The following is a 115,343-nucleotide window of genomic DNA, read 5'->3' as shown; positions in this document are numbered from 1 at the left end:
GATATGTTCTAATTTCTTTAACCTTATCTTCTTTGAACATCATATAGGCATTCATAGCTTCTGCTTTTTTGAACTCCTGCACCAGATCATCAGGTTCGTCAATAATGTTAATACTATATTGATCAAACCTTTTCTTCATCCAACGATGACATAACAGTTTAGTTTTACTATCAGAGACATCTTTTTGAAGTCTTCCTATTTTGAAGTCATTATCAGGGTCTTCTTTGGTAATCCGATTGAGTATTAATTTACTCCTGGTATATTCCCTCTCAAATTTAAAATCAAGACGGCGCATATCTGCTTTTAGATCTTTGATTACGGCTATTAATGCATTGTGATATACGATTAGGAATTCTTCATATTCATATAAAGCATCCAGAAATACTATTGCATTTTTTTTATATAATCTCGGAATAGCTTGATGCTTCATTTCTTTGAAAAGCTTTAATAGCTCTTCTTGATATTCTTCAGGAATATTGACGAATAATGAATTGTTTTTTAATGATCTTATTTGGGCAGTTATTTGTAATCGTGTGCCTTTATACACTACAGATTTATATCTAAATCTATATCGATTAGGAGAAAGATCTTCTTCTTGCTGTGCATAACCTTGATGCATAATTATACAGATAATAAGAAATTTCAAGAATTTCATTGAAGAGATTGGTTGCTTAGTATATGATAACGCAATATATTACACGATTGTTATATTACCTAAAATACACTTATAATTCACTTCGATTATGATTATTTTTTGATTAGAGCAACTTCTTCAGTAGTAACCATTTTCTTTTGAGTATTTCCCCAACTATTCATAATGTAGTTCATTACATCAGCTATTTCTTCATCCTCCAGGCCGAGAGAGGTCATAGCACTGTTGTATGGTTTTCCGTTTACCTTTATAGGACCATTTAGACCATATTTAATAGAATGAATACTTTCTTTTCGTTTGTCAACCAGCCAATCTGATCCGGCTAGGGGCGGAAAGACTTTAGGAGTCCCTTTTCCGTCCGGGAGATGACACTGCATACAGAAATCAGTATATATTTCTGAGCCCTTGGCAATGCTCTCGGATAATTTGGCATCCTGAATTTCCATCGACAAATATGTGCTGTCAGAGTTTCCTTGCTGTGCAATAATTGATATAGTAGTTATGAAAACTGCAATTTCTAGTACTATTATTTTTTTTAATCGTATAGCTCTCATTTTGCTTGCGGAATTATCTTTACAATACCTTTATTTTCTATGGCTACGTATATATATCCATCTGGACCTTGACGCACGTTTCTAATACGCCCCATATTATCTAATAGTTTTTTTCTGCCAACTACTTGATAACCGTCTAACTCTACGAGTTCTAGGTATTGAAATTTTAGAGAGCCTACAAGTAGATTGTTTTTCCAATTGGGATATTTATCACTGGTAATAAAATCCATTCCACTTGGAGCGATAGAAGGAACCCAATAATATAGAGGCTGTTCCATTCCTTCTTTTTTAGTGATATCTGTAATTGATGTACCGCTATAATTGATGCCATAAGTAATTATGGGCCATCCATAGTTTACACCTTTTTTTATAGGATTAATCTCATCACCACCTCTAGGCCCATGTTCGTGTACCCAAATTGTTCCGTCTGGATGTATTGCCATACCTTGCGGGTTACGATGTCCATAAGAATAAATTGCTTTCTTTGCATTCGCTTTATCTAGAAAAGGATTGTCTTTAGGGATACTGCCATCATCGTTTAATCGATATATTTTTCCACCATCTTTGGTAATATCCTGTGGATTTACATCACGGTTACCACGATCTCCGATACAGAAATATAAATACCCTTCATTGTCAAATTCTATACGAGAACCGAAATGATGTCCACGAGTAGTATTTGGTGTTCCTTTATAAAGCGTTTTTATATTAGAAAGCTGATTATTTTTGAGTTTGGCTCTAATCAAAGCTGTATTGCCACCTTTTGCAGAACCATCTTTAGATGAATACGTAATGTATATCCAACCATTTTCTTTATACTTAGGATGTAGCTCTATATCTAATAACCCTCCCTGATTACGATTATAAACTTCGGGAACATTACCTACTGAGGTTTTGTTGCCATTTTTAAAATGAATTAGCTCTCCACTTTTTTCAGTAATTAACATGCTTCCATCAGGTAACCAGACCATTCCCCAGGGGATTTGTAAATCAGGAACCACTACTTCTGTAGTATAGTTTTTTGGATCTTCTTGTATTGGAATGTCATTTTTCTTTTCCTGCGCACAGGAAAGTAAGGCGAAAAACGAAAAAATAATCACAGATATAAAATTCTTCATGAATAGAGGATTTACTCTGGAAAAATACAAAGAAAATTAAACTATAATCTATAATTTATGTTAATGCCACCATACATGTTAAAAGGTAATCCAGGATAAAAATACCTCGGGGCATTACCTCCAAAACCTCTGGCATTAATCTGTAATTGCGAAGCATATTTGGTGTCCAAAACATTATTAGCTCCAATAGATAGGTCGTAAAAAAGGTGGTTTCCTATGCTATTTTTATAACCAATTTTACCATGTAATAATTTATAGCTTTCGCTAAAAGAAGTATTGGTATCATTAGCAGGTATTTTACCTACCGATTGAAAATTGAGATTACCATAAAACCCTTTTTCCGCAATAAGGTCGATTCCAATATTGATTACTTCTGAAGGAACACCTGTAAGATCATTACCAGAGAAATTATTATCAAGATCTACAAAATCTTTGAATTTGTAATCATATATAGAAGCATTGGTAAAGAAGTTTAATTGTGATTTACTAAAAATTAATAGGTTGTAGTTTACTTCGGCTTCAATACCATTATGAATCGTTCTACCTGCATTAATCGCAAAGAAATTATCTTCAACAGTTCTTCTGGAAACCAATAGATCTTTTACTCTCATTGTATATAGCGATATAACACCATGTAGTCTGTTTAATAGTTTATATCTGGTACCAATTTCATAATTCCAACCAACTTCCGGTTTAATATCAGGATTAAAAATCCCATCTGGGAGTAGAGTTTCTGAAGTTGTAGGAGTAGAGAAACCATGAGCGATACTCCCGAAAAAGGTAAAATGTGAATTCAAAACATAATTGATACCAAGTTTAGGAGAAAGAATAGGGTTGAAATCAAATTCTCCTGAACTATCCTCAGCATCTGATAGAAACTGATCATCAATATCAAAAAATGTTTGGTTGAGGTGTATTCCTATATTAAATCTTAGTTTTTCGTTGATTTTATAATTTGCTTCTGCAAAAAGATTATAATAATATCGCTTTTCATCCAAATCCGAAAGTAGATCTCCTCGCACACTACCAGTACCGGTAGGGAAATTCTCATATAAATTTTCGAACGTTCTACCATTATAATTGTCATAGAATAGTTCTCCTCCCAGATTCCAATCCAATTCATTGTTTGTGATTTTGTGATTACCTAAAACTCTACTTCGGATACCAAAACTATTGGATTCTTCTTCGAGGATATTAAAAGGTCTAGGCTCGTAGTTTTTTTTTAAAGATCCAAATATACTTGTGCTTTGTGATAGGCTCTCTGTATACTTGTGTTTCCAGGTTAAACCAAGTAAACCATAATCCACATCTTCAAAAGCTTGTGACCGCCCCCAGGTAAAAGCTGCATGCCTGGGATTCGTATCAAAATCTTCCTGATCTAAGGAACTCGGGATACCAGCTTTCAGATTAATGTAACTCCCTAGGATGGAGAAATTGTCCTTTTCTCCGGCTTCGATAGCTGAGGTTATCGTTATTGTTTGTCTATTATACTCATTGTTATCACGATATCCATCACTATGATTATTACTGTACAAAATATTTAGATTAGATTTTTCTAATCCGACTCCGACTTTGGCTATGATTCTTTGCAGTCCATAGCTGCCAAAAGTTGATGATATTTCACCTTCAGTAACTCCTGAGCTAGTATATTCTGGTTGTAGTAATATAGTTCCACCTAGTCCTACACCATAAGTACTAGATGAAGGTCCTTTATGAATTTCAATATGTGATAATGCTGCTAATTCCAAATCTTCGATGGCAGATTCTCCATTACCATCAGTAAGAGGAATATCTCCAAAATAGGCTCTGATATTAGCGGTACCAAATAAATTCCTTGCTCCAATACCTCTAATCGTGATTCTGTTAGTATTTAGCGTTCCGCTTTGCATAAAAACACCAGGAACTCGATTAAGGATTGGTGATAACTCTAATGTGTTACTTCTATTAATGGCTTCGTGAGTGACTATAGAAACAGACTCTGTAGCATGTTTTTGTTGTTGAGGAATCGAAAAATCATTAATAATGACTTCTTCTAAAGGAATACTATCAGATTGCGGGTAACAATAACAGCTGAAAAGGAATAAAAGAGAAAGGATATTTTTCAAACTACGATTTTTTATCAAATATCGGAAACTAACTTATAAAGTGTAAAATAATCACGATTGTGTTAATGATTATTACTATACATTATATAATTGTATGTTGAAGAGTTTCTTAAAAAATGAGTTATTATTGCATCATTAATCAAAAAACAAAAATCAAAAATGAACAAAAGAATTCTTTTTCTTACGCTATTCTTAATGACAACATTAGCTTCTGCTCAGCGAATAAAAATGGATAAAAAAAAGCTACAGTTTTTGAAGGGTGAAACTAAAATAGGAGTGGAGTTAACTTTTCCGGGCGACTTTAAAATACAGGGTTTCAGTCTTTTTCTTCCAGAACCGGGATTTGAAATAAGAGGAGGAAAAACTTCGGAGAAAGTGTTTATAGAAAAGATGAGAAAAAAATGGGGGAAGAATGATGCTGCTCTTGGAGAGAGATGGGTGCAACATTATAAAGAAGCTAAACAAAAACAATGGCAGGAGCTTTTTTTAAAGACAGTTAATGAGGGATTGCAAGAATATACTGATCTTAGATTTACTTCTTCTGATGAAGATGCTAATTACAAACTTATTGTTGAAGCAGATTGGATGTATTTTGGTTATGGTAAAGTTCAGGTGGCTAGAAATGGAGCTAAATTAATTACTACTTTAAAATTTGTTAAAGTTTCCGATCCAGAAACAGTGATATATGAAACCACTACACCGAATATTTTAGGCAGCTATATTAAAGGTGAATTTGGTGATATTGTTAGAATGGGTAATTGTTATGATAAGTTAGGGCATTTATTAGAAATACAATTAAAACGAATTTTAAAATAAAACCTGATAATGATTAAAAAGATAACTTTTTTGACTCTTTTATTTATCAGTTCGATTTCTTTTGCACAAAGAATAAAAATTGATAAGAAACAATTAGCGTTCCTAAAAGAAGAAACCAAAATAGGGGTCCTGCTGACTTTTCCTGAAGATTTTGTAATGGACGGAAGTCGAATACGGGAAACAGATTTTTTATTCATAAAAGAAGAGACCTGGAATGAAAGAATACCACCAGATGGAGGAAGAAAATGGCTGGAAGCCTATGAGACTTCGAAAAAAGAGGACTGGGTAAATGCATTTGTTACTGCTTTTAATGAAACCATAGCTAAGCATAGTAATCTGAGATTTACTCCAAACACTGTTAATACTAATTACACCATTATAGTAGAAGCAGATTGGATCTATATGGGATATAATGGAGGGATTATAGCTCAGCGAGCAAAGCTAGTTACTACATTGAGATTTGTAAAATCTCAAAATATAGAGGATGAGCTATATTCCACAACAACTCCGGTGATTAGAGGAGGTATAGGAGAAGGTGTTTTTAATGATTTATGCAGGGTTAAAGAGTCTTATGATATGACGGGGTATATATTAGCACTACAATTAAAAAAAGTTTTAAAATAGTTTTTGAAATTTTATAGGTTTTAATAAAAGACTTTACTTATATTTGCACCCGCAAAAAGGATAACCATTTCGGGGTGTAGCGTAGCCCGGTTATCGCGCCGCGTTTGGGACGCGGAGGTCGTCACGCTTGAGGCGTGACCACCCAAACATTTAAAATATGTTCGTTTATATATTATATAGCGATAAAAGTTCAAGATATTATGTAGGTCAGACTGCTAATATCGATAAAAGATTGAAAAGACACAATTCAGGGATTGTTCCATCTACAAAAGGTGGTGCTCCTTGGAGATTAGTTTTGCAACTCAAAACATCTTCAAGATCAGAAGCAATGATTTTGGAGAAAAAAGTTAAAAAAAGAGGAGCAAAACGTTTTATAGATAATCATTTCGGGGTGTAGCGTAGCCCGGTTATCGCGCCGCGTTTGGGACGCGGAGGTCGCAGGTTCGAATCCTGCCACCCCGACTAAGAAATCCAATCACAATAGTGGTTGGATTTTTTATTTCTTATAAATCTTAAGCATGCCTTAGATTGTATTGAGTAATAGCTACACTTTCTATGTTTTTTTCAGATCAGAATTGTTAATCCTTAAACTGATATTTATTTTATTTAAAAAAACGGTGCAAAATTTTATGAAATCGATAGTTTTAATAACCCTGTTTTTAAAACTTGATTTTTTGAAAAGAAATGCGGAATATTCTTCAAAAATGAGCTAAAATTCTGATGGTTCTTTATCTTTTTAACGTTGAAAAAGATAAAATATCAACACTCAAACGTTTGCGCAAAAAAATGATATTCATTTAATTATTTTTTAAGTTTTTTTTTACAAATATTTATTCAATCGTTTGAGAAAAGTGATGAAAAAATACACTCTCTCATTCGTAGAAATATTTTAACACAAGTAATAACACACAAAAAAACTTAATTATGAGGAAATTACTCTTTTTCGGCCTTTTATTGGCTTTATTTTTTCCAAAAGTCAGTTGGGCTCAATCTGGTAGAGATCTACCGTTTTCGTGGGACAATGTCACGGTTTATTTTTTAATTACGGATCGTTTTAATAATGGAGATCCTACCAATGATACCAGTTTTGATCGTCAAAAAAATAGTACAGCTAATGAACTTGATTTTCAAGGAGGAGACATACCTGGGGTTACACAAAAAATCCGAGAAGGATATTTTGATAAGTTAGGAGTGAGTGCTATCTGGGTAACTCCAGTAGTAGAGAATAGACATGGATATATTGGCACACAATATAATGATTATCCTTATCATGGGTATCATACTAATGATTGGACTGCTTTTGACCCAAACTTTACTTCTGCAGAGCAGTTTGAAGAATTTATCGATGAAGCACATAACCATGGTATTAGAGTATTGGTAGATATAGTAATGAACCATACAGGTTATGTTACATATAAGGATGTAAATGGTCAGAGAATACCTGTTGATCAGGATTATCCTCTAGACTGGATAAGATTACAATGTCAGAAGGATGGAGAACCTAATAATGGAGAGTTACCTTGTGATGATTATTCAACACCTCTTTATGGATTACCAGATATTAGAACAGAATCTTTTAACGAAGTAGCACTTCCACAATGGTTATTGGATAAATGGGAAGTAGAAGGTAGAAGACAGCAGGAACTTGATGAGTTGAATGCATATTTTGCAAGAACCGGAAAACCAAGAACTCCGAGATACTATTTGATTAAATGGTTGACAGACTGGGTTAGAGAATATGGTATCGATGGTTTCCGTGTAGATACAGAACGTCATGTGAGAGCGGATGTTTGGAAAGAGCTAAAAGAAGAAGCTGTTCTGGCACTAAGAGAGTGGAAACAAAACAATCCAACCAAAAAGCCAGATGATCTTGATTTTTATATGACTGGGGAAGATTCTTCTCTGAATATTAAAGGAAATGCAAATGATCCGTTACCGGAAGATTTTACAGTTAGTAAATTTAACAGTATGATTAACTTCGAATCTCCTAAGGATGCTTATACCAATATGGGGCAGGAAGAGATTTTCAGTTCTTTTGCTGATAAGCTTAACCGTGATGGAGGATTCAATACTCAGGGAGAGTATAATATGATTAGTTACCTAAGATCCCACGATTATAACCAGTACTATACTGGTAATATGTATTATGGTGGAACTACATTATTATTATCACCAGGTGGGGTGCAAATCTACTATGGAGATGAGTCTGGAAGACAGTTTTTTGCTCCTCAAACATATCCTGATGCAGGGTATCGTGGTTTTATGAACTGGGATTCATTAGATGAAGGAATGTTGTTCCATTGGAGAAAATTAGGAACATTTAGAAGAGAGCATACTTCTGTAGGAGCTGGATCACATCAAAAACTAAGTGATTCACCTTATATATTTAAAAGAGAATATAATCGCAATAATGAAAGCGATAAGGTTTTGGTTTTTCAGGGACAAGATGGAGACTTCACTGGACCACAAAGTGTATACGGAATGTGGGCAGATGGAACAGAGCTTAAAGATTACTTCTCAGGTGAAACAGCTATTGTTTCAGGTGGAACAGTTGATTTTGGAACTGCATTTGGTTTAATGTTAGTAGGAGAGCCATTAGAGCTTACAAGTTCTGTGAGTTTATCTGTTAGTCCGGCATCAGGATTATATAATAGTCCAATTACAGTTGAAATGGTTGCATCTTCTACAGCATCTGGGGCAACGACAAGTATTTTTTATACAACTGATAATACAGACCCATCATCTGCGAGTACGCCATACAATGGCTCATTCATAATTGATGAAACTACCACAGTAAAAGCAATAGCTATTGACTCTGAAGGAAATGAATCTCCTATTGTTACCAGAGATTATGTTATAGGCGATGGCGGCCCATTTGATGTACATTTCAAAAAGCCTTCGGATTGGTCTTCTGCATATATATATATATTTAATCAAAACACTGGAGAAGCATTACCAGGATTCCCTGCATGGCCTGGAGTAGAAATGTCTACTGTAAGCAATACACCTTGGTTTAAATATACTATTGATCAAAATGTACAAGTAGGTATTGTATTCAATGATAATGGTGGAGCACAGAGTGATGATTTAACAAGAATTAAAGAAGGATGGTATGATAATACTTGGTCTGATACTTGTCCAAGTGATTGTCCGGGAATAGTTATTGATGATCCTTATGACATATATTATAAGAAACCAAGTGGATGGAATAGCGTTTTTGTATATTTATATGATAAAAATTCTAATACAGCCATTCCTGGATTCCCTGCCTGGCCTGGAGTTCAAATATCAGCTGTAGGTAATTCTCCTTGGTATAAATACACCGTTAATCAATCCGTAGAAGTAGGAATTGTATTTAATGATAATGGCGGTGCTCAAACTGATGATTTGTTTAGAACTACTGAAGGATGGTATGATAATAGTTGGTTTGATGCTTGTCCTAATGAATGCCCAGGTATTACAACAGGATTTGATGTGTATTTCAAAAAACCAAGTTCCTGGAGCAATGCATTTATCTACGTATACGATAAAAATGCAAATGCTGCTATCCCTGGAGCACCAGCTTGGCCGGGAGTAGCTATGAATGCGATAACAGGTTCGCCTTGGTACTCATACAATATTGATCAAGATGTAGAGGTAGGAATAGTATTTAATAGTGGTGATGGTTCACAAACGGATGATTTATTCAGAACTACTGAAGGATGGTATGATAACGTATGGTCTGATACTTGTCCAAGTGAATGCCCAAGTAACGGAGCATTAAGATCTTCTGCATCGGTTAAAACATCTATAAGCGAAAATCTTAGTTTAGTAAAAGCATGGCCAAATCCTTTTACTAATTCTCTGACATTATCTTTTACTGGAAATATGGTTGATAATGATGTAAGCGTTTCTATTTATGATATATCAGGTAAGAAAACTAACGTAAGCTTAACAAAAGATGCTAAGCTTAATGTGGTAACTATTAACACATCTAGTTTGGCTGAAGGAATGTATTTAATGAAAGTTAGTTCTAATAAGAACACTGAAGTAATTAAAATAATGAAGTAATCATTCTTTTTTATGATCTAAAACCTGCTAAATTCGTTTAGCAGGTTTTTTTTGTTAATAGTGCTAAGTCTTTTAAGAAAAATGTAAGGAAAATAAACATTGCTTTAGTTCTTTAAGTTAGGGGTAGGTTGTATCTTTATACGAGTTAATTGGAAACCTATTTCTTCTCTAAATTTTATCTATGGAAAACCTTGATGCGGCAAGACTCCAGATGGCATTCACCTTAATATTTCACATTGTTTTTGCTTGTATTGGTATGGTAATGCCTTTTTTTATGGTAGTCTCTCATTATAAGTGGTTAAAAACACGTGACCAGATTTATCTAACACTTACTAAGTCCTGGCAAAAAGGAGTTGCAATATTCTTTGTTACCGGTGCTGTTTCGGGTACAGCGCTATCGTTTGAGTTAGGATTACTATGGCCGGAATTTATGAAACATGCCGGCCCCATTATCGGAATGCCTTTTTCATTAGAAGGAGCAGCCTTCTTTGTAGAGGCCATAGCGTTGGGATTTTATCTGTATGGCTGGAATAAGTTACCGGAGAAGTTTCATTGGATTACAGGAATTATCATTGGAGTATCCGGGGTTGCTTCAGGGATTTTGGTTGTAGCTGCAAACGGGTGGATGAATGCTCCTAGCGGATTCGACTATATCGATGGTAAATTCTTAAACATCGATCCTATTCAGGCGATGTTAAATCCAGCCTGGTTTACACAAGCTTTGCATATGACATTAGCTGCTTTTACTGCTACTGGGTTTGCGGTAGCAGGAATTCACGCATACCAGATATACAAGAAGAGAAAGGTAGAACTACATAAAAAAGCTTTTAAGATTGCAATTACCTTTGGAGCCATTGCGGCTATTTTACAGCCTATAAGTGGAGATATATCTGCAAAAGATATTGCAGAGCGCCAGCCTGTAAAACTTGCAGCTATGGAAGCGCATTACAATACTGAGAAAGGTGCCCCTTTATATATAGGTGGGGTAGTGGATGCCAAAACGCAAGAAGTAAAATATAAAATAGCCCTACCAGGGATGTTATCATTTCTTGCCTTTGGAGATTTTGATGCTGAGGTAAAGGGCTTAAATGATTTTCCTGAAGATGAAAGGCCTAATGTACCCATAGTTCATTATGCTTTTCAGACCATGGTGGGTATAGGTGGGATACTAATGCTAGCCGGAATTTTATATTTTATTTCATTGAAAAAAAAGAAATGGTTTCAGGATAGGAAGTACTGGTTGCTGTTTATCATATTAGCTCCCATGGGATTTATTGCCCTGGAGGCGGGGTGGATTGTAACCGAAGTTGGTCGACAACCGTGGATTATTCATAAGATTATGCGGACCAAAGATGCGGTTACACCGATGCCGGGGATCGTTTTTAGTTTTTATATGTATGTTGTCGTCTATCTTACGTTATCAGTTGCGGTTACATGGTTAATGCTTCGGCAGATTAGAGTTCTTAATCAATCAAATCAATAGGTATGTTATATGTAGTATTATTCTTTCTAATATTTTCTTTATATCTCTATGTGGTTTTGGGTGGGGCAGATTACGGAGCAGGTATCGTAGAACTTTTTTCTTCAGAAGAGAATCAAAAAATTACTAAGAAAACATTATATCGTGTGATGGGCCCCGTATGGGAAGCTAATCATATCTGGATCATTATTTTGATTGTGATATTATGGATTGCTTTTCCGGTATATTATAATATTATGGTGGTTCATCTTCATATTCCACTAACAATTGTATTACTAGGAGTAACATTACGAGGAGTAGCCTTTGTTTTTAGACATTATGATGCGGTAATTGATAATTCACAACGATTGTATGATGCTATGTTTAAAATTTCGAGTTTAGTGACTCCCATCTTTTTAGGCATGGTGTTCGGGACATTGATTAGTGGAGAAATTAAGATCGTGGATGATATCGCAACATTATCTTTTTACGAAGCCTTTGTACGACCTTGGTTTAATGTATTTAGTGTGCTGATAGGTCTGTTTTTTGCAGCATTATGTGCCTTTTTATCGTCTGTATTATTAATTGGAGAATCAGAGGGAGGAAAAGAAAATATTTATATACGCAAAGCCAGAATAGCAACAATTGTTGTCTTTGTTGTGGGATTAATAACCTTTGGCTATGGGTACATATCTGATTATGTTTTTGTAAAAGATTTTATTAAAAACCCTTATTCAGTTATTTCCATGCTGTTGTCAGGGTTATTATTGATACCACTTTGGTTAACTATTAAAAACGGTAGAAGAATATTAAGTCGTCTTTTTGCAGGATTACAAGTGTTTTTAATTTTACTGGCAGCTTTGATATCTCATTTTCCTGATATTGTTATTACAGAGACTGGTAGTATAAGTCTAATTGATAATATCGCTCCGGATAGTGTGATAAATGCTTTGGGAATAGCATTAATAATAGGAGGAACATTAATACTTCCGGGCTTGTTTCATTTATTAAAATCTTTTAAGATGATTAAGATTTTGGAACGCAATAATAATCCTTCCATTTAATTACAAGATTATTATATTTGCAATCTAATTTTTTCGGGTAGTAGCTTAGTCCGGTTAAAGTGCTGGTCTGGGGGACCAGAGATCGGAGGTTCGAATCCTCTCTACCCGACAAACAAAATCCAATCACGAAAGTGATTGGGTTTTTTTATCAATTATTTTTCTGCAACTTTAGTCAGTTTAAGTTCTCTCTTACTAATTCTGATTAATACATATTCAAGATACTTAAATTTTCTCTAGTATCAATGTAACTTTATTAAAATTAGCAGCACTATTAATTACAGTTCTGTATTCTTCATATAGTGAAAAATCGATAATATTTTGATTGTAGTACTCTTTTATTGATACAACTAGTTGATTATCATTTAACTCGTATGAAGATTTAAACATAAACAATTCTTTATTGTCCATACTATAAGATTCGTCTATGTTAATTTTATCAAGGTTTTTAAATTGATACCCCTCAGGAATGTCAACAATTATTTTTCTGTCATAGCTTCTTTCAAATTCATTTTCAACCGGGAGTTGACGTGTTTTTTCTTGATACATCTCTTGTTGAGGACCAATTATATTTCCTATCTTAAAAAGATATTTATTTCCAGCTTTATCCACATAGTCTTCAGATTTTAGCTCAGCAATGATTTGCAATGGTTTATTGCCAAAATCCTTTGCAGATGCATTAAGCACTTTCTTTTCTATGATATCTAAATTAGGATTTATAGACTTGATAACCCCATCTATCATTTCATTTTTGTTTTCTTCTTTAGCAATATCCATAAAAGGTTGGACGTACACAGCGTAGTAACCATCCATGGTACGATCCATTTTTAATTTGGTGGTAGTTAGGTCGTTCGAATCAAAACTTACATTCATTACCAAATCATAATTGGTTTTATCATAATTGACTGGTTTAATGTATTTAATACTACCTACTCCAGAAGTAAAACCTCCCAAAGTGACTTGTTTTATAAACAATCCGTAATTATCTGTTAGATATCCTGGAGGAAAGCCAAGTCTTGAATCCAATTTGGTAGGAGCCATATAGAGCTTGTTTTTTGGGAAATAAATTAAGTTTTCTTGTAAAAAATTGTAGGCTTCAAAATTTTTATCAAATTTCATTTCCCTTCTATCTGTAGTATATACAATCTGGTGTTTAATTTCTAACGCATTAAATAGGGTAAGATATAGTTTTACGATTCCTCGCTCATTGGCTACCTTATTGTCCAGGATGCTTGATATATCTTCAAGATCTTCCCTGCTTATGTCGCCTACATAAATATTCGCTTTTATATAGTTCTCAATAGAACGAATTTTAGTTGTGATATTTTTACTGTCTATACCTGCTATAGATTTTAGGAACTTTTTGATTTTGTTGTTAAGTTTGCTATCAACTTCATTATATAAGTTTTTGTAAATATTTTGGGAACCTGCCCTATAGGATACAATATCGTTTTCTGGATTGTTTGTATTCTGTTTTAATTTATAAACTAAATATTTACTTATTGCACTATAAGGAGCTTGTTCCTCTTTTTCTAATGCTCCAATTTCCTTTAATTGTAATTTCCAGTGATTCTTATCCTTATTCGTTGAATCTTTTACAGCTTCAGGTAGATTATTATATGTTTTGATTTGGAAGATAAGATTAGATGGTGCCAATAGTTCGAAATCAACATTCTTTTTATCAAAATCTGATTGCAACGTTATCCTATTTCCTGTATAAGTAGGGTACCTTTTTACTACAAAAAAATATTCAATATACCCTCCTTTTTCTATTCCTTCTAAAGCATAGTATTTTAATGTACGTTTTGTCTCTTCATCTGTAGAAGTTAAAATTTTGGAATCGTCTAATTCTATGACCTTACCATCTTTAGTAATCACTCGAGCTTTATTTTTTACAACTTCTGAATTCGAGGAAGATGGTAGATAAACTTTATTATATTTTTCAATATTGTCATTAGAGTTAAGCCAATAAAGCTTATGGATCAATGAATATTCTACAAAGCTATCTTTGTTTAAAAAATAAAATTCATTAACTGTCTTATCTTTAAAAGCGACAATATCTTTATCCTGAAATTTTTCTATGTCAATATTCGCTATAGGGTTATCTTCCCAATCATATGTTTTGTAATATGGTTCTTTTTGACCCCATATATTTGTTATACAAAGAAAAAATGCTAATAGATATATTGGTGATTTCATAATTATGCTATAGTGTCTGATTATTTTTTGTCTTTTAAAACGATTACTTCTTTAAAATTCTTTTCTACTTTCTTAATTAGAGCATTAAACTCTTTTTGTTGTTTTAAATCTAATAGGATAAAATCTTGATCCATCACTAATTCATAAATGATGGTATTACCTTTTTGTATATAGTTAATAGAGCATTCAAAAAAATCATTAGAAACTGAAAAGTTTTCAGGAATAAAGTCTACGGTTTTCTTTTCTGGAATTTCAAGCACGGTCACATTTTTTACATAAGATTTATAACGGTATTCCCGTGCAGTCTTTCGGTCTTCCTTTAGTTTAAATTGAGTAAGCTCTCTATTTAGATTAAGGTTGATATATGTTTCATTCTCCAATTTATTTATATAATCCTGAATATTAAAAGTATATTCTACAATAAAATCTTTATCATAATCATATTTATTAATTTCCTTGAAATCTTCTATAAGAAACTTGTTATTTCCTTTTCTTAACTCTCTGGTGTAAACTTCTTTTAAGTTTTCTTCTTTTTTCTCTCTTTCGAAAGTGTTAAAAAAATCGATTTTAGAATACCCTGACAATTGAAAATTACCACTACCAGTTATTGTTTGCTCATTTATTTTTATGAATGTGGAGTCAATAATGGCATTCCTTTTAGAATCTATTACCGGAACTTCTTTAATAGTAAAATCTTTCTCTCCTAAAGAAATTAACGCTTCTTTACCTTGGATAAAAGGTGTAGGTAAATCAATTGGAATATACCTTCCTGTAGCATCCAGATAATAAACCTTGTCTCCATCCATATATGCTAAAATCATGTGGTTATCGACTGCTGGAGTAGGCACTTCGTTATATTTGTATGGAATACTTCGTGTACCAATCCAGGTTAGATTTCCACTCAGACCTGCTATTTCCAACATTTCCTGAAGTATACTAGAGTTATCCTTACAATCACCATATTTCTTATTAAATACATCATTAGCTTGTCTAGGTACAAACCCTCCTAATGCATATTCGAATGCTATATATTTAATATTCTCCTGAACCCAGTAATAAATTGCTTTAACTTTTTCTAGATTTGTTTTTTTATCTTGTGTTAGAGTTTTTACAATTTTTTTTAGCTCATTATCAGCTTCATCTTTATTGATATCCTTGACTAAGGAGTAATACCATCCATATAGATCTGACACCTCACCTAATAACTTTACTTTTTTACCTTTTAACTCATATTCTGTAATCATAGGTATGAGATGAGGAAGAGTGTTCCTAAAATTTGGAGCCCCGGGATCAAGCTTAAATTTATCAACATCATTAGCCTCCCAACTATATATGTGCTTACCTCGTTTTTCAGATTCAGAAAAATTAATATTTATTTTCTCCGTATTAAACTCCTTAAACCTTATAGAAATATCATTATCAACTCTAATTATAAGCTTGCTTTTTACAGTTGGATGAAAATCGGCAAAGTAGAAAGAGCCTAAAAATCTAGGGTTCTTGATTTTTTCCTTGTATCGTAATTTTGATTTTGAGCCAGGTTGTAAATTAGGGTAGATAAAATTGATGGATTTTGAATCGTCATAAAAACTTTGATCCATTTCATCTTTGGTTACAAAATCTTTTACTTCGATTTTATTATATTCACCATCTTCATAAACCATGGATGCAGCCTCAATAGATTCTACTTCTAAAAATGTAGAATAATTAATAGACTCCTTAGATCTATAAGTAGCTGCTGCATCAAGATATAAGTGTTCTTCTTTTACCTCTTGAGTAATAAAAATTTCTCCATTTTTAAGACTAATATCAATCTTTCTTTCTTCCAGTAGTTTTACGGAATACGCATTGGGATATTTTTCTTTATACTCTTCAAATATTGGAGAAGTCTTTTGGGCTTGTCCAATAAAAAACAAGAGTAATACGACTCCTAATAATTGTTTTCTGTACTTCATCATTTCTTAGTTTTCAGCCATATCATTAAAGTATGTCTTTTCTTTAATGAGTTTACTTTTTTCATCGTAGTATTTGGCAGAACCACTTTGTTTATCATAACGGTAGTTTACTTCTTCTTTTACTTTTCCGCTTGGATAATATTTTTTATGTAACCCGTGTAATAAATCATAGTCATAGTTGGTTTCGCTTTTGGTTTTCCCATCGGCATAATAATCAATATATTTTCCGTGGTAATCACCATTTTTATAACTTGCTTTACGTTCTAACTGACCAGAATAGTAATATGCTTTAAATTCATTGATGAATACTCCATTTTTTAGTTCTGCTTCCATTGATGGTTTTCCATTATCAAAATACGCTTTAATCTGTCCAGAATAATTTTCTATAGGTATCATTGGTTTCAGTTTACTATTCTTATCTTGATAACTGTATCCTATGATTTTACCATTATGATAATATCTTATGGCCTGTAATTTGCTCTCTGGACTATAGAATGTTCTCTCTCCATGAATTTTTCCATTTTTGTATGGAGTAGCTCTAATCAAAACACCATTGTCATTGTAAAGCTCATAAACACCTTCTAATTGCCCTAATTTATAATTGTATTTTTTATTTAGTTTTCCATTCTCATGATAGGTTTTCCATTCACCAACATACTCACCATGAAAGTATTCTCCCTGCATACTAATTTGTCCATCATCATAATACCAGGTCCATAGACCGTGAAACTTGTCATTGAAGTATTTTCCTTCTATATTCTTTTTTCCTTCAGCATTAAATCGCACATAATCACCATGTTTGACGCCATATAGGTAATCTGTAGTAGAATAGACTTTGTCATTATATTGCTTAAATGAAACGGTATAGGATTTTTTAGTGGGATCAAGTTTTATCTCTTGTAGTACACTGCCATCTGGTCTAAAATATGTCCCGGAAACCAAATTGTCATATTCATAAACTAGGGTATGAGATAATTTTCCTTCAACACTATAGGACTCTTGTACACCATGTCGTTTCCCTTTATGATAAAAATCTTTTTCTTTTATTTTTCCATTATTATAATAAGAAATCCAGGTTCCGTGCCATTGATTGTCTTTATTCCATCCCTGACGAGATATCTTTCCATTTTTATGATAATCTACATAATATCCTGATAGAGAATCGTTTTTGTATTCTGTGATAGATTCTTTTTCTCCGGATTTATAATAACTATAATATTTACCCTGAAGCAAATTATCTTCATAAGTGCCTTTATTTATCAAAACTCCATCAGTATAGTATTTCCATTCGCCCTTTTTTCCACCTTTAATATCATAAAGACCTTCTGTAATCATATCTCCTAGAGATGAAAACCCCTGATAATAAAATTCTCCTTTCTTCTTTTTAGCTTCTTTAATCACTTCGCCATCTTTATTGAAGTGTTTATGTGCTATGAATTCATCATTACGATAAGTGAAATCATATATCAGTTTTCCATCAATATCATACTCTTTGTAAGCATCATTAAGCTTTCCTTTATTATAAGTAAGTTCATTCATTAGCACACCATCGCTGTAATAAAATTTCCAATCGCCATCATAATATCCCTCTGAGGTAGTTCCTACTTCATATTTTTGACCATTAGAATAGTAGGTTGTGTAGGTCCCGTGATAAACACCATCTTTATACTCATATTCGCCACGGAGTTCGCCGGAGTTATGATACAATTGTTCAATTCCATTAATTTTACCGCCTTTAAAGGGGCGCTTCTTTAAGATTGAACCATCAGGATAATATTGTTTGAGCTCTCCTACAGGATTACCATCTTTATAATCCACATCATATTCTTTGGTTATTTCGCCTAAAGCATAAAAGGACAGATATTTACCATTAAGTATATCGTTTTCAAAAGTCTTATGTACGATTAAAGCTCCCTTCTTATTATATACTTTATAATCACCATTTAATTTACCTTCTGTATAAAAACGCTCTGTTTTTACATTTCCGTTGTTATAATATGATGTGTATTTTCCTTCTAGCTTACCATTTTTATAGTTTTCCTTTTCTGTTATATTACTAAATTGATCATACCAAATCCACTCTCCATTTCTTAGTCCATTGCTATCAAATTTTCCTTTTCCAGTTAACTTTCCCTCTTCATTATAGATTTCCCAATTTCCAATTTTCTTACTTCCATTGGTTAGACCGACCGCCTGAAGAAAATCATAATTACTAAACACATAGGTCACTTTTTGCTTTTTTCCATCAAAGATTTCCTCATGTTCACCATCCATTAAATCCTCCCACTTATCGTAAAATAAATCAATAAAGGACTGGATTCCATCAATATTTTTATCTACTATTTTTTTAAAATCAGGGTTTTGGATAGAATATAAAATGGTAAATGTAAAATTATCGAAGTGATTATTTTCAAATACCCATTTATAAAAAGGTACATATTTTTTGTCCCAAAACCCTCCATTACCTTCATAATCTGATAATTGCTCAAAAAGAGCGTGATTCTGCTTAGTTAATGCGATATTTATTTTATTGTTAATTTTATAATTGGCATTTAAAGCCATGCGACTATCCAATACTAGATCAATATCTTCAAACGTATCATCATCTACAGATATCTCAATTCCGACAGGTTCTAAATCATTCTTTTTTGAGATCAAAGTGTTAACTGAATTTAATACATCAAAAGAATGTTCACCGTCTGGATTTAATAATAAATACATATTAAACGCCATCAGTGCCTGAGCAAACTTTCCTTCCCGATAGCATATGTTTCCAAGTTCTAAATGACTCTTCCCAAAAAAGGGGTTTAAATTAATGGACTCAATATAATTTTGTATAGCCTTATCAAACTGTTTTGTTTTTTTATAGATTAATCCCAGATTATGATAAAGTACATTATTTTTTGGGTATGTCTTTAGGGCTTTATTGTAGAGATCTATTGCATCCTGATACTTCTCGGATTCACTCAACGCTAACCCTTTATTTAGTAAAAAAGAATATTTGTATTCAGCATTAGGGAGTTGAAGCCCCTTATTGCATACTTTAACAGCGTCATCATATTTTTTTTGTTGGATTAGATAATATGATTTTGTAATCAAAGTTGATTCATAGATAGAATCATTCACATTGATTTTATCAAGCCTTTCTATAATTTTTTCATAATCTTGATTTTCTTCTAATGTATTTAAGTCTTTCACAATTTCGTCATAGTCGATATATGCTATTTTTTCTTGAGCATAAAAAAGTGAAGACGTAAACAACGCCATTAATAAAAATGTTCTTTTCATAATTTGATTAAAAATTGTTGTGACGAAGTGTGTGAATAGAAATCATAATTTTTATTTATCCAATTATGTTTCTTTGTTACGTTAAAGGTGCGCAAACATATAATAAAACCTTTAAATTACCAAAACAGTTTTTTTATTAATAGTTTATCAATATCCTCATTAAGGGTGCTATTTTCACTCCAAGTTCGATTTATTTTTTCATTCATTGACATATGTAATTCCTAATATTATATGTAAGTGTCTTAAAAGAACAAAATGTTACCCCCATTTTCCCTAAGTTTAGTTTTTTCTTCTATTCGTATGTATACTTTCGATTTTTGTTTTTCTACCGATTTGGCATTTTTTTAATCACTACCAAAAGTCTCTGCCAAACCGACTTGTTTGAGTCATGTTTTGAAAACAGCTCTTTTTGTTATTTCCTCATTACTATAATCTAGTAAGTGATTTTTTATATACCAAATTATACACAATTAACCCAATACTAAGTATAATCATAGCTATCGTTCCTATTGAAATAGCTAGTGTCGGGTTTTCATATAATCTTTCATAAAATAACCATGCAATAGATGAGAGTAGTCTTGTGGGTATGAATGCTAAACTTATACATATTGTCAGATACTTTGGATTGGTATATTCGGTAAGAATAGAATTAATAATTGGTGCAATATGCACTTCTGCAATGACCAGAAAAAATATGGACATTAAGTATATAATCGTATGCTGATTACTTGGAGTTTTTGGTACTAGAAATAATACTCCGTATGAGATCGTCCCGCATATAAAACCAATCATTAATTTAAATAATTGAGTGCTATAAAAATATGTCCATAAAATAATGGCTACAAGACTTATAGGTAAAATAAATATTGAGTTTATAGATGTCCACAGGCTTTTTGGTATGGGTAAAGTCGAGATTTCACTTAGTTCTATTTGTAAACTAGAAAAACGAATGTTTGAAATATCATGAATAGCCCAGAACAAAGCCACCATTATAAAAGCAATCATCACCGTTATAATTCTCCGTTGTATAGGTAACGTGTTAGTCAATTTTTCTTTAGGGATTTCTTCTTTAGAAAATAGAATAGGAATTATCGAGAATAACATTAGAGTGCCGGTAATAATGAACCCAATATTCCAGCCATATTTTTCTCCAGAATAGCCAATCAATAGGATGCCCAAAAACGCTCCTAGATTAGCAGCTAAATAAAGCAAAGTGAATCCAGAATCTAATAGTTTAGTTTTACTTAGATAAAGTTTTCCAAAATTAGAGGTCATATTAGGACTATATAACCCACTACCAAGGATCACAAGAAACAACCCAATGTAAAGCCCTATCGTTGAAGGAATACAAAAAATAAATGTCCCTATGCTTTGTAAAACCCCTCCGATAATTATTGATTTTTTATTACCAATAATCAAGTCTCCAAGGATCGCACCTATAACCTGAGAAAAAACTAATAAACCTACAAACCATACATAGATGTATAAAGCTTCTGTTCTGTCCATTTTTAAACTTTCACTAACCATATATATAACAAGTAATGAACGAAGGCCATAGTACGAAGCTCTTTCTAATAGCTGGGATAAACTATAGAAAAAAGTTTCTTTATAATGAGATGGGCTTAGTATTCTTTTCATTTGTTTTTTTTAAAATAAGGGTGGTCTATTAATCAGTGTTATTATTGCTCGTATAACTACCAATTAGGTTTTTTAACGTTTTTTAATTCTTCAGGTATAGCTTCTTTTTTATAGATACTATGAAAGTAGTAGTTTTTTTTAAAAGGAGATTTCCTTACTAGATGTAGTGTGTTTTTTTCTAATAATGCTTGAAAGTAATATCGATCCATGCTTCCTGCAATAGATACATTTTGTCGTTGAAAAAATTCAATTTCGAATTCATTAGAACCAATAGTATAAAAACCTTGACTTCCAAAATCTAAATTACTTTCACCATTCTTAATACGTTCCATTTCTTTATCGTCAAGTACATAAGGAGTGAATCTAAGCACATGTCCACTTTCGAAAAACCATAAAATATCAGAGTTATAGGTAGATTCTTTTTCATTATCATCTTCAAAAAAGAAACTATCATTCGTAAAAGAATATTCTAGTCTATACCAATATTCAGTATCCAGAACTCTTTCTACACCTTCATTAGGGATGTTTTTTAATGTCCAATGTTTTTCATTGACTCTATATCTTCCGTTTTCATCTTCTTTTCCATAGTACACAGAACAGCAACTCATTAGGAAACCTAAAACTATAACTAGTGCCTTTTTTTTCAATTCAAATGGTTTTTTAAACATTATCAATAGTCATTATAAGTATGTGTCTTAATAGGGCTAATTGTTACCTGATTGTTGATAAATAAGAGTTTGATATTAGAGCCGAATATACAATTATCGGCCAAATGCAGACAGCTATGAATTATATGCTCTTAGGGTTGTATACTATCTTTATTTTTTAATACCAGAGCAGTATCTACTATTTGTTCCAGAGCATATTCTCCCTTATAACTGATATACGTACCCTCTTTATCAATAACCACAAAACTACCACTGGGATAATGATGTCTAAAAAAAAGTTTTTCGATAAGCTGCCCGGGGTCTTTATACCAGTTTATGACACCGCTATATTTTTGTAACCCTGTATACTCTTTATAGATATAAATGGGCTTGGTATTAGCCGAATCTTTTAAGTATTGGGCTAACTGCTGATGTCTATTAGCAGTAACTTCTTTAGTGGAGTTTGTATTGATATTATAAGTATCCTGACCCGGATAATACATAATTACGGTTGGTACATTCCTGTCAATGGTATCATTAATTGCTTTTTCTAATACCTCTAATAACATCTCTCTGTTTTCTACTGTACCTTGTACCAACCTGGGAGTTAATCTATGGTGATGAGCAGAATCCCCGGGGATTTTAAAATGAGATAAACGTTTCAGTTTTCTGTTAAATTTTGATTTGCTAATAAGATTATTATGTTCATCAAAATATTTAAATCCTTTTTGGGGAGAACAATTTATAAACCCTCCTGTTATAAGCAGTAATAAGAATATATGTATTAGGTTTGTTTTGGTTTTCACGGTTATAATAGCATGATTTTTGGTTTAATACTTAATTAACTATGTTGTATACACGGTGTGTTGTAAGGTGTTTTATGTACCAGCTATTTTTGAGTAAATATCTAAACTAATAAATGCTCCATGTTTAACTTCACAATCTTGCATAGTTCCTTCCAAATTGAATTTTAGTTTTGCAAGAGCTTTTTTACAATTCACGTTTTCTGTTTCTACAAAACCCTCAATTCTATGCAATCCAATACTATCAAATCCGTAATTAAAGATCAGTGGCATTGTTTCGGTCATATAGCCTTTTCCCCAATTTTCTGGCAACAACCAAAAACCAATTTCTGCCTTTTTATTTTCTGTACTCAGATTGTTTAATCCTCCTGCTCCAAGAAATCTTCCATCATCCTTTGAGCAAACAGCCCACCAAATTCCAGTTTCATTTTTTTCAAGGTCAGCAAACCAAGTCATTTGTTCTTTCGTCGCTTCTAAACTGTTGAAACTAATTCCATAATACTTTGTAATATCAGGATGAGAAAGTCCTTTAAAAACATTTTCTAAATCCGAATCGACAAATTGTCTTAAGAGTACTCTTTCAGATTCTAGAATTGGAAATTTTCTTTTCATTTTAAATTTAATTCTTAGTGACTTACGGTCTGTGTATGAAATGTAGCGTGCAAAAAGACACTAACTTTTCGGATTAATACAGAGCCGAATTTTTATATTTTGTTTTTAATTTTTCTCTTTTTAAAAGCCAAATTAAAAATTTGGTGGACTTTCTAAATATATACAAACCTTTCGGTTAAGCACTTATTAGCTATGTTTTATACACCTTAGCTATGTTTTATACACCGTGTTGTGGGCAGTTATTTATATTAGTTTTATTGATTTTTTAAATTCTTCAAATTCTATGTTGGCAAGTTGATTTTGAGCTTTGGATTGATGGCAATTAAAGTCGTAATAAAATCCATTATGCTCTGCTTTTAATACTTTCAGCTCGACTTTTAATGGCTCATTTATTTCAATATGTTCAAATAAATATTCAGCGTCATATTCATAGAATTTACAATTACTAATGAAATAAGGCTCATACTTTTTTATCACTTTAAAGTCCTTTAAAATCATAAAAGTTCCAAATTCCGACATTTCCATTAGTTCTTCGAAAGTTTCGTGTCCTAAATCTTCGAGTTCTTCTTTTGGCGTTATGTTTAAAGTAATTGTTGGTGAGAAAATACCTTTATATTCAGGTTTGTCCTCATAATATTTTGTAGCAATACAAATAGGGTCTCCCAATTCCTCCCATATTTCTTCTTTTGAATCTTCAAGTCCCTCTCCAATTATTTGTTCGCTTTTAATTTTCCCAAAGTCTTTAACAGCAATGAATCCCCAGTTTTTCGGTTTGTTGAATAGTATTCCAAGTTTTTTATTTACATAAACACTATCATTTATGGCAACAGCATTTAAAGGGTCAACAGTAAGTCCAACCAAAGCAAGACTTGATAATTTCATAAACTGTCTTCTTCCTATTCCCATAGTTTGTTTTTAATTGCCCACAACGTTTAATGTATAGCCCGTTTTAATGGGCTTATACATAGTGTTGTAGTACGTTTTTTATATATCATTAAGATCAGACTCTCGCTTTTTGGTTTTTTGATCCTTTTTTTGCTGAAATCTTTTTTTCTCTTTTTGTTTATTTTGATTTAACCATTCTATGTCAGAGTAAGAAATTTCAAATTTAGAATCAATTAACTTATTTTTAGATTTACGAACATAAGTAAGACTGATTTCAATTTTGGTTCCACATTTAAAATAATAATGATCTTCCCAGCGAATGTCATAATCCTCAATGGGATAATGCTCCTTTTGTTCTTTTGAACTTCTTATTATATGTACTTGATCATTTTTAGGATACTTGTTATTGAAATCTTCAATTATGGACTCATAGTATAAGCTATTATGCGGATAGGTTAAAGCCGATAATTTTATCTCTCTTAACAATTCTTTTTCGTCAAATTCCGATAAGAACTTAAACTCAACTTGGTTTTCAAATTTGGTTAAGTATCTATAGCTAAATCTATATCCCGCTCTATATTCGTAGTCTTTTCCCACATTTTTGGGACCAACTTCATTTCTTGCGAGCTCATAAAAGGTAGGATAGTCCATTCCAAAATAGAAGTTTTTAAAAGCTTTATTATTTCTACATTTTTTGGATTTTAATAAAAAAGCTGATTCAAGACTATCTAGAACTTCTAATTTCGTTTTCAGATATTTTCTGCTAATTTTACTATCATTTACTTTGGAATCTATACAATTCATAAAAGATAATAAAACCACCATTCCCAATATCAAGTTCAATATTTTCTTTGTCATTTATATATGTCTTTACGAAATGTACTACAACAATATAATATGTGTACTGGTACACATATATCTATTATATCTATCCGTTTACAAACGTATATTAAACGTATAATTCTACGGTTAGACTTCTAAAATAACTAAAAATTCCCCGTAATTAAAAAAAGAAACAAAAAAAGGGTAACATATTGCGCTGTAATGACACATACATTAAACACTATATCAAAAATTTAAAAACCAATTATGAAAAAAACAATTCTAGTACTCCTAACTGCAATCGCATTAACTTCCTGTAGCTCTGATGATGGCAATAGCATTATAGAACAACAAGCTGTTGCAGTCACACCACCAGAACTACTGATGGGTAAGTGGATGCTAACAGGAGGAGAACACGAGATGGGAGGGATCTTATTGATTGATGATTGCCTGAGTGAAGAATTAGACTTTGTAGCAGATCGTGATTTCTATCGCAATCTAACAGCCAGACTTGCAGATGCTGATCCCATAGAATGTATCACACAGGAATCTGAAGGTATATTTTTTGTAAACCAAGAAAAAACAGAAATTACTACGATCATAAACCTAAAACGAAGTGTATATAAAATTGTTAAACTAGAAGAAAGTGAATTACATCTTAAAGTGATCTCTAACAATAACGACGGAACATTTGAGAATTTCACAGTTTTTTATGCCAAAGTAGACTAATCCAAATTCTTTACTTCATGTGAGTTTGATTTGGTATCAATTTAGAACTGTCGGGTCGAGCGGAGTCGATACCTAGTTGCATTATACAGATAGCATGACCTCTCGACTCCGCTCGAGATGACAGAGAAACAATGCAAAATTATTTAGAATTAGTTTCATTGGGGAGCTGGATGCATCAGTAAGGCATTACTTGGCAGATTACTACATCAAAATCAAGGAAACAATCAATATTTTTTTAGGGAATAAACAAACTTTTTATAACTACATTTACGCTTTTTTTTAAACAAAAATAGATTTTAGACATATGAGAAAACACATACTTAGTATGGTAATAGCACTAATAGGAATTAGTGGATACGCACAGATTAACTTCGAAAAAGGATACTATATCAATAATGCAGGAGAAAAGACCGACTGCCTGATCAAAAACCTGGACTGGAAAAATAATCCAACTTCGTTTGAGTATAAAACAGCAGAGGGATCAGAGATCAAAACAGCAACCATCAATACGATACAAGAATTTGCAGTAACAGGTGTGATCAGATACAAGAAAGTGACTGTTAATATTGATAAGTCTACCGAACAGATCAGCCGATTAGGAATAAATAAAGAGCCCGAATTCGAGGAAGAAACGCTTTTCTTAAAAGTATTGGTCGATGGAAAAGCCAGCTTGTATTATTATGAAAACGGAAACCTAAGACGTTTCTTCTATCAGGTAGATGAGTCTAAGATAGAACAATTGATCTATAAAAAATATAAAACCTATAGGAATGATGTTGCTACAAATCTCTACTTCAGACAACAACTCTGGGCCAATCTGCAATGTAAGGACCTGAAGATGAAAGAAGCAGTAAACACCAGTTATAGAAAACGAGAATTGATTAAATATTTTATTAAGTATAATAACTGTGCAGGGGGCGATTTTATAACGTATAAGAATGAAAATAAAAAAGACGCTTTTAATCTAAGCATACGGCCGGGGGTTAATTTTTCTTCTTTAAAAACTGATAACAGCCAAAATGATTTAAGGGATACTGATTTTGATACCAAAGCCAGTCTAAGACTAGGGGTAGAATTAGAATATGTGTTACCGTTTAATAACAATAAGTGGGCGATTATCTTGGAGCCTACGTATCAATCGTATAAAGCAGAAAAGTTTATTACCTATTTTAGATCCACTTTATTAACGATAGAGACTAATGTAGAGGCAGATTATAAATCCATTGAGATCCCTCTGGGAGTGAGACATTATTTCTTTCTGAATAAGAATTCTAAATTATTTGCTGATGCAGGATTGGTTGTTTTGGATATTGCTATGAATTCTAAAATTGATTTTGAGGATGAAAGAGGAATGGATCTGGAGATCGACTCCGGAGAAACAGGCAATAATTTCTTTTTAGGTTTTGGGTATAAATATAAAGATAGATATGGTATCGAGGCACGATATAACTTTAATAGAGAATTATTAGGCCCTTTTGGTTCCTGGACATCAGAATATGGTGGGTTTTCTATACTATTAGGATATACGATTTTTTAGTCCACATTAGGGAGTTTAATTCTCAATGGGTTACCTCAAACTGTTTTTTTTTTTTAGATTTGTTATTCTTGCATGTAGCAGGAGCCTAAAAAATACTGCTAAGGCCTTGAAATTGAGGTGTATTACGTAAATAATGTAAAAATAAAATGGGGAAAAAGTAGTTAAAATCCATTAGATTTTATTAATTTAGAAGCAACGTAAAATGTATTATTAACCCCATATCGGGATTTGTTCCGGGTATGGGGTATTTTATTTAACCATTAAAAAATATTTAAAATAATGCTGCTGACTATATGCTACATTAGTAATGCTTCGGAAAAATTGAAAAGTGAAGATATCGAAATGCTTATGGTCGAAACCAAAGCATTTAATAATGCAAATAATATTGGAGGAATACTCATTTATTCTGATCTAACTTTTTTTCAGATTATAGAAGGTGAGTATGATTTGATTAAGTCGCTTTTTAAAAAGATAGAACAAGATTATAGGCATTATAATGTTTTAAAGATTTTGGAAACAAAATCTACAAAAATGAGGTATGAAAGATTTAATAGTAAATATATTACATACCACAGAGAAGAAGCCAATATTGAGCTTCAGAAGTTCCTGGAAATTGATGATAATAATATGTCAGATCATGAACTACATAATTTGGTTGTATACCAATCCAAAGTCTTATCTAATATCTATTAAAAGTCTAGTGAAACGATGAATTTTCAGGGATATATAAATACAATTGACAACACTATATGACAAAATGTAGTTGCACTTCGAGACAACGCATTTGCTACATTTATCGTTATATTTAAATAGTCAAACGTGTAAATCCAATGGTATAAACTCTAAGCTGGAAAAATTATCGGTAAAACCCTGCTCCACAAAGCCTCCCGACTTCATAGAATTTAGTAACTTCAACACTTTTACTATGTAATTAATAAATCTAAAAGCCTAATAGACCTATGGAAAAACTAGTAAGAGCAATTTTAGCAGGATGGGGAGCAAAAAAAATTGGAGGTGGAAAATGTGGGTGTGTTGGCACTGTAGTAGTATTTATTATACTTTATTGGTTGCTAGGGTATGTATTCAAACTATTCTGAATTCGCCTAACCTAAAAATAAATAGACTGATAAAAGATGTAAGCTAAATCTATGGAGCCCAATGAAAAAAAGAAAAACGAAGATAAGTTGGTTGCAAAAAGCACGTGAAAGCTGGAGTCACACGGGTACCAAAAGACCTCCGTTTGCAATAGCACCAAAAAAAGGTCAGCGATCTGTTTGGGATTTTCCACGTCCTCCGATTATCGAAAAAGTGAACAAACCGGTACTAATCAATCATAAAGGTACAGAGATAGCACGCTCTTGTAATGTCTTAGCAGTGCTTGAGACCGCTAGTCCACCAACATATTATATACCTAAGAGAGATGTTAATATGAGTACACTTGTTAGCATACCGGACAAGACCTCGATGTGTGAATGGAAGGGGAGTGCAGTCTACTGGGGACTGAAAACTATGATTGATAGACCTGTGGCCTGGTCCTATCCAAATCCCTTTCCGGAATTTTCTGCATTAAAAGAGTATATCGCTTTCTATCCTCAACATCTAGAGTGTTATATCGATGGGGAACAGGTAAAGGCACAATCCAGCGAGTTTTATGCAGGATGGATTACTTCGGACTTAGTTGGACCTTTTAAAGGCGAACCGGGAACAGGACATTGGTGATGCATCATTTTTATACTGGATCTAAGTTATCGATATACCAATGAATAAAAGTTCTAATAAATGATGAAAAACTCTTTTGTCAAATATATTTCTAATTAGAAGGTTAGCCCAATGGCATATAGGGTTCATATTGAAACAGATTCCAAGCCTTATATTTGTATTTGAACTGTTCTAAAATTTGTTTAACTAGAGTTTACATAAATAATTAATATGAAAGTATATGCATCAATAATCGCATTATTCACTTTAGTATATACCCAAGCCCAGGATAAAAAGATTTTCCAAAATCCCAGTGAGCTTGTAAAAGAGACTCAACGAATAATTTCTATTGAGTCCGGAAAGAAGATAGATACGGCTTATTTTAGAACTCTGTTCCTGCCAACAGCTAATTTTACTGTGGTTGGGAAAGAGAATAAGAAGTTCATGCATGAAACGATGAGCCTAAATGAATTTTTAGAAACTCTTACCGATGAATATTATTCTCTGGGTTATTAGGAAGAATCTACAGGAGAAATCATTGAAGAATATAATGGTATTGCTCAAATAATTCAAAGTTTTGAAGGGCTCGATTCTGAAAATAAATCGGGAAAAGGTGTAGGAAGCTATCAATTAGTGTATTCAGGTGGTAGATGGTGGATCGCTAATATGGTTTGGGCGATGAGTTCTAATAATGGTAAGGACATTCCGTCAAAGTACTTAAAAAACCAAAATAAGAGATAATAACAATCATAATAATAGATGACCCATTGAATGGATTGATTACTTTAAAGGAGTTTAAATAACCAATAAAAAGCAAAATGAAAAAAAGGAATTTAGGAAACAATGGATTAGAGATAAGTGAAGTTGGTTTGGGTTGTTGGCAAATTGGAGGTAATTGGGGTAATCAAATTGATAAGGAAAAAGCTTTTGAAATCCTTAAGGAAGCTGTGAATAATGGAATTACTTTTTTTGATACTGCAGATGTATATGGTGATGGAAGAAGTGAAGAATTAATAGGAGCGTTTTTTAAAAACTCTAATACTAATATTAAAATTGCTACAAAATTTGGACGTGGATCTGATTTGTTTCCTAATAATTATACAGAACAGGCTTTAAGAGATAGTATAGATGCCTCCAGAAGACAATTGAATGTAGAGTGTATTGATTTATTGCAGCTACACTGTATACCTACAGAAGTGTTAAAAAAAGGGGAGGTTTTTGATTGGTTAAGAATTTTAAAAAAAGAAGGCAAAATTGCTCATTTTGGAGCAAGTGTAGAGAGTGTAGAACAGGGGCTGTTATGTCTGGAACAAGAAGGACTTCTATCACTTCAGGTTATTTATAATATTTTTAGACAAAAATTAACTCAAGAATTATTACCTCAAGCTAGTGAAAAAGGTGTGGGGATTATTGTTCGCCTACCTTTGGCTAGTGGTTTGCTCACAGGAAAATTCACAAAAGAGACACAATTTCTCGAAAATGACCACAGAAATTTTAATCGTGATGGAGAAGCATTTAATGTGGGAGAAACTTTTGCCGGACTTCCGTTTGATACTGGGATAACATTATCAAATGAATTAAGAACACTTTGTCCGGAAAATATGACTATGAGTGAATTGGCTCTACGTTGGATATTGGATCATAAGGAAGTATCCACCATTATTCCCGGAGCAAGTACTCATAAACATGTTTCTAATAATGCTAAAGTAAGTAACTTACCTCCACTGTCTAAAAAACTAATGACCGAATTGGAAGAGTTTTACCACAAAAAAGTTCACAAACATATTCGTGGAGTGTACTAAAGCATGAGCAAAAATATTCCTGGCGCTATATAAAAAAGTCGAAATATGGATTCTCATTTGAGGAAGGAAAAGTTGAAAGAGCATATTGAGAAATTAATACCTCTTACTGATGATGAGTTTTTATTTGTTTTATCTCATTTCTCAGTTGAAAAATATAAAAAAATGATTTTCTTATTCAGCAAGGAGACAATGTTACATATTGTTATTTTGTTATTTCTGGACTTTTAAAATTAGTTTATGATGATAGAGATGGGAAGCAACATATTGTATCATTTGCAATGGAAGACTGGTGGGAAAGTGATTTTTCTGCTTATTTCACAAATACTATAGCAAAAATGTCGTTACAATGTATTGAAAACACTACCGTATTCTCCTTAAGCCTTAAAGATTATCAAAAACTGTCAACTGAATTACCTAAAATGGAGCGTTTCTTTCTTAAGAAATCTATTTCTGGGCATATTGCTTCACAACATAGAATTTTATCTTTTTTAATGTCGAATGCAAAGGAAAGATATGAGCAACTTCTTAAACAGTATCCAACATTGTTTCAACGAGTTCCTAAAACTCTTTTAGCTTCTTATCTAGGTGTTTCACGCGAGACTCTTAGTCGACTTTCTTCTTAGCCTTTTTATAATTGTGATATTTATCACACAAGAATGATTCTATTATTGAAATATTTGTAATAGAAATATTAACTCTTGATTATGAAAAGTAGCATAAAAATTTTAGCCTCATTATTATTAACCTCAATATCGATATTAGCACAAAATAAAAAAGAAGAACAAATGGAAAAACGAATAATTAATCCTTGGAAATGGCAAAACAAAAGAAGTTATGTACAAGCTATTGAAGTGACAAAACCTGAAGGTATACTATATGTTTCAGGACAAACAGCAATCGATGCTGATGGGAAATCAAGTACAGCTGATATGAAAACCCAATTAATTCAGTCTATACAAAATATGGAGAAAGTTATAAATGAAGCCGGATATGAATGTAAAAACATTGTGAGATTGAATATGTATACAACTTCATCAGAAGAACTTTTTACTTGTTTTGATGTTTTCCAAAATTGGATTGCTAACCATAATATAAAGCAAGCAAGTACCCTGTTAGAAGTAAAAAGTCTTTTTGAAACATTAAAAATAGAATTAGAGGCAACTGTGGTTAAATAATCTTAGCAAATTGGCTAAGAAAACCTTGTTTTTACAAACAAAAAATCCGAACATATAATGCTCGGATTTTTATATAATATTCAGTTAGTATATGTACTACTTCTTAGTATCATTTTTCATATTCTCCTTAATGACCCTGTAGAACTCATCAAATTTAGGATCGATAAGGATTCTGGTAGCGGTTTCAATACTCTCAGATCCATACTCGCTTTTTCCGGAGACTTGCATCCTTTTAGGATCTACTTTATGATCTTTTTGTAAAGCTCTTACTACAGATGCTGCCTGTTTAGCACTTAGATCCCAGTTGTCTTTTAGGTTTTTGCCGTCAAATTTTAGAGCATTGCTATTACCTTCTACAGTAATTTTGATATCCTTGTTGTCATTAAGTGTCTTGGCAATTCTTCCTAAAACCCCTTTAGCTTTATCTTCAATTTTAGTGTTTTTATCATTTTCACCAAATAAAAGAGTATTAGTAAGCGTAATATAGATTTCACCATTTTTAAAAGCAATGGCGCCATCACTGCCTAAACTGTTTTTAAACAGTGTTAATACTTTCAGTTTTGCAGAGTCACTTTTGCTTAATGCATCATTGATCGTATTTAGTTGCTTATCTTTTGCCTTAATAGCGTCTAATGAGGTTTCTAGGTTTTTAGCTTTCTGGCTGGATAGTTCTGTAAAACTACTCATGTTTTTTAATAGCGAAGCATTGGTTTCTTTAAGGTCATTAACCTGAGTTTCCATAGTTTTCACCTCAGCTTGACTAGTTTTCTCATTTTTGCGAGATTCTGCTAGTTCACCTTTTGTTTCTTTTAATTCTTTCCTCAATTTGTCAATTTCAGTAAGAAGATCTTTTTTCTTTTGCGCTTCTATAGATGAGACGGTCAAAAGCAATACTGATGCGAATACAATAATTTTTTTCATAGTAATAATGATTTGGTTGCAGCTGCTAAAGTAAAACTTTTTTAGAAATTAAGGAAGTTACCTATAGTTATCACTGTTTCAATAGTTCCTGAGCATGCTGAATACTTGAGTTTACTTGATCACGCATTTTTTTGACTTCTATCTCTTCTTCTAGAAGAATTTTCATTTGTGATGCTAATTCTTCAGGGCTTAATTTTTCATCCTTCTTTTCGTATGGAAATTTATCACTAAAGTCACCCATCCATTCCATCATAAAGTCATAAGAATCCTTGAGGCCTTTCTGAGCTTTTGCATACGATTTACCAGCATCCGTAGTGTCAATTTTGGATTCCAGATCTTTGATCATAGTACTCATTTCTCCCATCTTAGGCATTACTTCATCATGGACATCAATGACCTGTTGCATTAAGGTGTCAAATTCTTGTTCTTCTTTAGAAAGTTGGTTGCACGATACCATTAGCATTAATATTGTACAACTTGTTATTATATATATTATAGATTTCATAATGAATAGGGTTTTTATATGTTCAAAAATACTATTTTTCGATATTTTCTAGTGCTTCCTGGTCTTTGAATTGCTTTTCAATGTTATTCATTTTACGATTATGTAAGAAAATTTGAAAAAAACAAAACGCTATTGCTATAGCTAAAATAAGGGTTATCATGGCGATATGGTTTTAGGGATATTAACCTTAGTTCTTCTTTTGAAAAAATCAATAATCAATATGAGTAGTAAACTAACACCAAATAAGGGGAAAATGATGGCTAGAACAACAAGAATAATGATGATACCATATCCAATCTTAAAAGCTACAGGAACTTTTGGTATACCCCAACTACCTTTTCGTTTTCTTAATATATATGAAACCAGAGCTGAAGCACTCATTATGATTAGCGCAATTGCAGTGAGTAACATTAATACCCAGTTCCAGGTGCCAAATTCTCCTTGGTGAAAAGCCATAACCCACATCCGTCCGCGCATTAATACTCCTACATCTTGCCAATGAAGCTTTAATATTTCTTCTCCGGTATATTGATCAAAATGAATTTTTTGTTGAGTACCCAGATCTGATGGGTTAAAATTAGATACGCTAAAAACTCCTTTTGGTCCTTTGGGAAAATCCAAAGTGACTTTTCCCGGAAGATTTAATGTTGAAGCTTTAGCTACCATTTGGTCTAAGGTCAATGATTTATCTTTTGGTATAGATTGTAGTTGATGACCCTGCCAAGTAGCGGGATATCCTGTATTGGTTATTTTCTGAACTTGTTTAAAATTTTCACCAAAAACATCTGTCCAGGGAAACCCACCGGCCAAAATAAGTATTAGTAATCCTGAAATCCAGAATCCACTGATGGAATGTAGGTCTCTAAAAAAAGTTCGTTTTCCTTCGCTAGTTCTAGGGATAAAGAAACCTTTGAGTTTCCAACCTCTGCTGGGCCACCAGACATATAATCCGGTAAGGATGAGTACTAACATCCAGCTGGCAACAAGCTCTATGATTTTAGTGCCGAATTTACCCATGAGCAATTCTCCGTGGAGTTTCCGAATTTTAAACATATCAGTTTTTTTGGATATGATTTCTCCTGAAACTTGACCAGAATAGGGATTGACATACAAACTACTTTTTCCTCCAAATCGCCCTGAGATAAATTCTGTTGCTCGATTTGCAGATTTAGATAGTACTATCGAATTTGGTTTTTTGATTGCGTTATCATTAGCAATTTCCCATTGTTTCTGATAAGAAATAGGTTCTCCGGATACTACAACTTCTCTAATATGTTGCTGTCTTGGAGTTTCGTAATCCGCTTTGAATAGATAAATAGCTCCTGTAACAGAAAGTATAAGTATGAATGGTAAAGAGATAATTCCGGCAATAAAATGCCATTTCCATAACCATTTGTTTAGTTTTTCGTTTTTTCTCATATCTATATGATTAAAAAGTATCTAAAAAAAAAATCTACTGCCAGCATCATCTATTACCCCATAATAGAAAAGCAAGGTTGATTAGAGATGTTAAAATTTCAACTTTGCTCTATCTGACAGTAGATCATTATTATTTTTTTTAAAAATTATATCTCGCTCCAAAATGAAAAGCACTCGGATTACCAATCGTAAAACTATTTTCATTTCTGAATCTATTATACGAAGCTCTGGCTGCATATAATTCATCGGTGATATTTAAGGCGTGTGCCCAAACTTCAAAGCCTTTATAAGCAATAGAGGCTCTGAGGTTAAAAATATTATGCCCATCGTATGTCGCAGTACTCATAGAACCATCTTCATTTTCTACTTGCCCCTCAAAACTGGTATTATACTTCCCAACCAACTCGTGTTCCGCAGTAATACTAAAACCGATACCGTTTTGTAGTTCATTTCTATATGTTACTAAAGAAGTACCTAATAAATTTGGGGCAGTCTCTCTATCCGTGTCTGAGTAATCTACACCTCTGTCAAAAAACTCTACGTATCGATGTTGTGCATAACTACCGTTGTGGGTTAACGATAGTCCTTTTATTGGCATCCAGGTAACACCATATTCAATACCATAGGATTGTGTTTTACCCGCATTGGTGTTGAAGAAATCATCATTTTCATCACGAAGGGTAATTAGCGTGTTCTTTCCTTCCAGAAGGTAAATAGCAGCATCAAGCTTTAGTTTAGAAGGAATAGTAAAATATCCTCCTACTTCGTAATTATTATATTGACTTGGTTTTATACCTCTCAGCTCATTTCTATTTCTATATAAAGTCGAAACTTGAGGAGGAGTAAAGCCCTGAGAATAGTTAGCATATACTCCGGCCTGGTTTGTGAAATTATAATTCAAGCCTAATTTTGGAGCCCAATTATCAAAATCATCTTTGGAGTCTTCTACGCCAACAATACCATCAGCTTGATTGTCATAGTCGTATTTGAAACCGTCATAACGTAATGCAGCTGTAACTTTTAAGGCTTCTATAGGTGAAATTTCATATTGAAAGAAACCTGCGTAGTTAAAGATATCAGCTTCATAGTTAAGAATAAAATCTCCTGAATTTATAGTAAAACCAGTATTCCTCCCTGTTTCGGTATCTACAAATACATCAATGGTTTCTGCCATATAATTCTGAGGAGAATAATCTGCAGTCCCGCCTAAAATTAAAGAAGAATCGGCAAAGCCAAAATCTAACTTATGCTGAATCAAACCAACATAACTTCTAAACTGATTTGAGTTTATCTCACCAGATCCAAAACCTGTTAGCTGTCCTTGATTTCTGAATTGACGAATTCTGTACGATGGATTCTGATCCATTCTATTATCTCTTACCACAAAGTTGAAAGAGGTTTTGTTTCGATCATTCCAAAATTTGTCTAAGGTAGTTCTTGCTCTAAAAGCAATGGCATCTCTTTCTGTAAAAGTTTGATCACTTTCATAGTTTCCTCCATTATAATCAGACTCACTTAAGGAACCTGACATGTCAGAACGATATTGTATTGCATCAAAAACAGTAGTCCATTTGGTTGATGAGTTGATATCATATACAGTTTTGAAAGTAACGGCTAACTTTTCATAATCACTATGTTCGATAGGGCCATCTTCACGTTTTACATGGTGCCCACCAATATAAAAACCAAACTTCTCTGATGTTTGGTCAGATATTTCTAACTCATAACGTGTTAACCCTAAGTCGTTAGTTTGAAAACCGATACTTCCTGTTAATTCTTCGGTTGGGTTTTTAGTAATAAAATTAAAACTTCCACCAATAGCTTCACTACCATAAATGCTAGATGCTGGTCCTTTTAAAACTTCTACACGACCATAAGAAATATCATTCATTTCTAATAAGGCATTATGATTAAATACTGAAGTTGGGCGGATTTGCAATCCATCTTCCAGGTATAAAAACAATGCTTTTGTAGAAATAGGAGAACGCACTGCCATAAAATGTTGCTCGTTACTTGCAGCTCTGGAGGTTGACATAAAAACTCCAGGTACTTGATTCACCAACTGATCAATACCAAACGCTTTAGTTTCTTTTATGGTTTGGGCATTAATGGTAGAAATCGAACCCGGTACTTCAGAACGTTTTTGGATCTCACGACTTGCAGAAGTTACCAAAACTTCTTCTAGAGCAACATTATCTTCAGTTAACCTAATCGTATTAAAACCAGAAGTAAGTGTTACTCGTTTGGTGATATATCCTAAAAAGCTAACGGTAACTTCTGTTGAGTTTTCTAAGGTGATTGTAAAGTTTCCTTCACTATCACTCATTATACCATTTGTGTTGTTATTAGGAGCAACTATGGTTGCTCCTGGTAAAGGGTTATTAGAATTATCTATTATTTTTCCTTCGTATGAATTTTGTGCACGACTAAATAAACTCACAAATAGTAATGTGAGTAACATATAATTTTTCATTAATTATTTTATATATAAATTTTTTATTCCAAGAAATTACATCCCTGAAATGTTCATAAACAAGGTTTCTTCTAATTCGACAATTAGAAGTTTTACAGTTTTGTATGTAATTTATATATGTTGAGGAGGGTGGTCAATGTCTTTGGAAACATTAATTACTTGAAGTTGATTTGGTTTCCAATTGTGAGATATATTGAAGTTGGTAATAGTATTATCGTACAATGTAATTGTAGTATCCTGAAAATAAAGTGGAATAAAAGATTCTGTAATGATAATAGTTTCAGAATTTTCTTTTGATGATTGTGTTTTAGCCTTCATTTGGCTCATTAAATAACACTTACCATTACAATTAAGGCTTGGTCGTTCCTTATTAACACAATATTTATCTATAATCTCATTAATATTGAGCTGGTAATACATAACTGTACTGATCTCCATAGCAGGCCTTATGGCAAAAGCTGAAAATAACAATATGGAAAACAGGATTCTCATCCGCACAAAAATGAATTTCGTGCAAAAGTACGGATTTTGATATTTTTAATACTCCAAAAGTTTAATAATGAGTTGTTAAAATATATTATAATTTAGTAGAGATACTATAAATTCTACTCAACCCATTTTCATATGAGTTCATAGTTTTAAGAAGTTGTTCCAGATTTTTACGAGTGTCTGAGTTGGCTTTTATAGTAGTTCTTTTACTGGTAAAATATAAGGTCTGCGTTTTTATATCATAATATGGGCAATAATCCATCTTATTAGAATTGATAGTTACCATAAGATTTTTGGCTTCAGACCAGTTTCCATTTTCATCTTTACGAGAAATATAGAGGTCTCCACTTCCTAAACCATCTTTTCTTTGATATCCTCCAAAAATTAAAAATGATTCATCCGGGGCAATGTAGGCATTGTATTCATATCCTTTAGAATTAATAGCTTCGCTTAAAGAAACAGGTGTAGTGTAAGTGTTGTTTTTCCATTCACTAAAAAAAATATCATCTTTTCCTTTTGTAGGAGCAGCAGTACTTGTATAGTACATATTTCCATTACTTGCTATAGAAGGATAGAATTCATCACCTTTAGTATTTATTGGACTACCAATATTTTTGGGTTCTGACCACTCTGATAAATTATTTGATCGTTCTATATACCATATATCTTGGTCTTTGGGCTCTGTTTTTGTTTTGTCTAACGGACGGTTTGAGACGAAAAATAGTTTTAACCCATTTGGAGAGAACATAGCTTCCAAATCCCCATATTGGCCAGAAAATGGAGCAACCTTGGGAGATGACCATTTGCCTTCTTTTTTAGTAACTTTTATAATTATAGAGAGTTCTCCATTATATCCTTGTGCAGTAAAGTACGCTTCATCCTGAGTAGGGGAGATCGTAAAATCTCGAACAGTAGGAAATTGTGTTATGATTTCCGGAAGAACAGATGTTACTTTAGTCTCCTGACTTATCGTTATTTGAAAAGTCAAGAGTAGGAGTGCAATAATTTTTTTCATTACAAAATATTTTGATTGATGATTTTGAAATATAAAGATTATTGTTAATTCGTAGTATTAATGTTTTGGTAAATATTCTTTCGGGATAGGGTTTTGCTCTGTTTCTTGAGTCCAGTAGATATTGACAACCCACCAACGATTACTATCATCTAATAATTGAATACTGTTGATTCCTCTCATAAAAGGATCTGTATCTGATTTACTTTTAAAAGATTCATAAGTGCTGAACACTTGAGTAATATTTCCAAAGGTATTGGTAGCGCGGTGGATTTCTTTTTCAAAGAAGCCGTTTTCGATTAACCATTTACCAGAGCTTTTAATATAATCATCCGGTGACAAGTACCGTAACCCATAAATTCCATCTTTATTCTTACCAGATGGGATAAGTCTAGCATTTGGTTTAAACAAAAACCTAAACAGTTCCCAGTTTCGTTCTTCTCCCTTTTCCCCAGAAATTACAGCATAAAGCGTTTCTAACGTGCTATCTAAGGTTTTTACTTTGTCAAGATATTTCTCGTTGTTTTCCTGAGCTTGGATAGCTATGATTGCTAAAAGAAACAAAATAGTTAAAAATGATTTTTTCATAGTATAATGATTTATGAATTATACATCTTGTACAAAGAAAATTGCATTATTATTCATGTCATAGAATCCAAATTCATGTGTTCCCCAAGGAGTATTACGTCTTAATTTATCATTGGGTACCGTACCTCTTTCTACAAACTCATCAAAGATAGGTTGTACATCTTTTACAAAAATTTTAACTACAGAAGAACCTCCAAGTAAAGGATCATCTTTTGTATCAGCGTGCCATTGCAGATGTAACGTTATGTTATCTCTTCTTATCCCGACATACATATCTCCATCTTTAAATAATAGCTCAAATCCGGCTTTTTCTTTATACCAATCTAAATCTCGTTTGATATTAGCTGAAGGTAAAACAGGCACTACAGTAGGAAGTGTGACACTCATTTGATGATTGTTTTGATTGATTACTTTATTTTTCCATCATGAAAACCGGCTCTTTTCCATTTTCCTTGTTGAAATACCCAAATGTTGGTCACACGGTACTGGTTTTCTTTAACTTTACCCGAGGTAATACTGGAAACCGATATTCTAGCAGTAATGATAGCTGTGTTATTATATATTTCTACTTTAGTTTGATCCATATTATACGAACTAACAGACAGGATACCAGAATCAATATCTTTTTTTCTTTTGTGTAAATAGTTAAACCAGTCTTCTTTTCGTATCGATTCAGAATTACTATTAGTGTGTAAGTAATTGTCTGTAACCATCGATTCCAAGGTTTTGATATCTCCTGTGTTAAAAGCAGTGTTAAATTTTTCGATGGTTTTTAATAGACTTTCTTTAGTAGCTAATGATTTATCATTATGATTTGGCGGGGAACAATGTATTAGTATTATAGCTATAGATAATAATATAATGGTCCTAAGTACTTTCATGATAACTTATTAAATTATATCTTATAGTAAAACATTAGAAATCAGTTTTTCCACAGTAGGGTGATCATTGCCTCCAGCTGGTTCTATAGTGATATTAATAGACTCGGCATGGTCTATATATTTCATAATAATCATATCTTGATCTGCTGGGATCACTCCCATATCTATCATCTCACCATCTACATCAGCCCACATCTGATAGGTTTGATCATCTCCTAATGAAGCGAGCCCTTGGGGATTAAGTATAACTTTTTTTTCTTTATGATTTACATAGGTAATAGCATTAGAGTTAGGGGAGAGCTGATTTCCTTTTAATACGAGTTGTATGGCATTAGGATTATTAATAGCATTATACCATGAATCAGTTTCATTAAGGTTTTCTTCTAAGGCCACAATTTGTTCACGTAACTCCTCAGTTTCATTTAATACTATATTAAGGTTATTTTTTGATTCTTGCCATTGAGTATATAACCACCCTGTACTAATCATGAACAATGTTGCAAGACTGGCTGCAATCACCAAATATTTATAGTTATTTTTTTTCTGAGAGATAGGAATTATCTTTTGATCCTCAAGAGAATTAATTATAGATGCTTTGATATGCTCAGGTGGATCAATAGCATTCTCAAAAGCTAATTTCTCGAAATCATCTTCCAGTGTATTGAAATAAGTTCGTAGTTCCGTATCTTCTTTAAGGAGTAATTCTATTTCATTATTTTCCGAATCAGAAAGTTCTCCCAATAAGTATTGTTCTAATATCCCAGTATCTCTTATAGCCTTCTTATCCATCATTTTATCAAATCTATTATAACCCATAATATTATGAGTTGTTTCTGATAAGTCTCCCTTAGTTTTTTTAATGCTTGCTTTATATATGACTTAAACGTTCCTAGAGGGACATCCATCTCTTCATGTGCCTCTCTATGTGTAAGTCCATTAAAATATACAAGCTCCAATGCCTTTTGATGATGAGGGTCTAATTGTTTTAAAGAACCATTAAGTTCTAATAGATCAAATTCAGGTTCTTTTGTGCCTTCATCTTTATATACACTTAAATCTTCATTTTGGATGAGTTTAATAGGATTTCTTAAAGAATTTAACGTTAAGTTTTTGGCAATTCTATAAGCCCAAGTAAAAAATTTTCCCTTTTCAGGATTGTATTGATCTGCTTTTTTCCAAATTTTTAAAAAAGTTTCTTGTAATAAATCTTGAGCTTGTTCTTCGTTTTTACATATGCGAAATATAACTCCATAAATTGCTCCGGAGTACCTGTCATATATAGAAGATAGAACTTGGCTATCTCCTTGTTGTAATCGTTTTATGAGCTCTAAATCGTCCTGCATAGTTTCAGTAAGGTTACTCAAATTTAAGAAAAAAAGCCTCCTTCCTCATCCAAAAGCATAAAACTTGTGTATATGACTATGAAAAGCGCGCAAAACATTGTTTAATTCTTTAAAAATAAAAATCATGAAAAAATTAGTTTTCGTTGTCTCAACTCTTATGTTATTCTTATTTACTCAAAATATACTTGCACAAAAATCCGATAAGGATATTGTAGATGTGGCAGTATCTGTAGATGATTTCTCTACATTAGTCACCGCATTGAAGGCAGCCGATCTGGTTGGTGCTTTAAAAGGAGATGGTCCTTTTACAGTATTTGCACCGACTAATGATGCTTTTGGAAAAATAGATTCCAAAACGTTAAACTCATTATTAGAACCTGCTAATAAAAGTAAATTGGCCGCAATACTAACATATCACGTGGTTAGTGGACAATTAGCCGCAGGAGATGTTGTAAATGCCTTAAAGAAGGGTAAAGGTAAAACCGAAGTGACTACATTAAATGGTAGTAAACTGAAAGTAATACAAAAAGACGGTAAAATTTGGTTAAAAGACCAAAATGGAAAGTATAGTCAAATCGTAAAAACAGATGTAATGGCTAATAATGGAGTGATTCATATTATTAGCGACGTGGTGATGCCTTAATTGATGGTTGGTTTTTTAGATGTTAGGAAAAGCACCTTATATTAAATTATGAATAAGGTGCTTTTTATATCTAATTAATACTTAAAGGTGAATAGAATTATTTCTCAAAAAAAAGACACAATACTGAATTGGTATTGTGTCTTAATCAAGTTGTTTAACAATAATGATTATGCAACCAATATTCTATTGATTATTTATATTTCGGTTTAATTTCTTTAAACTTGTTTATTGCTAATTCTAGCTCGTAAAGGCTATCTGATGACACTGGAATAAACTTATTTCTACTTTTATGTCTATAAGCTCCATCATAGTATTCATAAGCGGATCCTGAACTAATATCATTTACGATCTTGTAATCTGGCGCAAATCGTACTATATTTCTACCTATATTGTCTGCATGTCCGTGATCTTGTGTGATTCGACCAAAATAATCTCCATCTCTAAAATATACTGTTGGGTTCATACCTAGTTCTCCGGTGTAACCAATAATATTTTCCGCAGTAAAAAAATCGTCTCTGTAATTTGGCATAGGTTTTAAATTTTTAGATAATTAATTGTTTTTTTAAGTATGTTTTGTGTGTAAATTATGGAGAAATTATAGTCTTTTTGTTTATACAAATATAGACAAATCTATATAAATTAAATATAAGGGTTTATACGTAATTATTTATTTATAAGGTTTTTGTCAGGGCTATTCTTAAGTTCAATTAAGGTAGTTTGAGCAGCCGCACAAAGTTTTTCTTTTCCGTCCTTAACAATAAACACTTCTGATCTACAAATGGTAAGTGTTTTTCCGTTTTTTAAAATATTGGATTTGCCAATCAGTAACTCTCCATCACCAGGAGACATTAAATTAAGTTTAAATTCTACGGTTAATACAGAAGAATTTTCTTCCATTAGGGAGAAACCGGCATATCCAGCAGTATTATCAGCTACTGTACTAATAACACCTGCGTGAAAGAAACCATGTTGCTGAGTTAGATTAACATCATATGGAACATGGATTTCACAATAACCAGGTTGAACATCGACTAATTTAGCATTAATCAATTTCATAAATTTTTGACGATGAAAGCTTTCCTCTACTTTTTTCTTATAATTAGCTGATTTAGGTGTGAATTTCATGTAGTAAATAATCGTAAAGTTACTGTTAAGCTTTTTGAATTCTGCTTCTTATCCATTTAATCTGCCCGTTATGGTTAGATTCATGTTCACAAACATGAAACCATTTGCAATAGTTATTGGTAGGTCCCCAAGACCAATTTTTATCTACGGCCATTAACCATTCATCATCACGTTTTGCAAACTCTTCCAGGGTATGTTCGCGAACTTCTTTTAGTTTATCTAAGTAATAATCTAAATTATTCCCTTTAATCGTTCTTCTCGCTCGCTCTCCAAGACCTGAAGGAATACTCCAATTATCTCGGTCTTCTTTACTCCAATCTCCCCATCGTTTTCCTTCAAAAGTATGAATTTGATAAAAACGTTCTGTTGCCGCAAGATGTAATAGCATAGCTCCAATAGAATTAGAATCTTCATCGTGTATGTAATCCAAATCAGAAGTACTTAAACCTCTTACTGGGTTCAGGATAACTGATCGCATCCAATTCATCATAGATACTAGGGTCCCAATTTGTGGAGAAAATCCTTTTTTAGGGCCTATAATATTTATTTCATCTTCTACAGCAATAGGGCTTGCACAAGATGCGTTTGGAGCTGCAAATAGACTAGTTGTGCCCAGAGCCACCATAGAAGACTTTTTTATAAAACTTCTTCTATCGAATGATTTCAGTTCATTTTCCATCCTTTTTGTTTTTAAATTAAAAGCAAGTCATTAAGAAATTTAAAGTATCAATAAATTTTTGAAAGCATTCATAAGAACTTCTTAATTCTTAACTGTAAACAATGGTAAAGAAACTTTATACTTTACGACCAAAAGTCTTATGGCTATAATTAATAATGTAGTTAGGATATAAATTACATTTTGATCTATTTGGTAGATATATAAAGTCATAAAGCATACTCCACCAGTTATTGAAGCAGTAGCATATATTTCTTTCTTAAAAATCACAGGAATTTCATTGCACAATGTATCTCTTATCACTCCTCCAAAACAACCGGTCATAGCACCCAATGCAATGGATACAATAGGCTCTAATCCTGATTGAATACCGGTTTCTACACCTATAATAGTAAAGATTCCTAATCCTATAGTATCAAATAAGAAAAGGGATTTACTAAGGTATCCTAGTTTATTCCTAAAAATGATGGCAATTATGGTAACACTACCAATTAAGTATATTGTCAAAGTGTTTTGCATCCATGATACGGGTGTATTACCGATAAGAACATCTCTAAGTGTTCCACCGCCTATTGCAGTTACAAAAGCGATAATAAAGATTCCAAATAGGTCAAGTTTTCGATGCATAGCCATTAGAGCCCCTGAGATTGCAAATGCAACGGTTCCTAAAACATCTAGTATATCAAAAAATGTCATTACAATGTGTTGTTTAATTTTCTAAATGTTAAAAGTACTATTTGTTATTGTAGTTTTTCAAAGAAATTGAAATAGTAGAACTTTATAAGTTCATAAGAATTCTTAATAACTTTCATGTAAGGTTTCTGATCAAATTGCTACTTTTACATCAGATAAAACGAAATGATTATGTCTGACACAATAGAAAGAATAAAATGCCTTATTATAGGTTCAGGACCTGCAGGATATACTGCAGCAATATATGCAGCAAGAGCTGATTTAAAACCAATTATGTATACAGGTATGGAACCTGGAGGACAGTTAACCACTACTACCGAGGTTGATAACTTTCCTGGATACCCGGAAGGTATTGATGGGCCTACAATGATGGTGCAATTGCAACAACAAGCAGAACGTTTTGGTACAGAAGTACGTATCGGAATGGTTACTTCTGTTGATTTTAGTAAAGAAGTAGGAGGAATACATAAAGTAACGGTGGATAATACGACAGAAATTGAAGCTGAATCGATTATTATTTCTACCGGAGCTACAGCAAAGTATCTTGGACTCCCAAGTGAACAGAAACTAAGAGGAGGAGGAGTTTCTGCCTGTGCTGTATGTGATGGTTTTTTCTATAAAGGACAAGATGTAGCTATTGTTGGAGCAGGTGATACAGCTGCAGAAGAAGCTACATATTTAGCTAATATCTGTTCTAGTGTTACAATGCTGGTTCGAAAAGATTATATGAGAGCTTCTAAAGCTATGCAACATCGTGTGAATAGCACTCCCAATCTTAAAGTTTTGTATAATACAGAAGTAGATGAGGTATTGGGGGATCAAGTGGTTGAAGGATTACGGATGGTGAATAACCAAACCGGAGAGAAGTCTGAAATTGAAATCACCGGATTGTTTATAGCTATAGGTCATAAACCTAATACGGATATTTTTAAAGGTCAAATTGATATGGATGATACCGGATATATTATTACTGAAGGAAAGTCCACAAAAACGAATATTCCAGGAGTGTTTGCATCAGGGGATGTTCAGGACAAGGAGTATAGACAAGCGGTTACCGCTGCAGGAACAGGTTGTATGGCTGCTTTGGATGCAGAACGTTATCTGGCAACTGTAGAAACTAGTGAAGAAGTTTCTGCTTAAAACATACTGAATAAAAAATTCTTGAAGCCTGATATATCTATAGAATGTATCAGGCTTTTTGATATCTTAAAACCTAATGTTTTAAACCATAAAACTATAACGGTTTGTTAATTTTATGAAATAATATCATATTACCATAAAGGTATCAACAGTAATCTTCTTAAAATTTGTAATTTGGGCGAAGCAACCAGCTTAACTTATTAACATAAATTCATGAATGCCCATCTTAACAAAGCGATACTTTTGCTTTCGTTTCTTTTATTTTCTCATTTTTTTTATGGACAGAAAGAAGCTGATGAAAAACTTCAAATAGCGATTGATTCTTTAATTGTAAACCCTAATTTCTCTTATCAATCACTACTTAAGATTGCTAAAAACGGAAAAAACTCAGATTCACTTAGAGCTAAAGCTAAGCTTCAACTTGGAAATTATTTTAATTCTATTGGGATCGTAGATTCTTTATTGTTTTATACCAAAGAATCGTTAACCCATTTAAATAGTAAGAAACACTTGGCTGAGGCTTATCGTATAATGGGATCAGGTTACCGTAGAAGTGGTAAAATAGATGATGCTATAGAAATACTTTTTAAAAGTCTCGAGATTTCTGAAAAGATAAATTATAAGGAAATGATTTCTAAGGTGAAATCTGATTTAGGAATTCTTTATGGTAATAAAAATGAACTAGATAAAGCTATACAATATTTTGAAGAAAGTATAGCTTCAGCTTATAATGATCAGGCGATATATGCAAATTACTTAAATATTGGTAGTATTTATTTTTTTAAAAAGGATCTGGATAATGCAGAAAAATATTTTATAAAAGCTTTTGAGTTAACTCCTCCTGAGAAAGATCCAAAAGTATCAGCAACGCTTTCTTTAAATATTGGATCAGTTTTATTTGAAAACAAGAAATATAATGAGGCAATTGAATATTATGAAAAAAGTAGAAGTATTGCAGATGCATACGGATTTAAGGATAAAAGTATCAATGCTATAGCTCATGAAGCTTTAGTTATAGATGCTTTGGGCAATTCTAAGAAAGCTATTACAATGCTTACGGAAGCATTACCAAAGGCTGTAGAAATTGACGAGCTTGCTATACAGAAAAACATTTATGAAAACCTAGCTACAGTTTATACCAATGCTGATAAACATAAGTTAGCTAATACAGCTCTTGTGGAATTTCATAAGCTTAAGGACTCCATTAATAACAGAAAACAGCGTAAGGAAATTACAGAATTAGAGGTTAAATATGAGACTGCCGAAAAAGAAAAAGAAATTCTGGTTTTAAAAGAAGATCAGTTGCTAAAAGATGGGGAGATTAGTAAACAACGATTATTAAAGCAATCGTTTGTTATCGGGTTTATAATCATTCTAATTCCTATAGTAGCATTATTAATTGTTTACTACCAGAAATTAAAAGTAAAGAATAAATATAATCTTCAAAAAGAAGAATCTCATAAACAAAAAATTAATGCGATTCTTAAAGGACAAGAGCTTAAACTTGCTAATACCTATACAATTGCTCAGAACGAAGAAAGAGGTCGTATCGCCAGAGAATTACATGATAGTGTAGGAGGAAACCTAGCAGCAATTAAGTTACAATTGATGAATCCAGGGAAGGATAAAGGAAAGGAAGATGACATAGTCGATCAGATAGATGAGGTTTATGAACAAGTAAGAGAAATATCACATAACCTAACTCCTAAGGGACTTAACAATACTTCATTTACTAAGTTTGTAGGTGATTACATTCATACAATTGAAAAGGTTACAGAGCCGGATATTACGTTTGTTCCTTACCCTATAGATAAAGTTGATCAGATTGATGAAAAACATAAAGTAGAAATTTTTAAAATTATACAAGAATTGTTGACTAATGCATTGAAACATGCAAGAGCTAAAGTAATAGAAGTATGCCTAAATGCATATAAGGATACAGTAGAGATTATTTTTGAAGATGATGGTATAGGATTTGATACCCAAAAAGTAGCCGATGGAATTGGATTGCAAAATGTAAGAGATCGTCTATCTGTATTACGTGCAAGAATAGATATAGATTCGGCAATAAATAGAGGTACAGCAATTAGAATTAAAATCCCAACAGAAGATAATGATAAAGGATAGATACAAATTAATTGTTGTTGATGACCACAAAATGTTTTTGGATGGGTTATTGAGTATTATTAGTCATGAATCTGATTATCAGATAGTCTATAATGCTAATAATGGGGAAGATGTAAAAAAATATTTAGACATTAATCATAAAGAAGGAATAGATCTAGTTATTTTAGATATTAATATGCCTAAAATGGATGGTGTGTCGCTCAATACATATATAAAAAAGACATATCCTAAGGTCAAAACCTTGGTCATTAGTATGTTGTTTGAACCACAAAAAATTTTGACACTTACCCAAGATGGGCTAGATGGTTATGTGCCAAAGAATGCTCCAAAAAATGAATTGTTATTGGCAATTGAAACCATTCTAAACGGAAATAAATATTTTGCAGAGAGTGTAAAAAAAGCATACACTGAGAGTGTTTTTAATCAAAAGGAAGAAGTTGCAATAAAATTAACTAAAAGAGAAAAAGAGATTTTACAACTTATAGCCAAAGAATATACTACTCAAGAAATTGCAGACGAACTCTTTTTAAGTAAATATACTATAGAAGGATATCGTACAAGCTTGATCTCTAAACTCAATGTGAAAAACGTGGTTGGTTTGGCTAAATATGCGATTAAGATGGGATTGGTGGAGTAGCTTATATATAGATTTACTTATCTATCATCTTACCAATAATATAATGGTCTAGCATTTAAAACCTTCCTGCTTGAATATTTGAATATGTGTTTACTTTAAGTTTTGAGTCATTTTGATTTAAGACAAGGTCATGCATATTAGAGCTATTGTAACCAATAGAATTTGAAACTGGAATTGTAGTAAAAATGTATTTTTCTTGACCTTGATCAAAACTGAAACTCCTTGGGAAGTATATACCATTACCAAGATCTATTCTAAACAAGAACAACAAATGCCACTGCTCTGATCCTATCATTTGTATAGCTCTATCAGATATCGTAAATGAAATATCTGCAGTCACAGAATTTTCTTCCTTAGGAATTATATTTATAGGTGTATTTAGAGTTACTGATATTTCTTGGTTATTTTTTCTACCATTATTAGGCCCGAGCAATATTTTATAATCGATTTGATTTCGATTCCTCAACATTTTTGCAAAAGTTATAGATGCCATATATTGTGTTGTGAAAGAAAGTCTACTATCTACTCTTGGAAAACTTGTATCAGGTATTAGCAGATCCTGTAATGAATTTCCAGTGTTAAGAGGTTTTAATGTTATTTGGTTAAGGGTAATTAAATTAACTAACATTGCTAATTCATCACCAAAACCTTGTAAATTTCTAAAATACGCATCTTGAAATCTAGTTCTTCTATTTTCTAAGTTTGAAATATTATTGTTATTTCTTAGATTATTTAGTTGTCTATTGAATTGTTCTCTTTCTCTTCTATTTGAACCTATTTCTTCATCAAAGACCGGGTGATCCTCGTTATGTAATGCTATTTCCGTCATTCTAGCTTGATACAAATCTTGGTTATACTCCCACGCTTTTCTTCCGTTTAATGCAATCTCTACGTGGTTTCCAAAAGAGTAGTTTTTGAAAAATGTTTCAAGTTCGCTATCGCTTAAATAAAGAGCTAAAGTATACAATCCAAATGCTAAAGCACCAGTAATCCAAGCAGCTGGTCCAGCCCATACAAGACCTGCTCCAACAGAGATAATCCCTGTTGATAATGCTGCTGCACCAGTTGACATGGCAAAAGCGACGCCTGCACCAGCAAAAGCTAACCCTGCATCATTATCACCACCTTGAAAACTATAACCTGAATTCCAGAATGATGTCATAGCGGTAATCCCTCCTCCAATAACACCAGTTATTGCTGAAACATTACCTAGTGTAGTTTTCAGGGCTTCTTGTCTAACTATGTGACTAGTAAATTGAAAAGTCGCAGCAGCTAGATCTGCTGTAGTACCTATCCAGGAAACAGTATTGAATGCACTAGGATCTTCTTGGTAAGCTTTATTAACATTTGACCAATTAAAAATTTGTAATAATGCCAAAGGACCACTAAAAGCTGGGCTATTTACTATACGATTGGCCCAAACGCTTGTATGATTAAGAGTTAATACATTTATTGAAGCTACAGTGCCAACACCACGTATTGTTCTTGAAATATTGAGATTATCCCCATCGACTACTAACCTTCTCAATAGCTTTGTTCCCCTATATTCATAGGTAGCTATTGTGCCTTTACCATCAGCACCTATTTGATCAATCTCTATTCTTGAGACATTTCTAGTAATTGCTTCTCTCCTCAATGCCTCTTGTAAACTCTGTTCTTGAAAATCCGCTACAACTACACTACCACCACTTCCTTTTGTCGATACCCTAACATTAGTGAACTTGGCTTCTATATTAGAAGTAATCCCACTTCTATTATTTTTCATTAAGTTCTCCGAAGAATATATACCTAAAACACTACTTAGTAAACCAGCCAATTTATTAGATATATCTTCCCAATTTTCTAAAAGTACATCCTCTATAAACTCAATTTTTTCATTATTAATCCTGTAAACATTATCATCCTCTTCACTTTCTAATAGTTGACTAATAAGATTAATGAAAGACAAATGCATATCTTCTTCTTCAGAAAAAGCATTTCGAAGGTCAAGATGTCTGTCAATGTCTCTTGGATTCAGCACTAAAATCTCGAATGGGTGATTACTAGTTAAAACACCGTCCAGAAGATTAATTGGAGTTCCTGCTAAGTGATCTAGAAAACAATTTCCATTACGATAATAATCGTGGCTTATGAATAGATACAAGTCATTCTGAAGTCTTCTTATTAAATTTCTCTGCTCTTGACGCTCAATGACACCAAGTACGTTCTCAAGTTTTTCTTTATCGGCACCTCTTTGTTCTTGTAAGCCAATTCTATCTTCTTGACCTCTATACCCTTTAATTATATATGTATAACTATCACCAAACTTTTCTCTCGTCTCATTATCATTAAATATAAGATGATAACTCGTTTGGGCTAGCGTGAACATATCGATACGTTTAAGTTCTTCGTCACTGTAGGGATCCTGTTCCTGATAGTTAAGCATTTTATATGTTAGCATATCAGGATCTCTTCCAGTACGCATCGCTTCAATGTTTGCTCTTAGGTTAGCAATTTCTGTTGCAGTTGCCATGGTAACATCAAAAAGACAACCAATAGGATCAGGTAGTGTAATGAAAAGATCTCTTTTTTTATGAGGAGCTTGAGTATGCCCCGGTGGAGGTTGCTGATAAGAGTCTATGGTTTCTAGTATATTTTGTATCCAAGAAGAACAGCTTTCTTTATGGTGACTATGTGCAATCTGGATATCAGAGTATGGCAAAGCATTTGGATAGGACATGCTAGAGCTGGGAGAATCTCCCTCGAAAGGCTGTAAATGAATTTCGATCATTCTTTGTTCACGAAGTTCCTTTTTGCTAATCATATCTTGAAGATACTCCCACGACCACTGCACCTGACTAAAACAAATCCATTTATGATAAGGTTTTCCTGTATGTTCATTGATTTCAGTAAACTCTTTTGAATGTTCGATATTCTCTTCTGGTGTTCTAATGTCCTGTCCAATATTACCGTCCTTATATTTTACCCATTTATATTGTCCGTTAATATCGATTTGATATTCGTGGTAAATATCCTTCATATCAGGAATAGTCTGTGCATTTTCGTCTATGATATAAAGATATCCAGAGTGCAAAGTAGTTCTAATTATTTCAAAATGTTCAAGGTTGATAGCATCTATTTCGCTTATGTATTGAGCTTTTTCCGTAAGCTCAATAAAATCATCACCATCTGTAACACCTTTTGATGATACCACGGTCCAATCCTCTTTATTATGTTTTGGTAATAACCCGTATCTTAGGAAATGTAATCTAATTTCTCCAGTTAAATTGATATTAAGTTCTTCAGCTTCATTAGTACAAATTGTAGTCATATTAGCACCGTGAGCAGGAGATTCTGACTCAGATGTTGTTGTCGTAGATTCTTGTGTTTCGGTCGCCATTATAAGTCTTTTTGGATAGTTAGTGTTCGATTAAAAATTCTTCCCATTTCTTTTTTGAATGATTTAGAAAGACTTGTGGAGCTTTTGCAAATTTTTTGCTTACCGTATAATTATCTCTTTTTTTCTGGAAGTCATGTTGTTTTGCATCCATAGCTAAAATCCTTTTGCCGTAAATAGTATATATATCATCTCCTTCTATTTTTATAAGCCTTAAATCAGCTGGTTCAATACCACCTCTACAGGCTTTTTGGTATACAAACGTAATTTCCTCTATTCCGTTATTATCCAAATCTGTTAGTTCAAAAGAATTATCAAGATATTCGATAAAAAAGTCTACAGGACAATTGGTTATGCTATCTGTATGGATAAGAATATTATTATATTGATTGTTACCTGGAAATATTTCAACAAACAATTTTTCACCTTGCGAATATGTGGACTTAGATAAGACAATAGTGTTCGATTGCCATTTCTTGCATAGCACATTAAAAGATCCTTTTGATATCCTATCATCACAAAGACTATTTTGATTATCTATCGCTTTTTTATGATTGCTAATGGCAATTATTTTATTTTTTTTTGCACAGCTATGAATGACTGGAATCATAATCATCAGCATCAGCATTTGTGTCAATTTCTTCAAGTTCATAATGATTTTCTGTTACTTCATAATCAGACGGATATCTGTATGCTTTTACATTGGCCGGATCAGCTATGGTATAACATACTTTACCATTTGTTGTATTATCACCTCCTTTTTGGTTACCTCCTAAAACAACTAGACTATTTCCTTTTTTTCCTGCTACAAATCCTACATGGCTATAATTTAAAACAACAATGGCACCATATCCAGGTTCACTAACCCCTTTTCCCCAACTTTCCCAAGAATAGGCTCTGTAACCAGTATTACTCAAAAGATTTTCTGGAATTCCTGATTGTTTTAAACACCAATAAACGAAGGATCCACACCATGGATCTCTTTTATCATCAGATATTTCTCTTCCCATTAAAGAAGAGTTATAACCAGCTGCATCATGATATTCGATCACTCTTGGATTATGACTGTCACCGATTACTTCTTCTACTCCCATCTCTCCTTTTGCTATTGGCATCCAAGGGGGGGTATTTTCTTCTAGGACTTCTTCCTCATTTTCTTCTATATCAGGTAAATCTGTTGGGATATCGATTTGTGCAGTGTTAGTAATAGATATAGGTACACCTCCTGTAGCACATTTAATTGTTGATCCACTTAAAAGGGCTAATCGGCCATCTACAGCTACACTATCTGCTGTTCGTTTCCATTTTGTAGGAGCAATTACACTGGCACAAGGAGGAGGGCTTTTTCTCCATTTTTTACATACTCCACCAAATACAAGATTTGCTTTACCTTTGTCTGCATCCGTTGCCCACTGTGTATCTTGCATTTGTACCTGAGCATGAGATACCATTAATTTTCCACTGCTAGAGCATAGAGGGCATTTTAGGGTGGCTCCGTTAATCACAAATTCTCCAGCCATAGTTTTATATTTGAATTACAGTGATTTTGCTTTTGTATTCTTGTCTCCCGTATTTTTCTATAATATGAATGGTAGCATTATGTAACCAAGCATTAGTTTGATTCATAAAATTATATGTCCCATCAACATTTAGATATTCTTCATTTTCAGGATAATTGGCGTTGATTTTTAGTTCAATTTTTTTTGTATCCCTAGAAGGTTGTAATGATACTTCTTCCTTAGCAACAATTTTCCCATATCTTGTATTCAATCCTTGGGATGAAGATTGACTCTGGCTTGTATTATATTGATGGTATAAAGGTTTTAATAATGCTCCAAAGTTTTGATATAAAGAGATTTCTTCTATCAGTGTTTTTTCTGAGTTTAAGATTTCATTTGTTTTATCGATTAATTGCTGAACCTGTTTACCTCTATATTTACTTTCTATGTATTCTTTTGTATCCTTCCAAATTTCTTGTAGTTCAGAGATGTTGTCAATTGCCATAATTTTTCCTATGTACGAAACTCTAAGATTAAGCTTATTATAAATAGAAGTTATTTTCTTAAGAATATCTTGCATTGCATAAGATCCATCAGAAAACTTTAGATGAATATTCTTTACTTTTATATATACAAAACGAATATAAGGTTGATCTTCATTAGAGTTTGTCTTCAATGACACTTCTCTTTTACAAGAACCTATGATATTTCTAGAATAATTTATAGGAAAAGAGTTTTCTAGGATATAATTCTTTTCTCCTTGTAGTGGTAAGCTTAATTTTGCTTCTTCTGTTATAAATGTATATTTGGTTTGTATCATTTTATGTGTTCTTAGATTATGAAAAGAATTATTATCCTTTACTAATTTTTACATTACCACCACCTTGGAAAGATGCTGTTGCGCCACAAGCTATTTTCATATTTTGTTTACTTTGAATTTCAGCATTTCCACTATTTTGTACTAATTCTCCTCCTACTGAAGTTGTCATTTTATCTTCCACTGTATTTGTATGGCTACGGGATGAGGTTTCGTGACTCATTCCGGTTTTCATAACAGTATTGTTACCTATATTAAACTTAGCATCTTCCTGAACATTCATTTCAAAGTTCTTTGAGTTCAAGGTCATTTTTTCAATAGCAGTAATAGTGATATTATTATTGGCAGTATCGATATGAATTGTATTGGCATTTTGATCAATGATAGTGATGAATTCTTTTCCTTCTGCATCGTTCAATTCTATGGTGTGACCGCTTCTTGTTCGAATCGCTTTAATATCATTATTATTGGTTTTCCATCCTGCAGACTTTGCACTTCCGTTATAGAGTGTGCCCATAACATATGGTCTTTCAGCATTTCCTCCTTCAAAGCCTATAAGTACTTCTTCACCAATTTCCGGAATGAAATGAAAACCTTTCTCACCTCCTGAATGAGGTGTCATCACACGTAACCATGGCGTGTGTTCTCCTAAGGGTTTTTGCCAGTAAAATTGTACTTTTATTCTGCTGATACCCTCAGGATCTATATTATCCGTAACCGTAGCTACCTGTGTTTCACTTTTAGGATGAATTAGAATGTTGGTTTTAGGGTAAACATCTTGTTCTACAGATGTTCCTTCAAAATGATTAATGTATTTGCCGTTTTCTGTAGCACTATGTTTAATTTTAGTAATACGAAATTTACCTTGACTACTTCCGGCTTGTTTTATATTTACAACTTTTCCTAAGCTTACGCCTGGGTTATCACTAGTTCCAGTGACCGTTACTTGTTTGATTTCTTCTGCCTTTTTTTGTTTTTCTACTAATGTATTAAGGCGTTGTTTGGTTTGTGGATCATCATAAGTGCTAAGAAAAATATTAGTTTTATGAGGATACATTTCCTCACTTTTTTGAGAGGCAAAACCGTTATATCCATTTATGGAACTACTAATTTCTTTAGTTGTTATTTCGTGCTTTTCATCATTTATATAATCATTAGTAAAAAAAGAATAACTATTAGACATAGGATTTATGCTTCTGGAAAATTCTTGTAAGTCGAATCCATATGTAAGAGACACTTCATCAGTGTTTTTTGGTTTTCCGAATATTAGGCTTTCTCCATCATAATAAAACCACTCTCCATATTGAGTAGCAAGTCTGCTTGCATACTCAAAACTGCTTTCTCCCTGTTGTACACAATAATGTAAGTTGTCATTAAATTTAGGATTGATCTCGGTAGTAAGTTTAGACCGATCATATTTTTGAAAAACATCACTAAGTATTGAGCCTAAATCCGCATCACTATAAGAAGCATAATGAGGGCCATCATCTGTGAGTATGGAGTTGCTTTTTGCTTTAATTAGGATTGAATCTCCCATCTGCCGGTGAAAACCATTTGTCGTTTTAACTTCGGTTACGACACCTTTAAACTTTAGTTCTTTATATATATTTATAGTATCTAATGAAGAAATCATTAGCGTAATGGTCTGTCCTAGAAAATCATTGCTTTCATCATTATTCTTATCTGAGATATTTTCTAATACATCCGTTCTGCAGGTTATCTCTAAGGTCTGATGCGCATCAATTTCTTGATATAGTTTTAGATCTTTAAAAGCATCTATAGGAGTACTACCAACGTATATTTTAACATTAGACTGTAGTGCCATTTTTGATTAAGATTTATTAATTATTTGTGTGTTTTAAGTATTTTGTTCAGGTTACATCTTCCTTCTAAAATTTATGTTTATTCATATAAGTGACAGTATTGACTTGTATTTGATTTTCTTTAAAACTGATGATATAAATTCAGATGGTTTTGACAACAATCTTAGGAATCCGTTATTTGGTATGAATGAACCGATGGTAATGTTATGAGGTGGAATACTCGAATAAGTTCTTAAATTCCGGCCTAAGTTTATAGCTGCATCACCAGGGGAGAGCTTGTAATTTGAAAAAACTGTTTTTCGGAAACAAGATGAAATGATGGACCATAGTATAATCATCAAATATGTATTAGATAGCATCTTCATATAGGTCTTTTTTAGATTTTATGAATCTATTCACCTACAATTTTTTCCTTACTTTTTTATCAAAAGTAGAACATAATGCTATCTTTTACATCCCTATATTCTATAGAAAAGAACCCCTGAAAACCACCATGTTTTTGATTTTATGACAGGGGGGAGGTTTTAGTATTTGATATGAATGAAATTGTTTTTTACTTCAGCTGCTTAAGGAGGCTAGGAGAGTAATCTATTTTCTTTTTGTATAAAGTAACTTCATTTTCGAATTTGGTAAGATTGATTTTAGCTTCTCCTAATACATAGATTTCAGCCTTGTCTATAGCTTCTATATTGATTTCTTCATTGACTAAAAGGTAGCAATCAGAGGTGCCTTCTGCAATTAATTTTGTTTTCACACTAGAAAGTTTTTCGCCATAAAAATCAGTATCACTATCTGCTCTAACTAATAGTGACTTTATTTCACCTTCTAATTTGGCGGATCCTTTTTGATATAAATCGACTTTAAGGCTGTCTGCAGTAACAATTCCTTTTAATTCTGAATTTTCATTGACTTGATAAGAAACTTCAGTTGCATTGACGTGTACATCTAAAGTTGATTTTCCGTTAGAAACGCTATTTAGTTTACCAGATTCTACGGTAAAAAAGGCTTCGGCTTCTCCGTTAGTTTCAATATCTAGATTTCCAGACTTAATAGCTGATAGAGATTTTGCATCTATCTTATCATTTATAATTATCTTTTTTAATTCTGAAGCGTATAGGATTCGAATATTTAAAGCTTTTGCGCGTCTTAGATCTTTAGTGGATTTTATAGTAAGAATACTATCCTTAATACTAACATCAATATGCTCTTGGAGATTACTATCGGCTTCAATCCTGATCATATGATCACTATCTTCATCAAGAGAAACTTCGAAATTATCATATAAATCTATGGTGTGAAATCCGTCGATAATTTTTTCTTCGGTCATTACAATTTTATTACCCTTAACTTTTTCTTTCTGTGCGTTTAAGTTTCCTAAAATGAAAATCGAAAATAGTAATATAAGGAATGTTCTCATGTTAAGTAAAGTTTTATTTTTTAAACAGTTTTTTCTGCATTTAAGTATGTATAACGTCAAATTTGTTTTACAAATATAAATGACTGCTTGATAGTGTAGACGTTACATTTAATTTTAAATAATAAAAAATAGATCTTCAAATTAAAGAGATCTATTTTTTTGGATAGCTATTTGTAAGTTAAGTAGTATTATTAATGGTTTTTACATTCTTTTAGCTTCTTCTACAATCTTACCATTTTCTCGAACAATAAATTTGAGCACCTTTCCTTTTTGGTTTTGAATAAATTCAAAGGTGAGAGGCATTTCTTTCGCAAAAAATAGAGTTTCTGATTGCGGATGCATTTTCAATTGCATTTTGCCTGCATTCATCTGAAGGTTTTTTCCTTTCACAGAAATGTTGACTAAACCAGTTTTTGGAGCTTTATACTGACCTACAAATGTAGCAAGTATATCATCAGAAAGTTTAATTTCTTTTTTGGCAGCGTTCTCTGATGTAGGCTGGTGGTCATAACTAAGTACACGAGACATTTTCCAGGTATTATCTTTATGTTGCCACACATGAGTAAATTTGGCTTTTTCGATCAATTTTTCTTCTTTACCTTTCTCTGTGATGTAGAAAACGTGTTCGCCAGAAAGAATTGCTCCATAATTATTTAAAGGATGTACCTCTAAAGTTCCTGCTACAACTTCTCTTCTTAATCTTGGATTTTGGGGAGCACACAAACTATTTCTTACTGTTTTTAGTAAATGATCTAAGCCTTCAGTTAATCCTCCTTTATCGTGATAAAATTCTAAGTCTTCAGTAAGGAAATTTTTAAAACTCTCAGCATTACAGGTATTATATGCTTTCCAGAATTGTTTATCCAGATTAAGAATAGTCTCTTCTAAATTAGGAGTATTAGATTGGGCATTTAGTAATGTTCCCGATGAAAACATTAGGATAAAAGTGCAAATTATTGCTTTTGATAAAATGGTTTGGATTCTCATTATTCGTTTTTTGGTTGATGATGATTGATTATTATTTTTTTTTAAGTTTTTGAAATATTAAAGGAATTCCTTTTCTAAAAATCGTCCATATTATAAATGATAATATTGTTAAAACACATCCTATACCGATTGGTAAAATTCCTCCAAAAGTATATGTTAACCCAAGAATAAAACCTAATAAATTTCCAGCAAGGTGAATAGGAATGAATAGCGCAATGATAAGGGGCAACCATATAGCATATTGTAAAATATTTTCTAATCTAAACTCCCATAAGAGTGACATTAGAATGCCGAAAATCAAACTGCTAATAAAACCAGTTGTGATTTTTGATAAGCTGTAAATTTGTTTGTTTTTATAATGTTGCCATTTGCCTAATGAAAGTAAAATCCAGCTTAATAAAGGGATGGTTAATAACCCCCACCAGTTAGATATACCGGGTAAGTCTTCTCTAGCTAATAGATGATGAGTGGTAACACCTCCGCTAAAATATTCCCAAAGAACATGAAATGTAACTAAAGAAGTTACAACAATTATAAAAGGTATTTTGTTGTTTAACACTTTTTGAGTGATCATTTTTTGAAGGATTAAGAGTGAAAAACTATCTGAAGAGTCTATAATTATTTGGTTGATTAGTTCCGTACTCTCCAGACAGTTTTGTTTTGGTTGGTTTATAGATTGGTTAGGGTGTTGGTATTAATGTCTTCTTACATTCCCTCCTGAATTATCATCTTCGGATACCTTTTCAGGGTTTCCATAATAGATAACATTAGCACCACTGGTAGCTTTTCCTGTAAATTGATCCTTAGCATGAATTCTTATATTTGATCCACTAGTCGCTTTGGCTTCTGTTATTAAACTTAACAAGTCATCAGCTCTTATATTTGCACCACTAGTAGCACTAGCTTTGTGGTTATTTACTTTACCTGATAAATTCATAATAGCTCCGCTTGTAGCAGAAGTGTTTAATGTTTCTGCCTTTACTCGTAGTTTAATATTAGAGCCGCTGGTAGCACTTATGGTAAGATCTTTTAGCATTACCGACTCTTCTGACGTTAAGTTGGCACCACTAGTGGAAGATATTCTACTTATTTCGCCGTATGATACATAAATACTTTTTTCATCTGCCATGTAAATGTTTTCATCTGAAGTTATATAGAGAACATCTCCTTTTACATATACTTCAATGTGTTCGTGCAGGTTCTCATTTGCTTCAATAATTACTTTTCTATCATCACTATTTACAAGTATAACATCTAACCCTCTACTTGCTTTAATAGCATCAAAGTTCTCATTGATTGTTTTTTCTTTTCGAATTACTTCTCCTTCTCCTTTTACTCCATTGAAAGCAATATTGCAAGAGCAACAAAAAGCGGCTAAGCATAAGGTTACTAAAATTTTGGCTAGTGTATTCATAATGTTGATGTTTTAAGTTGTTAAACTGTTCGTTTTTGATTGTTAATTTTCGGTTTTGATTTTGATTCCGTTCTCGTCTATTTTAATGTCTACTTCTTCGCTTTTAAGTTGCACTCCATCTTCATCAATTTTGAGATTGGTATTATCATCGTCAGAGTTGATGTTGATTTTTACATCACCGTCTTCATCTTTCCATTCATTGTATTTCCATTCACTTTCCTCTTTACAATCATCACATTCGAATTTGCCATTAACTAATTTCAAATACTTTCCTTCTTTTTTATCGATAGTGATATAATCCTCATACTTCCAGGAATTATTGTATCTAGAAGTGTTATCATCCGCTAATACAGTTATCCCTTCAGGTAAAGTCAAAATTATTTTAACTTCTTGATCTCTGTATTTGTTTGCATAATCTGTAATTGCATAACCATCTAATAATAGTGTGTTACCTTCTATTTCATAAGCATATCTAATTTCTTCTGCTCGCTCTCTAGATTCATCATAAGAACTACCTTCTGCTTTTTTTTCTATAGAAATACCTACTACAGAATCTCTTTTAGAAGCCTTCAGATATAGTTCTATATCTTGTAGTACAATTACTCTATTACCTTGTGGGTCTCTTTTAATTTTGTAATTATTTCTATGATATAGGCTTCTTACATACCTATTGTTACCTACCATTTTTATATTTAAGGTATCATTATTAGTAATTGGTAATAATTCTTCAGTACTAATTACTTCTGCATCAAAAGCTTCTTGTGTGGCTTGACGAACCCCTATAATTCCAAGTCCGATTAATGAAAGTAGCCAAATTCCTAATAATCCTAGTTTTGCAGGAGTACCAATAGATTTTAAATTACTAATCAGAATTTTTAGTCCCAAAATAAAAAGGAAGAAAAATGGTATTCCGATTACAAAAAAGAATAATAATGATAATAACCATAAAGGTACATCAGGGTGATTACCAACCTCGAAGTATTCTACCCAAGGGGTATCCATAAACCCAAAGGTTCCTAAAGTAAATAATCCTACGAATATGCTGATCAGAGAAATACCAGCAACCAGTATAAGAATCACTCCTACAAACTTTACAAAAACTTTTAATATTGCAAGCAGTACATCCCCAAGTGTATCAAAAAAAGTGGTTGAGCTACTTTTTACTTTATCACTATATTTTTGATAATCTACATCTTTAACTTTATCAGCAACATCATTAAATCCTTCTTTCACTTTTCTTTCTATGTTACTGATATTTATAGGCTTTCCCCGCATAGCTAGCTCATCCGCAGTGGTTTTGGCTTCTGGTATTACAATCCATAATACGATGTAAAGTAGTAGAAAAAAACCACTTGAAGCTAAAGTTAAAATAATCCAAGCTAAGCGTAACCATATGGCGTCTATACCTAAATAATGCCCTAATCCTGAACTTACACCTCCCACATAGGAATTAGAAGTATCTCTGAATAGTTGCTTAGATGCGGTTGGTCTTCGATAAGAAGATGTTGGTTCATCTTCAAAAATTTCTTCATCCAATCGGTAATCCTCAGGTTGACCCATTACTTCTATAACTTCGTCAACTTCTTTTGCTCCGATAACTTGTCTTTCGTCTTTAATTTTTTCACTAAAAAGCTCTGCGATACGAGCTTCGATATCAGCTATAATCTCGTCTCTTCCTTGCGAATCCGTAAATGAACGTTTTATAGCATCGAGATAGCGCTGTAACTTTAGATAAGCGTTTTCATCGATATGAAAAAATATGCCTGCTAAATTTATATTTACTGTCTTGTTCATTTTGCTTCTTTTTTGTTTTTAGTTACGAGATTTACTGCATTTCGTAATTCGTCCCAAGTGATGTTTAGTTCTTTTAGAAATAATTGTCCGGTTTCTGTTAGTCCGTAATATTTACGTGGCGGTCCTGATGTGGATTCTTCCCAGCGATAGCTAAGTAATCCTGCGTTCTTAAGTCTAGTAAGTAAGGGATATATTGTGCCTTCCACTACTAGCATCTTTGCATCTTTAAGGGTTCCTAGAATTTCTGCTACATAAGCGTCATCGTCCTTAAGGATAGAAAGTATACAGTATTCTAGAACACCTTTGCGCATTTGCGCTTTCGTGTTTTCGATCTTCATAAAGCTGATTTTTTTAAAATTAAACTGTTCATTTTTTGATTGATTTTTTGATTGATGATGTTATTTAAAAAAATATTGATCAGAAAATACTACACCAGTCACAAAAACTGATGCTAAAAGATAATTGATTAGGTTAAATTTTATCGTATATCTCTGTTCTTTTGATGTTTTGATTACTAGAAATAATAAGGTGAAACATACTGTTAATGGTAATATCCAGTTTCCAAGACCTAACCAGGCACTTATTCTGGCTTCGTCATTTGGTTCTATAACCGAAATAAACATTGCCATTGATCTCATATAAAAGCCAAAGAATAAAAATGGATACCAGTACCTATTATTTGTTTTTCTAATGATATAAAAGAATATAAATGAAACTATGATTGTGAATATTGGACCAGCTGCACTTACTAATTGATTGTGCCAAACAGTTTTGTATTCTCCATCTAATAAGAAAGCTGAATTAAGTGTCATTCCCATATCATACCCTAATAGTTTACCTGCAAAGAAGTGTGCCAACTCGTGAAAGAAGAAGGATAACACAACGGCCAAACCAGTGATTAATATATATGATATGTTAATAGATCGTTTCATTTATTTTATAAATCTTATGGTTAAAGGATATCTGTATTCTTCTCCTTTATTAGCTTTTATTGCTGCAGTAATAATAAATACTAACTCTAAAAAGAATCCTACTAGCGCAATAATCCCAATAAATGATGCTCCAATTAATGTTCTAAATCCTCCGGGATTAGAAAGATTGATATGAAGATCATTAAAATTGACTATATCATAAAAGGACGCATCTCCAAATACATTAAAAATAAAAAATGGTACCGAGAACATTCCTAAAATAACTGTATACAAAAGAATACTTAATTGAAAATTGATAGCTTCTTTACCGTGTCTGTCTATAAAGTCTGATTTATCCTTATTCACCGTCCATAATAGAATAGGTACAATGTAATTACCGAAAGGAATTATGTATCTGGAAAATATCCCTAGATGCATAAATGTTGCGATAGTTTTGTGATTATTAGTGCTCATTTTTTGATTGATATAATAGTTTCTTATGCAAATATATGGTTAAAAAAAGGTATTATGCAAAACATAGTACCATAATTTAACATAAATTTAAGATTTTTAATAGTTTTTCCCAACCATAGTTTTATCTATATTGTATCTGTAAAACAAGTACTATGAATATTACACCAAGAAAACTTAATTTCTTTTTATTATTGAAGTTGCCATCAGCATGGTTATGTGGGATAAGAATGAAAAAAATAGATAATACTAGCTGTACGGTGACAGTAAAACACAGGTGGATTAACCAGAATCCTTTTAACTCTATGTTTTGGGCAGTGCAAGGGATGGCAGCCGAATTAACAACAGGAGCTATGGTAACAGGTTATATCAGGGATAGTGGCAAAAAGATATCTATGCTTGTGGCTAATAACAATGCTACCTTTACGAAAAAAGCTACTGGAAGAATCACTTTTGTGTGCCACGATGGTAAATTAGTGGAGGAAGCAATTAAAAAAGCCATAGATACAGGAGAAGGGCAAACTGTTTGGATGAAATCAGTGGGAGTAAATAGAGAGGGAGTTGAGGTATCGACTTTTAATTTTGAATGGACATTGAAAGTCAAAAATTAAAAATAGATATGAAAACAGATGAACATTGTAACACTTCTGATAAATTGCTCACTAATAAAATAAATATTCATTAATCAATAAAATATTATATAGTATAAATTATGACAGCACACGAAATTGACTACGACATTATTGGAGAAGAAATGCAGTATGTAGAGATCGAATTAGATCCGCAAGAAGGCGTTATTGCAGAAGCAGGAAGTTTTATGATGATGGATGATGGTATACAGATGGATACAATCTTTGGTGATGGGTCACAAAAGGACAAAGGAGTTATGGGTAAAATCTTTGGAGCAGGAAAAAGATTGCTTACAGGAGAGAGTTTGTTTATGACTGCTTTTTATAATCAAGCCATAGGTAAGAAGAAAGTAAGTTTTGCATCACCATATCCAGGTAAGATTATTGCGGTAGATTTAACTCAGTATGGCGGTAAATTTGTTTGCCAAAAAGATGCTTTTCTTTGTGCTGCAAAAGGAGTTTCAGTTGGAATAGAGTTTTCCAGAAAATTGGGTAGAGGGTTATTTGGAGGAGAAGGATTTATTATGCAAAAGTTAGAAGGTGATGGAATGGCGTTTGTACATGCAGGAGGAACAACAGCCAGAAAAGAATTACAGCCAGGAGAAAAACTTAAGATTGATACTGGTTGTATTATCGGATTTTCTAAAGGAATTAATTACGATATCGAATTTGTAGGAGGTATTAAAAATACAATTTTTGGAGGAGAAGGTTTATTCTTTGCAACCTTAACTGGTCCTGGAGTAGTTTACGTGCAATCTTTACCTTTTAGTAGATTAGCGAATCGAGTTTTGGCATTAGCACCAAGAGGAGGAGGGAAAAGTAGAGGTGAAGGTAGTATTTTAGGAGGTTTAGGAGATCTTTTGGATGGCGATAATAATTTTTAATAATGTTAAATAAGGGCTAAAAAACATCTTTTATGGTTTTATTTACATATATTAGTATGAACAAACTTTAAAAATGTAAGCCTATTCCTACAAATTACTTGTTTAATTTTAACATTTTTAACCCCTATTAATTTATGGCTAGAGCAATGTTTGATTACACTAAGACGGTACTTAGAAAAGTAAGTTTTGATGTTAATCTTTTTACAAAGGAAGTTCTAAAAGCACTAAACAGACTACTTCCACACGAGATTGAAGAACTTAAAATTTGGATTCAATCTTTAACAGTTAAACAACCAGAATTACAATCTTGTTTAATCTATTTAAAACAATAATCAAAAAAGCGACTTTTTAGTCGCTTTTTATTTTTGTAATAGGACTGATGATTTGTACATTCTGAAAAGCAATAGCTCCTTTGACAACTCCACTTATGGTTGAATGCAAAGCTTCTATAATTTGCATTTTTAATTCGCTTTTATTAAAAATAAGACTTACTTCTCTAGCAGGAGAAGGTTCATTAAAATAATGTAGATTATTCTTTTCATTATCTTTTATATCTAAAGTATGTAAATAAGGAAGAAGTGTCATTCCTAAACCTTCATTGGCAAGTTTTACTAATGTCTCAAAACTTCCACTTTCTAATTGAAAATGATCTTCTTCGTAGCTTTTTTGAGTTTTACATAGATTAATAATTCCATCTCTAAAACAATGACCGTCCTCTAAGAGCAGCATATCGTCAATATCTAAGTCTGAGATATCGATTTTTCTCTGTTGGTTTAATCTATGGCTAGGAGGAATGTATCCTACAAAAGGTTCATAATACAATACTCTTTCTTTTATATTTTCATTCTCTAGTGGAGTAGCTGCAATTGCTGCATCTAGATGACCATCAAGTAGACGTTCGATAATAGATTCGGTGTTAAGCTCTTCTATTTTAAGTTTTACTTTTGGATATTTTTTAATGAAATTGTTTAAGAACATAGGTAAGAGTGTTGGCATCACAGTTGGGATAACTCCTAACTTGAACTCTCCACCAATGAACCCTTTCTGTTGATCCACAATATCTTGTATGCGTTCACTTTCATTTACAATATTCCTAGCTTGCTGTACTAGTTTATTACCAACTTCAGTAAGTGCAATTGGTTTTTTACTTCTATCAAAAATTAATATATCTAATTCCTCTTCTAGTTTTTGGATTTGCATACTTAATGTAGGCTGAGTAACAAAAGTTTTTTCTGCGGCTTTGGTAAAATTCTGATGCTCTGCTACAGCTAGCACGTATTTCAATTGTGTAATGGTCATATTTCTATTTCTAGTTTAATTTTGTAGTTTCAGACTTCTGACAAAAATATAAAAGCTATTGATAATATTTATTAAAAATCTATTAAAAATTTATTTTACTTATAGCTGTATTTAAAATGTTAACTTTTTTAATTCTGATTTCACTAATTCATAAATCTAAAAAGTAACAAAAATGAAATCAACCAAAAAGCTTATTACATTATTGAGTTTAATGATAATTACATTTTTTACTTCCTGTTCAGAAGAAGATGTATTAGAAGAACTAACAGGAGGATGTGTACCTCTATCTGCGGTGGAAAGTTATAGTAATGCCTTAGAGCGATATAGTAGTGACCCTACCATCGAAAATTGTGAAGTATTAAAAGCAGCATCAATTAATTATTTAAATACATTGGATAGTTGTCCTCTTATTGATGATCAAGAGCTAAGACAAGCCTTACAAGAGGCAAGTGAAACTAATTGTGAGGATTAACATTTTACAAACTTAAATAAGAAAGGTTTTACAAATACTTGTAAAACCTTTCTTTGATTGATGAATTTGATTTAATGTTTACATTCTAATCTCTAAAGTTAAGTCTTCATTCCCTACCTCAAATTTTGCATCACTCCATATTGGTGGACCATAACTCATATTGTTATTAGATACTCCATAACTTTCTTTTGGCATTCCATTAGCTTCAAAGTCCATACGATTGTTATCATTGGCATCGTGGACACAAGAAATTGCATATGTTCCTTCAGGTACGTTGGTAAAAGTAATTTCTGCAGTACCATCGGTGATTTCACTTTTTTCTGATTTAATAGGAGCAGCCTTCATAAAAGTGTTCTCGTCATATAACCCAAACATTACCTTACCGTCAGAACTTGTTACATTTGGAACTGTTACCGTAATGGTTATTCCTTTAGTATCTTGAGCGTTCGATACAAAGTTTAAAGTGATCATTAAAAGAAATAAAGCTAGAGTTTTCATTGTAGTTAATATTTATAGTTATTAGTTCGTTTTTGATGATTCAAAAGTCTATAAATCTTAATTTGTTTTATAAAGTATAATACCCAATTGTAGAAATTGAAGGATGAAATGTAGTTTGGTGTTTGAGTAGGTGAGTATGTAAAAAATATCTATTTGGGAAATCTTAATTCTACAATCGTACCTATAAAAGCCCTCTGGCCTTAATTTCTAGGTATTTGTTAATGGTGTTTACGGTGAGATTTTCTGGAGTTGTTAATACAGTTTGGATACCATGTTTTTGTAGTTCTTTTACCATTACCTTTTTGTCATAAGCAAATTGTTGTGCAATAGTTTGGTCGTATATGGTCTGCAGATCTTCTGTGTTTTTAGTAATCAATTGATTAAGCTCAGTGTTTTCAAAAAATATAACAACCAATAAATGTTTCTTTGCTAAAGCCTGTAAAAATGGGAGCTGTCTTTTAAGAGACGAAATATGCTCAAAATTGGTGTATAGTAATAATAAGCTTCGATGAGTTATTTGTCGCTTAATATGAGCGTATAACAAACCAAAATCCGAATCCAGAAACTGAGTTTTTATATTATATAATGTTTCGGAGATATTATTGATATATGTTTTCTTTCCGCTATCCGGTAAAAAGTTATTTACAGTATTCGAAAAAGACAACATACCAACTTTATCATGTTTTTTTAATGCAATATTAGAAAATGCCAAAGTACTATTCACCGCGTAATCCAATAAACTCAATCCGTTAAAAGGTATCTTCATCACACGACTAGCATCAATAACAGAATATATAGGTTGGGATTTTTCGTCCTGAAATTGATTGATCATCAAATTTCCGTGTTTAGCAGTAGCTTTCCAGTTAATAGTTCGTACATCATCACCAATCACATATTCTTTGATCTGCTCAAATTCCATAGTATGACCTATTCGCCTAATTTTTTTGAGACCAATCTGTGTTAGTTTATTATCTATAGCCAGAAAATCATATTTCTTCATTTGTATAAATGAAGGGTAGACTTTAACCGTGGCAGATTTGTCAAAGCTATATCGTCGTTTTACCAAACCTATTATTGTAAGAGTATATACATGAAGACTTCCGAAAATGTATTCACCACGATGTACGGGGCGTAAAGAATACTCAAAGTCTAAAATAGATTTAGAAGGGATACTTCCGGTTTTTAAAAAATCACGTTTTTGAAACTGAACAGGTATTTCATCAATAATTTCTACATAAGTATTAAAACTGTAGTTGTTTTTTACTCTAACAGGTACTACGTTAAAGTCACTATTAGAAAATTTGTCAGGTAACAGTCTGCTAGCTTCAATTCCGTTTTTAGTATTGTAGAGGACTACTACATCAAACAAAAATATAATTATAAACCCCCATACCAATAACCATGTAAGCGGATACAAACCAGTAAACCAATACGATAGTAAAAAAAGTATGGATATACCTGTAAGAATGTAAAATACTCTTGAACTTAGATATAAGGATTTGATAAATTTGATCAAAATTAGCGTGGTATTTCTACAGATTGCAAAATCATGTCGATAACATTTTCTGTTGTCATTCCTTCCATTTCACGTTCTGGAGAAAGAATGATTCTATGACGTAAGACCGGAAAAAGTGACTTTTTGATATCTTCGGGAGTTACAAAATCACGACCATCAATAGCAGCAAAAGCTTTTGAAGCATTCATTACAGCAATAGAAGCACGAGGAGAACCTCCTAGATACAAATGTGGATGATTTCTGGTTTTGCTTATAATCTCTGCAATATATCCCAAGATTTTTTCCTCAATAATAACCTCGTGAGTTTTTTCTTTGAATTCTAAAAGCTTTTCTGGAGTCAAAATCGAGTCAACCATTTCTAATGGTTTATGACTTTTTCTTTCATGATGAGTTTTTAGAATATTTATTTCTTCTTCTAGAGAAGGATAATCTACTTTGATTTTAAAAAGAAAACGATCTAATTGTGCTTCTGGCAATGCATATGTTCCTTCTTGTTCTATAGGGTTCTGAGTTGCTAAAACCATAAAAGGTGGTTCCATTGGGTAGCGAATTCCATCTATAGTTACTTGCCGCTCTTCCATAACTTCGAATAAAGCCGCTTGTGTCTTAGCCGGAGCACGGTTGATTTCATCTATCAATACCATATTAGAGAAGATAGGCCCTTTCTTGAATTCGAAATCGCTGGTTTTCATATTCAGAATAGAAGTTCCTAATACATCACTAGGCATCAAATCCGGAGTAAACTGAATTCTGTTAAATCCGGTCTTTAGAGTCTTTGCAAACAACTTTGCGGTAATAGTTTTGGCTATACCCGGAACACCCTCAATCAATACATGACCATTAGATAATAATGATACAATCAATAGTTCGATAAAATCTTGTTGACCTACAATAACCTTTGCCAATTCTGATTTTAGCTTTTCAACAGATTCTTGTAATTCACTTAAATCTATTCTGTTTTCAAAACTCAGGTTCTGTTCTTGTAAATCAGTCTGTGGAGTTTCTAGGTCAGGATTATTAGTTATTTCTTCGTTTTCCATAAAATAATATTTTATAACAAATGTATGATCACCTCTTTATGATCGATTTTTGAACTGAGTTATTAGCTCGTGAAGCCGCATCAATTCTTCTTTTTCGATTTTTGGTTTTTTATTTAGTTCATCAAAATACCAAAATAATCTTTTTGTATCATCCAGATCATTATTACTTCTGGCAGATATATCAATGAGCGTTTTATCGTCTAAATGATCTGTTGGTATCCTCAATACGTTACGAACATAATCTAAAAACAGTAAAATTTGTTTAGTGGCAATTTCTTTATGTCTCCTTTTCTCAAAATACATTCCACTAATGGTTCTGGTAAAAGCTAAAGTCTGATTTTTTAGAGGTTCAATAATAGGAATACTTCGTTGCTTACGTTTACCTTCAAAAATCACGAATAAAATTACTCCAAAAATCACAAAATAATATGCCCATTTTAAGTATCGATTTCTCAATAGAAAAAATAGAGGAGAGGTATAAAAGGTTTTTCCGGATTTATAATAGTTGTCCCAAAAGATTTGTTTGCCGCTATCTACATATGCCAAAAGGTTTTGAGTATACTCAAAGTTTTTATCCTTTAGTATAAAATAATTTCCAAAAGCTTCAGGGAAAGTATGTAGTAGAATCTTTCCACTACCGAAGGTTTCTTGTATATAATTGATTTTAGGATCTTTTATTTTTAAGGTATCATTATATAGTTGTGTAACACCTAGAACTGTAGTATTTATCGTATCAATCTCACTAAAATATGGATTGTAAACATCGCGATCATATATATAAGGATCAGTACCTTGCAATTTTTTATTTGTTAACGCTACTATTGGTTGTGTATTGATGTTATCAAGAGACAACAGATTATCCATTTCGATCTGTAGGGTATCTAATAGATTGTTACTAATTCCCTTAGCAGAAATAAATAAAGTATTACCTTTCTCAACCCATTTTAACACTTTATTGAGTTCATCATCATCAAAGTTGACCGCACCATTTATAAAGAAATATGTTCCAGCAATAGAATCATTATCTGTTAGAAATTCATAAGGTGGTTGGTTTATATCTTTAAGACCAGAAGCATTAAATGATTCTTTGATTAAATTATACGAAACAAATGTTCCTAAAGGAATTTTATCTGTTTTGGCATAACTAGGATACCAGTTTATATCTTCAGGTTCACTAGATTCCAGATAGGTAAGCAATCCAATGACCGCTATAAGGATAATAACAAATATTTTAGCTTTTTTACCTAGCAATTTATGATTGAATAGTGTTAGTCATTGATTTGAATTCTTTCTCTGCTTGTTGATATGAATTTTCATCCACTTCAAAACTTCCGTACCAAATAAAGTCATATAATCTGGTAATAACCTTGAACTGATTCTTCAATGAATCATCAGATAACTCTTTGATATAATCCATATTCGTTTTCTGTGATTCCCAAGCTATAATTTCCTGATCAGATAATTTTTTTAGTACAAATAGGTAATAGTATCTAATCGCTAATCGGTAGTTTTTGTTTTGTAATGCTTGTTGTATTAGCTGTTGAATATCTTGATTCTGAATGATGTCTTCATCTTCAGTAAGTTCTACTTGTGGGGCTTTTTGTTTCTCAAAAAGCATATCGCTGGGATTTACTTTCATAAATAACCAGATCAATAAAAATATAACTCCAATAACTATTAGATATGGTAATATCTGCAAAACTACTAACCAGAAACCAGATACTTCGTCAACACCAAAAAGCCATTTTATAAATTTAGTGATAATCTGGCCAAACCATTTTTTTAAACGAGTCCAAGCGTTATCAGGCTCTTCATATTCGGTATAATTAAAGGCATCATCAGCCTGAAACTCTTCTATTTTTTGATTATCAAATTTTTTAACATCTTTAGGTGTATCCATATCATATATTACTTCTTGCGATATAGATGCGCTTGTACTGTACTGAACTTTAGTAGATAAGGAAAAATTTATACAAAAAAGTAAGAGATAAAGAAATTTCAAATTATTCTGATTTACCTAAGGAATCAATTTGCTCCAAAGTCCCTGTATTATGTTTTCTTTCGTTGATATTAAAATAAATAAAAGCTGCAGTGATTGCAGTTATTGAATATAGTACGTATTGGGCAGCAGACGAAATTGTATTTAGTAAAATAAAAACCCAATCATACATTTCGGAAGGATCAGAAAAGGAGCCTTCTGATGCAGCAGTAAATGTTTTAGAGAGGCTATATATCATTGCAGGAAGCCCAAAAACAAAACTGATGACCCAAATAATGATACCCATAATAAGAAAAGTAGCAAATGAAATCCACCATTCATTCTTTATAACATCAAAACTTTGACTAATTGATTCTGAAACACCTTGGTCTTTAAATACCATTACACAAAAAGCTAGATTCAGAGGCACGTACAAATAAATTCCTGGTAAGAAACATAAACAAAGCCCAAAAAACAGAATGATGGAACCAAGCAATCCTAAACCAATTATTTTTCCGAGACTATTTTTAAAGTTAATTTCTACTTGAGTTTTATCAATAACCCCATTATTTTCTATGTATTCTTTGATGATATGCATAATACTCCCGAAAAGCGTTGCATAGAAAACAGCAAGCGTAAGTAACATTAATATTGCACCAAAGAATATATTTACAGAATTAAATAATTCTCCATTGCTGATACTAACAGGATCCAATAAATCAGCTGATAAATAGGTGTAATATCCAGATGCAACTAATAAAATGATAAAAGGTATTCCTGAAGTTTTTATTAAAATTGAAAAAATAGTCCTAATATTCTGTCGTAGAAAACCAAATGTATCTGTAAGGATATCTCCTAATTCCCTTTTCTTTTTAAATTCTATATAAGTGTTATTCATTTTGTTGTTTTTTATACAAATATCTGGGGTAGATTATGTAGTAAAATAATATTAAAGCTAAAGATACTGATATGATGAATATAGCTAACCAATCAGGCATCTCGGTATGTCTAGTCACAAAACCTTCCAGAAATCCAGCAATTATAAAAAGAGGTACAGTGCTAATAACAATTTTTAATCCTGCTTTAACCCCTTTTACAAATGATGTAAGACGCGTATATGTTCCTGGAAACCATATCGACTTGCCGGCAACCAATCCTGCACATCCTGCAATTATAATTACGGAAATCTCAATTGTACCATGTATCCATATAGTTCGGGCACTTTCCCATAACAATCCTTTTTCATAAAAAAAATATTGAAAAGCCCCTAACATAATAAAATTTTGCATTAGCATATAAATAGTACCAATACCCAATAGGACACCCAAAATAAAACAATATAATGCCACTTTTATATTATTAATGGTAATCCCCAAAAACATGTTGGCTTCTCCCATTTGTTTATAAACAGCCATTGGATCATCATTAGCAATATTTTCTAATGTCATGTTTACATATCGATCACCTAAAATAGATCTCACAAAAGCGCCATCGGTTGCTGAGGAATACACTGCAACAGCGGTAAATAATGCAGAAATCAAAAAAGCAATTAACAGCTCTTTTTGATAATGATAAAATTCTAAAGGAAATTCATTAACCCAAAACGAGTAGAAACGATTTTTCTTCTCTTTTTTAGTTTTATATATTTTTTGATGTGCGTTTGAAGCAAGGCTATTTAGATAATTTAGAGTTTGACTATTAGGGTAAAAAGTTTGTGCATAACTCAGGTGGTCGGTTATTTCTATATATAAGCTCGAAAGATCATCTGGGGATAATTGAGCATTATTCGTCAGAACACTTTCGAATTTTAACCATTTATCTTTATTTTGCTTCACAAAAGCCGCCTCGCGCATACATCATAATAAATTAAAGAGGTTCAAAGAAACATAATTAATGGATAATTTTCAAATAGAAACTGCTCAAAATGTAAGTATACAGCAAAATGTAGCTGGAATAGGAGAGCGGATATTAGCATTCTTAATAGATATTTTAGTTGATATAGCCTACCTTATCATAATGGTTTTTATACTTGCTGCTTTGGATATTGATAGTGGAGACGAATGGGCTTTTGGATTGATTTTAGGACTTCCTCCTTTTTTATATCATCTATTATGGGAAACATTTTGGGATGGTAAATCTCCAGGGAAAGCTGCGATGAAAATTAGAGTTGTTAAATTGGATGGGTCTAAACCGGCATTTTCTAATTATTTAATTAGATGGTTACTTCGTTTATTGGATATTTCTTTGGTTACCGGAGGAGTAGCTGTTGTTTCGATTTTATTTAGTGGGAAAGGACAACGGTTAGGGGATATGGCAGCAGGAACTACAGTGATAAGTGAAAAACAAAAGGTTAAATTTCATCAAACTATTTTAGTAAACATACCGGATGATTATGTTCCTGCTTATCCACAAGTTACCGTTTTTTCTGATGCCGAAATAAGAAAGATTAAAACTATCTATAGTGATGCCAAAAGATATGCAAACCACAATGTAATTCTGGAATTGTCTAACAAAGTAAGTACTTTGATGGAAGTTACTCCACAAGAAAAACCATTACAATTTGTGGCTAAAGTTATTGCTGACTATAACTATTATACTCAGAGGTTGTAGTGTAGTTGGTTAGTATTTGAGTACGTGAGTTTGTGAATGAATTATTTTTTCTATAAGAATTAACTCAAACCTCAAAAACCTATTTTATAACCTCTGCTTTAATAAAGATGTTTTGTTTTGGCCACTCACTGCCATCAACAGGAACATTAGAGATTTTATCTGCGACACTCATACCTTTTACTACTTTTCCGAAAATAGTATGTTCTCCATCTAAATGATGTGCTCCATTTTTAGCAATTACTATAAAAAATTCATAAGGTGTAGAACGGTTAGAAGGATTATCCACCCATTGTTTTGATAGGGCAACAGATCCACGGGTATGTTTTAATCCTTTAACTTGTTCTTGTGGGATGGTATAATCTCCTAATTCAAAACGTTTTCTGGCCATTTGATCGCGATCACTATTTCCCCCTTGAATTACAAAACCCTTAGCAACCCTATAAAAGAATGTCTCATCAAAATACTTTTGTTTAACCAGGTATATAAAGTTAGCCCGATGTAATGGAGTTTTATTATATAGTTTGATATCGATATTTCCATACGTAGTTTTAATTCGCACTAAGGTTTCTGGATTTTCTTTTCCGTACTTAGCCATAAACTCCCTAAGGTTTTTGTTATTTAGTTTAAAAGGTTCAGGCTCAGCAACACTTTTTTTAATTTCTTTTTTTTGCTCAGCAGTATCTATTTTCTGTTTAGTTTTTTCTTTTGGTATCGAGGTTTCAACTTGTGTCGTATTTCGGGTGTTTTTTTTAGAATTCTTATCTTCACAACTTGATAATATGAAAAAGAAAATAAAACAATACAATAAAATTACTCTGGTCAATGACATTTGAAACATTTAAAGAATTGATTCCAAAAATAAAGAAAATGTCAGTACCTGGAGAATCTTCTCACTTTATTATGGCTCCAGAGTTTAGGCAACAAGAGCTGTATAGAATAAAAATAGAAGAAAAAAATCCCAGAAATGCTGCTGTACTCATGCTTTTTTACCCTAAAGATGATATTGCTCATCTTGTTTTAATTCTTCGACCAGTGTATGAGGGTGTACATTCAGGGCAAATAGCATTACCAGGTGGAAAAGTAGAAAATTTGGATAAAAGCTATGAAGAAACTGCCTTACGCGAAACCTGGGAGGAAGTAGGAGTAAAGCCAGATACAGTTCAGTTACTAAAAACTATGACTAAGGTATATATACCACCATCTAACTTTTGGGTACATCCATTTTTAGGTTTTACTCCAGAAACACCTGATTTTGTTATTCAAGAGGAAGAAGTTGCCAAGGTAATTGAAGTCCCAGTAACAGAATTGTTGAATGAAAACAACATAATTTCAAAAAAACTAACTACTTCTTATGCAGAAAATATTGAAGTACCTTCCTTTATATTAAATGGTTATACAGTTTGGGGTGCAACAGCGATGATGTTAAGTGAGCTTAAAATGTTACTAAAACAAGCTTTAGAATTATGATTTTGTATATTTGGCTCTTGTTTTTTCGAAGTTTTCACAAGAATTTATCGAAGAAATTATCAGTTATTTAATCTTTTGTTAGTAATTTTCATTGAAAATCAATTTATTACAACATCTTATTAATTTTTTTGGCTGATGCTAAACAACTTACTAAACTAGAATTTATTTATGGGATTGTTTAAGAGAAATCCTTTTGGTCATATACTTTTTCTAAAAAAATGGCTGATTCGTGTTATGGGGTCTTTAACTCATAGACGTTATAGAGGCTTTAACGAACTTCAGATTGAAGGAAGTGAAATTTTTAAGGACCTCCCTGACAATGGAGTTTTATTTGTATCCAATCATCAGACTTATTTTGCAGATGTTGTAGCGATGTTTCATGTATTTAATGCTAGTTTGAGCGGACGTGTAGACTCTATTAAAAATATAGGCTATCTGTGGAACCCAAAGCTTAATTTATATTATGTAGCAGCTAAGGAAACTATGAAAGCTGGATTATTAGCAAGAATTCTGGCATATGCAGGGGCAATTACTGTAGAGAGAACTTGGCGAGAAAAAGGTCAGGATATCAATCGACAGGTAAAGATGAGTGATATCACTAATATTAAGAGAGCTCTAGAAGATGGTTGGGTGATCACTTTTCCACAGGGAACAACCAAACCTTTCAAACCTATTCGTAAAGGTACCGCGCATATTATAAGACAATATAAACCCATAGTAATTCCTATTGTAATAGATGGTTTTAGAAGATCCTTTGATAAAAAAGGAGTTGTCATTAAGAAAAAAGGAATTCTTCAATCTATGGTTATCAAACCACCATTGGATGTTGACTATGAAAACGATTCAATAGATAATATTGTAGAAAAACTAGAATATGCTATTGAACAACATCCGTCTTTTCTAAAAGTAATTCCTCAAGAGGAATTAGAAGCTCAAGAAGAATTAAACAAAAAGAGAAGGTGGGAGTATTAATTAAATCTTCTATACTTTTGTTTTGGATAACTCACATTTCTTACATTTTGATCTACTTATTACTTTATTAATCTTCTAATAAAGTATATAGGTATATAATTCTTTTTTTTGATGTATACTTTTTAATATTGATTAGTTTTAATTTATTGATCAGGTAAGGGAAGTTATTTTATACTTAAAAATGGAGATTCTTATTTAGGAAAAAGTGTGCATACTATTATTCTTACATACGTACTAACGAAAACCTATGACAATAAAAATATACTGACTATCCCTGTTTGACAAGACGATAACCTCTAATACATAAGGTGATTTTTCTCTAAAAGTCAGAACATTATATAATCTTCTGCCTTTTATTTTGAGAAATATTGAAAAAATAATGGTTTCTAAGTGAAAACTGTTATTGGTTTATGGTATTATCCTATATTCGAAAAATGGAATTGCCCCAATATAAGGTTGTTATATTATCTCTGGCTTTTTGTATTACTGCATATTCTATTCAAGCTCAATTAGGATTTTGTAATGGAAATTCAGGAGATTCTATATTTAATGAAGCTTTCGGTACAGGCACCGCAAACGGGCCAGAACTACCGGCAGGGACAACAGGATATACCTATGTCAATGGAACTCCTGATGATGGAGAATATACTGTTTCAAGTTTTACAGGATATTTTGATTGGCATAATACTCAGGATCACACTCCAAATGATACTAATGGTAAATGTTTAATTTTTAACGCTGATTTTGTGGCAGGGGAGTTCTTTAGAAGAACGGTTACAGGGCTATGTGAGAATACTTCGTATGAATTTTCTTCCTGGTTGTTAAACCTTCTACCTGCTAATAGCTGCGATGCTAATGGAATTCCGGTTAATGTCAGGTTTCAAATATGGGATAATACGGATACCAATTTGTTAGCAACAGGAGATACAGGAGATATTTTTTCAAGAACTTCTCCTGTTTGGGAACAGTATGGATTGGTTTTTCAGACATTACCAGGGCAAACATCGGTTATTCTTAAAATGATTAATAATGGTAATGGGGGCTGCGGTAATGATCTTGCCATTGATGATATTATATTCAGAACATGTGGGGATTTTATTACTATAGAAGATGATCTGGCTAATACTAGTATAACTGCCTGCGAAGAAGATATACCTATCACTACTCAACTTACTGCGATACCAGATTTTTCTATTTATAATTCACATGCATATCAATGGCAACAGAGTATAGATGGTGTGAATTGGATTGATATTTCTGGTGAAACCAATCAGACTTATACACCTCCAGCAATTATCACTTCTGTCATGTATAGAGTAAAGGTTGCAGAAGATATTATAAATCTTGCTAATCCACTATGTATCGCACTATCTGAAGTTTTTGATATCAAAGTTGTTTTACAACCTAATGAACCTTTAAGTATGGGAAATGTGAGTGGTTGTAGGAATGTAGAACAGATTATTTCTGTTTCCGTACCAGATGGAATTATTGTTAATTGGTATGATAGTGATTCGGGAGGAACAATAGTACAATCAAACAGCACTTCATATCAAACAAGTATACCGGGGACATATTATGCAGAAGCAATTTCAGTATTAGGTGATTGTGTATCTTCTTCTCGAACTGCAGTATCTATAAGTGTTTTTGAACCACCAATTGTAGAAGATCAGGAATTACTTTTTTGCTCAGAAACCCAAATCATTCTTGAAGCAGGAATAAGTAATGTTACTTATGCATGGAGTACCGGTGAAACTACATCAGAAATTACTGTTGATAATCCTGGGGAATACACTGTTCAGGTTACTGATGCTAATGGATGCTCTAGCATTAAAGAGATTACCTTAATTGAAAACCCAATTCCTGTAATTGCCAATATTGCAATTAATGAAGATACAGTGACTATTATCACTGCAAATACAGGTAATTTTGAATATTCCCTAGATGGTATAGTTTATCAGGATAATGCAGTTTTTACAAATCTTGAAGCAGGGCTATATACTGGCTATGTAAGAGCAACTGGCAATTGCGGGATCGCAACTCAAGAGTTTATTGTTTTAGATATTCCAAAATACTTTACACCTAATCAGGATGGAGTTCATGATTTTTGGAATATTGGGGGAATAGAAAATTATCCAGGAGCTTCTGTATATATTTTTGATCGTGTTGGTAAACTCCTGAAACAGGTTGTTCCAAATGATGAAGGTTGGAACGGAACATATCTTGGTCGCTTAATGCCTTCTTCAGAATATTGGTTTAGCATTGACTTAAAAAATGGAACTATTATGAAAGGACATTTTTCTCTAATTAGATAGTATTTTTACTCTAACCATGTTTTAAAATCCTTTACCCTTTCTCTAGCTACTATAATCTCTTGTTCATTAAAGTGATTTAGTTTAATCTGGAGTCTGGAGTTGGTATATGAGATAATATCTTTAATAGCATTGATATTTACATAAAATTTGCGACTAACTCTGAAGAATTGTTGGGGGTTCAGCTCATCTTCTAATGATTCCAAAGTCGTATCAATAAGATAGTTTCTATTTTCTTTTGTATGAAGATAGGTTCCTTTGTTCTCAGAATAAAAGCATTCAATATCTTCTACAGAAAATATTTTAAGATGTTGACCAACGCGAGCTGTAAACCGCTTTTTATATGTTCTATCCATTGGATTGATTAGTAGCTTTTTGATATCCTCAAAATCCACTTTTATGGATTGTGTGGAAGGTAACTGATCTTTATATTTTTTTACTGCAGTTTCCAGTTCTTCATCATCGATAGGTTTTAATAGGTAATCTATACTATTTAGTTTAAAAGCTTTTAGTGCATATTCATCGTAAGCGGTCGTAAAAATTATAGAACTTTTTATATTAATAGTATCAAATATTTCGAAGGATAAGCCATCACTTAATTGAATATCTAAAAAGATAAGATCCGGATGCTCATTGTTACTAAACCATTCTATTGATTCACTCACAGAATGTAGCATGGTATTAACTTTAATGTCCAGATCATCTAGCATTCGACTTAGTCTTCTGGCAGCAGGTTTTTCGTCTTCAATTATTATTATGTTCATATATTTTTTGATTGTTAGATTTTTAGACTAGTTAGATTATTGGATTTGTTACGTTACTTAAGGTCCTGGATGATTAGAAGAGGTGAATTATATAAAGAAAGAGACTCTAGATCTAATAATCCAGCGACCTGATTTTACTCCCAAAGCTGTTTTTCTTTATCCTCTTCGTCCATGTATTTCCTGATTCTGCGTTCTTCCCAATCCTTATCAAACATTGGGTTAGTTCGGTATGCTTTTACTGCGTGGAAGGCTAAACCAATTCCCCAACCAAAAGCAGCCCATAAAAACCAGGCATAACGCCACTCATTTGTATAATAATTTATTCCGGCCAGAAACCCAATAATAATGATATAAGAAAATAGGTTATTGTAAAACTTCTTCAACTCGTCTACGCGTTCTTTTGCTCGTTCGTATCTTTTTTGTTCTTCAAAATCTTTCATGATGATTAGTTTTTTTATTAGTGTTTTGTATGGTTTTATGATGCGTCTAGCGTATCATCTTTATCCATTAGCTGTTTGATTTTACGTTCTTCCCAGTTTTTACCAAAAATGAAGTTATTTTTAAAAACTTTTAATCCGTGAAATAATAATCCTATTCCCCAAAGTAACGGCGTGATATACAAGTGCCATTGCGCCCAGTTTTTAAATCCTTGGCTTTGAAAATTGGTATTGATAAAAAGTACAATCAGGTTAATTACGATATAAAAGGTGAGATGTGTATAAAAACCTCTTTCATCATCGACTCTTTTTTTAGCGTATTTATATTTTTCATCTTCTTTAAAATCTTGCATGATAACTCTTTTTAGTGATTGTTTTTTGATTGAATATAATTGATGTTTAAAAGAAATTTTTGGTGTCATCTTTATCCATTATTTCTTTGATTTTTCGCTCTTCCCATTGTTTACTGAAAATTATATTAGGATTAAAAACCTTTACCCAGTGAATAAATAGTCCTATGCCCCAGAAAAATGGAGTTATATATAAGTTCCAGTTTAACCAGTTGTTGAATCCTTCATCTATGAAATCGGAGTTAATAAACAACAAGAAGATATTGACAATAATGTATACTGTAAGATGGCTATAAAATCCTTTTTCTTCTTGTACTCGTTTTTTTGCTCGTCTGTATTTTTTTTGTTTTTCAGAATTTTCCATTTCCCGTTGTTTTAAAAGTTATCAGTCTCATCCATTAATTCTCTAATCTTTCGTTCTTCCCATTTTTTACTAAAAATGGACCTTTTAGGTTGTTTTTCTAATCCATTTTTGCCTCTGAACGTCCATAATCCATGGCCTGTTAAGAAGATACCCCATAATAAAGGAGAGGCTACTAAATTTGGGATTAAATACCCTTCATATATATAATCTTTGAAATATAGAACCACAATAATAATGGCAATATTTATAACTATATATACGCTTAGATGCGTATAAAAAGATTGTTCTTCTTGGACTCTTTTTTTAGCTTTTCTATATGTTTTTAATTTTTCTGAATTTTCCATGTATATTCTTTCAGATATTATTCTTCTCTTCCATAAACTCTTTAATCTTCTTTTCTTCCCAGTTTTTACTAAAAATGGATCTTTTAAATAGTTTTCCTAACCCGTTTTTATCTCTAAACGTCCAAAGCCCATGTCCCAGTAAGCCCAATCCCCATATAATCGGAGTACCGATTAGGTTCCATATAAGATAGTTGTTATATCCTTCATCATCTATATAATCACCCAGTTCTATTTTGAAAATAAAGATGACGATATTCATTACGACATATACAGTGGCATGTGAATAAAATGCTCTCTCTTCTGTAACACGTTTTTTAGCATTTTTGTATGCTTTTCTTTTATCAAAATCATTCATAGTTCCTTCTATTAGATTCATTCATATACTTTCTGATTTTTTTCTTCTCCCAATCTTTACCAAATATTGGGTGTCTGTCAAATGCTTCTCCATAATGGAAGAGTAACCCTAATCCCCATCCTGCTATTGGGAAAATAACCCAGGGAAGATCGAAACCAGTCGTTCTGTAATTGATAAATATCAAAAATGGTATTACAATGCAGTAAGCGGTTAAACTACCATAGAATTCTTTCATTTTCTTAACTCGATCTTTGGCTCTTTTATATTTAAGGTCTTTTACGATTTCTATGTTCTGTGATGTTGTCATATCGATTGATGTTATTCTTTTTGTTAATATTGGTAGCTTAGCAATAAAAGCTGTTTCTGTTTTAAAGACAGAAAACTCTCTCTTAGTAAGCAATCCATATCGTTGTTTTACATTTCCTAATCCTACACCGCTACTTTGTTTGATCACTTCTTTAGGCTGTAGGTTGTTTTCTACAATCAGAAAACCTTCATCTTCATAAATTTTAATATGTAATGGTCTGTCTGGCATGACCACATTATGTTTGATCGTATTTTCTAATAATATCTGTAGCGATAGCGGTACTACTTTTGCTTCAGGGTTAGATGAGTGTTCAGGCATCTCAAAAATGATACTATCCTCAAACCTTAATTTCAGTAAGGTCATATAGGTTTTAGCAAATTTTAATTCCTCATCTATAGTTACTAATTCTTTATCTTTTTGCTCTAAAACGTATCGATATACCTTGGATAAAGAAGTAGTAAACTTTTGGGCCATTCTTGGGTTTTCATCTATCAGTGATGTCAATACATTAAGACTATTAAACAAAAAGTGTGGATCCAGTTGATTTTTTAAAGCTGCAAACTTTGCTGAAGCTGTTCCTGCAATTATTTTTTGTTCTGTAACCTTAGATTCTTGTCTGTGTTTCCAGTAGAACGCTCCATAGAACAGAAAGGTTACTACGGTAGCGATTGATAGAGAAATCAAGTAATATTGAGGTCTCTCATTACTAATAAACTCTAAAAAGCCTTTTTCATAAACAAATACATTGTAAAATAATCTTGCTACGAATATTGCAACTACAGAAACCATAGTAGCTAGGATAATGGTTACCGTCAGATTTTTTACCTGATATAACTTTTCTTGAAACTTTTTTCTTAGAAATATAAATAGGTATACATTAGCGATGTATATGATTATTGAAAACACCACATTCTCCAGGTATTCGTGTAGCAATTTTTGATTAAAATCTATCTCAATTCCTTTGAAATAATATACAATTAGGAATGCGATGAAAATTGCAGTTCCGATCAAGATACCTTTTCCTATTTCTTTAAAAATGTTCATTCAATTTTATTTACAATTTTCTTGAATCCTCGCTATTTGGTTTTTTCCCCAATCTGGGTAAAAAGGTGTTTTAGAAGGTTCTTTTTCAAAGTACAAGATAGCTTTTTCTATCTCAGAACAAAAGGCTTTTGGGTCTTTACCCCAGAATTTTGCTGCTCCCATTTGCCATTCTGCATGATATAATATTGCTCTTGGGTTTTCCGGCTCCAGAATTTTAGCTTTTTGATATAATTCTTCCACTTTACCAGAATGTGTCATCCCATATTTTGCTCCATCATATACGACATAGGCAGTGTTTAACATTGCTTCCATAATTAATAATTCAGCATTATCTTTAGAGAAGATTTTAGCTTCATTCAAATAATCTTGAGCTTTTTTTAATCTAGTTTCGATTTCTTCAGCATCTTTACTGCTAAAAGAAGTTACAATATGAATCTGAGCTGCATAATAATATGGTAACCAGTTTTCTTTTTCCGCTTTAGCAATACGCTCAAAAAGATTAATAGCTTCATCCCTTTTTTGGTTTCCCCAAAGTTCAAAAGCTTTACTCATCCCTTTTTCATAAGCTGTTTGAGATTGGATCGTTGTGATTGCAAAAAATGATAGAATTAAAATAATTAGTCTCATAGTTGTTATTGTTTTTAGATTACGATGTAAAGATCAGCAGTTTGGCTTCCTTGTGATAATATTTATAACTGAACTGTATTTTATTTAGGTTGAATTGTATTACAGTTCAATCGATTGATTTACTATTTGTTCTGATACCGAAAATTTTGCATCTTCCCATTTAGGAGGGCCAAAACTTCCTTTAGCATTGTTACTTGTGCCATAAGGTTCTTTTGGTATTTTGAAAAAATTAGAATCTAATTTTTTATTGTTGTTTTCGTCGTGATATAATGAAATGGCATATTCTCCATATGGGATATCATTTAATGTGATTTTTAGAGCGCCTTTTTTAGCTTTTATAGCAACTGATCTGAATATTTGTTTATAGAAATTACTTTCACTATTGTAAAGGCCAATCCTAATTGTTCCTTCTGCAGATTGTATATCAGTAATATGTATTTCAATAGTACTAGTTTGATTTTGAGCATTCGTTGCAAATACGAATAGAGTTATAAATGTTATTAATGCGATGTACTGTCTGGTTTTCATAATTTATTTGTTTTTAAAGTGATAAAATTTGTGATGTGTATAAAAGAGGATGAAATGTTTTTATCTACTACTAGTTTACAAATTATCTAACTGATTATCGGTTTTGTTGTCGCTAATCGTCCAGAAAAATCCTACAATAAAAAATCGATCAGCTGGTTGCCTTATAGGGCGTCTGGCAAAGTTTCCATTAACATCAGGAGTATTCGAGTATTGATAGTTAAAGATATTATCAGTGCCCAAAACATTAGAAACGGAGAAATACAGAATTTTTTGTTGACTAATTAAATATGCCCAACTAAAATTTAATGAGTTGTATGCTTTGGTTTTTCTATTCTGAAAAATTGTGGTGTTGGGATCATTATAAGGTCTTCCTGTTGCAAAATTATATGTGCCACTGATTAAAGATTTCCAATCTTCTACCCAATATTTAGTCACAAGGGATACGTTGTGCTCTGCGGCAAAATTAGGAGTGGCTTTAGTTGGGAAATTTCTGTAATCTCTTTCTGTTTTTAAGTATGAATAGCTTGTCCAGTACTCAAAATTTCGAAATGATTTATTATCCCTCCAAAAAATATCTAAGCCACTTGCATACCCATCTCCGGAACTATTATATATACTATTAAATTCAGGTCTTTCTGTATCGAATTTTACTAAATTATTGTAAGATTTGTAATAGGCTTCAGCTCTAAGAGTTTTACCATTATGTTGGTATAAATAGTTGAGAATATAATGAGACGATTTCTCTGGATCCAAAGTAGTTTGGTATTTTAATACATCTTGCTGTGGCGCTTGATAGAAATCTCCGTATGCCAGTGATATTTGAGATTTAGGAGAAGTTTTGTACGCTAATGATGCTCTAGGAGAAATTTTGGTATAATCTAATAAGGTATTATGGACACCTCTAACACCAATTTGCATTGCCAGACTTTTATTAAAAAATACATTTGCTTCAGCAAAAGCAGCTGTACTGTTATTATTATATGATGTCCTGAAGGTATCAAAATCTGGATCGGAAGCTTTTTCAGAAAAATCATTAATGAATTGTTCTGCTCCGAAATTCAGTTTAAAACGATTACTAAATCTTTTTCTCAGTTTTATCTTTACGTGAAAACTATTATCATCATTATCAACATCGGTATTTACAATTTTTACGTCATTATGATCATTGGCAAAACTTATACCTGTTGCAATTTTCCAATCATTGCCTAAGCTCCCTTTATATGAAGTGTTGAAGTATAAGTTTCTGTTTTTTAACCCAAAATTAATTCCCTCAGGAACATTGATATCTTCCTGAATCAATTGTAAATCCGTATAATTTAATCCTCCATATATTTTAAGAAGTCCTTTGTTAAATTTATAACGATACACAGCTTCGCCGGATAAGGATTCAAAAGGTTTTATCCAATCCACTCGTTGTGATATGATTTCTTGGTAGGGTTTTAAGTTTAAATAAAACGCATTGACACTTAAAGAATTTTTCTTCCATTTTTGAGTATTTCCTATTCCAAGTCCAACACTTATAAACGATAGGTCTGTTTTTTCTTGATCAGGTTCATCGATGGTGTTTAATAACAAAACACCAGATAGTGCGTCTCCATACTCAGCAGAATAACCTCCTGTTGAAAAATTAGTACCTTTAAATAGAAAAGGGGAGAAGCGACCTCTTGTAGGAATATTATTTGCGGTTGCATTAAACGGTTGAAAAACCCTTAACCCATCTATGTATACATTGGTTTCATTAGCGTCACCCCCACGAACAAAGAGTCTACCATCTTCTGCAACAGTAGAAGTTCCTGGTAGCGTTTGAAAAGCTCCAATGTAATCTCCAGCTGCTCCTGCGGTGGTTACAATATCCAATGGATTTAGAACAGAAGCTTTGCTATTATCTCCGGCAGAAAATGTTCCTGCATTAAGAATCACACTGCCTAAAGAATTTACATCTTCTCTAAGTGTAATTTTTAGAGCTGTCATTTTAGAGATATTGGTAGTTAAATTATATGTTTCGAAAGAAAGAAATGAAATGACCAGCGTTTGTTCTCCGGTTTCTTCTGTAGAAAAAGAAAAGCTACCGTCTTCATTACTAGAGCCACCGTCATAAGTTCCTTCTAGATATATGTTGGCACTTTGTATAGGGTTTCCTTTCGGGTCAGTAACTTTTCCGGTGATTGTGGTTTGAGCAGTTATGTAACTACAGATGAATAGTATAATAATGGTTAGTGTTGATCTCATTTCCTTACTGTTTTTTTATTGATGGGTCAAAAATGTCTTATCCCATTGAATCCTGAAATTGAATCTGACCGAATTGTTTAAACTGATGGATCAATTGTAAAAAAGGTTAACTTTTGTTTCAACTATTTTTTTAGTTAAAATATTTTGAATTACTTTTAGTTCATTATTCATCAATCAAAACATGAAAATAATACTACTATCAATTTTTGTCATGATCTCTTTTGTGGCAAAAAGTCAGGAGCTTACTGTTTTTTATAAAGAGGAGAGAAGAGCTCATTATTCTCAGTTAAGATCATCTGTTCATAAACGTTTTACCTCTGAAGAAGATTTGGCACTTATAAAAGATAAAGCAAAAGTTCAGGGAAATCAATTTGCTTGGTTCGAGTTTACTAGTGTTTTAAGAATTGATAAAAACAAATCCATCTACTATCCACAAGAAGAAATTTCTAATGACACCGTAAATAGTGCAGTCTCTTATGGTAAAGAAGGAGAAAAACTTTTTATAAGTAGAGAAATTTCTGAACGCGAACATAGTATAGTTTATATAAATATTCAATCAAAGAAGAAGATTAGTACAGAATATACCTATGGAAATAATTATTTAATCTCAGAAGATCTTACTGAATTAGATTGGGAAATCACCAAGGAAAGAAAAAAGATAGGTAAATATGAATGTCAGAAAGCTATTCTAAAACATTATTATGATGAAAGCCAGATTTATGCAAGTGGTGGGTATCTTTATTATACCACAGAAGTTTGGTTTACTGATGACATACCATATGGTTTTGGACCGGCTGGGCATTGGGGTTTACCAGGTCTTATTCTGGAGTTTAAGAAAGGTAAGACACGAATTACCTTGGACAAAATTATTTTTGATCTGGATGGTTTTAAAATAAAACCACCAGTCAAAGGTGAAAAGATTACCCGAGAGGCATTAGAATTAGTACCAATAATGGAATTTAGAGAACATTAATCTATAATCTATACTCTTTCTATAGTATCTGTTTTATTTTTAAAAGGCCTAACAATTAGTCGAGCTGCTTTGTCATAATTGATATAGTTATAGGTCCAATTAAAAAATGTCACGAAACGGTTTCTAAACCCAACTAAAAACCAAAGGTGAATAAACATCCAGATAAACCAGGCAAAGAATCCTCCGAAACGTAATTTTCCTATATCTACTACTGCTTTATTTCGACCAATGGTAGCCATGGAACCTTTATCAAAATATTGAAAAGGAGTCATTGCTTTTCCTTTTAAAAAATGTTTTAGGTTTTTTGCCAGATGTCTTCCTTGTTGTATTGCCGGCTGAGCAACCATAGGATGACCTTTAGGATAATCTTTGGTTTCCATAAGGGCAATATCTCCTAGCGCAAAAATGTTATCGTAGCCATCAACTTGATTGAATTCATTGACCTTATATCGATTTGCCCTTGGTATCAAAGATTCTGCATTTATGCCATCAACCGGAGCTCCCGTTACCCCAGCAGACCATATAAAAGTTGCGGTTTTTAAGGTCAAATTAGTGTTGGTATAAACGATATTATTTTCATAGTTGCTTACCTGAGTACTTGTATGAACGTTCACCCCCATTTTTTTAAGGAATTTAGCAGCTTTTTCAGAAGCATATTCACTCATAGGAGGTAATATTCGATTAGCACCTTCTATCAAATGAACTTCCATCTCACTAAAATCCATATCCGGATAATCTTTAGGGAGCACATTTAGTTTTAACTCTGCTATTCCTCCTGCTAATTCTACACCAGTAGGACCGGCTCCAGCTAACACAAAACGTAGGAGTTCTTTTCTTTTTTCTAGATCAGTAGTAATAACCGCTTGCTCTAGGTTTTCGAGCATTAAACTTCTTAAATTCAATGCCTGCGGTAGATTTTTCATTCGCATCGCATTGGTTTCGATAGTTGTATTACCAAAGAAATTTGTCCGAGCTCCGGTAGCAATCACTAAATAATCATATGTAATATCACCAATGCTAGTATATATTTTTTGAATCTTAGGATCAATAGACTCTACTTCAGTCATTCTGAAATATGTGTTTTTTCCTCTTTTTACTATTTTTCTTAGTGGATAAGCTATAGAATCAGGCTCTAATGAAGAGGTAGAAACTTGATAGAGTAGTGGTTGAAAGGTGTGATAATTATGTCTGTCCAGAAGTACAAGTTGTACATCTTCTTTAACCATTTTTCTGGCCAAAGAAACTCCAGCGAAACCGCCACCAATAATGACTAATCTTGGTAGATTACTATAAGGAATATTCATCTGCTATGTTTATTTTTCCCAAAAGTCATATAAAAATTGCCGACAAAAATATCATCATAAAACAATTTGATGATTGTGACTTATTTTATATCATAATGTATTGTATAACAAAGGTAAAATGATAAAGTCATTTACCCTATAGAATATTTATTTTTATATTTTAAAACAAAAAACACATTCATAATCAGTTGATTGTTAAGTGGATATCAAATAATGATTTTTTAGTTTTCGTTTAGCCTGTAACAGAAAAGATTTTTATGCTACATATAAGCAGTAACAAACCAAAGTGAATAAAGAATTAGAACATAGCTTCGTAACTAATCTTGAGCAGAATCAAAATATTGTGCATAAGGTCTGTAGGATATATACCAGTGACCGTGACTCACATAATGATTTGTTTCAGGAGATTACCATCCAACTCTGGAAAGCGTACCCCAAGTTTAGAGGAGACGCTAAATTTAGTACTTGGATGTATCGAGTAGCGCTGAATACAGCAATAACATTATATCGTAAGTCTAAGAGGAGTATTAAGACATCTGATATTGATACTATAGATTTTAAAATTAAGGCTGATGAATATGATGATGAGGTAGAGCAACAGCTTAAACTCATGTATAAAGCGGTTAAACAGTTAAACGATATCGAAAAGGCTTTGGTTTTTCTGTATCTCGAAGATAAATCATATAAAGAGATTGCAGATACTATGGGGATTACAGAGGTAAATGCAAGGGTGAAGATGAATAGAGTGAAAACTAAACTAAAAAAAATACTAAATCCTTAGTTATGGATGAATTAGAATTATTAAAAAAAGATTGGAAGAAGCAAGAAGATGCGCTTCCGAAGTTGTCATATGATGAAATCTATCGAATGATGTTGAAAAAATCTTCATCAATTGTGAGATGGATCTTTATCATTAGTATTATAGAATTTGTAATTCTAGCTGGTTTTGAGATTTTTGGTAGGATAACCGGGATATATGATGAATTAGAAATGGCAGGTTTTGGTAAAGGAACAGGAATATTTCTTTCTGTTTTATCATTCGCAATATTAATATTTTTTGTGACTAGATTTTACATTAACTATCGAAATATTCAAACTACTGATTCTGCAAAGGAATTAATGAAAAGTATACTTAGAACTAGGAAAACGGTTAAATACTATGTCTTTATTAATCTTACTTTTCTAGGGGTCCTGATGTTTTTTATGTATGGTTACTTACTGTTTTTTAATGAAGAATTTCTTGAACTTAGCGGAATCCCAAAAGATACTACACCAAAAATCGTTCTTATAATCGCTCTGCTATTGATTGTTGTTGTAGCAGTTGGTACTGTTGCCCTAATATATTATTTCCTATACGGTAGATTAACAAGAAAATTAAGAAGAAACTATAAAGAACTTGAGAAATTAGAAGTTTAATTCTTATTTTCATTAAAAGCCGATGGTAGCAGTTGAGGAATGAATTTTACCAAAAGGGGTAATAATAAGCTTCCTCCAGGGAGAATAAAGATAGCTAAAGAAGGGATCGTTTTGCAAATATCTAATAATTGCTTTTTTACCTGTTGTTTTTCTTTCTTAGAAAGTTCTCTAACAGCTGATTGACCTAGTAAAATCATTAAGTCCTTACTTTCAGAAATCTCTTTAATTAATCTTTTTTTATTTCGTAGAATTAATAAATTTACTGTTCTAGAGGTCTGGTTGTAAAAATGAAATGCGGGATTTGAGTAATTAAAAAACGATATTCCTTCTTTATGTTTTTCGATAAATTGATAAACAGCTTCTACAGATGCCGAAACCATTTTCTGATCAAGATATAGTTCAGCTCCTAACGCATTAATAAAATCTTTCTCACTTTGATCTAATTGTTTGTCACTCCATATCGCCAAACTTGTGAGGTCAAGTATATATCTTTTTTCCAGATCATCTATGTAATCATCTAGGTCAATATGATCAAAATTAGCCTCTTCTTCCATAGAAATGTCAGTATAACGAACAGAAGAAGCAAATAATTTGACTAACAGTTTGTCATGATCATCTTTTTCCTGCTTAGAGTTTAAAGCCAAGAAAACCGTATTTGTCAAGGTCTCTTCTAATTTTGTAGCATATTCAATAGGATCTTTATCATGAATCAAGTAATGTTCAAAGGCTAGTACATCAATAAAGAGTAAGGCATTGGTGAGCAGATGACTAAAATTCTTCTGAAAAATAGATTCATTAGTTTGTATCCTAGCGTGTATTATTTTTTCTAGTTTTTCACTTTTTTTTGAAGCAATGTTATTAATAAAGGAAAAAAAAGATTTTTTAGTATCTAAGTAATTGTAAAACTGAATAAGTGCATCAATAAAATCATTTTCACTTGCATTCTCTATAGTATCATAATAGGTAACAATTAGAGCTGTAAATAAATTGATTTTTGTTTTTTCTTCCTCAGAATAGTTAATGCCAGAATTATTAAATGAAACAATACTTACCGACGTTCCATATATGAACCCGGTTTTTTTCAGATTAGAATATAAATTATCCAGGGATAACTCCAGTAGATACGAGTTCACATCTAAATCCCTTAAAAACTTATCAATCCAACCAAAAGTAGAAGGGTTCATTAATTGTGGTTTGTTACAAAGTTAGTTTTATTTTTTATCAAAACGATATTCTATTACTGATACTACATAGATATCTTGTTTAACAATATTTTAGCTTTTAGATAAAGCTATCAAGATGACATCCTCATAAGTACTGATGTAAATAATCGAGTATTTGTCTAATGTTGAATGCCAATTTTAATTATAGAGCTAATACAAAATGTTTTTAATATCTCCTGGTATGAACCAAAGTAGATAACAGATTTGGGGTGAATAACTGATTTTGAATCAGAAAAAAGGGGTTTTTACCCCGGATGAGGCTTTCTTTTTTTGATGTATCAATAACGTATAGTTTTTGATTTTTGTTTTTGGTGTTGCTGAAACAAGCTTATTTATTGGGGGATAAATAGACTTTTTTTGTTTTGCTAAAAAATATTTAAAAAAACTTAAAAAAATGTTTGTATGGTTTTACCGTAAATGAGATATTTTTCTAATTTTGCACCTCACTAAACAAAAAATCACTTTATTATGAAAAAAAGTACATTATTACAGTATTGTATTATGGCTTTATTTTTAGTTTTTGCTTCTTGTAGCAAAGATGAAAATGAAATCATTTTAGAAGATCCTTCAGCGGTAGTTGAAGAACTTGAATTTGTTGAAAAAGATGGATCATTTGGGTTAGATGAAGCAGAAATAGAAGAAGGAGAGGAAGAAGCTCCTGCAGAGTCTGCTTTTGCTAAGAGTTATAATCACTATGATTATACATTGCTTAAACCATCTGGTTTAAAACAAAGGGATGTTGATAGTATTAAGTGTGGAGATTCTAAGACTTTACCTTTATTAGTGGGATCTTATAAGAAAAAAGTGGGTAGAGTTACTGTATCTAATGATGGAGAAAATCTGTACGTAACTTTTAAGGCTAATAGAAATAGATATATGAAAAAAGTGTACTTGTATATTGGGGAAAAAACAGGTATACCTTTTTACTCTAACGGATTTCCAAAACTTCGTGAATTTAATTTCAAAGCTTTTCCATATTACTATGGAGGGATGAAGAAAGCTACTTATGTAATTCCATTATCTTCAATTAATTTAGATTGTTTCGAGATTGTTGCTTATTCTAAAGTATACGATAAAAAGAGTAGATGTTATTATTCGGCTTTTGCATATAATAAAAACCTAACTCAGGGATATAGCTATTCCGGTTACTCTGGTTGTTACTATTATGATGATTGGGTAAGATCTTTTGAATATTGTGTTCAAAAATGTGAGGCAGAATGTGTTCAGGCTTATGGATTCCATGAAGAATGTGGATTCTGTGAAAATGATGTGTTTAATACATTCTTAGCATATGCTTTTATTGATAGAAATGGACCAGCTGGGTTTAATATAGAATTAATCACTAATCCTGATGGATGTGATATTTCTAATAGTACAGAAGTAGGACATTTTAATGTTGCTGCGGCTAGCGAAACAACCTTAAAAATAGAGTACCAAGTAAACGCAGGTTATGAAATGTGTGAAATAGATTTTAACTATGGTACTTCTAGATTAAATACACCTAATAATTATTCTAAGGTATTTGATACTCCGGTAACTACCTTTAGTTTTGAAATCGAAAGACTTTCAGGAGCTAATATCTATATGAATAGTGGAGCAAAAATTACTACAACCAACTAATAAATAGGTAATAGAAGTATCTAAGAAAGATACTTACTTACATTTTTAAAATTTCAGGGTTAAGATTCTAAATCTTAACCCTTTTTTTATTTAAAATGTTTTAAAACAGGTTTTTAAGTGTTAATTTTTAAAAATCATAAGTTTTTGACAACCTGAAAGAATAGGCAGCAGAGTACTTTTGCACCGATTACTTGTTAATCTGAGTTAAAAACTTGTAAATATCTGTAAGTCTGTGATTTAGTGTGTTTAGGTATTTGTGTGTTGATTATTAAATATCTAATTTCGCGTCAAATTTTAGAATTAACCAATTTATTTAAAAGTTTACCCCTTAATATTTTAAAAATTAACCTATTATGCAAAATTATTTAATCTTATCATTTTTTACTTTACTATTAGTAAGTTGTAACGGTACTTCGTCATCAGAATCTCATAATCATAAAGATTCGGCAACCAAAACTGATGCATATGAAACTCATGAAGATACTCATGGAGAAGAGATGCACAAAAAATCAAATCCAGTATTTATTAATAAGCATGTAAAAGTAGTACATGATGAAAAGAAAGAAATTCCTGATGCACATGGAGGTTATGTCGTAGTAGGTAAAAATTCTGTATACTACTGTCATATCCCAATGTTTTCTAATCCTAATCATCAATATCAGATTATTGCAGAATTTGATTTAGGAGAAGAAGTGCAACAACGTCTCGCAACGTTTTACGAAAAAAATAATACGGCACCTTATTTTCTTGCTAATTTATCACAGTGGTCAAAAGTAGAGAAAGAAAGTATGGTTTTAGCGGAAATGTTTTTAAACGAAAAAGGAGAATACAATAATGGTGATAAGAAAGAACTGCGTTATGATATTTTCTACAATAATTTCCCTTGGATGGATGGTGTTGATCATATTATAAGTGATGGACAGTTTTTTGAAGGAGAAAAGGCAGTTACAGAAAGCAAAAAGGCAGTTTTAGAAAACCTAATTGTTTTTCATCATTATACCTTGGACGATAATGCGATGTATCCGCCTAACTTGACATATTACCTATTCGGAAAAGGAGATGAAGCATTTATCTCTCACTACGTTCTAAAAGGGCCAAGTTTTCAGCATATTGTTAAATTAAAAGAAGTTCCTGCTGGTGTATCAGAGGAAGAATTACGAGATGGAATGTTGATTTCATTTCCAGAATTAGCAATGTCTGAAGAAAATTATATTGATAAAGCACCGCTTACAGAAGAATCCTATGATGTGGTTATCAAAGGAAAAAAAGGACTTCACAAAATAAATCTTGAAAAACACTTGTGGTTTATTCATAGTAAAGAGTTAGAAACTCACTAAAATTAAGGTCTAATTTCCGCATAAAATATATTAAAAGAACGAGAGGCAGGAGCCTACCGAATGCCTCTCCAGGTTCTTGTTTTTCCCAAATCTTAAAATATTACCATGATAACAAAAACGTTACTCAAAAAGGGTTCAACGCAGTTAAATCCTGCCTTAAAAGAGGATATTAATAAAACCGGAGCGTGGTTTTTAGGTTCAAAAGGAGAAAATGCAGATTGGTTTTCAAGAATGATCCTAGAAGCAATAGAAGCCAATATAGATGTAAGAAATTCATATTTTCCTGAAGATCCTCATTTCATCACCCAAGAAGTAAAACAATCATCAGAATATCAAGAAAGCCTTCGCACACTAGAAAAGGAATATCATAAACTCCTGAAAGAATTAAAAAATTCCGCCCCGTTTTTTAGTATGAGAAGTGCAGGACATATGCTTTGGGATATTAATATTCCAAGTATTCTTGGGTATTTCTCGGCACTATTATATAATCAAAATAATGTAGCTGCTGAAACTTCACCAGTAACTACTTTATTAGAAATGCAAGTGGGTAATGACCTATGTGAAATGTTGGGATACAAAACTACTCCTATATATGCTCCTAACGAAGACCACCAACACATAGATCCGGGAACCGTGGGATGGGGACACATTACATGTGATGGTACCGTAGCAAATATCGAAGCGTTATGGATGGCGAGAAACCTAAAATTTTATGCTGTAGCATTACAAAACGCAATTAAAAATGAAGAAATATTAGCTCCTTTACAGGCGTTAAAAATAACAACACTAAGTGGAGAAAGAAAAAAAATATTAGATATCACCACTTGGGAGAGTCTTAACTTGCCTATTGATGAAGTATTGTCCCTTCCTTCTGTTATTATTGAAGATTTTCCGGAAATAACTGTTGAGATATTAGAAGAAGAAATTGCCAAACACTCTGTGCAATCTCTTGGTTTTTTTAATTTTTATCAAAGATATCTTACTGATATTTCTAATGCTCCAGTGGCTATTACACCAAATACGCAACACTATTCTTGGCCTAAAGCAGCAGCACTATTAGGGATTGGAGAACAAAACTTAAAAATTGTACCTAATGGTTTGACTACACAAATGGATATCGAAAGATTAGATGCAATACTAGCTAGTTGTGCAGAAAATAAAATTCCAGTGATTAGCACTGTAGCTATTATTGGAACTACAGAAGAAGGAGCAGTGGATGATTTGGAAAAAGTGATGCAGCTTCGAGAAAAATACCGTAAGCAAGGTCTAGAATTTACAATTCATGCTGATGCAGCTTGGGGAGGGTACTTTCCATCAATGATACGTAGTAAAGATGATTCTAATGATTTTTCTTCATTACCGATTAGTGATTATGTAGCCCGTCAGTACCAAATGTTAGCACATACCGATTCGATTACAATTGACCCACATAAAGCAGGCTATATTCCTTATCCTGCTGGAGGTCTATGCTACCGCAATTCTGCAATGCGTAATCTGGTGTCGTTTAAAGCACCGGTAGTTTTTCATGGAGGCTTAGATCCAACAGTTGGAGTGTATGGGGTAGAAGGCTCTAAACCAGGTGCCGCAGCTGCTGCTGTATATTTATCTCATCGAGTTATAGAAACTAATCAAGATGGGTATGGTAAAATTTTAAGTGAGTGTACTTTTGCAGCCAAAAAATTCTATGCAGAGCTTGCTTGTCTTGATTTAGAGGATAATCCTTTTGTATGTATTCCCCTAGTCGCAGTTCCTTCAATTAAAGAAGGGAAAAGTAAAACAGAGGTTATAGATGAGTTGTTATTCTTAAAAAGTAGAATTATTGACGTTCCTAATCAAGAAATAATTGCAGATAAACCTGCGATGGAGTTACTAAAGAATATGGGACAAGATCAAACTATAGTAACCTATATGTTTAATTTCAAAAATGCGGATGGAACTTTGAATACTGATCCGAAAAAAATGAGTGACTTAAATGATAAGCTTTATAACCGATTAAGTTTTCATCCTTGGCAAGATGATATTGAGAAAACACCATTAATTGTTACAGCTTCAGAATTTGATCCTAAAAGTTATTGTAATAAGTTTATGAATCATTTATACCAAAGAGCTGGTCTAGCAGAAATGCAAGATACTCCTTTGAATTTTATCATTTCTACTTTTATGAATCCATGGATTACAGCGACAAATCAGGGAGAGTTGCTAAAAACATATATTAAAGTTCTTAAAGAAACAGTAGTAGAGATTATAAATGAGGATTATAGATAATTTCTTAGTTATTGTATATTTGGTTGGTGGTTTCGGATTTAATTCGAAACCACTTTTGTTTTTAGACTACTTTTGTACTTATAAATATCAATTTAATTGAATTTGTGAATGAAAAAGCTAACATTCTTATTCCTAATTACTATGATCACTTCCTGCCAGGACACCAAAAGTGAAAATTCCAATTATCAAAAAATTAATCCCAAAAAACTAACTCCAGGTTCGATTGTTCATAAATCATTAAGTAAAGAGCAATTACAGAAAATTAAAAAGATTCATAAAGCCTTTACTGAAGTATATCCTATTTCTCTAGATGAAACGATTACAAATTTTAAACGAGATCAAAATCCTGATAATGAGATAGAAATTTGGTCTGCTATGAAGGAAGCTTATGAGAAGTTTGCTTTAAAAAATAATAGAGAAGACCAATTACAAAAACGAAAAGAAGCTTTTAAGTTGGTTTTGATGAGATCTATGATGTCAGAAGAAGAAACTATAAGAATGTTTGACTTAAAAATTTTGACAAAAAGTGAGGTCGACAAAATTCTAGATAGTTATTTGTTAAGTAAGAAACCTATCAAAATTGAAACTCATTAAGTGTTTGTAAAAACAAAAAAGAGGTTGATTTAGCAACCTCTTTTTATGAATAACTTTAATTTTTTATTGAATGATTCCGCCACAACTCACTCTACTACCAGCTGCTCCAGAAGGTTGAGACTTAAAATCATCTTCTCCCTGATGAACTATAATTGCTTTTCCAACAATGTTTTTCTTTTCATCATCGCAACCTATACACCACTCATTTGTAGCAAAGGTAATATTACCATTACCTTGGGCATCAGCTTTAAAATTACCAATATCTCCTCGGTGAAAACCTTCTTTAGCTCCCCAAGCACCGTGTGGTTGCAATGTAGGATTCCAATGACCTCCCGTTGATTTACCATCAGCCGAAGAACAATCTGCTTTCTCATGTATATGAATTGCGTGTTCTCCTTCACTTAATCCGGTTAAGGTCGCTACCATATTTACCATGCCTTCAGATTCAGTAAATACTACTTTACCAGATACTTCACTATCACTTTTGGGATCTAAAGTGATTTCTAATGTTTTTGTAACATCTTCTTCTTCAGTAGTTTCTTTTGTATTTTCTACTCCTTCTTTTTTATACTCTTCTGTAGTAGTTGCATCTTTCTTTTCTCCTTTACAACTAAACATAGCTATACTCATAAGAGTAAGTAATCCAAGTTTTAACGTTTTCATAGTTTAACGATTTGTTTGTGGTTTACAAACGAAAGATAATGCAGTTTTACCTTATGACAAAGGATTTAATATAGAAATACCGTAATTTAGATACCAATTGTACTCAATTCTGTAATACTTACCCCCATGTTTCCATCAGTAGTTAGACGATACTGATATAAACCTGTTTCTCCTACAGCAATCATCAAATTATCGGATATAATAACATCAAATGCATTTTTGTTTACAGATGTTACCAGTTTGGATTCTAAAGGGTTTGATACATCAAATACTTTGATTTCATCATCACATACAACCAAAAAATCTCCATATAATCCAATACCGTTTGGAGATGTAAGGTTTCTGGTACTTACTAATAAAGGTTCCGTAACTGTAGTTACATCATAGATTTGTAATACATTTAGATCATTTCCACAAAAACTACCTCCACGTAAAGTTACAAAAGCATGAGTCTCATTGGCAATCACTGGATCACAAGAAGTAAAATGCTGTACATTAGATAATTTTTCTGGAAACTCAGGATTTGTTAATCCATAAATAAACATTCCGTTTCTTGAACCGATATATAAATAATCTTTAAAACTAAAAAGAGTTTCAATATCAAAACCAATTGATACAGTATTTACTTGAACTGGATCTTTAATATCTGTAATATTATATACATTAAGATCAGAGTTATCTACAGTGTATAAATAATCGCCTTTTAGGGTAAACGTTGCGAGAGAACCGCCTTTTCCATCTAATTCTGAGCTGGGAGGAGCAGAACTATTTCCTGAATCTGATTCACAACTAAATATAATAAAGGATGTAAGTATCATTGTGATATATTTTTTCATGGTATGTTAATTTTAGTTTATCAATTTCCAGGCCACAACTACACTATTTTCAGGAACATTGTATGGATAAGAACCATCAGGAGCTAATAACTCAGGAAAAGTATTGATAATTCGTTTGGTTAGAGAAATTTCTTTGTTTGTAGCATTATATTCTAAAGCAATAAGATCTGTAGCTTGATTGATATATAACATATTATCTCTAATAGCTAAATCTGTTGAGCCTGGTGCTTCAAGAAATTGTAAGGGAATAGGGGATTCTGGATTAGTATTGTCATAAATATGGAACCCTTTATGTACTTCGTTTATGAACAGAAGATTATCTTTTACATAAATCTTACCGGATATATGAATCGATACTGGGGGTAGTAGTTTTACAGAGCTCTCAAAAGTAACACGATCTATTGCTACAGGCTTATATTTAGAAAACCTTATGACATCATCATCATTGTCTTCGCAATCTAACAGAAAAGGACAACAGCTTTGAAATGTAATAAGGAGTAATATTAGGAATATTTTTGTTGTTTTCATCTTTTGATTGTTTGTACAAAGACGAAAAACTTCCAAAATGGTTGCGTAATACTAAGGGGAGAGTACTATATTTTTTTGATTAGTTCCTTATTATCTCTAATACCTCTTTTTAGGTTATCTACTATAATTAGTGATTTATCGATACGTTTTTGTGAATTTTTGATTTTTAGAATAAAATAAATTAAACTACGTTTTTTACCATCCGTGAGCGACTCAAAAATATCAAACGCTTCAGGATCACTTTGTAAAACGGCATCAAACTCTTCCGGCATTTCTACTCCATATTTAGAAGTGTCTTCTAGTAAGGTGACTTCAAAATAATCACTAGGAAAAACCCCTAGTTTTTTTTGATTCTGTTTATTAAAAGTAATATGATATAATCCATGAAATTTTTGAAGGGCTGCATGAAATTTTATTGATTTATTATTATAAGTGATTTGGATAACTACTCTTTTATGTCCATCATTTATAAGTAATTGTGCGATATTATCAGGAACAATAATACTGTGAGAAGTATTAAGTGAAGTTTCAAAAATCAATTCTTTCATGGGATAATTTTTAAGCCATAAATCGAGCATAAATATATAAAATGTATTGGTATCAAATATTTCGGTTCATAAATCGAAACCTGGAAAAAGTTGTTTAATCTTTTTATAGTTTACTTAATCATAATAGTTTTTTGATAATGTTAGAAATGGTTTTTCATCGATTTTGAAAAATAGACATCTACAATTAAACCGTAATTATAAGATGGTATTGTCATTATTTCAGTAAGTTAGATGCTGTAAGAAAAGTATTATTTAGTTTTTATAACCCCAGTATTTATATAGGATAATAGAGTAGGAGTTGTATGAAATGATATTTTTATTATTATTTAATAATTTTGTAAGAAAAATACCTCATTTAACGTTTTTAATATGAATTCCTTGTTGTATTAACTAAATCGTTAAATTTTTATTAATTTTGAGCTACACAAACTCAAAACTTTTACAAATGAAAAAAATGTACTCGTTTGTCTTACTGGTATTCTTCCTAGGTCAAACAATGCTTGCGCAACAAGTAAACAAAGATGCACTGAATCCAGTGATCGATGCACACTTTAACTCTCTTAAGAAATCTTCTAATTCGGATTTATCTTGGATGGTAACGGATATTGTACCTTCTTTAAATAAGAGTTTGCAGCACGTCTATGTGCAACAATCTTATCAAGGAACAAAAATTCTTTATGCAACCAGAAAACTTACTGTTCAGGATAATAGTAAGGTAACCTATATGGTGGATCAGTTTGTACAAAATCCGGGATCAAAAATAGTTGCTTCAAAAGCTTCTTTTTCTGATCTAAGTGCGATAAATAAATTAATAGGTCAAAAAGGGCTTAGACAAGCAAAGTCACTTAACAAACAAGTAAAAAAATCAAGAATTGGTAACATTAATGAATATACTGGTTCAGGTCTTACTATGGATAACTTGCCTATAACCACCGAACAAGTATATGTTAAGGATGGAGATCAGCTAAAACTTGCTTGGAGAGTTAGCCTTTATGAAGAAAGTGGTCAAAATTGGTGGGTTGTTGATTATGATGCTGGAACTGGTGAGGAATTAAATCAGGAAAACTGGGTGATTGAATGTAATTTTGATGTTCCAGGTCACGAGAATCATGATCATGGTGATTCAGTTCTTTTTGATAAAAAAGTAGAGGGACCACTAACTGAAGCTGCTTCTGCAACCTTAGCTCCGGATTCTTATAATGTATATGCAATGCCGGTAGAGAGTCCTATACATGGTAATAGATCTATAGTTACTGATCCTGCTAATACTACAGCGTCCCCTTTTGGATGGCACGATACTAATGGTAGTGCCGGAGCTGAATACACAATTACAAGAGGTAATAATGTATGGGCTCAGGATGATAGTAATGGAAATAATGGTACAGGTTTTGCACCTGATGGAGGATCAAGTTTAGATTTTGATTTCCCGGTTAATTTAAGTCAATCACCAAGTAATTATCGAAGCGCTTCGGTAACAAATTTATTTTATTGGAATAATATTATCCACGATGTATTCTATCAATATGGATTTGATGAGGCTAGTGGTAACTTCCAGGAGAATAACTATGGAAAAGGTGGAAACGGAAGTGATTCTGTAAATGCAGATGCTCAAGATGGAAGCGGAACAAATAACGCAAACTTTGCGACACCGGGAGACGGATCTAATCCGAGAATGCAGATGTTTCTTTGGAATAGAACTAATCCAGGAAGAGATGGTTCTTTTGATAATGTAATTATTATCCACGAATATGGTCACGGAATTTCTACAAGGTTAGTAGGAGGTCCTAGTTCAAATGTTCTAGGAGGATCAGAACAAATGGGTGAAGGATGGTCAGATTACTTTGGATTAATGTTGACCATGAAAGCTGGTGATTCTGGTACTGATGGTAGAGGTGTAGGTCCATACGTACTTGGACAAGGAACAGACGGAGCAGGAATTCGTCCAACACGGTATTCAACAAACAGAGCTATTAATAATACAGATTATGCTGATATAGGAGGTTTAGCAAGACCACACGGAGTAGGGTATGCTTTTGCTACAATTCTTTGGGATATGACTTGGTTATTAATAGATCAAGAAGGTTTTGATTCGGATTTCTATAATGGAACAGGAGGAAACAATATAGCATTAGCACTTGTAACTGAAGGATTAAAGAATACAGCAAATAACCCAGGATTTGTTTCTGGTAGAGATGGGATCCTTCAAGCTGACCAAGATTTATATGGTGGAGCTTATAATTGTTTAATCTGGAAAGCATTTGCTGAAAGAGGAGTAGGACAAGATGCTAACGAAAATAATAATGGTGGTTCTAATGGACAAACTGACCAAACAGTTTCTTTTGTGAATCCTTGTGATGGCGGTGGACCTGGTCCAGGTACAGATGAGTGTACTGGAGATGTTTCTTCTTTCCCATTTGCAGAAAGTTTTGAAACTAACCTTGGAGATTGGAAAAATGCTACAACTGGAGATGATATCGATTGGACCAGAGATGCTAACGGTACTCCATCTAACAGTACAGGACCTAGTAGTGCAGCAGATGGTAGTTTCTATCTTTATGTTGAAGCTTCTGGTAACGGAACTGGATTCCCTAATAAAAGAGCGATCTTAAATTCTCCTTGTTTAAACTTTAGTAGCTTAACTACGCCAACACTTACATTCCAATACCATATGCTGGGTAGTGCTATTAACTCTTTAACTGTTGAAGCTAGAATTAACAACGAAGGGAACTGGACAAGTGTATTCAGTAGAAATGGAGCACAAGGTTCTAACTGGAATGCTGCTGATGTAGATCTTGCAGCCTATGCAGGAGAAGCTAGTGTGCAATTACGATTTAACGTAGTAACAGGTAGCGGTAGCCAAGGATGGCAAAGTGATATTGCGATCGATGCGGTTAGTATCCAAAACGATACTGGTGGTCCAGGACCAGATCCAGATTGTACTGCATTAAACCTTAATGATTTCCAAATCAATCCTTTCTCTAATCAGGATAGAGGAGGTACAGCTACTATTGTAAATGGTGGAGCAGGATTATCTATGCAAAATAATACTTGGAAAGAAATCGCTCTTAATTATACAGTAACCGCTAATACAGTTGTAGAATTTGATTTCAGTAGTTCGGCACAAGGAGAAATCCATGCAGTTGGATTTGAAGATGATGACGCATTAACCCCTGCTAGATATTTCAAAGTTCATGGTACTCAGAATTATGGAGTAACCAACTATGATAATTATGCTGGAGGTACAACATCATATGTAATCCCAGTTGGTAATTTCTATACTGGTAATATGAATAGATTTGTATTCATTAATGATGATGATGTGGGGTCGGGAAATACATCCATATTCTCCAATGTGAAAATTTATGAAGGAACTTGCGGAAGCTCTGCTGTAGCAGTTAACTTCGGACCTGAGACAGCTATTATGGGAGATCAAGGCGAAGATATTTTGTCTGACATAAGATTATGGCCTAACCCTGTACAAGGAATACTTAACGTATCTATGGCAGGTAAGCAATTATCTAATACTACATATACTGTTACAAACCTTTTAGGACAAGTAGTCGGAAAAGGACAACTTGATGGTTCAATTAATGTAAGCAATCTAGAAATAGGTGTTTATATGTTACAGATTGAAAATCAGGAAGTAACAACAACAAAACGTTTTATTATCAATAAATAATCGATTTGTAGAATAATTTGGAAAGACCGTTCTTTTGAACGGTCTTTTTGTTTTTATATCAACAACAATTACACAATAACTTTTCTTTATGATGAAAATATTGATCTCACTCTTTTATAAAGCCTCCAAAATCTCCCTAAACTTTAAAACTCTTTTTAGTTAACTAAGAATCAATTATTTGTTAAGTTAATTATAAGTTTGAGTTAAAGGAATTAATTATTAATTAATAATACTTTGTATATAAAACTTCCTCGTATTTATATGCTATTTTCGGTATTGCTAACCTAACACACAAAAAATGAAAAAACTCTTTTTCCTGTTTGTAATCTTAATTGGATTACAAGCCCAAGCTTCAAATGACAAATATCGACTGACCTTAAGAGGTAATCCTGCTACTTCAATAGTTATTGGATGGAATCAAACTTCAGGAAGTAATCCTGTTGTTTATTATGGGACAACTGATTTTGGAACTAATTATAATAGTTACACAAATTCTAAAGCTCCAGATAGAAATGTTTCTTATAAAGGAATGAATAATACTTTTGCTCGATTAACAGGTTTACAACCCAATACCGCGTATTATTTTGTAATAAGGGATAATCAGGGTATTAGTGAACGTTTTTGGTTTAAAACAGCTCCAGCAGACAATAGTAGATTATCTTTTATTGCAGGAGGCGATTCTAGAAATAATAGAACACCAAGAAGAAATGCGAATTCTCTTGTGGCAAAATTAAAACCCCATGCAGTTTTATTTGGAGGAGATATGACAGATAGTGATTCTAGCAGTCAATGGCAGAATTGGTTTAATGATTGGCAATTAACCATTGCTTCTGATGGAAGAATGTTTCCTATTATCGCTGCTAGAGGAAACCACGAAGATAGTAACAATAGTATTTATAATCTATTTGATGTTCCATCTTCCAGTGTATATTATGCAATAACATTCGGGAATAATTTAGTTAGAACGTATACATTAAATACAGAGATTTCGATTTCAGGAAATCAAACTGCCTGGTTAAGAAATGATCTAAATGCTAATCCAAATGCTATCTGGAAAATGGCACAGTACCACAAACCTATGCGTCCTCACGTTTCGTCTAAAGGAGAAGGAAATAACCAATACAATAATTGGGCACAACTTTTTTATGATAAAGGAGTAAAACTAGTAGTAGAGTGTGATGCACATACGGTAAAGACCACATGGCCGGTTCGTCCTTCTGCGGGATCAGGCAATGATGAAGGTTTTGTAAGAGATAATACTAATGGTACAGTATATGTCGGCGAAGGATGTTGGGGGGCACCGCTACGTTCTAATAATGATAATAAATCATGGACTCGTAATTCATCTAGATTTAATCAGTTTAAATGGATTTTTGTCGACGAAAATAAAATTGAAACTCGTACTATAAGGGTAGATAATGCTTCTCAGGTAGGATCGGTTTCTAATAATAATGTGTTCCAAATACCATCAAACCTTGATATTTGGAACCCTTCAAACGGAAGTGTTGTAACAATTAATAGAGGAACGGTTGTAGATCCTGATCCAGATAATGGAAGTATAGATGTAGCCATTAGTTCGGGTAATGATGACGTAGAAGAAAGTCAGAATGGAACGTTGTATACTAATAGTAGTGACTTGGAGATGGTTTATGATAGCTATAATAATAATGGGTACCAAAAAATTGGATTAAGATTTAGAGGTGTTCAACTACCAAATAATGCCACGATAACTACTGCTTATATACAGTTTACTGCTGATGAAAGTAATAACGCCGGTACAGAACTGGAAATTTCTTTACATAATAGCAATAATTCTCCAGCATTTTCTTCTGCGAATAAGGTGTCTGATCGATCTACATTTTCCAGTAAAGTTACATGGGAACCATCTTCTTGGTCTAGTGGTCAGAGTGGAAGTGGTCAACGTACTCCTAACTTAAAAAATATGGTGCAAAGCCTCGTAAATAAAAGTGGCTGGATTTCTGGAAATAATGTAAGTTTTATTATTAGAGGTAAAGGAAATAGTCTAAATAGCACTTCGGCAAAAAGAGTTGCGGATTCCTATGAAGGAGGAGCTAATAAAGCACCAAGATTGATTGTTAGTTACACCACTTCTTCAACTCCGCCAGATATATGTGCAGGTGTAGCTTCTTGGCAAAGTGGAGTATCATATTCGGTAGGAGATCAAGTCACCTATCAAGGTAATTTGTTTGAACGAACCTCAGATGGTTGGAACTTCATCGGGCCTTGTGGTACGACTAGATCCAGAAATAATATAATTACTCAATTACAATTTCCTCCAGAATTAAATATCCTTAGTTTTAAATCGTATCCTAACCCATTTAAGAGTATAATTAATATAACAACTTCACAATTCGAAGCAAATAAAAGCTACCAAGTATTTATTTATGACTTACAAGGTAGAGTAATACATAAAGAAAATATTTCTTCAAAGTCAAGAAATAAAACAGTTACTATTACTCCTAAAGTTACCAACAAAGGAATTTATTTATTAACGATTAACGACGATAATGGAAAAACCATTAAGACTCAGCGATTGGTAAAGCAATAAAATAGGAGGAATAAAAAAATTCTAAGCGTTTGTTTAAGAACCGTTAATTCTATGTTAGATTTAACGGTTCTTTTGTAAGATAATATTTTGATGGAAGGTTGGATATTGGCTACATTGAACTACTGGTCAGAATAAGTAGTTTTTTATACCTTTTATAGTGAGAAAGGCAATTAAACTATATTAGTTGCTTCTCTTTTTTTGATTAATTAACCTTTTATTCAACACTTCTCTAGATATTTCTTTATAAGAGCGACCTATTGGAAATACTCCATTCCTATTCGTTACATTATGGTTGTCAAACCGTACAACGTGGTGAATATTAATAATAAAGGAACGATGAATACGTATAAAATCATTCGGAGGTAATTTGTTCTCAAATTCAGAAATGGGCATTAGGGTAATATGTGTGCCTTGTGTCGTAACAATCTTAATATGATTTTTAATTGCTTCAACCTGAAGAATAGTAGCAAATACTATTTTCACAAAAGCTCTTTCTGATTTGATGAAAATATGTGGTTCATTTTCTGTAGTTTCTGTGATACTATTTTCTTGGATAGATTGATCCTGGGGTAAGGTATTTGTATTCGTAGATAACATTCTTTTTAACTTACTTATGGTCTGTAAAAAACGTTGAAGACCTATAGGTTTTAACAAATAATCTACCACTTCTAGCTCAAAACCTTCTAAAGCATATTCTCTATGTGCAGTAGTCAATACTGTAAGAGGCTGTTTTTTTAGCATTTTTAGCATAGATAATCCGGTTATTTTGGGCATTTGTATGTCTAAAAACATTACATCTACCTCTAGGTTTTCAACTGCCAAAAAAGCCTCCACAGCACTATGGTAAATACCAACAATAGTAAATTCCGGCACATACTCAAGATGAGAGGCTATAACCTTGGTAGCCATCTCTTCATCATCGATAATAATGCAATTGACTGTATTTTTCATGATAAACCTTCTGATAAGGTGATCTTCAAACGTATTTTAAAAGTATCCTTTTTTATGATATCTAATTCATGTTCTTTAGGATAGATTAAAGCTAATCTTTTTTTAATATTAGTTAGTCCAATACCAGACTGTAAATTGTCATTAATAGTGGTTTCGTTATAGGTGTTTTTAATAACAAAGTATAAAATATTGCCCTTTACTTCAATACTTAGATCTATAATAGAATCTCTTTCTTCCTTTGCAGGACCATGTTTAAAAGCATTTTCTATAAAAGGGAGCAATATCAATGGCGAAATATATACATCAGGAATATTGGATTTTTTGTATCTGAAATCTAATTTGCGGTCATATCTAAGTCTTTCCAGTTCTATATAATTTTCCAGATTTTCGATTTCACAGGACAAGGGGATTAGCGATACATTACTATCGTAGAGTAAATACCCTAGTATTTCGGATAATTTTACCAACATATCTGCAGCTTTTTTGTCTTGTTGTAGTACAAGGCTATAGATGTTATTGAGCGTATTGAAAAGAAAATGAGGCTGCACCTGGTTCTTCAGATATTTTAACTCCGCTTCTATTTTTTCTTGTAGTAATGCCTGGTTACGTTTTTGTTCGTGTAAAAAGTTTTGAAAAAATTTAATACCTAACACCATTCCTGATATATAAGCCAATTCTACCCCTTTGAAGACAAAACTTCTAAAAGTGTTAAAGTTATCATCTTTGCCTAAAATCTTTGGATAAACTACTCCATAATACATGAGGTATAATAACCAACCAAAAAATAAAGCAGTTATCCCGGCAATCAGAATAAATTTAAGATATTTCTGCTGATATAAATATTTAGGCATTATTACGTAAGCAATCATATAAGCACAGCCTATTTTCATCGGAAGTACTAATGCTTCAAAAAAAGCCCATTGCCATAGTGCTTTATTAATACTGATAAAATAATTGGTAAATACATAAAAAGAACTCCAAGCACCCCAATACAATATATGGCGGATAATGCGCTCCAACGACCATGAATCATATTTTTTTAGCCAGATCATACTGCTATATTACAATTATTTCTACAGGACTACTACCACAGGTAAAGTTTTTGTGACCAGTAGTTAAAAATAAAGGACAAATGACTATTTCATCAATTTTTGAGATAAACAACTTATAAAACTTGATATATAAACAAATTCCGTTATGTGTACTTCATACCGGTATGCTTGTCCTTTTTGTTACATGAGCCTTAATGATTGCCATACATTCATATAAAATTTAAAATTAAGGAAGCAAACAATAATCAAAAAATAGGAGTATTATGAAAGCAAGTATCATTTTTATTCTAGCTCTATTGATGGGTAACATAGGATTTAGCAATGAAGTAGAAGGAAGTATAGTTTTATTATCCTCTAAAAACAAAAAAGTAGTTTTAGCATATCATGGTTTTGAGAATGTAAAAACTAAAGTAATCATAGAGGATACAAATAATAAAACATTGTATAGAGAGAAAGCCAAAACTCCCGATGTTTTACAAAATCAGTTCTCTTTAACAAATTTAGAGGGGAATACATTTTTAGTTACGTTAGAAAACGAGTATAAGGTTGTGCAAACCATATTCAAATTTGTACAAGGGAAAGCAGAAAAGGTAGAAACTCCGTTAGAGGTATTCAAGCCTGTTTTTAAGAAAAAAGGTAGCATTGTATTATTGTATATTCCTAATCCTTTGGAAAAAGAAGTGAGTATTACAATTACTGACAAGAAGGGAGTGAACCTTATACCCACTATAAGATCTAGCAAAGTAATGATCAAAAAGAAGATTGACTTTTCCAAATATAGTACTAAAGCTGTGATACAAGTAGATAATGGAAAGCGTTTTTTGGGGAGTTTTAAGTTTTAATTCATAGTGGAAGTATTTTTTATACTTTATATAGAGTTTGAAAAGGGAAGTTTAACCATAGGTTACTTCCCTTTTTGATATATAATCCGTATCATAAATCAAAAAGTTTTGGTTGACCGGGTTGTCAGCTTTAATTAAGGTTTAAACAGGTTAAAGATAAACCTTGCCACATTTAATTTATATTTGAATGCTTAGCAAATAATCAACGATTTCGAGAACTGTTTTTATATTTTTTATATGTTGTTGGCACATTTTTAACCTCTTAGAGTTTAATTCTCTAGGGCTTATCTTAGAAATTTACTTAACTCTTAATAAGAAATAACTAACTTATTTTTAATCAGAATCTAAAATGCTATTTTTGCGCATTAAAAAGTTTCATAATTGTAGCAAAGGTATTTTGTTATCCTCTAAAGTTGGATTTTTATGAAATGCAGAATATAATATTTTGAATATAAGTGAGTAAAATTCTTATCTATCGTCCTGATATTGATGGTTTAAGGGCAATTTCGGTTTTTTTAGTAATTCTATTTCATCTCGATTTTTCAGTATTTAGTGGTGGGTTTGTTGGTGTTGATGTGTTTTTTGTGATTTCTGGCTATTTAATAACGAGTTCTATAAATAAACAGCTTCTCAGTAATTCATTTTCTTTCAAAGAATTTTACATGAGAAGAATACGAAGGATTATCCCTGTTTTAATTTTTGTTTTAGCAGTGATTACGATTCCTGCATATTTGTTTTTGTTTCCCAATGATTTTGAAAGTTATTCTCGAACGGTGTTACATACAATGTTGAGTACAAATAACTTCTATTTATGGGTAGCTAATAATGATTATTTTGCTTGGAATACTGAATTTATGCCATTGCTGCATACTTGGTCCTTATCTGTTGAAGAACAATTTTATTTGGTTTGGCCCATTTTAATGTTAATTCTTCATCGTTTCTTTGGTTTAAGTACTAGAGTATACGTTGCTATTGCATTTTTAATTTGTACCATTCTGTTATCGGTTTATTTGACGGGAGAAGATAAGTCTATGGCATATTTTTTGTTGCCAGCTCGTTTTTTTGAGCCTTTGATGGGAGCAATTTTAGCAATATTGTGGGAGCGAATTCCGAAGCGTACAAAATCAATTAATCACATCATTTCTATTATAGGAATTTTACTTGTTGTTATACCAGCTATAGTGTTAACAAAAGATAGTGTTTTCCCTGGGTTAAATGCTTTTTGGCCTTGTTTGGGCGCTGTATTGTTGATTTTGTCAGGAAAAGAAGAAGATTCAAAAGGCGTAGTCAATCGTATATTTGAGTTTCAGAGTATTGTATTTTTAGGATTACTATCGTATTCAATGTATTTGTGGCATTGGCCAATAATAGTGTTCACAAAATATTTAGGTTTTGAGTTAACATTGCCGATAGTCTTAATGATTATTACAGCTACAATTTTATTGTCATATTTTTCTTGGAGATTTGTCGAGCAGCCTTTTAGGTATAAATTCAAGTATGGATTTTCGAAAACAGTACTCTATATTTTATTTCCAAGTGTAATGGTTGCCGGTTTTATTTATGGAGTAATTGATAGTAAAGATGGATTTCCTCATCGTTTTCCTAATCTAACTGAGTTTAATAGAAAAGCGAATTTTCCGGATGAAGTAAGATCTAATTGCTACAATACACATAGAATTGGTAACTATAAAGAGTGCAATTTAGGGGTAGTTAAAAATAAAGTTGATGGTATTTTGATAGGAGATTCTTTTGCTAATCATTCTGCCTATTTTGTTGATATATTAGCTAAGGATGCTAATATGTATTTTGATGTTAGTGCGGCTCCAGGTTATCCGTTATTACGTAATTTAGATTATCCTGATACATCTGGTGATGACTATGGAAAAAAGAGATTCGAATATGCCAAAAAAATGGATGTTATTTGTATCGCAGCATTTTGGGAGGCCATGGCAATTGATTCAGAAAATTACAATCAAATACTCGAATCTATACAAGAATTAGTAGCGTTGAAAAAGAACGTAGTTATTATTGATCATTTAAGGATGACAATTCCGACCAATGCACATAAAATGAAGTTGCATAAAGCTAAAATGGGAGCTCAGTTTTTGAAGAAAGATTTATTGATTCCATGTTACAAACGTCCGGAAAAGTATATTGTGCAGGAAATCAAGAAAAGATTTCCTTCAGTTACCATTATTAATATGAACGATGTAATGTGTGTCGATGGTAAATGCGAATATGTGCTTAATGAACAAATCGTTTATCGCGATTTTTATCATTTAAATATAAGTGGAGCAAAGTCGATAGCAGAAAAGTATCTTGAAGAAAAAGGAAACCCTCTAAAGGTTCTGAATAACAATCTAAAAAAATAGACCCTGAAGCGAAATCGCCTAAATTCAATTTTTTGATAAAAATGTCATCTTAGACCTGATAAAAATCTATATAATCCACTCAAATTTAAATTTTACCAACTCAGCTAAACAGAAAAGTATTCTTAACAAGAGGCTATTGAATTTGTTTTTTCTAGAAATCATTGGGTTTTGTGATGTTGCTATTGTTGTAAATTGTTTTTTAGAGTGTTTCAATCAAAATATCCTCACCGAGTTTTTGTTTAAATTCATTTTTGAATTTATCATTCAATTCTGGCCAGTTCCAAAAAATGATTGCAAAGTTGGTAAAAATTAAACTGTTATCATAATCATAATTTTCTATTAGAGTTTTGCGTTTACAATTGTGACAATTCAGAGATACTTCTTTTCCAGAATTCCAAGCTGAAATTCCTTTAGCTAATTCACTTATAAATTTTATCTCATTAGGATCTTGTTGTTTATTATCTTCTCCGTAAAAGGTTGCAGGATCAATATCTTTAATTAAATCCTTTTGACATTTAGGGCAAACCACCCTATCAGGGAGAAAAAAGTCTACGCCCAAATCCCAATTCAAAACATGTCTTAACTCCCTTTTTTGAGTAATAAACTCAACTTCACCACTCCAATCTTCCTCTACTATATCTGTATATCTAGATCCGGCATAATGCAATGATTCACCCTCATTTGGTTTCAATAGGATTATTTGGTTATCTGACAACCATCTAATAATATTTTCCTTAACAGCCAAGGTGTTATTAATAACCTTTGTTTTAGTGAAAACAGTATATCTTTCCATATATTTACATCAAATGATTTATAACGGCTCATATAACCGTCATTTATGGATTAAATTAGCAATTCTAAGCGGATTCAGGTTTAGTATAATCTGCCGTAATTATAGTTATATATTATTGACAACTGGTTTTAGTCTTCACTTAAAAAATAATTAAATGTCAGTTTATGCGAATTAATTAGTATAATCCCTATGTCAAAAGTCCAATCATCAGTTAGATTCCAACCACCATATCCGCCAGAGCTCTTATCCCAAGGACTCTTATCGTAATTACAGTATATAAAAGTATTTTTCTTTTCATAATCAGACATTATCAAATGATGAAATTTCCTGGCATTCTCCAATGACATTCTTTCTGAATTTGAATAAGCCAAATCATATCTGATAGCATTAAAAAGCATTTCCTTTCCATATTCAAAGTCAAACTCTTTCCAATTTTCATTTAATTTTTTAAAGCCTGTGATTGCCCAGCTATCCTCATCATTAATTAATCTTTGATGTTCAATTTCTGTTGCTTTGTTAAGCAAATCGATTCTTTGTTCAAAAGTTTCAATTTGAAAACCACTTATATTCATTTGAAAAGAATTTCCCCAAAAGTCATAAAGATCGTCACTATTCTTTTCTAAATTTAATTTCTCAAATAAATATTCAATTTCCATTTTATTCAACTTGTTACCTTGGTGATGGTAGTTTAATTTTGTTTATTTATTTCCAGTTTTAGATTCGATTTTGAAGGGTTTTTAATTTCTTGTATATACGTGTTGTATGTTACGTCAATCTTATCACCTACTCTTAATATTGCATATTTTATTTCTTTAGTATGATCATAAGGAAGTGCTGTAGAAGTTACATTATCCTCCCATTGATGCCCCCTAACCTGCGTAACATATTTCCTAATACTTTTTCCTTTTGAAAAAATAATAATAGGTAATTTTGTATCGCCTATTTGTAAAGTAAACTTACCTGGGTTGATAGCTTCAAATCGAATAGAATGGCTAACCGTTTCTTCACGTAAACCTCTATGAATGGAATAGCTCGAAAATAGATCTATTACTTTCAATTCATCTACGTTATTTGTTATATCCCAATCCAATTGCCTTTCTTCTTGTTTCCATATTTTAGTCTGCAAATCTATTTTACCCCAAATATTATATTCCTGATTATTTCCAGATGAGAATTTATTTGCTATAATATGGCTATCCCAGTAAATAGGAATAACTATGGTATCGCCCACTGAACAAGTATAACTGATGAAAGGATTTGGTTCCATTCCAGAAAAAGTCCTTGAAGTTCCTTTTTTTCCTACTTTGATTATGTTAAGAATACTATTGTTTTTATAACCCCAACCATCTTCATATTTAAATGTTTGTTTTATAGCATACACCTTTTTTGTTTGGGGAACAATATCAATTTCAAAATAACTCTTTCCTGAATCTTGTTTAATAATCATATCACCAATTTCAAAACTCTCATTCTTAAATGTCTCTTTGAAATCCTTGAAGTAAATTTTCCTTAAAGAATCTAAGTCTTGTCCAAACATTATTTTAAACTGCATTAGTAATATTAAAATTAATAATCTCATTTAGTTATCATAATGTGTTACCAACAGTTTTGTATGAAGTTAGTTGTGTAGTTAAGCATCTAAATTAACAAAGTTGGACGAGCTAGAGAAAATTTTGAAGCGATTTCGTGATTAGCAACAGCCTAGAAATTAATATGGTGTTGTATGTTGGTTTTTTATTTATCTTTTAATAGTACTGTATATTTTCCCTTTCCAAAATAATTTTTCTTTTAACGCCAAAGTATTTTTAAAATTAAAATCAAATTCAGCTTTTATGATTCCTTTTAGAAACAATGACTTATCAATTAAAATTTTCCCATTTTTTAAATTGAAAATATGATTTCCTAAATTTCGTGTACTATTATATTGATTCCAAGCATAACAATGCTCATTTTCTAATTTAATATGTAAATGACTATATCCTGAAATATTATTTATTGTTTCTCCTTTAATTCCACTATTTTTCATTTTTTTAAATTCCATATGGTCGTAAATTGTACCTTCATAAACATTTGTTTCGGATTTTATAGAATGGAATATATGCGTTGTATCTATGATTTTATAATATTTACTTAATGAATCTTTGAATATTTCTCCTGTTTCATCTTTCATTCGGTTTATAACTTTTTGGAATTCTGGAGGAAAAAGTCCAGTGTCTAATCTTAATTCACCATTTTTATTTCTATAAATACCTTCATTATAATTCCATTTTTCTCTAAAAGAAAAATCGCCATTTAGATTTTCAACCCACTCAATTTTTATTCTGTTTTCTGAATTAGCTTTTTTCTCATATGTTTTACAAGAAATTCCAATTAATAATAAAAAAGAAACAATTATAGATTTACTTTTCATTCGATTTAGTTATAACGACTCGGGTTATGATTTCGTTGTGAGATCATCTGCAGGATTATTTCATTTAGAAACCAGCCGTTGATTAATAATTTTATTTTTAGGGGTACAAAACTATAATGAATCATAGGAGCCATTTTTGTAGTGCGTTTTTATTCGTTTTTCTATTTCAGTCCAATGGTCATTTCTCAAAGAATACAAAAATCGATTATAAAACTTTGTTTTCCATTTAAAAAAACTATTCTTTCTTTTAAAATATGCTTTTGCACAAGCGTCTTTCAGCCACGTTTCATCAAAGCTATTCCATTCGCCTGCCACACTTATTAAATTACCTTTCAGTACTGGAAATACTTCGTAAAGGTCAATTTCTTTTAATTCCGATATATGTAAGTCAGAATTAAGAAAAGTATTGATTATCGATTCATAGTCAGAATCTTGTAATTCAGTGTCTAAATAAAATTCCGAAATTGAATTCCAAATTGGTATTCGTTTTTCAAGTTCAAGTTCAAGCTCAATATCTATTGAATTATCCCTTGTCCAAGGATTAATGAATTTCTCATATTCTGTCCATTCAATTTTTATTCGTTTTATTAGTTCATCTCCTGCAAATGCTATCGTTCTTTCGTACGTGTTATAAACAACAAAATCAATATTATCATCTACGTAAAATGTATCATTTCCATTAAATTCAGATACTTTTAGTTCGTCAATTATTTTCGTTTCTTTTGGATAGGTAAACTCAAATATTTTTCCAGTTTTAAGCTCGTTATAAATTCTATTTAGTTTTTCAAAACCAAAATTTTCGTCAAATTCATTATCTCGAAAATAACAAGTGTATTCTTCATTTTCTCCAGAAAGTGGGATCCAAAAATCGAATGGGTTTATATCCCATTTTTTCTTTAATTCCTTTATGATTTCTTTCTCGGTTTTCATTTTATCAA

110 protein-coding genes, 2 tRNA genes and 1 pseudogene (1 of these 113 running past the window's edge) are annotated in these 115,343 nt (G+C 32.3%); 40 read left to right on the top strand and 73 right to left on the bottom strand.

The window, feature by feature from the left end:
* From J8M14_RS20570 to J8M14_RS20555, 4 genes are all read right to left on the bottom strand, one after another.
* Positions 1–655, bottom strand: partial view of a hypothetical protein gene (locus tag J8M14_RS20570; protein WP_211076711.1) — the 5' portion only. The gene continues 92 nt to the left of window position 1, outside the view; the window shows 655 of its 747 coding nt (coding positions 1–655); the start codon lies at positions 653–655; its stop codon lies beyond the left edge, outside the window.
* Positions 656–747: 92 nt separating this feature from the next.
* A complete protein-coding gene (locus tag J8M14_RS20565; RefSeq protein ID WP_247672721.1) occupies positions 748–1,206 on the bottom strand; it encodes a cytochrome c in 459 nt (152 codons plus the stop codon).
* A complete protein-coding gene (locus J8M14_RS20560) occupies positions 1,203–2,324 on the bottom strand; it encodes a PQQ-dependent sugar dehydrogenase (RefSeq protein ID WP_211076710.1) in 1,122 nt (373 codons plus the stop codon). Before J8M14_RS20560 ends, J8M14_RS20565 begins: the two co-directional genes overlap by 4 nt.
* Before the next feature lie 41 nt (positions 2,325–2,365).
* The gene (locus J8M14_RS20555; RefSeq protein ID WP_211076709.1) at positions 2,366–4,429 is read right to left on the bottom strand and encodes a TonB-dependent receptor; all 2,064 of its coding nucleotides are present in this window, start codon (positions 4,427–4,429) and stop codon (positions 2,366–2,368) included.
* Positions 4,430–4,588: 159 nt separating this feature from the next.
* Here J8M14_RS20555 and J8M14_RS20550 point away from each other — a divergent pair, with 159 nt between their 5' ends.
* The 8 genes from J8M14_RS20550 (at position 4,589) to J8M14_RS20515 (ending at position 12,551) form a co-directional block, all read left to right on the top strand.
* Positions 4,589–5,245: a hypothetical protein gene (locus tag J8M14_RS20550; RefSeq protein ID WP_211076708.1), complete on the top strand. Its 657-nt coding sequence runs from the start codon at positions 4,589–4,591 to the stop codon at positions 5,243–5,245.
* Positions 5,246–5,275: 30 nt separating this feature from the next.
* Positions 5,276–5,869 carry a hypothetical protein gene (locus J8M14_RS20545; RefSeq protein WP_211076707.1) on the top strand — a complete coding sequence of 198 codons (594 nt, stop codon included), beginning with the start codon at positions 5,276–5,278 and terminating at the stop codon, positions 5,867–5,869.
* A 157-nt stretch (positions 5,870–6,026) separates the two neighbouring features.
* Positions 6,027–6,266 (top strand): GIY-YIG nuclease family protein, encoded by a 240-nt coding sequence (locus J8M14_RS20540; protein WP_211076706.1) that lies wholly within the window; start codon positions 6,027–6,029, stop codon positions 6,264–6,266.
* Positions 6,257–6,331 (top strand) — tRNA-Pro (locus J8M14_RS20535). Before J8M14_RS20540 ends, J8M14_RS20535 begins: the two co-directional genes overlap by 10 nt.
* A gap of 462 nt (positions 6,332–6,793) precedes the next feature.
* The gene (locus J8M14_RS20530) at positions 6,794–9,919 is read left to right on the top strand and encodes a starch-binding protein (protein ID WP_211076705.1); all 3,126 of its coding nucleotides are present in this window, start codon (positions 6,794–6,796) and stop codon (positions 9,917–9,919) included.
* A 181-nt stretch (positions 9,920–10,100) separates the two neighbouring features.
* Entirely contained in the window at positions 10,101–11,402 is a 1,302-nt protein-coding gene (locus J8M14_RS20525) for a cytochrome ubiquinol oxidase subunit I (RefSeq protein ID WP_211076704.1), read from the top strand.
* Between the two features lie 2 nt (positions 11,403–11,404).
* Positions 11,405–12,442, top strand: a complete 1,038-nt coding sequence (locus J8M14_RS20520) for a cytochrome d ubiquinol oxidase subunit II (protein WP_211076703.1) — start codon at positions 11,405–11,407, stop codon at positions 12,440–12,442.
* A gap of 34 nt (positions 12,443–12,476) precedes the next feature.
* Positions 12,477–12,551: transfer RNA gene (locus J8M14_RS20515), tRNA-Pro, on the top strand.
* A gap of 113 nt (positions 12,552–12,664) precedes the next feature.
* On the opposite strand, the gene J8M14_RS20510 is transcribed toward J8M14_RS20515, so the two are convergent.
* The 9 genes from J8M14_RS20510 to J8M14_RS20470 form a co-directional block, all read right to left on the bottom strand.
* Positions 12,665–14,638 carry a DUF3857 domain-containing protein gene (locus tag J8M14_RS20510; RefSeq protein WP_211076702.1) on the bottom strand — a complete coding sequence of 658 codons (1,974 nt, stop codon included), beginning with the start codon at positions 14,636–14,638 and terminating at the stop codon, positions 12,665–12,667.
* Between the two features lie 20 nt (positions 14,639–14,658).
* On the bottom strand, positions 14,659–16,590 hold the full coding sequence (locus tag J8M14_RS20505; RefSeq protein ID WP_247672720.1) for a DUF3857 domain-containing protein: 1,932 nt from the start codon (positions 16,588–16,590) through the stop codon (positions 14,659–14,661).
* 6 nt (positions 16,591–16,596) lie between these two features.
* Positions 16,597–19,878 (bottom strand): tetratricopeptide repeat protein, encoded by a 3,282-nt coding sequence (locus J8M14_RS20500; protein ID WP_211076700.1) that lies wholly within the window; start codon positions 19,876–19,878, stop codon positions 16,597–16,599.
* 426 nt (positions 19,879–20,304) lie between these two features.
* Positions 20,305–21,516: an MFS transporter gene (locus J8M14_RS20495; protein WP_211076699.1), complete on the bottom strand. Its 1,212-nt coding sequence runs from the start codon at positions 21,514–21,516 to the stop codon at positions 20,305–20,307.
* A 56-nt stretch (positions 21,517–21,572) separates the two neighbouring features.
* Positions 21,573–22,163 carry a hypothetical protein gene (locus J8M14_RS20490; protein WP_211076698.1) on the bottom strand — a complete coding sequence of 197 codons (591 nt, stop codon included), beginning with the start codon at positions 22,161–22,163 and terminating at the stop codon, positions 21,573–21,575.
* Positions 22,164–22,315: 152 nt separating this feature from the next.
* Positions 22,316–22,969 (bottom strand): hypothetical protein, encoded by a 654-nt coding sequence (locus J8M14_RS20485; RefSeq protein WP_211076697.1) that lies wholly within the window; start codon positions 22,967–22,969, stop codon positions 22,316–22,318.
* Positions 22,970–23,041: 72 nt separating this feature from the next.
* Positions 23,042–23,578, bottom strand: coding sequence for a GNAT family N-acetyltransferase (locus J8M14_RS20480; protein ID WP_211076696.1), 537 nt, complete (start codon positions 23,576–23,578; stop codon positions 23,042–23,044).
* 243 nt (positions 23,579–23,821) lie between these two features.
* On the bottom strand, positions 23,822–24,484 hold the full coding sequence (locus J8M14_RS20475) for a hypothetical protein (RefSeq protein ID WP_211076695.1): 663 nt from the start codon (positions 24,482–24,484) through the stop codon (positions 23,822–23,824).
* A gap of 78 nt (positions 24,485–24,562) precedes the next feature.
* Positions 24,563–25,321: a hypothetical protein gene (locus J8M14_RS20470; protein WP_211076694.1), complete on the bottom strand. Its 759-nt coding sequence runs from the start codon at positions 25,319–25,321 to the stop codon at positions 24,563–24,565.
* Positions 25,322–25,552: 231 nt separating this feature from the next.
* Here J8M14_RS20470 and J8M14_RS20465 point away from each other — a divergent pair, with 231 nt between their 5' ends.
* The 9 genes and pseudogenes from J8M14_RS20465 (at position 25,553) to J8M14_RS20425 (ending at position 32,226) form a co-directional block, all read left to right on the top strand.
* Complete coding sequence (locus J8M14_RS20465; protein WP_211076693.1) at positions 25,553–26,014, top strand: hypothetical protein; 462 nt, start codon at positions 25,553–25,555, stop codon at positions 26,012–26,014.
* A gap of 304 nt (positions 26,015–26,318) precedes the next feature.
* Positions 26,319–27,551 carry a porin family protein gene (locus J8M14_RS20460; RefSeq protein WP_211076692.1) on the top strand — a complete coding sequence of 411 codons (1,233 nt, stop codon included), beginning with the start codon at positions 26,319–26,321 and terminating at the stop codon, positions 27,549–27,551.
* Positions 27,552–27,830: 279 nt separating this feature from the next.
* Positions 27,831–28,244 carry a BLUF domain-containing protein gene (locus tag J8M14_RS20455; RefSeq protein ID WP_211076691.1) on the top strand — a complete coding sequence of 138 codons (414 nt, stop codon included), beginning with the start codon at positions 27,831–27,833 and terminating at the stop codon, positions 28,242–28,244.
* Between the two features lie 266 nt (positions 28,245–28,510).
* Positions 28,511–28,648 carry a hypothetical protein gene (locus J8M14_RS20450; RefSeq protein WP_211076690.1) on the top strand — a complete coding sequence of 46 codons (138 nt, stop codon included), beginning with the start codon at positions 28,511–28,513 and terminating at the stop codon, positions 28,646–28,648.
* A 61-nt stretch (positions 28,649–28,709) separates the two neighbouring features.
* Positions 28,710–29,270, top strand: a complete 561-nt coding sequence (locus tag J8M14_RS20445; protein ID WP_211076689.1) for a DUF427 domain-containing protein — start codon at positions 28,710–28,712, stop codon at positions 29,268–29,270.
* Positions 29,271–29,480: 210 nt separating this feature from the next.
* Positions 29,481–29,765, top strand: coding sequence for a hypothetical protein (locus tag J8M14_RS20440; RefSeq protein ID WP_211076688.1), 285 nt, complete (start codon positions 29,481–29,483; stop codon positions 29,763–29,765).
* Between the two features lie 302 nt (positions 29,766–30,067).
* Positions 30,068–31,051 carry an aldo/keto reductase gene (locus tag J8M14_RS20435; RefSeq protein WP_211076687.1) on the top strand — a complete coding sequence of 328 codons (984 nt, stop codon included), beginning with the start codon at positions 30,068–30,070 and terminating at the stop codon, positions 31,049–31,051.
* Between the two features lie 45 nt (positions 31,052–31,096).
* Positions 31,097–31,674 (top strand): annotated as a pseudogene (locus J8M14_RS20430) (Crp/Fnr family transcriptional regulator).
* A gap of 81 nt (positions 31,675–31,755) precedes the next feature.
* A complete protein-coding gene (locus J8M14_RS20425) occupies positions 31,756–32,226 on the top strand; it encodes a RidA family protein (protein WP_211076686.1) in 471 nt (156 codons plus the stop codon).
* Between the two features lie 96 nt (positions 32,227–32,322).
* Here the strand turns inward: J8M14_RS20425 and J8M14_RS20420 are convergent, their stop codons facing one another.
* The 11 genes from J8M14_RS20420 to J8M14_RS20370 all read right to left on the bottom strand — a co-directional run bounded on the left by J8M14_RS20420 (position 32,323) and on the right by J8M14_RS20370 (position 41,857).
* The gene (locus tag J8M14_RS20420; protein ID WP_211076685.1) at positions 32,323–33,147 is read right to left on the bottom strand and encodes an OmpA family protein; all 825 of its coding nucleotides are present in this window, start codon (positions 33,145–33,147) and stop codon (positions 32,323–32,325) included.
* A gap of 70 nt (positions 33,148–33,217) precedes the next feature.
* Complete coding sequence (locus J8M14_RS20415; RefSeq protein WP_211076684.1) at positions 33,218–33,652, bottom strand: hypothetical protein; 435 nt, start codon at positions 33,650–33,652, stop codon at positions 33,218–33,220.
* 156 nt (positions 33,653–33,808) lie between these two features.
* Complete coding sequence (locus tag J8M14_RS20410; RefSeq protein ID WP_211076683.1) at positions 33,809–35,071, bottom strand: PepSY domain-containing protein; 1,263 nt, start codon at positions 35,069–35,071, stop codon at positions 33,809–33,811.
* 139 nt (positions 35,072–35,210) lie between these two features.
* Positions 35,211–37,544 carry a TonB-dependent receptor gene (locus J8M14_RS20405; RefSeq protein ID WP_211076682.1) on the bottom strand — a complete coding sequence of 778 codons (2,334 nt, stop codon included), beginning with the start codon at positions 37,542–37,544 and terminating at the stop codon, positions 35,211–35,213.
* A 111-nt stretch (positions 37,545–37,655) separates the two neighbouring features.
* On the bottom strand, positions 37,656–38,036 hold the full coding sequence (locus J8M14_RS20400; protein WP_211076681.1) for a hypothetical protein: 381 nt from the start codon (positions 38,034–38,036) through the stop codon (positions 37,656–37,658).
* Positions 38,037–38,121: 85 nt separating this feature from the next.
* Complete coding sequence (locus tag J8M14_RS20395) at positions 38,122–39,048, bottom strand: PD40 domain-containing protein (protein WP_211076680.1); 927 nt, start codon at positions 39,046–39,048, stop codon at positions 38,122–38,124.
* A 57-nt stretch (positions 39,049–39,105) separates the two neighbouring features.
* Entirely contained in the window at positions 39,106–39,633 is a 528-nt protein-coding gene (locus tag J8M14_RS20390; protein ID WP_211076679.1) for a hypothetical protein, read from the bottom strand.
* 18 nt (positions 39,634–39,651) lie between these two features.
* A complete protein-coding gene (locus tag J8M14_RS20385; RefSeq protein ID WP_211076678.1) occupies positions 39,652–40,020 on the bottom strand; it encodes a glyoxalase/bleomycin resistance/extradiol dioxygenase family protein in 369 nt (122 codons plus the stop codon).
* Between the two features lie 20 nt (positions 40,021–40,040).
* Entirely contained in the window at positions 40,041–40,514 is a 474-nt protein-coding gene (locus J8M14_RS20380) for a nuclear transport factor 2 family protein (RefSeq protein WP_211076677.1), read from the bottom strand.
* Positions 40,515–40,535: 21 nt separating this feature from the next.
* Positions 40,536–41,330, bottom strand: coding sequence for an anti-sigma factor (locus J8M14_RS20375; RefSeq protein WP_211076676.1), 795 nt, complete (start codon positions 41,328–41,330; stop codon positions 40,536–40,538).
* Positions 41,303–41,857, bottom strand: coding sequence for a sigma-70 family RNA polymerase sigma factor (locus J8M14_RS20370; RefSeq protein WP_211076675.1), 555 nt, complete (start codon positions 41,855–41,857; stop codon positions 41,303–41,305). The genes J8M14_RS20375 and J8M14_RS20370 overlap by 28 nt, the downstream gene beginning before the upstream one ends.
* A 124-nt stretch (positions 41,858–41,981) precedes the next feature.
* On the opposite strand from J8M14_RS20370, the gene J8M14_RS20365 reads away from it, so the two are divergent.
* A complete protein-coding gene (locus J8M14_RS20365; protein ID WP_211076674.1) occupies positions 41,982–42,500 on the top strand; it encodes a fasciclin domain-containing protein in 519 nt (172 codons plus the stop codon).
* A 190-nt stretch (positions 42,501–42,690) separates the two neighbouring features.
* Here the strand turns inward: J8M14_RS20365 and J8M14_RS20360 are convergent, their stop codons facing one another.
* The 4 genes from J8M14_RS20360 to J8M14_RS20345 form a co-directional block, all read right to left on the bottom strand.
* On the bottom strand, positions 42,691–43,029 hold the full coding sequence (locus tag J8M14_RS20360) for a hypothetical protein (RefSeq protein WP_211076673.1): 339 nt from the start codon (positions 43,027–43,029) through the stop codon (positions 42,691–42,693).
* Positions 43,030–43,163: 134 nt separating this feature from the next.
* A complete protein-coding gene (locus tag J8M14_RS20355; protein ID WP_211076672.1) occupies positions 43,164–43,625 on the bottom strand; it encodes a PaaI family thioesterase in 462 nt (153 codons plus the stop codon).
* A gap of 25 nt (positions 43,626–43,650) precedes the next feature.
* Positions 43,651–44,304, bottom strand: coding sequence for a DinB family protein (locus J8M14_RS20350; RefSeq protein ID WP_211076671.1), 654 nt, complete (start codon positions 44,302–44,304; stop codon positions 43,651–43,653).
* A gap of 81 nt (positions 44,305–44,385) precedes the next feature.
* A complete protein-coding gene (locus J8M14_RS20345; RefSeq protein ID WP_211076670.1) occupies positions 44,386–44,997 on the bottom strand; it encodes a trimeric intracellular cation channel family protein in 612 nt (203 codons plus the stop codon).
* 168 nt (positions 44,998–45,165) lie between these two features.
* On the opposite strand from J8M14_RS20345, the gene trxB reads away from it, so the two are divergent.
* From trxB to J8M14_RS20330, 3 genes are all read left to right on the top strand, one after another.
* Complete coding sequence (trxB, locus tag J8M14_RS20340; protein WP_211076669.1) at positions 45,166–46,134, top strand: thioredoxin-disulfide reductase; 969 nt, start codon at positions 45,166–45,168, stop codon at positions 46,132–46,134.
* A gap of 213 nt (positions 46,135–46,347) precedes the next feature.
* Positions 46,348–48,261, top strand: coding sequence for a sensor histidine kinase (locus tag J8M14_RS20335; protein WP_211076668.1), 1,914 nt, complete (start codon positions 46,348–46,350; stop codon positions 48,259–48,261).
* On the top strand, positions 48,248–48,898 hold the full coding sequence (locus J8M14_RS20330) for a response regulator transcription factor (RefSeq protein ID WP_211076667.1): 651 nt from the start codon (positions 48,248–48,250) through the stop codon (positions 48,896–48,898). Before J8M14_RS20335 ends, J8M14_RS20330 begins: the two co-directional genes overlap by 14 nt.
* A 55-nt stretch (positions 48,899–48,953) precedes the next feature.
* Here J8M14_RS20330 and J8M14_RS20325 read toward each other — a convergent pair whose 3' ends face one another.
* The 13 genes from J8M14_RS20325 to J8M14_RS20265 form a co-directional block, all read right to left on the bottom strand.
* Positions 48,954–52,277 carry a toxin VasX gene (locus J8M14_RS20325; protein ID WP_211076666.1) on the bottom strand — a complete coding sequence of 1,108 codons (3,324 nt, stop codon included), beginning with the start codon at positions 52,275–52,277 and terminating at the stop codon, positions 48,954–48,956.
* A gap of 19 nt (positions 52,278–52,296) precedes the next feature.
* Entirely contained in the window at positions 52,297–52,926 is a 630-nt protein-coding gene (locus J8M14_RS20320; RefSeq protein ID WP_211076665.1) for a hypothetical protein, read from the bottom strand.
* Positions 52,865–53,794, bottom strand: coding sequence for a TIGR02594 family protein (locus J8M14_RS20315; RefSeq protein ID WP_211076664.1), 930 nt, complete (start codon positions 53,792–53,794; stop codon positions 52,865–52,867). The genes J8M14_RS20320 and J8M14_RS20315 overlap by 62 nt, the downstream gene beginning before the upstream one ends.
* Before the next feature lie 4 nt (positions 53,795–53,798).
* The gene (locus J8M14_RS20310; protein ID WP_211076663.1) at positions 53,799–54,593 is read right to left on the bottom strand and encodes a hypothetical protein; all 795 of its coding nucleotides are present in this window, start codon (positions 54,591–54,593) and stop codon (positions 53,799–53,801) included.
* A gap of 31 nt (positions 54,594–54,624) precedes the next feature.
* Positions 54,625–56,415, bottom strand: coding sequence for a phage baseplate assembly protein V (locus J8M14_RS20305; RefSeq protein WP_211076662.1), 1,791 nt, complete (start codon positions 56,413–56,415; stop codon positions 54,625–54,627).
* 551 nt (positions 56,416–56,966) lie between these two features.
* Positions 56,967–57,830 carry a DUF2807 domain-containing protein gene (locus tag J8M14_RS20300; RefSeq protein ID WP_211076661.1) on the bottom strand — a complete coding sequence of 288 codons (864 nt, stop codon included), beginning with the start codon at positions 57,828–57,830 and terminating at the stop codon, positions 56,967–56,969.
* Positions 57,831–58,031: 201 nt separating this feature from the next.
* Complete coding sequence (locus J8M14_RS20295; protein WP_211076660.1) at positions 58,032–58,817, bottom strand: DUF4440 domain-containing protein; 786 nt, start codon at positions 58,815–58,817, stop codon at positions 58,032–58,034.
* Positions 58,818–58,848: 31 nt separating this feature from the next.
* Entirely contained in the window at positions 58,849–59,391 is a 543-nt protein-coding gene (locus J8M14_RS20290) for a hypothetical protein (RefSeq protein ID WP_211076659.1), read from the bottom strand.
* Positions 59,392–59,511: 120 nt separating this feature from the next.
* Positions 59,512–60,231, bottom strand: a complete 720-nt coding sequence (locus tag J8M14_RS20285; RefSeq protein WP_211076658.1) for a head GIN domain-containing protein — start codon at positions 60,229–60,231, stop codon at positions 59,512–59,514.
* Between the two features lie 42 nt (positions 60,232–60,273).
* Complete coding sequence (locus J8M14_RS20280; protein ID WP_211076657.1) at positions 60,274–62,025, bottom strand: PspC domain-containing protein; 1,752 nt, start codon at positions 62,023–62,025, stop codon at positions 60,274–60,276.
* On the bottom strand, positions 62,022–62,363 hold the full coding sequence (locus J8M14_RS20275) for a PadR family transcriptional regulator (protein WP_211076656.1): 342 nt from the start codon (positions 62,361–62,363) through the stop codon (positions 62,022–62,024). The genes J8M14_RS20280 and J8M14_RS20275 overlap by 4 nt, the downstream gene beginning before the upstream one ends.
* 60 nt (positions 62,364–62,423) lie before the next feature.
* Complete coding sequence (locus tag J8M14_RS20270; protein ID WP_211076655.1) at positions 62,424–62,957, bottom strand: hypothetical protein; 534 nt, start codon at positions 62,955–62,957, stop codon at positions 62,424–62,426.
* On the bottom strand, positions 62,958–63,410 hold the full coding sequence (locus J8M14_RS20265; RefSeq protein WP_211076654.1) for a DUF4870 domain-containing protein: 453 nt from the start codon (positions 63,408–63,410) through the stop codon (positions 62,958–62,960).
* A gap of 152 nt (positions 63,411–63,562) precedes the next feature.
* On the opposite strand from J8M14_RS20265, the gene J8M14_RS20260 reads away from it, so the two are divergent.
* The 3 genes from J8M14_RS20260 to J8M14_RS20250 all read left to right on the top strand — a co-directional run bounded on the left by J8M14_RS20260 (position 63,563) and on the right by J8M14_RS20250 (position 65,252).
* Positions 63,563–64,018, top strand: a complete 456-nt coding sequence (locus J8M14_RS20260; protein ID WP_211076653.1) for a DUF4442 domain-containing protein — start codon at positions 63,563–63,565, stop codon at positions 64,016–64,018.
* A 101-nt stretch (positions 64,019–64,119) separates the two neighbouring features.
* Positions 64,120–64,920: a TIGR00266 family protein gene (locus J8M14_RS20255; RefSeq protein WP_211076652.1), complete on the top strand. Its 801-nt coding sequence runs from the start codon at positions 64,120–64,122 to the stop codon at positions 64,918–64,920.
* Positions 64,921–65,054: 134 nt separating this feature from the next.
* A complete protein-coding gene (locus tag J8M14_RS20250) occupies positions 65,055–65,252 on the top strand; it encodes a hypothetical protein (RefSeq protein WP_211076651.1) in 198 nt (65 codons plus the stop codon).
* A gap of 16 nt (positions 65,253–65,268) precedes the next feature.
* On the opposite strand, the gene J8M14_RS20245 is transcribed toward J8M14_RS20250, so the two are convergent.
* Positions 65,269–66,219: a LysR substrate-binding domain-containing protein gene (locus J8M14_RS20245; protein WP_211076650.1), complete on the bottom strand. Its 951-nt coding sequence runs from the start codon at positions 66,217–66,219 to the stop codon at positions 65,269–65,271.
* 172 nt (positions 66,220–66,391) lie between these two features.
* Between J8M14_RS20245 and J8M14_RS20240 the strand changes: the two genes are divergently transcribed.
* The gene (locus J8M14_RS20240) at positions 66,392–66,691 is read left to right on the top strand and encodes a hypothetical protein (protein ID WP_211076649.1); all 300 of its coding nucleotides are present in this window, start codon (positions 66,392–66,394) and stop codon (positions 66,689–66,691) included.
* A 78-nt stretch (positions 66,692–66,769) separates the two neighbouring features.
* Here the strand turns inward: J8M14_RS20240 and J8M14_RS20235 are convergent, their stop codons facing one another.
* The 7 genes from J8M14_RS20235 to J8M14_RS20205 form a co-directional block, all read right to left on the bottom strand.
* Positions 66,770–67,189 carry a DUF2141 domain-containing protein gene (locus tag J8M14_RS20235; RefSeq protein ID WP_211076648.1) on the bottom strand — a complete coding sequence of 140 codons (420 nt, stop codon included), beginning with the start codon at positions 67,187–67,189 and terminating at the stop codon, positions 66,770–66,772.
* Between the two features lie 181 nt (positions 67,190–67,370).
* Positions 67,371–68,702 carry a DUF58 domain-containing protein gene (locus J8M14_RS20230; protein ID WP_211076719.1) on the bottom strand — a complete coding sequence of 444 codons (1,332 nt, stop codon included), beginning with the start codon at positions 68,700–68,702 and terminating at the stop codon, positions 67,371–67,373.
* Between the two features lie 5 nt (positions 68,703–68,707).
* The gene (locus J8M14_RS20225) at positions 68,708–69,745 is read right to left on the bottom strand and encodes a MoxR family ATPase (RefSeq protein WP_211076647.1); all 1,038 of its coding nucleotides are present in this window, start codon (positions 69,743–69,745) and stop codon (positions 68,708–68,710) included.
* A gap of 36 nt (positions 69,746–69,781) precedes the next feature.
* Entirely contained in the window at positions 69,782–70,996 is a 1,215-nt protein-coding gene (locus tag J8M14_RS20220; RefSeq protein WP_211076646.1) for a DUF4350 domain-containing protein, read from the bottom strand.
* 1 nt (position 70,997) lies between these two features.
* A complete protein-coding gene (locus J8M14_RS20215; protein ID WP_211076645.1) occupies positions 70,998–71,645 on the bottom strand; it encodes a DUF4129 domain-containing protein in 648 nt (215 codons plus the stop codon).
* A 103-nt stretch (positions 71,646–71,748) separates the two neighbouring features.
* Positions 71,749–72,621: a hypothetical protein gene (locus tag J8M14_RS20210; protein WP_211076644.1), complete on the bottom strand. Its 873-nt coding sequence runs from the start codon at positions 72,619–72,621 to the stop codon at positions 71,749–71,751.
* The gene (locus J8M14_RS20205; RefSeq protein WP_211076643.1) at positions 72,614–73,576 is read right to left on the bottom strand and encodes a stage II sporulation protein M; all 963 of its coding nucleotides are present in this window, start codon (positions 73,574–73,576) and stop codon (positions 72,614–72,616) included. The genes J8M14_RS20210 and J8M14_RS20205 overlap by 8 nt, the downstream gene beginning before the upstream one ends.
* Before the next feature lie 40 nt (positions 73,577–73,616).
* On the opposite strand from J8M14_RS20205, the gene J8M14_RS20200 reads away from it, so the two are divergent.
* Positions 73,617–74,333 carry an RDD family protein gene (locus J8M14_RS20200; RefSeq protein ID WP_211076642.1) on the top strand — a complete coding sequence of 239 codons (717 nt, stop codon included), beginning with the start codon at positions 73,617–73,619 and terminating at the stop codon, positions 74,331–74,333.
* A 79-nt stretch (positions 74,334–74,412) separates the two neighbouring features.
* Here the strand turns inward: J8M14_RS20200 and J8M14_RS20195 are convergent, their stop codons facing one another.
* Entirely contained in the window at positions 74,413–75,162 is a 750-nt protein-coding gene (locus tag J8M14_RS20195; protein WP_211076641.1) for a peptidylprolyl isomerase, read from the bottom strand.
* On the opposite strand from J8M14_RS20195, the gene J8M14_RS20190 reads away from it, so the two are divergent.
* The 3 genes from J8M14_RS20190 to J8M14_RS20180 all read left to right on the top strand — a co-directional run bounded on the left by J8M14_RS20190 (position 75,156) and on the right by J8M14_RS20180 (position 79,084).
* On the top strand, positions 75,156–75,800 hold the full coding sequence (locus J8M14_RS20190; RefSeq protein ID WP_211076640.1) for a CoA pyrophosphatase: 645 nt from the start codon (positions 75,156–75,158) through the stop codon (positions 75,798–75,800). The two genes, J8M14_RS20195 and J8M14_RS20190, sit on opposite strands and share 7 nt — an antisense overlap.
* 168 nt (positions 75,801–75,968) lie before the next feature.
* Positions 75,969–76,772: a lysophospholipid acyltransferase family protein gene (locus J8M14_RS20185; protein ID WP_211076639.1), complete on the top strand. Its 804-nt coding sequence runs from the start codon at positions 75,969–75,971 to the stop codon at positions 76,770–76,772.
* Between the two features lie 434 nt (positions 76,773–77,206).
* A complete protein-coding gene (locus J8M14_RS20180) occupies positions 77,207–79,084 on the top strand; it encodes a T9SS type B sorting domain-containing protein (RefSeq protein ID WP_211076638.1) in 1,878 nt (625 codons plus the stop codon).
* Positions 79,085–79,089: 5 nt separating this feature from the next.
* Here J8M14_RS20180 and J8M14_RS20175 read toward each other — a convergent pair whose 3' ends face one another.
* The 10 genes from J8M14_RS20175 to J8M14_RS20130 all read right to left on the bottom strand — a co-directional run bounded on the left by J8M14_RS20175 (position 79,090) and on the right by J8M14_RS20130 (position 86,430).
* Positions 79,090–79,845 carry a LytTR family DNA-binding domain-containing protein gene (locus J8M14_RS20175; protein WP_211076637.1) on the bottom strand — a complete coding sequence of 252 codons (756 nt, stop codon included), beginning with the start codon at positions 79,843–79,845 and terminating at the stop codon, positions 79,090–79,092.
* A gap of 134 nt (positions 79,846–79,979) precedes the next feature.
* Complete coding sequence (locus J8M14_RS20170; protein WP_211076636.1) at positions 79,980–80,285, bottom strand: 2TM domain-containing protein; 306 nt, start codon at positions 80,283–80,285, stop codon at positions 79,980–79,982.
* Between the two features lie 35 nt (positions 80,286–80,320).
* Complete coding sequence (locus tag J8M14_RS20165) at positions 80,321–80,635, bottom strand: 2TM domain-containing protein (protein ID WP_211076635.1); 315 nt, start codon at positions 80,633–80,635, stop codon at positions 80,321–80,323.
* 46 nt (positions 80,636–80,681) lie between these two features.
* Complete coding sequence (locus J8M14_RS20160; RefSeq protein WP_211076634.1) at positions 80,682–80,996, bottom strand: 2TM domain-containing protein; 315 nt, start codon at positions 80,994–80,996, stop codon at positions 80,682–80,684.
* An 11-nt stretch (positions 80,997–81,007) separates the two neighbouring features.
* The gene (locus J8M14_RS20155) at positions 81,008–81,340 is read right to left on the bottom strand and encodes a 2TM domain-containing protein (protein WP_211076633.1); all 333 of its coding nucleotides are present in this window, start codon (positions 81,338–81,340) and stop codon (positions 81,008–81,010) included.
* Positions 81,341–81,350: 10 nt separating this feature from the next.
* Positions 81,351–81,716, bottom strand: coding sequence for a 2TM domain-containing protein (locus J8M14_RS20150; protein ID WP_211076632.1), 366 nt, complete (start codon positions 81,714–81,716; stop codon positions 81,351–81,353).
* Complete coding sequence (locus tag J8M14_RS20145) at positions 81,688–83,046, bottom strand: 2TM domain-containing protein (RefSeq protein WP_211076631.1); 1,359 nt, start codon at positions 83,044–83,046, stop codon at positions 81,688–81,690. Before J8M14_RS20145 ends, J8M14_RS20150 begins: the two co-directional genes overlap by 29 nt.
* Before the next feature lie 6 nt (positions 83,047–83,052).
* Entirely contained in the window at positions 83,053–83,673 is a 621-nt protein-coding gene (locus tag J8M14_RS20140) for a hypothetical protein (RefSeq protein WP_211076630.1), read from the bottom strand.
* A 99-nt stretch (positions 83,674–83,772) separates the two neighbouring features.
* Positions 83,773–84,201: a DUF2141 domain-containing protein gene (locus tag J8M14_RS20135; protein ID WP_211076629.1), complete on the bottom strand. Its 429-nt coding sequence runs from the start codon at positions 84,199–84,201 to the stop codon at positions 83,773–83,775.
* Positions 84,202–84,276: 75 nt separating this feature from the next.
* Positions 84,277–86,430 carry a TonB-dependent receptor gene (locus tag J8M14_RS20130; protein WP_211076628.1) on the bottom strand — a complete coding sequence of 718 codons (2,154 nt, stop codon included), beginning with the start codon at positions 86,428–86,430 and terminating at the stop codon, positions 84,277–84,279.
* A 181-nt stretch (positions 86,431–86,611) separates the two neighbouring features.
* Between J8M14_RS20130 and J8M14_RS20125 the strand changes: the two genes are divergently transcribed.
* Entirely contained in the window at positions 86,612–87,403 is a 792-nt protein-coding gene (locus J8M14_RS20125) for a GLPGLI family protein (protein WP_211076627.1), read from the top strand.
* An 8-nt stretch (positions 87,404–87,411) separates the two neighbouring features.
* Here the strand turns inward: J8M14_RS20125 and J8M14_RS20120 are convergent, their stop codons facing one another.
* The gene (locus J8M14_RS20120) at positions 87,412–88,707 is read right to left on the bottom strand and encodes an NAD(P)/FAD-dependent oxidoreductase (protein ID WP_211076626.1); all 1,296 of its coding nucleotides are present in this window, start codon (positions 88,705–88,707) and stop codon (positions 87,412–87,414) included.
* Between the two features lie 286 nt (positions 88,708–88,993).
* On the opposite strand from J8M14_RS20120, the gene J8M14_RS20115 reads away from it, so the two are divergent.
* Positions 88,994–89,488 (top strand): RNA polymerase sigma factor, encoded by a 495-nt coding sequence (locus J8M14_RS20115; protein WP_211076625.1) that lies wholly within the window; start codon positions 88,994–88,996, stop codon positions 89,486–89,488.
* A gap of 2 nt (positions 89,489–89,490) precedes the next feature.
* Positions 89,491–90,123 (top strand): hypothetical protein, encoded by a 633-nt coding sequence (locus J8M14_RS20110; protein WP_211076624.1) that lies wholly within the window; start codon positions 89,491–89,493, stop codon positions 90,121–90,123.
* On the opposite strand, the gene J8M14_RS20105 is transcribed toward J8M14_RS20110, so the two are convergent.
* Complete coding sequence (locus J8M14_RS20105; RefSeq protein WP_211076623.1) at positions 90,120–91,307, bottom strand: LETM1-related biofilm-associated protein; 1,188 nt, start codon at positions 91,305–91,307, stop codon at positions 90,120–90,122. The genes J8M14_RS20110 and J8M14_RS20105 overlap by 4 nt on opposite strands.
* 507 nt (positions 91,308–91,814) lie before the next feature.
* Here J8M14_RS20105 and J8M14_RS20100 point away from each other — a divergent pair.
* The 4 genes from J8M14_RS20100 (at position 91,815) to J8M14_RS20085 (ending at position 97,162) form a co-directional block, all read left to right on the top strand.
* Complete coding sequence (locus J8M14_RS20100) at positions 91,815–92,966, top strand: hypothetical protein (protein ID WP_211076622.1); 1,152 nt, start codon at positions 91,815–91,817, stop codon at positions 92,964–92,966.
* Positions 92,967–93,319: 353 nt separating this feature from the next.
* The gene (locus tag J8M14_RS20095; RefSeq protein WP_211076621.1) at positions 93,320–94,303 is read left to right on the top strand and encodes a hypothetical protein; all 984 of its coding nucleotides are present in this window, start codon (positions 93,320–93,322) and stop codon (positions 94,301–94,303) included.
* A gap of 105 nt (positions 94,304–94,408) precedes the next feature.
* On the top strand, positions 94,409–96,568 hold the full coding sequence (locus J8M14_RS20090; protein ID WP_211076620.1) for a pyridoxal-dependent decarboxylase: 2,160 nt from the start codon (positions 94,409–94,411) through the stop codon (positions 96,566–96,568).
* Between the two features lie 108 nt (positions 96,569–96,676).
* Positions 96,677–97,162 (top strand): hypothetical protein, encoded by a 486-nt coding sequence (locus tag J8M14_RS20085; protein ID WP_211076619.1) that lies wholly within the window; start codon positions 96,677–96,679, stop codon positions 97,160–97,162.
* A 63-nt stretch (positions 97,163–97,225) separates the two neighbouring features.
* On the opposite strand, the gene J8M14_RS20080 is transcribed toward J8M14_RS20085, so the two are convergent.
* The 4 genes from J8M14_RS20080 to J8M14_RS20065 form a co-directional block, all read right to left on the bottom strand.
* Entirely contained in the window at positions 97,226–97,825 is a 600-nt protein-coding gene (locus J8M14_RS20080; RefSeq protein WP_211076618.1) for a superoxide dismutase family protein, read from the bottom strand.
* An 86-nt stretch (positions 97,826–97,911) separates the two neighbouring features.
* The gene (locus J8M14_RS20075; RefSeq protein ID WP_211076617.1) at positions 97,912–98,661 is read right to left on the bottom strand and encodes a hypothetical protein; all 750 of its coding nucleotides are present in this window, start codon (positions 98,659–98,661) and stop codon (positions 97,912–97,914) included.
* A 12-nt stretch (positions 98,662–98,673) separates the two neighbouring features.
* On the bottom strand, positions 98,674–99,189 hold the full coding sequence (locus J8M14_RS20070) for a hypothetical protein (protein ID WP_211076616.1): 516 nt from the start codon (positions 99,187–99,189) through the stop codon (positions 98,674–98,676).
* A 65-nt stretch (positions 99,190–99,254) separates the two neighbouring features.
* Positions 99,255–99,737, bottom strand: coding sequence for a YdeI/OmpD-associated family protein (locus J8M14_RS20065; protein WP_211076615.1), 483 nt, complete (start codon positions 99,735–99,737; stop codon positions 99,255–99,257).
* Positions 99,738–100,182: 445 nt separating this feature from the next.
* Between J8M14_RS20065 and J8M14_RS20060 the strand changes: the two genes are divergently transcribed.
* Together J8M14_RS20060 and J8M14_RS20055 are read left to right on the top strand one after the other, a co-directional pair.
* On the top strand, positions 100,183–103,416 hold the full coding sequence (locus tag J8M14_RS20060; RefSeq protein WP_211076614.1) for a M36 family metallopeptidase: 3,234 nt from the start codon (positions 100,183–100,185) through the stop codon (positions 103,414–103,416).
* A 298-nt stretch (positions 103,417–103,714) separates the two neighbouring features.
* A complete protein-coding gene (locus J8M14_RS20055; protein WP_211076613.1) occupies positions 103,715–105,985 on the top strand; it encodes a fibronectin type III domain-containing protein in 2,271 nt (756 codons plus the stop codon).
* A 180-nt stretch (positions 105,986–106,165) separates the two neighbouring features.
* Here J8M14_RS20055 and J8M14_RS20050 read toward each other — a convergent pair whose 3' ends face one another.
* Both J8M14_RS20050 and J8M14_RS20045 read right to left on the bottom strand, forming a co-directional pair.
* Positions 106,166–106,936: a LytTR family DNA-binding domain-containing protein gene (locus tag J8M14_RS20050; protein ID WP_211076612.1), complete on the bottom strand. Its 771-nt coding sequence runs from the start codon at positions 106,934–106,936 to the stop codon at positions 106,166–106,168.
* Positions 106,933–107,988, bottom strand: coding sequence for a histidine kinase (locus tag J8M14_RS20045; RefSeq protein ID WP_211076611.1), 1,056 nt, complete (start codon positions 107,986–107,988; stop codon positions 106,933–106,935). The genes J8M14_RS20050 and J8M14_RS20045 overlap by 4 nt, the downstream gene beginning before the upstream one ends.
* Positions 107,989–108,251: 263 nt before the next feature.
* Between J8M14_RS20045 and J8M14_RS20040 the strand changes: the two genes are divergently transcribed.
* Together J8M14_RS20040 and J8M14_RS23430 are read left to right on the top strand one after the other, a co-directional pair.
* Positions 108,252–108,830, top strand: coding sequence for a hypothetical protein (locus J8M14_RS20040; protein ID WP_211076610.1), 579 nt, complete (start codon positions 108,252–108,254; stop codon positions 108,828–108,830).
* A gap of 455 nt (positions 108,831–109,285) precedes the next feature.
* Positions 109,286–111,202, top strand: coding sequence for an acyltransferase family protein (locus tag J8M14_RS23430; protein WP_211076609.1), 1,917 nt, complete (start codon positions 109,286–109,288; stop codon positions 111,200–111,202).
* A 199-nt stretch (positions 111,203–111,401) separates the two neighbouring features.
* Here the strand turns inward: J8M14_RS23430 and J8M14_RS20030 are convergent, their stop codons facing one another.
* The 5 genes from J8M14_RS20030 to J8M14_RS20010 form a co-directional block, all read right to left on the bottom strand.
* Positions 111,402–111,995 carry a hypothetical protein gene (locus tag J8M14_RS20030; RefSeq protein WP_211076608.1) on the bottom strand — a complete coding sequence of 198 codons (594 nt, stop codon included), beginning with the start codon at positions 111,993–111,995 and terminating at the stop codon, positions 111,402–111,404.
* 128 nt (positions 111,996–112,123) lie between these two features.
* Positions 112,124–112,651 carry a hypothetical protein gene (locus J8M14_RS20025; RefSeq protein ID WP_211076607.1) on the bottom strand — a complete coding sequence of 176 codons (528 nt, stop codon included), beginning with the start codon at positions 112,649–112,651 and terminating at the stop codon, positions 112,124–112,126.
* A gap of 32 nt (positions 112,652–112,683) precedes the next feature.
* Positions 112,684–113,547, bottom strand: coding sequence for a hypothetical protein (locus J8M14_RS20020; RefSeq protein ID WP_211076606.1), 864 nt, complete (start codon positions 113,545–113,547; stop codon positions 112,684–112,686).
* A 186-nt stretch (positions 113,548–113,733) separates the two neighbouring features.
* Positions 113,734–114,405: a hypothetical protein gene (locus J8M14_RS20015; RefSeq protein WP_211076605.1), complete on the bottom strand. Its 672-nt coding sequence runs from the start codon at positions 114,403–114,405 to the stop codon at positions 113,734–113,736.
* 111 nt (positions 114,406–114,516) lie between these two features.
* On the bottom strand, positions 114,517–115,343 hold an 827-nt coding region (locus J8M14_RS20010; RefSeq protein ID WP_211076604.1), incomplete at its 5' end, for a hypothetical protein.

The organism is Aquimarina sp. MMG016, from assembly GCF_018100805.1.
Taxonomy (GTDB): Bacteria; Bacteroidota; Bacteroidia; order Flavobacteriales; family Flavobacteriaceae; genus Aquimarina.
Note: the sequence above shows the minus strand (reverse complement) of the source record. Positions and strands in the feature narration are given on the sequence as shown.

What these genes read in the sequence shown, in the direction of transcription:
- J8M14_RS20565 (WP_247672721.1), bottom strand. Translation starts at nt 1,206, where the DNA reads ATGAGAGCTATACGATTAAAAAAAATAATAGTACTAGAAATTGCAGTT.
- J8M14_RS20560 (WP_211076710.1), bottom strand. Translation starts at nt 2,324, where the DNA reads ATGAAGAATTTTATATCTGTGATTATTTTTTCGTTTTTCGCCTTACTT.
- J8M14_RS20550 (WP_211076708.1), top strand. Translation starts at nt 4,589, where the DNA reads ATGAACAAAAGAATTCTTTTTCTTACGCTATTCTTAATGACAACATTA.
- J8M14_RS20540 (WP_211076706.1), top strand. Translation starts at nt 6,027, where the DNA reads ATGTTCGTTTATATATTATATAGCGATAAAAGTTCAAGATATTATGTA.
- J8M14_RS20530 (WP_211076705.1), top strand. Translation starts at nt 6,794, where the DNA reads ATGAGGAAATTACTCTTTTTCGGCCTTTTATTGGCTTTATTTTTTCCA.
- J8M14_RS20525 (WP_211076704.1), top strand. Translation starts at nt 10,101, where the DNA reads ATGGAAAACCTTGATGCGGCAAGACTCCAGATGGCATTCACCTTAATA.
- J8M14_RS20520 (WP_211076703.1), top strand. Translation starts at nt 11,405, where the DNA reads ATGTTATATGTAGTATTATTCTTTCTAATATTTTCTTTATATCTCTAT.
- J8M14_RS20510 (WP_211076702.1), bottom strand. Translation starts at nt 14,638, where the DNA reads ATGAAATCACCAATATATCTATTAGCATTTTTTCTTTGTATAACAAAT.
- J8M14_RS20505 (WP_247672720.1), bottom strand. Translation starts at nt 16,590, where the DNA reads ATGAAGTACAGAAAACAATTATTAGGAGTCGTATTACTCTTGTTTTTT.
- J8M14_RS20500 (WP_211076700.1), bottom strand. Translation starts at nt 19,878, where the DNA reads ATGAAAAGAACATTTTTATTAATGGCGTTGTTTACGTCTTCACTTTTT.
- J8M14_RS20495 (WP_211076699.1), bottom strand. Translation starts at nt 21,516, where the DNA reads ATGAAAAGAATACTAAGCCCATCTCATTATAAAGAAACTTTTTTCTAT.
- J8M14_RS20480 (WP_211076696.1), bottom strand. Translation starts at nt 23,578, where the DNA reads ATGAAAAGAAAATTTCCAATTCTAGAATCTGAAAGAGTACTCTTAAGA.
- J8M14_RS20475 (WP_211076695.1), bottom strand. Translation starts at nt 24,484, where the DNA reads ATGGGAATAGGAAGAAGACAGTTTATGAAATTATCAAGTCTTGCTTTG.
- J8M14_RS20470 (WP_211076694.1), bottom strand. Translation starts at nt 25,321, where the DNA reads ATGACAAAGAAAATATTGAACTTGATATTGGGAATGGTGGTTTTATTA.
- J8M14_RS20465 (WP_211076693.1), top strand. Translation starts at nt 25,553, where the DNA reads ATGAAAAAAACAATTCTAGTACTCCTAACTGCAATCGCATTAACTTCC.
- J8M14_RS20460 (WP_211076692.1), top strand. Translation starts at nt 26,319, where the DNA reads ATGAGAAAACACATACTTAGTATGGTAATAGCACTAATAGGAATTAGT.
- J8M14_RS20455 (WP_211076691.1), top strand. Translation starts at nt 27,831, where the DNA reads ATGCTGCTGACTATATGCTACATTAGTAATGCTTCGGAAAAATTGAAA.
- J8M14_RS20450 (WP_211076690.1), top strand. Translation starts at nt 28,511, where the DNA reads ATGGAAAAACTAGTAAGAGCAATTTTAGCAGGATGGGGAGCAAAAAAA.
- J8M14_RS20445 (WP_211076689.1), top strand. Translation starts at nt 28,710, where the DNA reads ATGAAAAAAAGAAAAACGAAGATAAGTTGGTTGCAAAAAGCACGTGAA.
- J8M14_RS20440 (WP_211076688.1), top strand. Translation starts at nt 29,481, where the DNA reads ATGAAAGTATATGCATCAATAATCGCATTATTCACTTTAGTATATACC.
- J8M14_RS20435 (WP_211076687.1), top strand. Translation starts at nt 30,068, where the DNA reads ATGAAAAAAAGGAATTTAGGAAACAATGGATTAGAGATAAGTGAAGTT.
- J8M14_RS20425 (WP_211076686.1), top strand. Translation starts at nt 31,756, where the DNA reads ATGAAAAGTAGCATAAAAATTTTAGCCTCATTATTATTAACCTCAATA.
- J8M14_RS20420 (WP_211076685.1), bottom strand. Translation starts at nt 33,147, where the DNA reads ATGAAAAAAATTATTGTATTCGCATCAGTATTGCTTTTGACCGTCTCA.
- J8M14_RS20415 (WP_211076684.1), bottom strand. Translation starts at nt 33,652, where the DNA reads ATGAAATCTATAATATATATAATAACAAGTTGTACAATATTAATGCTA.
- J8M14_RS20410 (WP_211076683.1), bottom strand. Translation starts at nt 35,071, where the DNA reads ATGAGAAAAAACGAAAAACTAAACAAATGGTTATGGAAATGGCATTTT.
- J8M14_RS20405 (WP_211076682.1), bottom strand. Translation starts at nt 37,544, where the DNA reads ATGAAAAATTATATGTTACTCACATTACTATTTGTGAGTTTATTTAGT.
- J8M14_RS20400 (WP_211076681.1), bottom strand. Translation starts at nt 38,036, where the DNA reads ATGAGAATCCTGTTTTCCATATTGTTATTTTCAGCTTTTGCCATAAGG.
- J8M14_RS20395 (WP_211076680.1), bottom strand. Translation starts at nt 39,048, where the DNA reads ATGAAAAAAATTATTGCACTCCTACTCTTGACTTTTCAAATAACGATA.
- J8M14_RS20390 (WP_211076679.1), bottom strand. Translation starts at nt 39,633, where the DNA reads ATGAAAAAATCATTTTTAACTATTTTGTTTCTTTTAGCAATCATAGCT.
- J8M14_RS20385 (WP_211076678.1), bottom strand. Translation starts at nt 40,020, where the DNA reads ATGAGTGTCACACTTCCTACTGTAGTGCCTGTTTTACCTTCAGCTAAT.
- J8M14_RS20380 (WP_211076677.1), bottom strand. Translation starts at nt 40,514, where the DNA reads ATGAAAGTACTTAGGACCATTATATTATTATCTATAGCTATAATACTA.
- J8M14_RS20375 (WP_211076676.1), bottom strand. Translation starts at nt 41,330, where the DNA reads ATGGGTTATAATAGATTTGATAAAATGATGGATAAGAAGGCTATAAGA.
- J8M14_RS20370 (WP_211076675.1), bottom strand. Translation starts at nt 41,857, where the DNA reads ATGCAGGACGATTTAGAGCTCATAAAACGATTACAACAAGGAGATAGC.
- J8M14_RS20365 (WP_211076674.1), top strand. Translation starts at nt 41,982, where the DNA reads ATGAAAAAATTAGTTTTCGTTGTCTCAACTCTTATGTTATTCTTATTT.
- J8M14_RS20360 (WP_211076673.1), bottom strand. Translation starts at nt 43,029, where the DNA reads ATGCCAAATTACAGAGACGATTTTTTTACTGCGGAAAATATTATTGGT.
- J8M14_RS20355 (WP_211076672.1), bottom strand. Translation starts at nt 43,625, where the DNA reads ATGAAATTCACACCTAAATCAGCTAATTATAAGAAAAAAGTAGAGGAA.
- J8M14_RS20350 (WP_211076671.1), bottom strand. Translation starts at nt 44,304, where the DNA reads ATGGAAAATGAACTGAAATCATTCGATAGAAGAAGTTTTATAAAAAAG.
- J8M14_RS20345 (WP_211076670.1), bottom strand. Translation starts at nt 44,997, where the DNA reads ATGACATTTTTTGATATACTAGATGTTTTAGGAACCGTTGCATTTGCA.
- trxB (WP_211076669.1), top strand. Translation starts at nt 45,166, where the DNA reads ATGTCTGACACAATAGAAAGAATAAAATGCCTTATTATAGGTTCAGGA.
- J8M14_RS20335 (WP_211076668.1), top strand. Translation starts at nt 46,348, where the DNA reads ATGAATGCCCATCTTAACAAAGCGATACTTTTGCTTTCGTTTCTTTTA.
- J8M14_RS20330 (WP_211076667.1), top strand. Translation starts at nt 48,248, where the DNA reads ATGATAAAGGATAGATACAAATTAATTGTTGTTGATGACCACAAAATG.
- J8M14_RS20325 (WP_211076666.1), bottom strand. Translation starts at nt 52,277, where the DNA reads ATGGCGACCGAAACACAAGAATCTACGACAACAACATCTGAGTCAGAA.
- J8M14_RS20320 (WP_211076665.1), bottom strand. Translation starts at nt 52,926, where the DNA reads ATGAACTTGAAGAAATTGACACAAATGCTGATGCTGATGATTATGATT.
- J8M14_RS20315 (WP_211076664.1), bottom strand. Translation starts at nt 53,794, where the DNA reads ATGGCTGGAGAATTTGTGATTAACGGAGCCACCCTAAAATGCCCTCTA.
- J8M14_RS20310 (WP_211076663.1), bottom strand. Translation starts at nt 54,593, where the DNA reads ATGATACAAACCAAATATACATTTATAACAGAAGAAGCAAAATTAAGC.
- J8M14_RS20305 (WP_211076662.1), bottom strand. Translation starts at nt 56,415, where the DNA reads ATGGCACTACAGTCTAATGTTAAAATATACGTTGGTAGTACTCCTATA.
- J8M14_RS20300 (WP_211076661.1), bottom strand. Translation starts at nt 57,830, where the DNA reads ATGAGAACATTCCTTATATTACTATTTTCGATTTTCATTTTAGGAAAC.
- J8M14_RS20295 (WP_211076660.1), bottom strand. Translation starts at nt 58,817, where the DNA reads ATGAGAATCCAAACCATTTTATCAAAAGCAATAATTTGCACTTTTATC.
- J8M14_RS20290 (WP_211076659.1), bottom strand. Translation starts at nt 59,391, where the DNA reads ATGATCACTCAAAAAGTGTTAAACAACAAAATACCTTTTATAATTGTT.
- J8M14_RS20285 (WP_211076658.1), bottom strand. Translation starts at nt 60,231, where the DNA reads ATGAATACACTAGCCAAAATTTTAGTAACCTTATGCTTAGCCGCTTTT.
- J8M14_RS20280 (WP_211076657.1), bottom strand. Translation starts at nt 62,025, where the DNA reads ATGAACAAGACAGTAAATATAAATTTAGCAGGCATATTTTTTCATATC.
- J8M14_RS20275 (WP_211076656.1), bottom strand. Translation starts at nt 62,363, where the DNA reads ATGAAGATCGAAAACACGAAAGCGCAAATGCGCAAAGGTGTTCTAGAA.
- J8M14_RS20270 (WP_211076655.1), bottom strand. Translation starts at nt 62,957, where the DNA reads ATGAAACGATCTATTAACATATCATATATATTAATCACTGGTTTGGCC.
- J8M14_RS20265 (WP_211076654.1), bottom strand. Translation starts at nt 63,410, where the DNA reads ATGAGCACTAATAATCACAAAACTATCGCAACATTTATGCATCTAGGG.
- J8M14_RS20260 (WP_211076653.1), top strand. Translation starts at nt 63,563, where the DNA reads ATGAATATTACACCAAGAAAACTTAATTTCTTTTTATTATTGAAGTTG.
- J8M14_RS20255 (WP_211076652.1), top strand. Translation starts at nt 64,120, where the DNA reads ATGACAGCACACGAAATTGACTACGACATTATTGGAGAAGAAATGCAG.
- J8M14_RS20250 (WP_211076651.1), top strand. Translation starts at nt 65,055, where the DNA reads ATGGCTAGAGCAATGTTTGATTACACTAAGACGGTACTTAGAAAAGTA.
- J8M14_RS20245 (WP_211076650.1), bottom strand. Translation starts at nt 66,219, where the DNA reads ATGACCATTACACAATTGAAATACGTGCTAGCTGTAGCAGAGCATCAG.
- J8M14_RS20240 (WP_211076649.1), top strand. Translation starts at nt 66,392, where the DNA reads ATGAAATCAACCAAAAAGCTTATTACATTATTGAGTTTAATGATAATT.
- J8M14_RS20235 (WP_211076648.1), bottom strand. Translation starts at nt 67,189, where the DNA reads ATGAAAACTCTAGCTTTATTTCTTTTAATGATCACTTTAAACTTTGTA.
- J8M14_RS20225 (WP_211076647.1), bottom strand. Translation starts at nt 69,745, where the DNA reads ATGGAAAACGAAGAAATAACTAATAATCCTGACCTAGAAACTCCACAG.
- J8M14_RS20215 (WP_211076645.1), bottom strand. Translation starts at nt 71,645, where the DNA reads ATGGATACACCTAAAGATGTTAAAAAATTTGATAATCAAAAAATAGAA.
- J8M14_RS20210 (WP_211076644.1), bottom strand. Translation starts at nt 72,621, where the DNA reads ATGAATAACACTTATATAGAATTTAAAAAGAAAAGGGAATTAGGAGAT.
- J8M14_RS20205 (WP_211076643.1), bottom strand. Translation starts at nt 73,576, where the DNA reads ATGCGCGAGGCGGCTTTTGTGAAGCAAAATAAAGATAAATGGTTAAAA.
- J8M14_RS20200 (WP_211076642.1), top strand. Translation starts at nt 73,617, where the DNA reads ATGGATAATTTTCAAATAGAAACTGCTCAAAATGTAAGTATACAGCAA.
- J8M14_RS20190 (WP_211076640.1), top strand. Translation starts at nt 75,156, where the DNA reads ATGACATTTGAAACATTTAAAGAATTGATTCCAAAAATAAAGAAAATG.
- J8M14_RS20195 (WP_211076641.1), bottom strand. Translation starts at nt 75,162, where the DNA reads ATGTCATTGACCAGAGTAATTTTATTGTATTGTTTTATTTTCTTTTTC.
- J8M14_RS20185 (WP_211076639.1), top strand. Translation starts at nt 75,969, where the DNA reads ATGGGATTGTTTAAGAGAAATCCTTTTGGTCATATACTTTTTCTAAAA.
- J8M14_RS20180 (WP_211076638.1), top strand. Translation starts at nt 77,207, where the DNA reads ATGGAATTGCCCCAATATAAGGTTGTTATATTATCTCTGGCTTTTTGT.
- J8M14_RS20175 (WP_211076637.1), bottom strand. Translation starts at nt 79,845, where the DNA reads ATGAACATAATAATAATTGAAGACGAAAAACCTGCTGCCAGAAGACTA.
- J8M14_RS20170 (WP_211076636.1), bottom strand. Translation starts at nt 80,285, where the DNA reads ATGAAAGATTTTGAAGAACAAAAAAGATACGAACGAGCAAAAGAACGC.
- J8M14_RS20165 (WP_211076635.1), bottom strand. Translation starts at nt 80,635, where the DNA reads ATGCAAGATTTTAAAGAAGATGAAAAATATAAATACGCTAAAAAAAGA.
- J8M14_RS20160 (WP_211076634.1), bottom strand. Translation starts at nt 80,996, where the DNA reads ATGGAAAATTCTGAAAAACAAAAAAAATACAGACGAGCAAAAAAACGA.
- J8M14_RS20155 (WP_211076633.1), bottom strand. Translation starts at nt 81,340, where the DNA reads ATGGAAAATTCAGAAAAATTAAAAACATATAGAAAAGCTAAAAAAAGA.
- J8M14_RS20150 (WP_211076632.1), bottom strand. Translation starts at nt 81,716, where the DNA reads ATGAATCTAATAGAAGGAACTATGAATGATTTTGATAAAAGAAAAGCA.
- J8M14_RS20145 (WP_211076631.1), bottom strand. Translation starts at nt 83,046, where the DNA reads ATGAACATTTTTAAAGAAATAGGAAAAGGTATCTTGATCGGAACTGCA.
- J8M14_RS20140 (WP_211076630.1), bottom strand. Translation starts at nt 83,673, where the DNA reads ATGAGACTAATTATTTTAATTCTATCATTTTTTGCAATCACAACGATC.
- J8M14_RS20135 (WP_211076629.1), bottom strand. Translation starts at nt 84,201, where the DNA reads ATGAAAACCAGACAGTACATCGCATTAATAACATTTATAACTCTATTC.
- J8M14_RS20130 (WP_211076628.1), bottom strand. Translation starts at nt 86,430, where the DNA reads ATGAGATCAACACTAACCATTATTATACTATTCATCTGTAGTTACATA.
- J8M14_RS20125 (WP_211076627.1), top strand. Translation starts at nt 86,612, where the DNA reads ATGAAAATAATACTACTATCAATTTTTGTCATGATCTCTTTTGTGGCA.
- J8M14_RS20120 (WP_211076626.1), bottom strand. Translation starts at nt 88,707, where the DNA reads ATGAATATTCCTTATAGTAATCTACCAAGATTAGTCATTATTGGTGGC.
- J8M14_RS20110 (WP_211076624.1), top strand. Translation starts at nt 89,491, where the DNA reads ATGGATGAATTAGAATTATTAAAAAAAGATTGGAAGAAGCAAGAAGAT.
- J8M14_RS20105 (WP_211076623.1), bottom strand. Translation starts at nt 91,307, where the DNA reads ATGAACCCTTCTACTTTTGGTTGGATTGATAAGTTTTTAAGGGATTTA.
- J8M14_RS20100 (WP_211076622.1), top strand. Translation starts at nt 91,815, where the DNA reads ATGAAAAAAAGTACATTATTACAGTATTGTATTATGGCTTTATTTTTA.
- J8M14_RS20095 (WP_211076621.1), top strand. Translation starts at nt 93,320, where the DNA reads ATGCAAAATTATTTAATCTTATCATTTTTTACTTTACTATTAGTAAGT.
- J8M14_RS20090 (WP_211076620.1), top strand. Translation starts at nt 94,409, where the DNA reads ATGATAACAAAAACGTTACTCAAAAAGGGTTCAACGCAGTTAAATCCT.
- J8M14_RS20085 (WP_211076619.1), top strand. Translation starts at nt 96,677, where the DNA reads ATGAAAAAGCTAACATTCTTATTCCTAATTACTATGATCACTTCCTGC.
- J8M14_RS20080 (WP_211076618.1), bottom strand. Translation starts at nt 97,825, where the DNA reads ATGAAAACGTTAAAACTTGGATTACTTACTCTTATGAGTATAGCTATG.
- J8M14_RS20075 (WP_211076617.1), bottom strand. Translation starts at nt 98,661, where the DNA reads ATGAAAAAATATATCACAATGATACTTACATCCTTTATTATATTTAGT.
- J8M14_RS20070 (WP_211076616.1), bottom strand. Translation starts at nt 99,189, where the DNA reads ATGAAAACAACAAAAATATTCCTAATATTACTCCTTATTACATTTCAA.
- J8M14_RS20065 (WP_211076615.1), bottom strand. Translation starts at nt 99,737, where the DNA reads ATGAAAGAATTGATTTTTGAAACTTCACTTAATACTTCTCACAGTATT.
- J8M14_RS20060 (WP_211076614.1), top strand. Translation starts at nt 100,183, where the DNA reads ATGAAAAAAATGTACTCGTTTGTCTTACTGGTATTCTTCCTAGGTCAA.
- J8M14_RS20055 (WP_211076613.1), top strand. Translation starts at nt 103,715, where the DNA reads ATGAAAAAACTCTTTTTCCTGTTTGTAATCTTAATTGGATTACAAGCC.
- J8M14_RS20050 (WP_211076612.1), bottom strand. Translation starts at nt 106,936, where the DNA reads ATGAAAAATACAGTCAATTGCATTATTATCGATGATGAAGAGATGGCT.
- J8M14_RS20045 (WP_211076611.1), bottom strand. Translation starts at nt 107,988, where the DNA reads ATGATCTGGCTAAAAAAATATGATTCATGGTCGTTGGAGCGCATTATC.
- J8M14_RS20040 (WP_211076610.1), top strand. Translation starts at nt 108,252, where the DNA reads ATGAAAGCAAGTATCATTTTTATTCTAGCTCTATTGATGGGTAACATA.
- J8M14_RS20030 (WP_211076608.1), bottom strand. Translation starts at nt 111,995, where the DNA reads ATGGAAAGATATACTGTTTTCACTAAAACAAAGGTTATTAATAACACC.
- J8M14_RS20025 (WP_211076607.1), bottom strand. Translation starts at nt 112,651, where the DNA reads ATGGAAATTGAATATTTATTTGAGAAATTAAATTTAGAAAAGAATAGT.
- J8M14_RS20020 (WP_211076606.1), bottom strand. Translation starts at nt 113,547, where the DNA reads ATGCAGTTTAAAATAATGTTTGGACAAGACTTAGATTCTTTAAGGAAA.
- J8M14_RS20015 (WP_211076605.1), bottom strand. Translation starts at nt 114,405, where the DNA reads ATGAAAAGTAAATCTATAATTGTTTCTTTTTTATTATTAATTGGAATT.